This is a genomic window from Streptomyces sp. Y7 (assembly GCF_043195415.1).
Lineage (GTDB): Bacteria > Actinomycetota > Actinomycetes > Streptomycetales > Streptomycetaceae > Streptomyces.
In genome coordinates, this window is sequence record NZ_JBIDDQ010000004.1 from 1 (window position 1) to 113,217 (window position 113,217).

At 71.5% G+C, this 113,217-nt stretch carries 96 protein-coding genes, 1 other RNA gene and 1 pseudogene; 47 read left to right on the forward strand and 51 right to left on the reverse strand.

What is annotated here, in order from left to right; genetic code table 11:
• Positions 1-11: 11 nt before the first annotated feature.
• Positions 12-1,214, reverse strand: coding sequence for a sensor histidine kinase (locus ACGFW6_RS13515; RefSeq protein ID WP_393507854.1), 1,203 nt, complete (start codon positions 1,212-1,214; stop codon positions 12-14).
• Between the two features lie 303 nt (positions 1,215-1,517).
• Between ACGFW6_RS13515 and ACGFW6_RS13520 the strand changes: the two genes are divergently transcribed.
• Genes ACGFW6_RS13520 through ACGFW6_RS13530 form a run of 3 tightly spaced genes read left to right on the forward strand, consistent with a single transcriptional unit; the run spans position 1,518 to position 4,432 of the window.
• Complete coding sequence (locus ACGFW6_RS13520; RefSeq protein ID WP_393507856.1) at positions 1,518-2,375, forward strand: MaoC/PaaZ C-terminal domain-containing protein; 858 nt, start codon at positions 1,518-1,520, stop codon at positions 2,373-2,375.
• 29 nt (positions 2,376-2,404) lie between these two features.
• Positions 2,405-3,481 carry a Zn-dependent alcohol dehydrogenase gene (locus ACGFW6_RS13525; RefSeq protein ID WP_393507858.1) on the forward strand — a complete coding sequence of 359 codons (1,077 nt, stop codon included), beginning with the start codon at positions 2,405-2,407 and terminating at the stop codon, positions 3,479-3,481.
• A gap of 12 nt (positions 3,482-3,493) precedes the next feature.
• Positions 3,494-4,432, forward strand: a complete 939-nt coding sequence (locus ACGFW6_RS13530; protein ID WP_393507860.1) for a 3-oxoacyl-ACP reductase — start codon at positions 3,494-3,496, stop codon at positions 4,430-4,432.
• A gap of 55 nt (positions 4,433-4,487) precedes the next feature.
• Here ACGFW6_RS13530 and ACGFW6_RS13535 read toward each other — a convergent pair whose 3' ends face one another.
• Both ACGFW6_RS13535 and ACGFW6_RS13540 read right to left on the reverse strand, forming a co-directional pair.
• Positions 4,488-4,652, reverse strand: coding sequence for a hypothetical protein (locus ACGFW6_RS13535; RefSeq protein ID WP_093745826.1), 165 nt, complete (start codon positions 4,650-4,652; stop codon positions 4,488-4,490).
• A 95-nt stretch (positions 4,653-4,747) separates the two neighbouring features.
• Positions 4,748-5,971 (reverse strand): hypothetical protein, encoded by a 1,224-nt coding sequence (locus ACGFW6_RS13540; RefSeq protein WP_393507862.1) that lies wholly within the window; start codon positions 5,969-5,971, stop codon positions 4,748-4,750.
• Between the two features lie 221 nt (positions 5,972-6,192).
• On the opposite strand from ACGFW6_RS13540, the gene ACGFW6_RS13545 reads away from it, so the two are divergent.
• From ACGFW6_RS13545 to ACGFW6_RS13555, 3 genes are read left to right on the forward strand one after another with little or no spacing between them, the layout of a single operon-like run.
• Positions 6,193-7,050 (forward strand): Nif3-like dinuclear metal center hexameric protein, encoded by an 858-nt coding sequence (locus ACGFW6_RS13545; protein WP_393507864.1) that lies wholly within the window; start codon positions 6,193-6,195, stop codon positions 7,048-7,050.
• Complete coding sequence (locus ACGFW6_RS13550) at positions 7,047-7,790, forward strand: zinc ribbon domain-containing protein (protein WP_393508788.1); 744 nt, start codon at positions 7,047-7,049, stop codon at positions 7,788-7,790. The genes ACGFW6_RS13545 and ACGFW6_RS13550 overlap by 4 nt, the downstream gene beginning before the upstream one ends.
• A 39-nt stretch (positions 7,791-7,829) precedes the next feature.
• Complete coding sequence (locus tag ACGFW6_RS13555) at positions 7,830-9,200, forward strand: bifunctional RNase H/acid phosphatase (RefSeq protein ID WP_393507866.1); 1,371 nt, start codon at positions 7,830-7,832, stop codon at positions 9,198-9,200.
• On the opposite strand, the gene eda is transcribed toward ACGFW6_RS13555, so the two are convergent.
• Together eda and yaaA are read right to left on the reverse strand one after the other, a co-directional pair.
• Positions 9,183-9,815 (reverse strand): bifunctional 4-hydroxy-2-oxoglutarate aldolase/2-dehydro-3-deoxy-phosphogluconate aldolase, encoded by a 633-nt coding sequence (eda, locus tag ACGFW6_RS13560; RefSeq protein WP_393507868.1) that lies wholly within the window; start codon positions 9,813-9,815, stop codon positions 9,183-9,185. The genes ACGFW6_RS13555 and eda overlap by 18 nt on opposite strands.
• Positions 9,816-9,885: 70 nt before the next feature.
• Positions 9,886-10,668, reverse strand: coding sequence for a peroxide stress protein YaaA (gene yaaA / locus ACGFW6_RS13565; protein WP_393507870.1), 783 nt, complete (start codon positions 10,666-10,668; stop codon positions 9,886-9,888).
• A gap of 73 nt (positions 10,669-10,741) precedes the next feature.
• Here yaaA and ACGFW6_RS13570 point away from each other — a divergent pair, with 73 nt between their 5' ends.
• On the forward strand, positions 10,742-12,184 hold the full coding sequence (locus ACGFW6_RS13570) for an RNB domain-containing ribonuclease (RefSeq protein ID WP_393507872.1): 1,443 nt from the start codon (positions 10,742-10,744) through the stop codon (positions 12,182-12,184).
• Here the strand turns inward: ACGFW6_RS13570 and ACGFW6_RS13575 are convergent.
• Both ACGFW6_RS13575 and ACGFW6_RS13580 read right to left on the reverse strand, forming a co-directional pair.
• The gene (locus tag ACGFW6_RS13575; RefSeq protein WP_393507874.1) at positions 12,135-12,737 is read right to left on the reverse strand and encodes a hypothetical protein; all 603 of its coding nucleotides are present in this window, start codon (positions 12,735-12,737) and stop codon (positions 12,135-12,137) included. The genes ACGFW6_RS13570 and ACGFW6_RS13575 overlap by 50 nt on opposite strands.
• Entirely contained in the window at positions 12,737-13,501 is a 765-nt protein-coding gene (locus ACGFW6_RS13580; protein WP_393507876.1) for a MerR family transcriptional regulator, read from the reverse strand. The genes ACGFW6_RS13575 and ACGFW6_RS13580 overlap by 1 nt, the downstream gene beginning before the upstream one ends.
• 163 nt (positions 13,502-13,664) lie before the next feature.
• On the opposite strand from ACGFW6_RS13580, the gene ACGFW6_RS13585 reads away from it, so the two are divergent.
• From ACGFW6_RS13585 to ACGFW6_RS13630, 10 genes and pseudogenes are all read left to right on the forward strand, one after another.
• Complete coding sequence (locus tag ACGFW6_RS13585; protein ID WP_393507878.1) at positions 13,665-14,243, forward strand: Uma2 family endonuclease; 579 nt, start codon at positions 13,665-13,667, stop codon at positions 14,241-14,243.
• Positions 14,244-14,287: 44 nt separating this feature from the next.
• The gene (locus ACGFW6_RS13590; protein ID WP_393507880.1) at positions 14,288-15,112 is read left to right on the forward strand and encodes a helix-turn-helix domain-containing protein; all 825 of its coding nucleotides are present in this window, start codon (positions 14,288-14,290) and stop codon (positions 15,110-15,112) included.
• Between the two features lie 19 nt (positions 15,113-15,131).
• Positions 15,132-15,980 (forward strand): annotated as a pseudogene (locus tag ACGFW6_RS13595) (DMT family transporter); the annotation flags it as partial.
• Between the two features lie 202 nt (positions 15,981-16,182).
• Positions 16,183-16,585, forward strand: an RNA gene (gene rnpB, locus ACGFW6_RS13600) — RNase P RNA component class A.
• A gap of 213 nt (positions 16,586-16,798) precedes the next feature.
• A complete protein-coding gene (locus tag ACGFW6_RS13605; RefSeq protein ID WP_393507882.1) occupies positions 16,799-17,989 on the forward strand; it encodes an amidase domain-containing protein in 1,191 nt (396 codons plus the stop codon).
• A 43-nt stretch (positions 17,990-18,032) separates the two neighbouring features.
• The gene (locus tag ACGFW6_RS13610; RefSeq protein WP_393507884.1) at positions 18,033-18,515 is read left to right on the forward strand and encodes a hypothetical protein; all 483 of its coding nucleotides are present in this window, start codon (positions 18,033-18,035) and stop codon (positions 18,513-18,515) included.
• A gap of 953 nt (positions 18,516-19,468) precedes the next feature.
• Entirely contained in the window at positions 19,469-20,980 is a 1,512-nt protein-coding gene (locus tag ACGFW6_RS13615; protein WP_393507886.1) for an esterase/lipase family protein, read from the forward strand.
• A gap of 165 nt (positions 20,981-21,145) precedes the next feature.
• The gene (locus ACGFW6_RS13620) at positions 21,146-22,060 is read left to right on the forward strand and encodes a winged-helix domain-containing protein (RefSeq protein WP_393507888.1); all 915 of its coding nucleotides are present in this window, start codon (positions 21,146-21,148) and stop codon (positions 22,058-22,060) included.
• Between the two features lie 173 nt (positions 22,061-22,233).
• On the forward strand, positions 22,234-24,051 hold the full coding sequence (locus ACGFW6_RS13625) for a flavin-containing monooxygenase (protein ID WP_393507890.1): 1,818 nt from the start codon (positions 22,234-22,236) through the stop codon (positions 24,049-24,051).
• Positions 24,048-25,664, forward strand: coding sequence for a hypothetical protein (locus ACGFW6_RS13630; RefSeq protein WP_393507892.1), 1,617 nt, complete (start codon positions 24,048-24,050; stop codon positions 25,662-25,664). Before ACGFW6_RS13625 ends, ACGFW6_RS13630 begins: the two co-directional genes overlap by 4 nt.
• A 178-nt stretch (positions 25,665-25,842) precedes the next feature.
• Here ACGFW6_RS13630 and ACGFW6_RS13635 read toward each other — a convergent pair whose 3' ends face one another.
• Complete coding sequence (locus tag ACGFW6_RS13635; RefSeq protein ID WP_393507894.1) at positions 25,843-26,196, reverse strand: MazG-like family protein; 354 nt, start codon at positions 26,194-26,196, stop codon at positions 25,843-25,845.
• 70 nt (positions 26,197-26,266) lie between these two features.
• Positions 26,267-26,821 carry a DoxX family membrane protein gene (locus ACGFW6_RS13640; RefSeq protein WP_393507896.1) on the reverse strand — a complete coding sequence of 185 codons (555 nt, stop codon included), beginning with the start codon at positions 26,819-26,821 and terminating at the stop codon, positions 26,267-26,269.
• Positions 26,822-26,954: 133 nt separating this feature from the next.
• Between ACGFW6_RS13640 and ACGFW6_RS13645 the strand changes: the two genes are divergently transcribed.
• The gene (locus ACGFW6_RS13645; protein ID WP_126900921.1) at positions 26,955-27,281 is read left to right on the forward strand and encodes a nuclear transport factor 2 family protein; all 327 of its coding nucleotides are present in this window, start codon (positions 26,955-26,957) and stop codon (positions 27,279-27,281) included.
• Between the two features lie 79 nt (positions 27,282-27,360).
• The gene (locus ACGFW6_RS13650) at positions 27,361-28,347 is read left to right on the forward strand and encodes an aldo/keto reductase (protein WP_393507898.1); all 987 of its coding nucleotides are present in this window, start codon (positions 27,361-27,363) and stop codon (positions 28,345-28,347) included.
• A 266-nt stretch (positions 28,348-28,613) separates the two neighbouring features.
• On the opposite strand, the gene ACGFW6_RS13655 is transcribed toward ACGFW6_RS13650, so the two are convergent.
• On the reverse strand, positions 28,614-29,378 hold the full coding sequence (locus tag ACGFW6_RS13655; RefSeq protein ID WP_393507900.1) for an SDR family oxidoreductase: 765 nt from the start codon (positions 29,376-29,378) through the stop codon (positions 28,614-28,616).
• Between the two features lie 134 nt (positions 29,379-29,512).
• Here ACGFW6_RS13655 and ACGFW6_RS13660 point away from each other — a divergent pair, with 134 nt between their 5' ends.
• Entirely contained in the window at positions 29,513-31,153 is a 1,641-nt protein-coding gene (locus ACGFW6_RS13660) for an alkaline phosphatase D family protein (RefSeq protein ID WP_393507902.1), read from the forward strand.
• On the opposite strand, the gene ACGFW6_RS13665 is transcribed toward ACGFW6_RS13660, so the two are convergent.
• Complete coding sequence (locus tag ACGFW6_RS13665) at positions 31,140-32,201, reverse strand: Gfo/Idh/MocA family protein (protein ID WP_393507904.1); 1,062 nt, start codon at positions 32,199-32,201, stop codon at positions 31,140-31,142. The genes ACGFW6_RS13660 and ACGFW6_RS13665 overlap by 14 nt on opposite strands.
• 88 nt (positions 32,202-32,289) lie before the next feature.
• On the opposite strand from ACGFW6_RS13665, the gene ACGFW6_RS13670 reads away from it, so the two are divergent.
• The 3 genes from ACGFW6_RS13670 to ACGFW6_RS13680 are packed head-to-tail and all read left to right on the forward strand — an operon-like array spanning position 32,290 to position 35,746.
• Positions 32,290-33,612 carry a multidrug effflux MFS transporter gene (locus ACGFW6_RS13670; protein WP_393507906.1) on the forward strand — a complete coding sequence of 441 codons (1,323 nt, stop codon included), beginning with the start codon at positions 32,290-32,292 and terminating at the stop codon, positions 33,610-33,612.
• Complete coding sequence (locus ACGFW6_RS13675) at positions 33,540-34,739, forward strand: serine hydrolase domain-containing protein (protein WP_393507908.1); 1,200 nt, start codon at positions 33,540-33,542, stop codon at positions 34,737-34,739. Before ACGFW6_RS13670 ends, ACGFW6_RS13675 begins: the two co-directional genes overlap by 73 nt.
• A 47-nt stretch (positions 34,740-34,786) precedes the next feature.
• Entirely contained in the window at positions 34,787-35,746 is a 960-nt protein-coding gene (locus tag ACGFW6_RS13680; protein ID WP_393508791.1) for a small ribosomal subunit Rsm22 family protein, read from the forward strand.
• 19 nt (positions 35,747-35,765) lie between these two features.
• Here ACGFW6_RS13680 and ACGFW6_RS13685 read toward each other — a convergent pair whose 3' ends face one another.
• Positions 35,766-35,963, reverse strand: coding sequence for a DUF6243 family protein (locus tag ACGFW6_RS13685; RefSeq protein ID WP_393507910.1), 198 nt, complete (start codon positions 35,961-35,963; stop codon positions 35,766-35,768).
• Between the two features lie 109 nt (positions 35,964-36,072).
• Between ACGFW6_RS13685 and ACGFW6_RS13690 the strand changes: the two genes are divergently transcribed.
• Together ACGFW6_RS13690 and ACGFW6_RS13695 are read left to right on the forward strand one after the other, a co-directional pair.
• The gene (locus ACGFW6_RS13690) at positions 36,073-36,717 is read left to right on the forward strand and encodes a TetR/AcrR family transcriptional regulator (protein ID WP_393507912.1); all 645 of its coding nucleotides are present in this window, start codon (positions 36,073-36,075) and stop codon (positions 36,715-36,717) included.
• Positions 36,718-36,891: 174 nt separating this feature from the next.
• Positions 36,892-37,626, forward strand: a complete 735-nt coding sequence (locus tag ACGFW6_RS13695) for a bifunctional DNA primase/polymerase (RefSeq protein WP_393507914.1) — start codon at positions 36,892-36,894, stop codon at positions 37,624-37,626.
• A 13-nt stretch (positions 37,627-37,639) separates the two neighbouring features.
• Here the strand turns inward: ACGFW6_RS13695 and ACGFW6_RS13700 are convergent, their stop codons facing one another.
• The 7 genes from ACGFW6_RS13700 to ACGFW6_RS13730 form a co-directional block, all read right to left on the reverse strand.
• Positions 37,640-38,632: a hypothetical protein gene (locus tag ACGFW6_RS13700; RefSeq protein ID WP_393507916.1), complete on the reverse strand. Its 993-nt coding sequence runs from the start codon at positions 38,630-38,632 to the stop codon at positions 37,640-37,642.
• Positions 38,592-39,464 carry an iron uptake transporter permease EfeU gene (gene efeU / locus ACGFW6_RS13705; protein ID WP_393507918.1) on the reverse strand — a complete coding sequence of 291 codons (873 nt, stop codon included), beginning with the start codon at positions 39,462-39,464 and terminating at the stop codon, positions 38,592-38,594. The genes ACGFW6_RS13700 and efeU overlap by 41 nt, the downstream gene beginning before the upstream one ends.
• A gap of 3 nt (positions 39,465-39,467) precedes the next feature.
• The gene (gene efeB, locus ACGFW6_RS13710) at positions 39,468-40,721 is read right to left on the reverse strand and encodes an iron uptake transporter deferrochelatase/peroxidase subunit (protein ID WP_393507920.1); all 1,254 of its coding nucleotides are present in this window, start codon (positions 40,719-40,721) and stop codon (positions 39,468-39,470) included.
• 8 nt (positions 40,722-40,729) lie between these two features.
• Positions 40,730-41,887: an iron uptake system protein EfeO gene (gene efeO, locus ACGFW6_RS13715; protein WP_393507921.1), complete on the reverse strand. Its 1,158-nt coding sequence runs from the start codon at positions 41,885-41,887 to the stop codon at positions 40,730-40,732.
• 126 nt (positions 41,888-42,013) lie between these two features.
• Positions 42,014-42,832 (reverse strand): heme ABC transporter ATP-binding protein, encoded by an 819-nt coding sequence (locus ACGFW6_RS13720; protein ID WP_393507923.1) that lies wholly within the window; start codon positions 42,830-42,832, stop codon positions 42,014-42,016.
• Positions 42,833-43,169: 337 nt separating this feature from the next.
• Positions 43,170-44,258, reverse strand: coding sequence for a FecCD family ABC transporter permease (locus ACGFW6_RS13725; protein ID WP_393507925.1), 1,089 nt, complete (start codon positions 44,256-44,258; stop codon positions 43,170-43,172).
• Positions 44,255-45,253, reverse strand: a complete 999-nt coding sequence (locus tag ACGFW6_RS13730; protein ID WP_393507927.1) for a hemin ABC transporter substrate-binding protein — start codon at positions 45,251-45,253, stop codon at positions 44,255-44,257. The genes ACGFW6_RS13725 and ACGFW6_RS13730 overlap by 4 nt, the downstream gene beginning before the upstream one ends.
• A gap of 119 nt (positions 45,254-45,372) precedes the next feature.
• Between ACGFW6_RS13730 and ACGFW6_RS13735 the strand changes: the two genes are divergently transcribed.
• The 4 genes from ACGFW6_RS13735 to ACGFW6_RS13750 all read left to right on the forward strand — a co-directional run bounded on the left by ACGFW6_RS13735 (position 45,373) and on the right by ACGFW6_RS13750 (position 49,983).
• Entirely contained in the window at positions 45,373-46,791 is a 1,419-nt protein-coding gene (locus ACGFW6_RS13735; protein ID WP_393507929.1) for an HtaA domain-containing protein, read from the forward strand.
• A gap of 73 nt (positions 46,792-46,864) precedes the next feature.
• Positions 46,865-48,400 carry an HtaA domain-containing protein gene (locus ACGFW6_RS13740; protein ID WP_393507931.1) on the forward strand — a complete coding sequence of 512 codons (1,536 nt, stop codon included), beginning with the start codon at positions 46,865-46,867 and terminating at the stop codon, positions 48,398-48,400.
• Between the two features lie 74 nt (positions 48,401-48,474).
• Complete coding sequence (locus ACGFW6_RS13745; RefSeq protein WP_393507933.1) at positions 48,475-49,119, forward strand: PhzF family phenazine biosynthesis protein; 645 nt, start codon at positions 48,475-48,477, stop codon at positions 49,117-49,119.
• Positions 49,120-49,188: 69 nt separating this feature from the next.
• On the forward strand, positions 49,189-49,983 hold the full coding sequence (locus ACGFW6_RS13750; protein WP_393507935.1) for a hypothetical protein: 795 nt from the start codon (positions 49,189-49,191) through the stop codon (positions 49,981-49,983).
• 10 nt (positions 49,984-49,993) lie between these two features.
• Here ACGFW6_RS13750 and ACGFW6_RS13755 read toward each other — a convergent pair whose 3' ends face one another.
• Together ACGFW6_RS13755 and map are read right to left on the reverse strand one after the other, a co-directional pair.
• Positions 49,994-50,641 (reverse strand): heme oxygenase (biliverdin-producing), encoded by a 648-nt coding sequence (locus ACGFW6_RS13755; protein ID WP_393507936.1) that lies wholly within the window; start codon positions 50,639-50,641, stop codon positions 49,994-49,996.
• Between the two features lie 124 nt (positions 50,642-50,765).
• Complete coding sequence (gene map, locus ACGFW6_RS13760; RefSeq protein WP_393507938.1) at positions 50,766-51,623, reverse strand: type I methionyl aminopeptidase; 858 nt, start codon at positions 51,621-51,623, stop codon at positions 50,766-50,768.
• A gap of 69 nt (positions 51,624-51,692) precedes the next feature.
• On the opposite strand from map, the gene ACGFW6_RS13765 reads away from it, so the two are divergent.
• Positions 51,693-51,923 carry a hypothetical protein gene (locus ACGFW6_RS13765; RefSeq protein ID WP_393507939.1) on the forward strand — a complete coding sequence of 77 codons (231 nt, stop codon included), beginning with the start codon at positions 51,693-51,695 and terminating at the stop codon, positions 51,921-51,923.
• A 10-nt stretch (positions 51,924-51,933) separates the two neighbouring features.
• Here ACGFW6_RS13765 and ACGFW6_RS13770 read toward each other — a convergent pair whose 3' ends face one another.
• Complete coding sequence (locus ACGFW6_RS13770; RefSeq protein ID WP_393507941.1) at positions 51,934-53,268, reverse strand: MFS transporter; 1,335 nt, start codon at positions 53,266-53,268, stop codon at positions 51,934-51,936.
• Between the two features lie 230 nt (positions 53,269-53,498).
• A complete protein-coding gene (locus tag ACGFW6_RS13775) occupies positions 53,499-54,101 on the reverse strand; it encodes a hypothetical protein (protein ID WP_393507943.1) in 603 nt (200 codons plus the stop codon).
• A 132-nt stretch (positions 54,102-54,233) separates the two neighbouring features.
• Between ACGFW6_RS13775 and ACGFW6_RS13780 the strand changes: the two genes are divergently transcribed.
• The 3 genes from ACGFW6_RS13780 to ACGFW6_RS13790 are packed head-to-tail and all read left to right on the forward strand — an operon-like array spanning position 54,234 to position 56,309.
• A complete protein-coding gene (locus ACGFW6_RS13780; protein WP_393507945.1) occupies positions 54,234-55,307 on the forward strand; it encodes an exo-alpha-sialidase in 1,074 nt (357 codons plus the stop codon).
• A 37-nt stretch (positions 55,308-55,344) separates the two neighbouring features.
• Entirely contained in the window at positions 55,345-56,070 is a 726-nt protein-coding gene (gene npdG / locus ACGFW6_RS13785) for an NADPH-dependent F420 reductase (protein ID WP_393507947.1), read from the forward strand.
• 53 nt (positions 56,071-56,123) lie between these two features.
• Complete coding sequence (locus tag ACGFW6_RS13790) at positions 56,124-56,309, forward strand: hypothetical protein (protein WP_393507948.1); 186 nt, start codon at positions 56,124-56,126, stop codon at positions 56,307-56,309.
• A gap of 1 nt (position 56,310) precedes the next feature.
• On the opposite strand, the gene ACGFW6_RS13795 is transcribed toward ACGFW6_RS13790, so the two are convergent.
• The gene (locus ACGFW6_RS13795; RefSeq protein WP_393507950.1) at positions 56,311-57,111 is read right to left on the reverse strand and encodes a site-2 protease family protein; all 801 of its coding nucleotides are present in this window, start codon (positions 57,109-57,111) and stop codon (positions 56,311-56,313) included.
• Positions 57,112-57,312: 201 nt separating this feature from the next.
• On the opposite strand from ACGFW6_RS13795, the gene ACGFW6_RS13800 reads away from it, so the two are divergent.
• A complete protein-coding gene (locus ACGFW6_RS13800) occupies positions 57,313-61,122 on the forward strand; it encodes a BTAD domain-containing putative transcriptional regulator (protein ID WP_393507952.1) in 3,810 nt (1,269 codons plus the stop codon).
• 9 nt (positions 61,123-61,131) lie between these two features.
• Here the strand turns inward: ACGFW6_RS13800 and ACGFW6_RS13805 are convergent, their stop codons facing one another.
• The 6 genes from ACGFW6_RS13805 to ACGFW6_RS13830 form a co-directional block, all read right to left on the reverse strand.
• Positions 61,132-61,962, reverse strand: a complete 831-nt coding sequence (locus ACGFW6_RS13805; RefSeq protein WP_393507954.1) for an ABC transporter permease — start codon at positions 61,960-61,962, stop codon at positions 61,132-61,134.
• Positions 61,959-62,984 (reverse strand): ATP-binding cassette domain-containing protein, encoded by a 1,026-nt coding sequence (locus tag ACGFW6_RS13810; protein WP_393507956.1) that lies wholly within the window; start codon positions 62,982-62,984, stop codon positions 61,959-61,961. Before ACGFW6_RS13810 ends, ACGFW6_RS13805 begins: the two co-directional genes overlap by 4 nt.
• A 495-nt stretch (positions 62,985-63,479) precedes the next feature.
• The gene (locus ACGFW6_RS13815) at positions 63,480-64,703 is read right to left on the reverse strand and encodes an MFS transporter (RefSeq protein WP_393507958.1); all 1,224 of its coding nucleotides are present in this window, start codon (positions 64,701-64,703) and stop codon (positions 63,480-63,482) included.
• 146 nt (positions 64,704-64,849) lie between these two features.
• A complete protein-coding gene (locus ACGFW6_RS13820) occupies positions 64,850-65,899 on the reverse strand; it encodes an endonuclease/exonuclease/phosphatase family protein (protein WP_393507960.1) in 1,050 nt (349 codons plus the stop codon).
• Positions 65,900-66,087: 188 nt separating this feature from the next.
• A complete protein-coding gene (locus ACGFW6_RS13825) occupies positions 66,088-66,717 on the reverse strand; it encodes a TetR/AcrR family transcriptional regulator (RefSeq protein ID WP_393507962.1) in 630 nt (209 codons plus the stop codon).
• Positions 66,718-66,800: 83 nt separating this feature from the next.
• Positions 66,801-68,390, reverse strand: coding sequence for an MFS transporter (locus ACGFW6_RS13830; RefSeq protein ID WP_393507964.1), 1,590 nt, complete (start codon positions 68,388-68,390; stop codon positions 66,801-66,803).
• Between the two features lie 180 nt (positions 68,391-68,570).
• Between ACGFW6_RS13830 and panB the strand changes: the two genes are divergently transcribed.
• Positions 68,571-69,446, forward strand: a complete 876-nt coding sequence (panB, locus tag ACGFW6_RS13835; protein ID WP_393507965.1) for a 3-methyl-2-oxobutanoate hydroxymethyltransferase — start codon at positions 68,571-68,573, stop codon at positions 69,444-69,446.
• Positions 69,447-69,535: 89 nt separating this feature from the next.
• Here panB and ACGFW6_RS13840 read toward each other — a convergent pair whose 3' ends face one another.
• From ACGFW6_RS13840 to ACGFW6_RS13850, 3 genes are all read right to left on the reverse strand, one after another.
• Positions 69,536-71,476 carry a protease pro-enzyme activation domain-containing protein gene (locus ACGFW6_RS13840; protein ID WP_393507966.1) on the reverse strand — a complete coding sequence of 647 codons (1,941 nt, stop codon included), beginning with the start codon at positions 71,474-71,476 and terminating at the stop codon, positions 69,536-69,538.
• A gap of 144 nt (positions 71,477-71,620) precedes the next feature.
• Positions 71,621-72,244, reverse strand: a complete 624-nt coding sequence (locus ACGFW6_RS13845; RefSeq protein ID WP_393507967.1) for a DUF305 domain-containing protein — start codon at positions 72,242-72,244, stop codon at positions 71,621-71,623.
• Positions 72,241-72,906, reverse strand: a complete 666-nt coding sequence (locus ACGFW6_RS13850; protein ID WP_393507968.1) for a DUF3105 domain-containing protein — start codon at positions 72,904-72,906, stop codon at positions 72,241-72,243. The genes ACGFW6_RS13845 and ACGFW6_RS13850 overlap by 4 nt, the downstream gene beginning before the upstream one ends.
• 174 nt (positions 72,907-73,080) lie before the next feature.
• On the opposite strand from ACGFW6_RS13850, the gene ACGFW6_RS13855 reads away from it, so the two are divergent.
• Entirely contained in the window at positions 73,081-73,515 is a 435-nt protein-coding gene (locus ACGFW6_RS13855; protein WP_393507969.1) for an Rrf2 family transcriptional regulator, read from the forward strand.
• Positions 73,516-73,604: 89 nt separating this feature from the next.
• Here ACGFW6_RS13855 and ACGFW6_RS13860 read toward each other — a convergent pair whose 3' ends face one another.
• Positions 73,605-74,795: a globin domain-containing protein gene (locus tag ACGFW6_RS13860; protein WP_393507970.1), complete on the reverse strand. Its 1,191-nt coding sequence runs from the start codon at positions 74,793-74,795 to the stop codon at positions 73,605-73,607.
• Positions 74,796-75,129: 334 nt separating this feature from the next.
• On the opposite strand from ACGFW6_RS13860, the gene ACGFW6_RS13865 reads away from it, so the two are divergent.
• Positions 75,130-76,491, forward strand: a complete 1,362-nt coding sequence (locus ACGFW6_RS13865; protein ID WP_393507971.1) for a glutamine synthetase family protein — start codon at positions 75,130-75,132, stop codon at positions 76,489-76,491.
• A gap of 89 nt (positions 76,492-76,580) precedes the next feature.
• Here the strand turns inward: ACGFW6_RS13865 and ACGFW6_RS13870 are convergent, their stop codons facing one another.
• Positions 76,581-77,024, reverse strand: a complete 444-nt coding sequence (locus tag ACGFW6_RS13870) for a VOC family protein (protein ID WP_393507972.1) — start codon at positions 77,022-77,024, stop codon at positions 76,581-76,583.
• Positions 77,003-77,548, reverse strand: coding sequence for a pyridoxamine 5'-phosphate oxidase family protein (locus tag ACGFW6_RS13875; RefSeq protein ID WP_393507973.1), 546 nt, complete (start codon positions 77,546-77,548; stop codon positions 77,003-77,005). The genes ACGFW6_RS13870 and ACGFW6_RS13875 overlap by 22 nt, the downstream gene beginning before the upstream one ends.
• A gap of 159 nt (positions 77,549-77,707) precedes the next feature.
• Between ACGFW6_RS13875 and ACGFW6_RS13880 the strand changes: the two genes are divergently transcribed.
• Positions 77,708-80,707 (forward strand): bifunctional [glutamine synthetase] adenylyltransferase/[glutamine synthetase]-adenylyl-L-tyrosine phosphorylase, encoded by a 3,000-nt coding sequence (locus ACGFW6_RS13880; protein WP_393507974.1) that lies wholly within the window; start codon positions 77,708-77,710, stop codon positions 80,705-80,707.
• Between the two features lie 67 nt (positions 80,708-80,774).
• On the opposite strand, the gene ACGFW6_RS13885 is transcribed toward ACGFW6_RS13880, so the two are convergent.
• Together ACGFW6_RS13885 and ACGFW6_RS13890 are read right to left on the reverse strand one after the other, a co-directional pair.
• Positions 80,775-81,740, reverse strand: a complete 966-nt coding sequence (locus ACGFW6_RS13885) for a phosphatase PAP2 family protein (protein WP_393507975.1) — start codon at positions 81,738-81,740, stop codon at positions 80,775-80,777.
• 142 nt (positions 81,741-81,882) lie between these two features.
• Positions 81,883-82,917 (reverse strand): LacI family DNA-binding transcriptional regulator, encoded by a 1,035-nt coding sequence (locus tag ACGFW6_RS13890; RefSeq protein ID WP_393507977.1) that lies wholly within the window; start codon positions 82,915-82,917, stop codon positions 81,883-81,885.
• Between the two features lie 381 nt (positions 82,918-83,298).
• Between ACGFW6_RS13890 and ACGFW6_RS13895 the strand changes: the two genes are divergently transcribed.
• From ACGFW6_RS13895 to ACGFW6_RS13910, 4 genes are all read left to right on the forward strand, one after another.
• Positions 83,299-84,570: an extracellular solute-binding protein gene (locus tag ACGFW6_RS13895; RefSeq protein WP_393507979.1), complete on the forward strand. Its 1,272-nt coding sequence runs from the start codon at positions 83,299-83,301 to the stop codon at positions 84,568-84,570.
• 108 nt (positions 84,571-84,678) lie between these two features.
• A complete protein-coding gene (locus ACGFW6_RS13900) occupies positions 84,679-85,683 on the forward strand; it encodes a carbohydrate ABC transporter permease (protein WP_393507981.1) in 1,005 nt (334 codons plus the stop codon).
• A gap of 13 nt (positions 85,684-85,696) precedes the next feature.
• On the forward strand, positions 85,697-86,602 hold the full coding sequence (locus tag ACGFW6_RS13905; protein ID WP_393507983.1) for a sugar ABC transporter permease: 906 nt from the start codon (positions 85,697-85,699) through the stop codon (positions 86,600-86,602).
• A 133-nt stretch (positions 86,603-86,735) separates the two neighbouring features.
• A complete protein-coding gene (locus ACGFW6_RS13910) occupies positions 86,736-88,412 on the forward strand; it encodes a glycoside hydrolase family 13 protein (RefSeq protein ID WP_393508794.1) in 1,677 nt (558 codons plus the stop codon).
• 62 nt (positions 88,413-88,474) lie between these two features.
• Here the strand turns inward: ACGFW6_RS13910 and ACGFW6_RS13915 are convergent, their stop codons facing one another.
• Positions 88,475-90,235, reverse strand: coding sequence for a carbohydrate-binding module family 20 domain-containing protein (locus ACGFW6_RS13915; protein WP_393507985.1), 1,761 nt, complete (start codon positions 90,233-90,235; stop codon positions 88,475-88,477).
• A 270-nt stretch (positions 90,236-90,505) separates the two neighbouring features.
• Between ACGFW6_RS13915 and ACGFW6_RS13920 the strand changes: the two genes are divergently transcribed.
• The 4 genes from ACGFW6_RS13920 (at position 90,506) to ACGFW6_RS13935 (ending at position 99,480) form a co-directional block, all read left to right on the forward strand.
• Positions 90,506-91,828 (forward strand): alpha-amylase family protein, encoded by a 1,323-nt coding sequence (locus ACGFW6_RS13920; RefSeq protein ID WP_393508797.1) that lies wholly within the window; start codon positions 90,506-90,508, stop codon positions 91,826-91,828.
• Positions 91,829-91,943: 115 nt separating this feature from the next.
• A complete protein-coding gene (gene pulA / locus ACGFW6_RS13925; protein WP_393507987.1) occupies positions 91,944-97,358 on the forward strand; it encodes a pullulanase-type alpha-1,6-glucosidase in 5,415 nt (1,804 codons plus the stop codon).
• Between the two features lie 90 nt (positions 97,359-97,448).
• Positions 97,449-99,095, forward strand: coding sequence for a SpoIIE family protein phosphatase (locus ACGFW6_RS13930; protein ID WP_393507989.1), 1,647 nt, complete (start codon positions 97,449-97,451; stop codon positions 99,093-99,095).
• Between the two features lie 28 nt (positions 99,096-99,123).
• Positions 99,124-99,480, forward strand: a complete 357-nt coding sequence (locus tag ACGFW6_RS13935; protein ID WP_393507991.1) for a 5-carboxymethyl-2-hydroxymuconate Delta-isomerase — start codon at positions 99,124-99,126, stop codon at positions 99,478-99,480.
• On the opposite strand, the gene ACGFW6_RS13940 is transcribed toward ACGFW6_RS13935, so the two are convergent.
• The 5 genes from ACGFW6_RS13940 to ACGFW6_RS13960 form a co-directional block, all read right to left on the reverse strand.
• Positions 99,477-100,166: a TetR/AcrR family transcriptional regulator gene (locus tag ACGFW6_RS13940; protein WP_393507993.1), complete on the reverse strand. Its 690-nt coding sequence runs from the start codon at positions 100,164-100,166 to the stop codon at positions 99,477-99,479. The genes ACGFW6_RS13935 and ACGFW6_RS13940 overlap by 4 nt on opposite strands.
• A 56-nt stretch (positions 100,167-100,222) precedes the next feature.
• A complete protein-coding gene (locus ACGFW6_RS13945) occupies positions 100,223-101,281 on the reverse strand; it encodes a PDR/VanB family oxidoreductase (protein ID WP_393507995.1) in 1,059 nt (352 codons plus the stop codon).
• Entirely contained in the window at positions 101,281-102,177 is an 897-nt protein-coding gene (locus tag ACGFW6_RS13950; RefSeq protein ID WP_393507997.1) for a metal-dependent hydrolase, read from the reverse strand. Before ACGFW6_RS13950 ends, ACGFW6_RS13945 begins: the two co-directional genes overlap by 1 nt.
• 107 nt (positions 102,178-102,284) lie before the next feature.
• Positions 102,285-104,210, reverse strand: a complete 1,926-nt coding sequence (locus tag ACGFW6_RS13955) for a hypothetical protein (RefSeq protein WP_393507999.1) — start codon at positions 104,208-104,210, stop codon at positions 102,285-102,287.
• Positions 104,211-104,325: 115 nt separating this feature from the next.
• Positions 104,326-104,853: a tetratricopeptide repeat protein gene (locus ACGFW6_RS13960; RefSeq protein WP_393508000.1), complete on the reverse strand. Its 528-nt coding sequence runs from the start codon at positions 104,851-104,853 to the stop codon at positions 104,326-104,328.
• A gap of 102 nt (positions 104,854-104,955) precedes the next feature.
• Between ACGFW6_RS13960 and ACGFW6_RS13965 the strand changes: the two genes are divergently transcribed.
• The gene (locus tag ACGFW6_RS13965) at positions 104,956-105,387 is read left to right on the forward strand and encodes a hypothetical protein (protein WP_393508002.1); all 432 of its coding nucleotides are present in this window, start codon (positions 104,956-104,958) and stop codon (positions 105,385-105,387) included.
• A gap of 69 nt (positions 105,388-105,456) precedes the next feature.
• On the opposite strand, the gene ACGFW6_RS13970 is transcribed toward ACGFW6_RS13965, so the two are convergent.
• The 7 genes from ACGFW6_RS13970 to glnII form a co-directional block, all read right to left on the reverse strand.
• Positions 105,457-107,028, reverse strand: a complete 1,572-nt coding sequence (locus ACGFW6_RS13970) for a DUF1996 domain-containing protein (RefSeq protein ID WP_393508004.1) — start codon at positions 107,026-107,028, stop codon at positions 105,457-105,459.
• A gap of 202 nt (positions 107,029-107,230) precedes the next feature.
• On the reverse strand, positions 107,231-107,884 hold the full coding sequence (locus tag ACGFW6_RS13975) for a LuxR C-terminal-related transcriptional regulator (protein ID WP_383596255.1): 654 nt from the start codon (positions 107,882-107,884) through the stop codon (positions 107,231-107,233).
• Positions 107,869-109,146, reverse strand: a complete 1,278-nt coding sequence (locus tag ACGFW6_RS13980; protein ID WP_393508005.1) for a sensor histidine kinase — start codon at positions 109,144-109,146, stop codon at positions 107,869-107,871. The genes ACGFW6_RS13975 and ACGFW6_RS13980 overlap by 16 nt, the downstream gene beginning before the upstream one ends.
• A gap of 53 nt (positions 109,147-109,199) precedes the next feature.
• Complete coding sequence (locus ACGFW6_RS13985) at positions 109,200-110,222, reverse strand: SDR family oxidoreductase (protein WP_393508007.1); 1,023 nt, start codon at positions 110,220-110,222, stop codon at positions 109,200-109,202.
• Between the two features lie 85 nt (positions 110,223-110,307).
• Entirely contained in the window at positions 110,308-110,856 is a 549-nt protein-coding gene (locus ACGFW6_RS13990) for a winged helix-turn-helix domain-containing protein (RefSeq protein ID WP_393508009.1), read from the reverse strand.
• 292 nt (positions 110,857-111,148) lie between these two features.
• Positions 111,149-112,069, reverse strand: a complete 921-nt coding sequence (locus tag ACGFW6_RS13995) for a DUF6891 domain-containing protein (protein WP_393508011.1) — start codon at positions 112,067-112,069, stop codon at positions 111,149-111,151.
• A 107-nt stretch (positions 112,070-112,176) separates the two neighbouring features.
• Positions 112,177-113,208 (reverse strand): glutamine synthetase, encoded by a 1,032-nt coding sequence (gene glnII / locus ACGFW6_RS14000; RefSeq protein WP_393508012.1) that lies wholly within the window; start codon positions 113,206-113,208, stop codon positions 112,177-112,179.
• Between the last annotated feature and the right edge of the window lie 9 nt (positions 113,209-113,217).

Below are 113,217 nucleotides of genomic sequence, written 5' to 3' on the forward strand. Positions count from 1 at the left end.
CCCCGGCTCACTCACCCCACCACCCCGCCGACGGCCACTCCCGCCCGTTGGGTCGGCAAGCCTCCGACCTCCACCGGCAGTTCCGCCGTCACCACGAACCCCTGGCGTGGCCCCGGGCCAGCCGTGAGGGTGCCGCCGGCCGTGGTCAGGCGTTCCGTCAGGCCCTTCAGACCCGTGCCACCGACGGCCCCCGCCCGCTCCGCCCCCGCGGCCCGCTCGACGCCGCACCCGTCGTCGGTCACCGTCAACCGCACCCGTTCCCCACCGCTGCCCGCCACGACGATCTCGCACTGCCGCGCGCCGCTGTGCCGGACGACATTCGTGACCGCCTCCCGCACCACCCAGCCCAGCAGCGCCTCGGTCTGCGGTACGAGCGGCGGACCCGAGCGGCGTACGACGGGCTCGATGCGGGCGGCCCGCAGCGCCGAGACCGCGCGGTCCAGCTCGTCGCTCAGACTGCCCTGCCGGTATCCGCTGACGGCCTCGCGGATCTCGGTGAGCGCCTGACGGCCCACCGCCTCGATGTCGTTGAGCTGGGCCTGCGCCGCCGCCACGTCCCCGGCGGCCAGTCGCCGCGCCGCCTCCGACTTCACCACGATCACCGACAGGGTGTGGCCGAGCAGGTCGTGCAGGTCACGGGAGAACCGCAGCCGTTCCTCCTCCACGGCCCGCCGGGCCAGTTCCTCGCGGGCCGTGCGCAGCTGCCGTACCGCCTCCGACAGGGACAGGATCGCCGCCGTCACCATCGTCGAGATCCAGGTGGCGTACGCGATGTCGAGGCCGCCCCAGCCGTCGTGGAAGACGGAGACCGCCCCCGCCACCACCCCCACGACCAGGCCGACCGGACGCAGCCCCGGCATCCGCACGGCCGCGCCCGTGGCCAGCCCGAGCAGCGGGAAGAACAGCAGCCAGTTGCCGCCGTACGCGAGCGCCAGCGCGCAGGTGACCACGCCCAGCAGCGTCAGCGCCACCCGGGTCGAGGTCGCCTCGCGGGTCTCCTTCACGAAGGAGCGGAAGGACACGTAGACGTAGAGCGAGTTGAAGGTGAGCAGTCCGAGGCCGCCGATCCACGGGTCCGGGGTCTCTCCCTGGAACAGGTTGGAGAAGGCGCCCATGCCCATCAGCAGCCAGGGCAGCAGGCTGTAGCCGTTGGGGCTCCGCTCGTCCCTGAACGTCTCGCACGAGGTCCCGCGGGTCTTGCGCAACCAGGCCATGCCCCTGCCCCCTGTCGGGTGAGAACCGATGACACCGACGGTACGGACGCGCGGCGCCGCGCGGCAGTGGCGCACGTACGCGATAGGGCAGGACAAATGTCACCGCGGCCCGATCCGGCGAACCGGATCTGATGCAGCGTCAGGAGCCTTCACAACTGCGGTGTGCTCGGCTATACAGAGGTCGCCGGACTGGAACGCGTTCTAGAACGGCCCGTGACGACCTCGGTGCGGCCGACGGTGCGGACGGCCGTACCGAGGTCTTGCTCCGCCCTCGCAGGAACTCCGCCGAATGTCAGGAGCCCTATGCCCATCGACGCAGCCAAGGCCCTCGCCGCCGAACCCCGGACCGGCGAGATCTCCTGGAACTCCAAGGACGTCCAGCTCTACCACCTCGGCATCGGCGCCGGCCTGCCCGCCACCGACCCCGACGAACTGCGCTACACCCTGGAGTCACGGCTGCACGTCCTGCCGAGCTTCGCCACCGTCGCCGGCTCCGGAGCGCCCGGCGTGATCAGCGGCCTGTCCATGCCCGGCATTGAGGTCGACCTCGCCCGCGTCCTGCACGGCGGCCAGAGCATCGTGCTGCACCGGCCCATCCCCGCCACGGGCACCGCCACCGCGACCAACCGGATCGCCGCGATCCACGACAAGGGCAAGGCCGCCGTGCTGGTGCTGCGCACCGAAGTGGCCGACGCCGACGGGCCGTTGTGGACGAACGACTCCCAGATCTTCATCAAGGGGGAGGGCGGCTGGGGCGGCGACCGGGGCCCCTCGGCACGCCTCGAACCGCCCGCCGGCGACCCGGAGCGGACCGTCGAGCGCACCGTCCGCGAGGACCAGGCCCTGCTGTACCGCCTGTCCGGCGACTGGAACCCGCTGCACGCCGACCCGGAGTTCGCCAAGGTCGCCGGCTTCGAGCGGCCCATCCTGCACGGCCTGTGCACCTACGGCATGACCCTCAAGGCGGTCGTCGACACGCTGCTCGGCGGCGATGTGACCAGGGTGCGCTCGTACGTCACCCGGTTCGCCGGGGTCGTGTACCCGGGGGAGACCCTGCGGATCCGCATGTGGCCCGGGGAGGGCTCGGTGCGGGTCGCCGTGAGCGCGGTCGAGCGTGACGACGCGCCCGTCCTCGCCGACACCGTCGTCGAACACACCTGAGCCCGTACGCCCTGGAGGGGAGCCGCACCATGCGCGCAGCCGTACTGCACGAGATCGGCCAGGACAAGCTGGAGGTCCTCGACGACGTCGAGGCGGTGGGCTTCGGCCCCGGGAAGGTCAGGGTCCGGGTGCGGGCCACCGGACTGTGTCACTCCGACCTGTCCGCGATGAACGGCGTCCTGCCCCAGCCCGCGCCCTTCGTCCCCGGACACGAGGGCGCCGGCGAGATCCTCGACGTCGGGGAGGGCGTACGGAACCTGAAGCCCGGTGACCGGGTCGTGCTGTGCTGGCTGCCCGCCTGCGGCGCCTGCCCCGCGTGCAGGCGCGGCCAGACCGAGCTGTGCCTGGCCGGGTTCATGAACGCCGGCACCCCCAACTTCAAGCGCCCCGGCGGTGACCTGTTCGGCTTCGCCGGCACCGGCACCTTCACCGAGGAGGTCGTCGTCGACGCGGGCTGCGCGGTGCCGATCCCCGACGACGTGCCCTTCGACATCGCCGCCCTGATCGGCTGCGGTGTCACCACCGGGCTCGGCGCGGCCCTCAACACCGCCGACCTGGAGGCCGGTGCGTCGGTCGCCGTCATCGGCTGCGGTGGCGTCGGCATCTCCGCGATCCAGGGCGCCCGGCTCAAGGGTGCCGCCGAGATCGTCGCCGTCGACCCGGTCGCCTCCCGCCGCGAGGCCGCGCTGAAGTTCGGCGCCACCAGGGCCGTCTCCCCGGACGAGCTGGCCGACGCCAAACAGCAGGTCACCGCGGGCGAGGGCTTCGACTACGTCTTCGAGGTCGTCGGCAGGTCCGCCACCGCCCGCACCGCCTACGAGAACACCCGGCGCGGCGGCACCCTCGTCGTCGTGGGCGCCGGCGCCATGGACGACTTCCTCCAGCTCAACATGTTCGAGCTGTTCTTCGACGAGAAGCGCATCCTGCCGTCCCTGTACGGCGGCGGCGACGTGCTGCGCTCCTACGAGCGGACGATCGCGCTCTGGCGGGCCGGCCGAATCGACCTGGCGGGCCTGATCACCCACCGGGTGCCGCTGGCCGAGATCAACGAGGCCCTGGACCAGATGCGCACGGGCACCGCGCTGCGCACCTGCATCGAGATCTGACGGGGGTATTCCGTGTCGTTGCCACTGGAAGGGCTGTCCGCCGTCGTGACCGGGGCCGGCCGGGGCCTGGGGCGGGCCGAGGCGCTCGAACTCGCCCGGCTCGGCGCCGCCGTCGTCGTCAACGACTTCGGGCAGCCGGGCCGGGACGGTTCCGGCGAGGCGTCCGCGGGACCCGCGGAGGAGGTCGCCGCCGAGATCCGTGCGGCGGGCGGGAAGGCGCTGTCGCACACCGGCGACGTGGCGGACTTCCGGCAGGCCGGGGAACTGGTCCGGCTGGCGATCGCCGAGTTCGGGAAACTGGACGTCCTCGTCAACAACGCGGGCATCCTGCGCGACCGCATGGTCTTCTCCATGACCGAGGAGGAGTGGGACTCGGTGATCCGGGTCCACCTCAAGGGCCACTTCAACACGACCCACTTCGCCGCCGCGCACTGGCGCGAGCGCTCCAAGGCGGCGGGAGGGGCGGTGTACGGGCGGATCGTGAACACCTCCTCGGAGGCGTTCCTCGCCGGATCCGCCGGGCAGCCCAACTACGCGGCGGCCAAGGGCGGCATCGTCGGCCTCACCACCTCCACCGCCCTCGCGCTCGCCAAGTACGGCGTCACCGCCAACGCCATCTGCCCGCGCGCCCGCACCCGGATGACCGAGGACGTCTTCGCGGGCCTGGAGCGACCCGAGGACGGCCTCGACCCGCTCGCCCCCGAGCATGTCGCCCCGCTCGTCGGCTACTTGGCCTCCCCGGCCGCCGCCCGCGTCAACGGACAGCTGCTCGTCGTGCACGGCGGCATGGTCGCGATCGTCGAACGGCCGCGGGTGGCCGCCAAGTTCGACAGCAAGCAGGAGACCTTCACCTACGACGAGCTCGACGCGCTGCTGAGCGCGCACTACGCACAGCAGCCGGCGGGGGAGACGTTCGCGGCGGCGGAAGTCCTCGGACTGAAAAGGACCTAGGTACGCGAACGGCCCCGTCCCCTCATGCTGGGGGCGGGGCCGAGCGGCGTCAGCGTCAGACTGCCGTCTCGCTCTCCTCGGCCGGCTTGCGGTGACGGCCGCGGGGGGCCGTCTCGCCTTCCTGGGCCGAGACCTGACCACGGTGCCTGCCGTGACCGGAGACCTTCTGTACGTCGTGAACGTCGGCCGGCCCCGGCTGGGTCGTGCTGGCGTTGCTCATCGGAAAACTCACCCCGTAAACATGATCCTTCTAACAGCCGGGCGAGTTTAACCGGCCCACCACGGGCCGGATCCAGGCGGCCACGCCAACCGGCACTACTTCGTTACAAGACCGCCCAACGGCGCCTGCTGCAACGGAACGGGCCGGGGTGTGACGGGACCCGGAGCGTCCGTTTCCGCACCCGTCGAAGCGGCCGATTCCCCGTCCGCCGCCGATGACGCCGCCGTCCCCGGCCCCGCGTCCACGGCGCCCCTCACACCCGCAGCCTCCACCCGGGCCACCCCGCACGGCACCTCCTGGGTGGCGTACGGCAGTTGCAGCACCCCTTCCCGCGTCCACAGCCCGGCACCCGCCAGCCACCCCTCGGGCGCCGCGAGATGCCGCAGCTGCCGCTCGGCGGGCCGCCACACCGCGACCCAGCCGGCGAGCGGCCCGTCGATGCGCAGCGCCACCCCGCAGCTCTCCGGCGTCAGCACCTGCCCCGGCTGGATCGCGAACGGCGTCACCCCGCACTCCGGCATCCGCAGGCACTCCGGGAAGCGCACCGGCAGCGAGCTGCCCAGCACCCCCCAGCCCAACCGTTCCTGCCCGGGCGAGGGCGCGTCCGAGCCGACCAGCAGCAGCCCGCTGTCCGGATCGGCGAGCAGCACCCGGTCGTCGCTGTCGGACGCGATCTGCAGCAGCGGCGACACCTCGCCGTCCCGCCCCAGATCGACCACCACCGCCTTGGTACGGCCCTCCGACTCCCGGTCGAGGGCCAGCATCCGCCCCTCCCGGTCCAGCCACACCCCGCCCGAACAGCGCCCCGGGATCCGCGCGACCTGCTCCGGCCCGAAGGCGCCGCCCGCCACCAGCCACACCACGCTGGAGTGACGGCCCACCGCGAGGGCGTACGCCCTGTCGCCGCCCGGCGCCGGGGGCAGCATCCGCAGCCGGGTCCCCTCCTCCGGGCACTGCACCGCGCCCAGCGCCAGCTCTCCCGTGCCGGGCCCGGTCGGATACAGCAGCGAGAAGACGTGCCGTCCGTCCGTGGGCCGGCGGATGAGGACCCGCCCGTCGCCCATCGGCTGTACCTCGGTGCCGGGCTCCTCCGGCTGATGGGCGGGCAGCGGCACGGCGTAGGGCTCGGGGCCGTCCAGGGTCCAGCGCTCGGGGAACCAGCAGTCGCCGTCCAGGGCGAGACGGGCGGCGTAGGAACCGTCCGCCGTGATGGCGCACTCCGCCCGGGGCGCGTCGTCGCCCTCGTGCTCCGCCACGGGCGGTGGGGATCCCTCCTCCTCGAACGATGTCGAGAGCTCGGGGGACGCACTGGCCGTCATGGTCCGGTCACCTCCGGTCACGACGCTAGTTTTCGCACGCACAGGCGTGGCACCAGGGACGTTCCGCTTCACACAAAGGGGTGGCAGAGGAACGATTCGCCTGAGGAAACACGGGTGCTTGTGCTGAGCCGGGCCGGTCGTGAGCGCGGGCGGTCGGCGCGGCGGACGAGCGGCTCCGGCACCGGTACATCCGCGGGGACCAGCCAGGTAGCCTTGCCCTCGTGCCCCGTCTGTCTGAAGTCATCGCCGCGCTGGAGAACCTGTGGCCCGCCGAACGGGCCGAGTCCTGGGACGCGGTCGGCACCGTCGTGGGCGACCCCGACCAGGAGGTCTCCCGGGTCCTGTTCGCCGTCGACCCGGTCCAGGAGATCGTGGACGAGGCGGTGAAGCTGGACGCCGACCTGCTGGTCACCCACCACCCGCTCTACCTTCGCGGTACGACGACGGTCGCGGCGACGCACTTCAAGGGCCGCGTCGTGCACACCCTCATCAAGAACGACATCGCGCTGCACGTGGCGCACACCAACGCCGACACCGCCGACCCCGGAGTCAGCGACGCCCTGGCCGGCGCCCTGGACCTCAGGGTCGTGGGCCCGCTGGTGCCGGACCCGGCGGACCCCTCCGGGCGCCGGGGCCTGGGCCGGATCTGCGAGCTCGACCACCCGCTCACCGTCCGCGAACTCGCCGCCCGCGCCGCCGAGCGGCTGCCCGCCACCGCGCAGGGCATCCGCGTCGCCGGCGACCCCGAGGCGACCGTCCGCACCATCGCCGTCAGCGGCGGCTCCGGCGACAGCCTCTTCGACCAGGTGCGCGCGGCCGGTGTCGACGCCTTCCTCACCGCGGACCTGCGCCACCACCCGGTCTCCGAGGCCCGCGCCCACAGTCCTCTCGCGCTGCTCGACGCGGCGCACTGGGCCACCGAATGGCCCTGGTGCGAGCTGGCCGCCACCCAGCTCGACGAGATCTCCGACCGCAACGGATGGGACCTGCGCGTCCACGTCTCGAAGACGGTCACCGACCCCTGGACCGCCCACGCGGCGTCCAACCCGCCCACTAGAACCACGGGAGCCCCCAACTGAACGCCGCGCCGGCCGATCAGATCCGACTTCTCGACGTCCAGGCCCTCGACGTCCGCCTCCAGCAGCTCGCGCACCGCCGGAAGTCGCTGCCCGAGCACGCCGAGATCGAGTCGCTGACCAAGGACCACACCCAGCTGCGCGACCTGCTCGTCGCCGCGCAGACCGAGGAGAGCGACTGCGCCCGCGAGCAGACCAAGGCCGAGCAGGACGTGGACCAGGTGCGCCAGCGCGCCGCCCGCGACCAGCAGCGCCTGGACTCCGGTGCCGTCACCTCCCCGAAGGACCTGGAGAACCTCCAGCACGAGATCGCCTCCCTCGCCAAGCGGCAGGGTGCTCTCGAGGACGTCGTCCTGGAGGTCATGGAGCGCCGCGAGTCCGCGCAGGAGCGGGTCGCCGAACTGACCGAGCGCGTCGGCGCGGTCCAGGGCAAGGTCGACGACGCGACCGCCCGCCGCGACGCCTCCTTCGAGGAGATCGACGGCGAGGTCGCCACGGTCACCAAGGAGCGCGAGGTCATGGCCGGGTCGGTCCCCGCGGACCTGCTCAAGCTCTACGACAAGCTGCGCGCGCAGCAGGGCGGCATCGGTGCGGCCAAGCTGTACCAGCGCACCTGCCAGGGCTGCCGCCAGGAGCTGGCCATCACCGAGCTGAGCGAGGTCCGCGCGGCGGCGCCCGACACGGTGGTGCGCTGCGAGAACTGCCGCCGGATCCTGGTGCGTACGGCGGAGTCCGGTCTCTAGGACCCGGTAGGCAAGGGGCTCGGGTAAGGGGCTTTGATCGTGCGGGAGTTCATCGTCGAGGCCGACGGCGGGTCACGGGGCAACCCGGGGCCCGCGGGCTACGGCTCGGTCGTCATCGACGCGGCGACGGGGCAGACGCTGGCCGAGGCGGCCGAGTACATCGGCGTCGCCACGAACAACGTCGCCGAGTACCGCGGCCTCGTCGCGGGCCTGCGCGCGGCGCGCGAACTCGACCCCACGGCCACCGTGCACGTCCGCATGGACTCCAAGCTGGTCATCGAGCAGATGTCGGGCCGCTGGAAGATCAAGCACCCCGACATGAAGCCCCTGGCCTTCGAGGCGTCGAAGATCTTCCCGGCCCCGCAGGTGACGTACGAGTGGATCCCCCGCGAGCAGAACAAGCACGCGGACCGGCTGGCCAACGAGGCGATGGACGCCGGGAAGCGGGGCGAGCGGTGGAGCGCGTCGGCTTCCACGGCGGAGCTGGAGGCGGCTGACGCTCGGGCCGCCCGGGCGGTGGCTGAGCCGCGGCCGTCCGGCCCGCCCGGAGACGCTGCCGCGGGCGCGGCCCGGGCGCGGGCGGCGCTGGCGGAGGGACGGGCTGCGGACGCTGCTGCGTCCGCCGGTACTTCTTCCCGCCGCGGAGCGGCGGAGAGTCCGGGCGGCGGGGCCGTCAAGGCCGAGGCCGATGTCAGGGCCGAGGCCGATGTCAAGGCCGAAGCCGATGCCAGGGCCGCGCGGAGCGTGGCCGCGCCGGCTTCCGGCTGGGGGCCGGCCGACATGGGTGCTCCCGCCACCTTCGTGCTGCTCCGGCACGGGGAGACGCCGCTCACGCCCCAGAAGCGGTTCTCCGGGAGCGGCGAAACCGATCCGTCGCTGTCCGACGTCGGCCGCGAGCAGGCCGAGCGGGTCGGCGCCGCCCTCGCCAGGCGCGGCACCGTCCAGGCCGTCGTGGCCTCACCGCTCGCCCGTACCCGGGAGACCGCCGGCATCGTCGCCGCCCACCTCGGCCTGGACGTGACCGTGGACGACGGTCTGCGGGAGACCGACTTCGGCGCCTGGGAGGGCCTCACCTTCGGCGAGGTCCGCGAGCGCTACGCCGACGACCTCAACGCCTGGCTCGCCGACCCCGAGGCCCGTCCCACCGGCGACGGCGAGAGCTTCGCGGCGACCGCGACCCGGATCACCGCCACCCGAGACAAGCTGGTCGCGGCGTACGCGGGGCGCACCGTCCTCCTCGTCAGCCACGTCACGCCGATCAAGACGTTCGTACGGCTCGCCCTGGGCGCCCCGCCCGAGTCCCTGTTCCGGATGGAACTCTCGGCGGCGTCCCTCTCCGCGGTCGCGTACTACGCCGACGGCAACGCCAGCGTGCGCCTCTTCAACGACACCTCACACCTGCGCGCGTGAGCCGCCGAGCGCTGCCGCCTCCCGCGCCAGCGCCTTGACCCGCTCCCAGTCCCGCGCCGCGATCGCGTCCGCGGGAAGCATCCAACTGCCGCCCACACAGCCGACGTTGGGCAGCGCGAGATAGTCGGGCGCGGTCGCCGGACCGATCCCGCCGGTGGGGCAGAACCGGGCCTGCGGCAACGGTCCGTTCAGCGACTTGAGATAGGCGGTGCCGCCCGCCGCCTCGGCCGGGAAGAACTTCATCTCCCGCACCCCGCGCTCCAGCAGCGCCACCACCTCGGACGTGGTCGACACCCCGGGCAGATACGGCACCCCGGACGCCCGCATGGCCTCCAGCAGCAGATCCGTCCAGCCGGGGCTCACCAGAAAACCCGCCCCCGCCTCGACCGCCCGCGTCACCTGCTCCGGTGTGATCACCGTGCCCGCGCCGACCACCGCGTCCGGCACCGCGTCCGCGATGGCCCCGATCGCCTCCAGCGCGGCCGGCGTCCGCAACGTCACCTCGATCGCCGGCAGCCCGCCCGCGACCAGCGCCCGGGCCAGCGGTACGGCGTCGGAGGGGTCGTCGACCACGACCACGGGGACGACGGGCGCGAGATCCAGGACTGAGGTCATAGCCTCATCCTGCCCACGAGATGCAGCCTGTGCAAAGGGCGTTGCGCAGGCTGCAATGATGAGGGTCCGGTCAGTGGATCTCCGTCACCAGCACGTCCAGCGTCCACGGCTTCCCGGCCCGGGCCGGCGCCTCCACCTCGACCTCGTACCCGAGGTCCCGCAGCGCCTCCACCAGCTCCGCCGGTCCCTGGGGCACGGCACCCGCCGTCAGCAGGCTCCGTACGATCCGCCCCTTGGTCGCCTTGTTGAAGTGGCTGACGACCTTCCGCGTCGGCGCGTGCAGCACCCGTACCGACGCCGTCCGCCCGGCCACCTCGCCCTTCGGCTTCCACGCCGCCGCGTACGCCGACGACCGCAGATCCAGCACCAGCCCGTCCCCGGCCGCCTCCGGCAGCACCTCCGCCATCGGCGCCCGCCAGTGCGCGCCCAGCGCCCCGAGACCGGGCAGCTTCACGCCCATCGAGCAGCGGTAGGAGGGGATGCGGTCGTTGACACGCACGGCTCCCCACAGCCCCGAGAAGACGAGCAGCGAGCGAGTGGCCCGCTTCTTGGCGGTGGCGTCGAGCGAGGCCAGGTCCAGGGCGTCGTACAGCACCCCGGTGTAGATCTCCCCGGCCGGCCGCGCGCCCGCCGTCGGCAGCCCGGCGTTCTTCGCGACCTCGCCCCGCAGGCCCTCGCTCAGCCCGAGCACGTCCCGCGCCTTGTCCTCGTCGCCGGCACACAGCTCGACCAGCTCGCGCAGCACCGCCTCCCGGGCCTCGCCCAGCCCCGGCAGGGACAGCGACTCCAGCTTCAGCGGCGCACCACGACCGGACGAGGCCTTGCCTTCGGACGGCGGCAACAGGACAAGCACACGTACTCCCTCACTCGAACTCCGCCACAGCGTACGGCGTGCCACCCGGCGGCCCTCGCCCTACGCTCGACACATGCCCCGCCGCCACATCCGGGTGACCGGCGCCCCCGAGGCCCCCCTCCGGGCCGCCCTCACCGCCCTGCGCCACGAGCTCGGCGTCCCCGCCGGCTTCCCGCCCGAGGCGCTGGCGCAGGCCGAGGAGACGGCCAAGGCCCCGGCCCTCCCCCCGCACGACGCCACCGACATCCCCTTCCTCACCATCGACCCGCCCGCCTCCACCGACCTCGACCAGGCGATGCACCTGTCCCGGCAGGGCAGCGGCTACCGCGTCCGGTACGCCATCGCCGACGTCGCCGCCTTCGTCGTACCGTCCGGCCCGCTCGACCAGGAGGCCCACCGGCGGGTGACCACCCTCTACTTCCCTGACCTGCGCGTCCCGCTGCACCCCGAGTCGCTGAGCGAGGGCGCGGCCAGCCTGCTGCCGGACCAGGACCGGCCCGCCGTGCTGTGGACGATCGACCTCGACGGGGACGGCCGTACGGTCGCCGTCGACGTCCGCCGGGCCCTGGTGCGCAGCCGGGCCAGGCTGGACTACGCGGGCGTCCAGAAGCGGATCGACACGGGGACCGCCGAGGAGCCCCTGGCGCTGCTGCGGGACATCGGGCGGCTGCGGGAGAAGCTGGAGGTGGAGCGGGGCGGGATCTCGCTCGCCGTGCCCGAGCAGGAGATCGTCGCACGCGATCACACCTACGAGCTCGCCTACCGCGCCCCACTGCCCGCCGACGGCTGGAACTCCCAGATCTCCCTGCTCACCGGCATGGCCGCCGCGGACCTGATGCTGTCCCTCGGCACCGGCGTCCTGCGGACCCTCCCCGCCGCCCCCGACGGCGCGGTCGGCCGCCTGCGCCACACCGCCCACGCCCTGCACATCGACTGGCCGCACCACGTGTCGTACGCCGACCTCGTCCGCTCCCTCGACCCGCACCGCCCCCGCCACGCGGCCTTCCTCCAGGAGTGCACGACCCTGCTGCGCGGCGCCGGCTACACGGTGTTCCGCGACGGCGCCCTCCCGCCCATCACCACCCACTCCGCCGTGGCCGCCCCCTACGCCCACTGCACGGCCCCGCTGCGCCGCCTCGTCGACCGGTACGTGTCCGAGATCTGCCTCGCGGCCGCCGCCGGCCGGCCGGTGCCCGAGTGGGTGGCGGCCGCCCTGGACGCGTTGCCGGCCCGGATGGCCGAGGGCAGCCGGCGCGCGGGCACGGTCGAGCGCGAATGCCTGGACATCGTGGAGGCGGCGCTGCTGAAGGACCGGGTGGGGGAGGTCTTCGACGGCTGCGTGGTGGAGGTGGAGGAGCGCCGGCCCGCCGTCGGGACCGTGCAGTTGGAGGCCCCGGCGATCATCGGCCGGATCGAGAACACGGACGGGGAGCGCCTGCCGCTGGGGGAGCGGATCAGGGTCCGGCTCACCCAGTCGGATCCGGGATCGGCGAAGGTGCGCTTCGAGCCAGCATGATCGCCTTGACGAGGCCGCTGGCGTCGTCGGCGTGGAAGCGCACGAGCCGGATGTCCTGACGACGCCCGAGGAAGGTGAAGTAGGCGACGGGCTCGGTGAGTTCGAGCGTCACGGTGGTCTGCGAGCCGATGGCGAGGTTCAGCTCGCCCTCGGCCCGCTCATGGGTGGTGCGCAGCTCGCGCCGGGCCCCGGCGATCGTCTCCAGCGGTATGCGCAGATCGACGTGCGCGGCACGCCGCACGCGCAGGACGCGGTCGTCGAGGACGTGCGGCCGTACGACGGAGGCGGCGTGCATCCCGACGACGAGCACCAGGGTGTACACGTCCACCGTGAACCACGTCCGCTGCACCGCCGGATGGTTGCGCAGCAGCACGGACATCATGATCGACTCGATCACGATCACGAACCCGAATCCCAGCAGCATGGTGCCCTGGCCGCGCGCGTACCCGAAGGCGGCTCCTTCCCCTGTCCCGTGCCGGCGCCGGGCCGCCCAGAGCCAGAGGCTGACCAGCAGCCGCAGCTCGTGCCGGACGAGAACGAGTACGGTCCCCATCAAGGCCCGTCTCCTTCCGTTTCGATGAGGAGGTGCAGGGTGCGGCGGATGGCCGCCGCCTGGGCCGGGGCGAAATCGGCGTAGAAGGCACGCAGGAAGCTGCTGTCGGGGTCGACGTCCAGCTTCTCGGGCAGCAGGTCGGGGGCGAGGCAGTCGACCAGGGCGCGGGCCGCGTCGTCCACGCGCGGGTCGGCGGGGTCGGCATCGGCGAGGTCGTCGAGCAGCGCGTAGGCCGCGAGGACCTGCTCCTTCGCGCCCGGCCGGGTGAACGCCTTCTCGAACGCGCCCACGAGCTGGTCCCGACCCTCGGCGCCGGCCGTGGTCTCGATCAGCGCGAGCATCTCCCGGTCCTTCACGGCCATGGGCGAATCGGAGACCTGCCCCATGTCCCGGAAGAGCGCCGCGAGCTGCGGCGACACGGGCCCCTCGGCGGTCACCGCGCCCTCGGTCTCCAGCAGCGTCCGCAGCCGCTGCCGCCGCTCCCGGATCGCCGCCTCCTGCCGCGCGAGATCCTCGTCCAGCTCGCTGAGCACCTCGGCGAGATCCTTCCCGGCGTCCTCGGCGAGCACGTCCCGCACCTCCGCGAGCCCCAGCCCCAGCTCCGTCAGCCGCCGGATCCGCGCCAGCACGACGGCATGCCGCAGCGTGTACGCCCGATACCCGTTCGCCCGCCGCTCCGGCTCGGGCAGCAGCCCCTGATGGTGGTAGTGCCGCACGGTCCGAGTGGTGACACCGACCGCGGCGGCGAGTTCTCCGATCCGCATGGCACCAGTAGAGACGTTGACGTTGCGGCAAGGTCAAGCGCCGGCTTGCTTGCCTGACGATCGTCCGTTCCGTGTGCCACGATCGAGGGAACGGTTTCCGATCTCTCGGACAGGTGATCTTCCGATGTCCCAGTCTGACGGGCGACAGAAGGAGGGGCGTGACATGACTGCCATGGCCCACGAGCCGCTCACGCAGGAAGAGGTCCTGCTGGAGGGCTTTCTCGCCCTGGACACGCCGGAGGGTTTCCGGGCCGAGTTGATCGAGGGGGAGATCGTCGTGACGCCGCCGCCGGACGGGGATCACGAGAAGTACATCAGCCGGATCGTGAGGCAGGTGATCAAGCGATCCAAGACGGACATGGACTTCTCCGGGAACAAGGGACTCACGGTGAAGAGTGCGGTGGACTGGCCGATGGACCACGTGATCCCGGATGCCACCTTCGCACCCGTCGATGCGGACTTGTTCGGCGGCGCCAATTCCTGGATGCCCTGCGAAGGCGTCGTCATGGTGCTGGAGGTGACATCGACCAAGCCGAAGGCCGACCGCGAGGCCAAACGTCGTTGCTACGCCCGCGGTGGCATCCCCTTCTACCTGCTGGCCGACCGGGACACCTCGCAGGTGACCCTCTTCAGCGCGCCCGAGGATGGCGACTACCGACAGCACTGCACACGCCCCTTCGGTAAATCGCTCGCCCTCCCGGAACCGTTCGGCTTCGACCTGGACACGGCGGACTTTCTCTGACGCTCCTGGCGTTGCACCTTCCGGGAGTGGCCGGGAGGTGCGACGTGGGTGAACAGGCGCTGTGGACCAGAGCGCGGCTGGGCCGGGACGGCCCGCCCCTGGACCTGCTCACCGCCCGCTTCGACCGGCACGTCTACGCCCCGCACGCCCATGACGAGTTCACGATCGGCGTCTGCGTCGGCGGCAGCGAGATCATCGACTACCGGGGCGGCCACCTCCGTCCCGGCCTCGGCTCCATCGTCGTACTGGCACCGGGCGAGATGCACACCGGCGGCCCCGGCGAGTCCGGCGGCTACGCCTACCGCGCCCTGTACGCCGAGCCGTCCCTGCTGACGGACGGCACCCTGGGCACGGGCGTTCCGCACTTCCACGAGCCGCTCCTCGACGACCCCCAGCTCTCCGACGCCCTGCGCCTGACCCACGCCGAACTCGCCGCCTGCCCCGACCCCCTGGAGGCCGAGTCCCGCATCCCATGGCTGATGACGGCCCTCACCCGCCGCCACTCCACCGCGCGGGCGACGGACGACACGGTCGCGGGCGCCGACCACATAGCGCGGGCGGTCCGCGACCGCCTCGCCGACGAGCTCACGGCCCCGCCCTCCCTCGCGTCCCTCGCCACCGACCTAGGCCTCTCCCGCTACCAGCTCCTGCGCGCCTTCCGTACGACGATGGGGATACCGCCGTACGCCTGGCTGGCCCAGCACCGGGTGACCCGGGCCCGCGGTCTGCTGGAGACCGGCCTGCGCCCGGCCGAGGTCGCCGGCCTGGTCGGCTTCGCGGACCAGGCACACCTCACGCGCTGGTTCCGCCGGGTGCTCGGGGTGACCCCGGCGGCGTACCGCAACAGCGTTCAAGACAGCGGACGGTGAGGGGGCCGAAACTCTCCGCATGACTGCACGCGGCTGGTTCCTGTTCGCCCTGATGAGCGTGATCTGGGGCGTCCCCTACTTGATGATCAAGGTGGCGGTGGACGAGGTCTCCCCGTCCATGGTGGTGTTCACGCGCTGCGCGCTGGCAGCGGCCCTCCTGCTCCCCTTCGCGCTCCGCCAGGGCAGCCTGCCCCGGACGATACGGACGTACTGGCGCCCCCTGCTGGCCTTCGCGTGCATAGAGATCATCGGCCCTTGGTGGACCTTGACGGACGCCGAACGCCACCTGTCCAGCTCGACGGCGGGCCTGCTGATAGCGGGCGTGCCGATAGTCGGGGTGGTTCTGTCCCGCTTCTTCGGCGCCACGGAACACCTCGGAGTCCGCCGCCTGACCGGCCTGATCCTGGGCCTGGCCGGCGTGGCGACCCTCACGGTCCCGCACCTGACAGGCGGCGACGCCCGCTCCCTGCTGGAGGTCCTACTGACAGTCCTCGGCTACGCGACGGCCCCTCTGATCGCCGCGAAGTGGCTCAAGAACGTCCCGTCCCTCCACCTCACCACGGCCTGCCTGACCCTCGCGGCCCTGGTCTACGCCCCGGCGGCGGCCCTGACCCGCCCGGCGTCGCTGCCCTCCGCCGAGGCCCTCACGGCCCTCGCCGCCCTGGGCGTCCTGTGCACGGCGGTCGCCTTCGTGGCCTTCCTGGAACTGATCAAGGAGGTGGGCCCGACGCGCGCGACGGTCTTCACGTACGTCAATCCGGCGGTCGCGGTGGCGGCCGGCGCGATCTTCCTGGACGAGCCCCTCACGGCAGGCGTCCTGTCGGCCTTCGCGCTCATCCTGGCGGGCTCGGTACTGGCGACGAGCGGGGGGACGAAGGCGGGACGGAGCGACGGGAAGGGCGATGACCGTCGCGCCGGAACGACGGATGGACCTCGCGCCGAAACGAGCGATGGACCTCGCGCCGAAACGAGCGATGCGCCTCGGGGCGGAGTGAGCGATGGACCTCGCGGCGGAACGACCGATGGGCCGGGGAGGGACGCTCGCCCGGTACCATGGTCGACACGGCAGACGAGCCGGGCGGACGGCCGCGTGGAGTCCCCTTAGGGGGCTTCCCGAGGAACGTCCGGGCTCCACAGGGCAGGGTGGTGGCTAACGGCCACCCGAGGCGACTCGCGGGACAGTGCCACAGAAAGCAGACCGCCGGGGATCTCGGTCCTCGGTAAGGGTGAAACGGTGGTGTAAGAGACCACCAGTGCCCAGGGTGACCTGGGCAGCTAGGTAAACCCCACCCGGAGCAAGGTCAAGAGGGGACACCCCGGTGTCCCTGCGCGGACGTTCGAGGGCTGCCCGCCCGAGTCCGCGGGTAGACCGCACGAGACCGGCGGCAACGCCGGTCCTAGATGGATGGCCGTCTCCCCGGCCGCCGCGAGGCGACCGGGTGACAGAACCCGGCGTACAGCCCGACTCGTCTGCCATTACGGCCCTGGCCTGGACCGCAGGCTGGTGCTGCGATCACGGTTCCCTCCGGTTGCCTCTGCGGTGCGCAGGCTGGTGACGCAGCTCCTTCCTTGATCAGGAATCGGACATTCCGGGATCAGGAATGCGTCACTCGGAACGCGATGTTCGAATGGGCCCTCTTGATCTGCGGGCTGACCCGACCAGTCAGCCGTGATCAAGGGGGTTTCATGCGCATTGCGCATCACAGACGTGTCCTCGTCGGAGCCGCGGCCTCAGCCACAGCGGCGATGCTTGTGCTCACCGGCACCCCGGCGGACGCCCAGCCTGCCTCTCCGGCAGCGGCTTCGTCGGCGAACGCCGACTCCACCGCACTCACCCAGCTCGCCGAAGGCTATCTGCAGCAGCGGGCCGACATGCTGACGACGACTCGTCCGACGGCCAGATCCGCGACTGCCCGCGTCCGGGCCACGCGCTCCATGACCGCGCAGGTGCAGGATGATCTCGCCGCACTGGTGGAGAAGGGCAAGCGGTACAAGGAAGTCGACGGCGGCTACACGAAGGCGCAGGTCGATGTGGAGGTGACTGACGCCTCCGTCACCGGCCAGTCGGCAACGCTTCAGCTCATCGAGCGCACCCGCCTCCACCTTCCGTTCACGCCGCAGGAGGTCGCGGACGGTGCTCCGGAATACGAGGAAGTGTCCGTTCCGCACACCGTGAAATTCACCCAAGGCTCCGACGGTGCCTGGCTGCTGTCGTCCGACACGGCCGACACGAAGGGCGGCCCGACGCCGACCACGCAGGTGTCAGACGTGGACGCCGTTGACGGCGCCGATGACGGGGGCGGTAAGGCGGAAGAGGACGAGGGAAGCAAGGACGCCGCGTCTGGCACCGCTCCGCTTCCCGACAACAGCGACGACTCCGGCGACAAGCGGGAGGTCAGGGGCTACAGCTACGGCAAGATGGTGGCCTACGCGGACAAGTACTGGGACCACCACAACAGCGCCTGGCGCACGTACGGCACCGACTGCACCAACTTCATCTCCCAGGCGATGCATGCCGGCGGCTGGGGCCCCAAGGGCGGCGCGATCATCCAGCGGCCCAGCAACAAGTACTGGTTCTACGGACCGACGACGTGGACCACCAGCTACACCTGGGCGGCTGCGGAGAACTGGTACTGGTTCGCGAAGAAGCACTCGAAGCGGACCAAGATCCTCGACAACGTGTGGAAGATGGCCAAGTCGGATGTGCTCCAGGCCGACTGGGGCCGCGACAACAACATCGACCACACGATGATCGTCACGAAGAAGTACCGGGGCACCCCCTACCTGACGTACCACACCAGCGACACCCACAACAAAAGCCTGAAGAAGCTCCTCTCGGACCACCCGCGTGCCTGGTGGTACGCGCACCGCACCTGACAGGCTGCTGATCCCCCTCACAGGAACCACATAGGAGTGCGCTGTGGAGCGTCGACATCTTCTGGCTGTGCCGGCCGCTCTGGCCGCTCTTGCCTTCGCATCCGGCTGCTCGTCCGGTGATGACGAGGCCAAGTCCTCAAGCCCTTCGACCCCCTCGGCCTCGGCATCGTCCGACGGGGCCCGCGAGGCCGTCGTGGCGTACGTGAACGCCCTGAACTCCCGCAGCGCCGACGGACTGATCGAAGTCGGGGGCGTGAAGGACGAGAAGTGGTCCAGGCACGAGGCCGAGCAGATCCTCGCGGACAAGGGCGGGCGGGGGTGGGAGATCAAGGACGTGCAGGTCGAGCACGACATGGGCCCGGACACCGGCTCGGCCCGCCTGATGGCCGAGGACAACGCAGGAAAGCCCATGCGGGACATCTTCACCGTGACGCGGGAGAAGGGCATCTGGCACCTCGTGGTCTTCACCCAGCAGCCTGCGGAGTCCGGTAAGGAATCCGCATCCACCGACAAGCCGAGTGCCTGACAGAGCACTCATCGTCGGCCTCCCCTTCGTGCGCAGGGGGCACCGCCGTACCCGGCGCCCCGCGTACGACCAGAGCAGCAGCCGACCCCGACCACACGTGCGACCACAAACCCCCGACCACGGTCACGATGCGGCAACACCCCCTGCCGACCAGACTGATAACCCCGCCGACATCCCCACCCGCACTCCCCCTGACAGCTGTCAGCGCCCTACGGGCCATGGGCGGCATATTTGCAGGTCACCACGCACATATCCGTGTGGTCGCCAGCCCGACATCCCCCTCTGCACACCCCGCGCTCGCCCCGAACCAGAAGAAAAGCAGGTGACAGGGGACGGCGGGCGAAGGGGCGGGTGCGTGCCGCCGGGGGATCGGGACCCCGTTCCCGCTGTTGCGCGCCGACGAGCGCCGGCGCGCTCGCGCGTCGAAACGCGCGCTTGGCAGCAGCACGACCCACCACCGGAGTTCGGGCGGCATACATCACGGAGAGTGGCGCGTCGCCCTCCGCGCTCGCGGGCACGGCGGCACCGACCCCCACCGGGGCTCCGACGCCGTCCCGCTTCGCGGTCCGCAGCGGCGGCAGCTCGGTGCGGTAGGGGGTGTCGCCGGACACGCTCGGACCGTGCTGCGCGGGCGGCTGCCCCGCCACCGACGCCGAGACCCGTGCCGGGACCGCCCCCGGCGCCTGTGACGCGGTCAGTGCCACCAGTGCCACCGCCGGGCCGCCGTACCTCTGGCGGTTCTGACTCCCTGCCCTGCCACTCCCTGTTCCCCTCCCCGCAGACGTCCGCCTATGTCTGCTCTACGGGGCAGGGCGCCGCGTCCGTCGCACGGCTTGCGGAACATGCCGTTCCGGCGGATTCCGGACCGTCACCCTTTCTGCCTATTCCTGGAGGCCGGAGTTCCGGGATTCCACTACTCAGGAGGAGAGGACCCTGGTCTCTGGAGGCAAGCCGTGGATGACGACCGCCGACTTCCCCTCGTCTACGTCCGCGGCTTCGCCGGCGGCACGCGCGGTATCGACAAAGCCGTCGACGACCCCTTCTACGGCTTCAACGAGGGCTCCGTCCACGTGCGGGTCGGTGCTCACAATCAACCCCTCTTCCATCAGTTCGAGAGCCCCCTGCTGCGCCTGCTCCGTGAGGAGGGGTACGAGTTGCTCGTGAAGGGGGACCAGGCGGCCTACCTCGCCCAGCACGCGGAGATTCCCGCCAACACCATCTGGATCCACCGGTTCTACGACCGTTCCGCGACCACCTGGGGTGGCAGTCCGCAGGAGTACCGGCTGGAGAACGCCGCCGTCGACCTGCTCGATCTGATCGACCGGCTCCGGGAGAAGACCGGCGCGCCCGCCGTCCACCTCGTGGCGCACTCCATGGGCGGGCTGATCTGCCGGTGCCTGCTGCAGAAGGTCCTGCCCGACCGGGGGCGCGCCGCCGCCGACTGTGTCGCGAAGTTCTTCACCTACGGCACCCCGCACGGCGGCATCACCTTCGATCTCGGCGGCGGGCTGCTGGAGCGGATGCGCGACGCCATCGGCATCCAGGGCGCGGACATCTTCGGGCCCCGGCGCATGTACGAGTTCCTCACCCCGCAGGCACAGACCGACCCCGACGGCCCGCCCGACGGCTGGGACGCCCGCCCCATGCCCGAAGGGCCGGGAACCCTGCCGCTGGAACGCGTCTTCTGCCTCGTCGGCACCAACCCGAAGGACTACGACGTCGCCCTCGGCCTGTCGTCCGCCGCCGTCGGACCGCACAGCGACGGGCTCGTGCAGATCGAGCGGGCGTATGTGCCGGGCGCCCAGCGCGCCTACGTGCACCGCAGCCACAGCGGGCGCTACGGCATGGTCAACTCCGAGGAGGGCTACCAGAACCTGCGCCGGTTCCTGTTCGGCGACACCCGCGTCGAGGCCTCGCTCGTCGGCTACCGGCTGCCCGGCGACGACGATCTCGTCTGGCAGGCCGAGACCCGGCTCTCGGTGCGCGGGCTGCCCGTCGCGATGCACGAACGGAACGCCGCCCAGTGGAGCCCGATCCAGCTCGACCCGCCCCCGGACGGGCAGGAGGCGTCCGTGCCGCTGGCCACCACGTTCCTCAACAGCGGGCTGCGGGCCGCCGAGGGCGAGCCCATGCGCTTCTCGCTCGATCTACGGCTGATCTCCCTGCGCGAAGTGGGCGGCATCCTGAACCTCTTCGACCACCTGGAGCAGTCCGCCGACTTCGCCGACATCCTGGTCATCGACGTGGGCACACCAGAGGGCGACCCCGACGTCCAGGGCATCCGGGCCGCCTGGAACTCGGAGATCGAGGGCGCCGTCCGCGACCACCGCGCGGCCTCCACGCCCCGCGCCGACGAGGACCCCGCCCCCGGCCGCTGGGTCGCCCACATCCCGCTGCCCTCCATCGCCACCTCGCTCGTCGGCCCCGACGCGAGGATCCGGCTCGTCGCCACGCCGTGGACGTGAGCGCCCGTGGTGGGGTCACTGAGTGGAGTGAGTGGTGGGTGCCGCGCCCCTGGACCTGAGCCGATTGAGAGGCCGGCCGTCGGACGCCACGCCCCGTACCTGAGCCGGTGGCCAGACCCCATCGGTGCTTACTTGCCTCACGCAACCCGCAGGTAGAGTGGTTCCATGCCGAAGCCGCCGTCGACCGACGCGGTCCCGGCGACACCGGATGTCCTGCTCGTCGTAGGTGAGCCCCGTACCTCCGAGCCACTCTCCGCCCTGCTGGAGCTCGCCGGCTACCGGACCGTCGCGGTCGACCGTGCCACCGAGGCCGGCCTCCTGCTCACCGACCGCCGATTCGATCTGGTCATTCTCGACGTGACCCTCCCGGACACCGACGCCCTCAGACACAGCCGCCGCCTCCTCGCCCCCGACCGCCCGCCCGTCCTCCTGCTCACCGGGACCGGCGAGTTCCTCGGCAGCCTGCCCGGCGGCGGAAGGAACAGCGGAAGGAACGGCGGACGGGACGGCGGAAGGAACAGCGGACGGGACGGCGGAAGGAACAGCGGACGGGACGGCGGAAGGAACGGCGGAAAGAGCGGCCGAACGAGCAGCGGATCGAGCAACGCAGCGAGCAGCGGATCGGGCAACGCAGCGAGCAGCGCAGCGAGCGGCGGGACAGTCCATGGGGTGAGTGACGGGCCCGGCCTCCACGGACGGCCGGGGGCCTCCGGCCGTGTCGCCGAAGTCCTCGCACGTGCCCGGCAGTTGGTGGGCGGCCACGAGCCCGCCGGATGGGACGGCGCCCTTCGCTACGGCGACCTCGTGCTCGACGACGCCACCCGCCGGGCCCACCGCGGCGAGCGCGCCATCGAGCTCACGCCCGCCGAGTACCGCCTGCTGCGCTGCCTGCTGGTCAACGCCGACCGGGTGCTGTCCAAGGAGCAGATCGGCCGGCACGTCTGGGACGATCCGCCGACCGACAGCGCCATCGAACGGCTCGTCTCCCGACTGCGCCGCAAGGTCAACGGTGAGCAGCCCGCCCTGATCCATACCCGCCGCGGCTTCGGCTACTGGCTGGGCGGGGCCATCCAGCCGTAGCGCCGACGGCCGTGGAACCCACAGCGTCATGTGGCTTGGCTCACATTGATCAAGTGTCCGGGATATGTCTGGGAGCTGTCAGCCCGGTTCGCTTCACTGACCCCGACCTCCTGCTTTCCCTGTCCCGGCCCGCTCCGGCGGCGTCGGCCCCCACGACCGAGGAGACCGCATCCATGGAGCTGGATTTCGATCCCGAGGCGGAGCTCGGCTTCGACCCCGACGTCCTGCGCGCCAAGTACCGCGCCGAACGCGAGCGCCGGATCCGGCCCGACGGCAACCGGCAGTACCAGCGGCTCGCCGGTGACTTCAGCGCCTACGGCCGTGACCCTTACGCCGACGCCGAGTTCACCCGCGAGCCCCTGCACGACCGCGTCGAGGCGCTGGTCGTCGGCGGTGGGTTCGGCGGGCTGCTCGCCGGGGCGCGGCTGCGGCAGGCGGGCGTGAAGGAGATCCGGGTCGTCGAGAAAGGGGGCGACTTCGGCGGCACCTGGTACTGGAACCGCTACCCGGGCATCCACTGCGACATCGAGTCGTACATCTATCTGCCGCTGCTCGAAGAGCTCGGCCACGTCCCGAAGTGGAAGTACGCACCCGGCGAGGAGATCCGCGAGCACGCGCGGGCTGTCGCCCGCCACTTCGGCCTCTACGACGACGCCTGCTTCCAGACCCAGGTCACCGAACTCCGCTGGGACGAACGGGAGTCGGAGTGGGTCGTCGCCACCGACCGCGGTGACCGGATGCGGGCCCGGTACGTCGTCGTCTCCAGCGGCACCCTCAGCGAGGCCAAGCTGCCCGGCATCCCCGGCATCGAGACCTTCCGCGGGCACACCTTCCACACCAGCCGCTGGGACTACGACTACACCGGCGGCGACGCCGACGGGGGCCTGCACCGACTCGCCGACAAGCGCGTCGCCGTCATCGGCACCGGCGCCACCGCCATCCAGGTCGTGCCGCACCTCGGGGCGGACGCCGCGCACGTGTACGTCTTCCAGCGCACCCCGTCCTCCGTCGACGTACGCGGCAACCGGCCCACCGACCCGGAATGGGCCGAGTCCCTGAAACCCGGCTGGCAGCGGCACCGGCGGGACAACTTCCTGCGGATCGTCACCGGCGTCCGCGCGGAGGAGGACCTGGTGGGCGACGCCTGGACGTCCAGCGCCCGGCTCCAGGAGAAGCTCATCCCGACCAACGCCTACGCGGACGTGCCGGCCGAGGAGCGTGAACTCGCCTACGAGATCGCCGACTTCCAGAAGATGAACGAGCTGCGGGCCCGCGTCGAGTCCGCGGTCGAGGACCCGGAGACCGCCGAGCGGCTCAAGCCCTGGTACCGCTACATGTGCAAGCGGCCCACCTTCAGCGACAGCTACCTCCAGACCTTCAACCGGCCCAACGTCACCCTCGTCGACACCGCCGACACCCATGGCGTGGAGCGCATCACCGAGAACGCCGTCGTGGTCGGGGGCACCGGGTACGAGGTCGACTGCATCGTCTTCGCCACCGGCTTCGAGGTCGGTGTCTCGGGCGTGCTGTCCGGGCGGCTGCCGGTGTACGGCCGGGGCGGAGCCGATCTGCTGCGGACCTGGAGGAGCGGCGGACCGCGGACCCTGCACGGGTTCTACAGCGAGGGCTTCCCCAACCTCTTCCACCTCGGGCCGCTCCAGAACGCCTCCGCCGTGAACTACGTCCACATCCTCGACGAGCAGGCCAGCCATGTCGCCGAGGTGATCGGGGAGGCCCGCAGGCGCCGGATCCGGTGCGTCGAGCCCACCGCCGAGGCACAGGACGCCTGGGTCGCGACGATCCGCCGCAAGGCCGCCGACCTGCACAAGTTCCAGGCCGAGTGCACGCCCGGCTACTACAACAACGAGGGCCGGCCCAGAGAGCGCAGCGAGGCGTACGGCGACGGCCCGGTCGCCTTCCACGAACTGCTGCGGCGCTGGCGCGACGAGGGCGGCATGCGCGAGGTCCTGACGGAGGGCGGCGAGGCATGAGCAGGTACGGCAACCGGCCTGTCGACAGCGTCCGTTGGGCGCCGGAGCGACTCAATCCGCCCAACCCGCTGTGGGGTTCCAACGGCGTCGCGTTCGGGCCCGACGGGCGGCTGTACGTCGCCCAGTTCCTCGCCGGGCAGATCAGCGCCGTCGACCCGGCCACGGGGGACGTCGAGGTGGTCGTACCGATGGACGGTCCCGTCCAGTCCCCGGACGATCTCGCCTTCGGCGCGGACGGGTCGATGTACATCGCCGACCTGGTGCCGGGGCGGGTGTGGCGGCGCAGTCCGGAAGGGGAGTACACGCTGGTCTCCGGGGACGTGGCCAATCCCAATGGCATCACCTGCGTCGGCGACCGGCTGTTCGTGAACGAGATGAAGCCCGACGGCCGGCTGATGGAGCTGTTTCCGCAGGGTGGCGACCCGCGGGTACTGACGGAGGGGCTCGCGCTCGGCAACGCCATGCAGCTCGGCCCCGACGGCCACCTCTACTACCCGCACATGATGAGCGGCCCGAACCCCCTGCTCACCGGCCAGGTCTGGCGGATCCCGCCCGACGGGGGAGTGCCCGAGGTCGTCGCGGACGACGTCCATCAGCCGGTCGCCGTGCGGTTCGACCGGGGCGGGGTGCTGCATGTGCTCTCCCGCGGCCCCGAGGGCATCGTCACCCGGATCGACCTGCACGGCGACGGCTCGCGGACCCTGGTCACCAGCGGGGTCGTCGGGCTGGACAACGCGGCCTTCGACGCCGAGAACCGCATGTTCGTCTCCAGCTACGCCAGCGGCGGCGTCACCGAGATGCACCCCGACGGGCGGACACGGGAGATCGTGCCACGGGGCCTGGACGGGCCCTACGGCGTGACCGTCGACCTGGGCGGACGGGTGTACGCCGCCGACCACTACCGTGTCGCGAGCCCCGAGCCCTCGCGGGAGGGGGCGGTGACCACCCTGTCCCTGCTGCACTTCTCGCACGGCATCGTCGCCGACGGCGAACTGCTGCACCTCACCTCGCAGTTCGGGCAGGTCCGGACGTACGACCCCCGGGACGGTGCCACGCGCGAGCGGGCCGGCGGGTTGCGACGGCCGCTCGGCATCGCCGTCGCGCCGGACGGCTCGCTCGTCGTCGCCGAGTCGGACGCGGGGCGGGTGGTGACCATCGGGGAGGACGACGCCGTCAGCGTGCTGGTGGACGGCCTCGACCGGCCCGCGGATGTCGCCTTCGACGCCGACGGGCGCTGTTACGTCAGTGACGAGGGCGCCGGTGCCGTACTGCGGATCGAGGCGGACGCGCCGCCGACCGTCGTCGTGGACGGGCTCGACGCTCCGCAGGGCCTCGCGGTGCTGGGGGAGGAGCTGTTCACGGTGGAGACGGGGCGGTGCAGGCTGTGTGCGGTGTCGCCGGTGACGGGGGAGACGCGCATCGACGCGGAGGACCTGCCGGTCGGGGCGCCGCCCGGGGTGGTTCCGCGTGCCGAGCCCGCCCTCTTCACGCAGGGGATGCCTGGGATGGCTCGGCGGTTCGCGGGGTTGGCGGTCGGGGTGGACGGGGCTCTGCTGCTGTCGGCGAACGGAGAGGGGACGGTGTTGAGGCTGACCCCGGTTGGGCGGTCGTGACGGAGCTGCGGGCCGGTGGGGGCTGGTCGCGCAGTTCCCCGCGCCCCTGAAGGTGCGCAGTTCCGCGCGCCCCTGAAAGGTGCGCAGTTCCCCGCGCCCCTAAAGGTGCGCAGTTCCCCGCGCCCCTAAAGGTGCGCAGTTCCCCGCGCCCCCAAAGGATCCGCAGTTCCCCGCACCCCTAAAGGGACGCCGGTCCCAACGACCGCTCCGTCACCCGTTCCAGATGCCGGCCGAACACCTCACGTGTGTCCGGCGTCAGCGTGCGCAGGGCGACCAGGGCCGTGATCACCACGTCGCACAGTTCGCCCTGTACGTCCTCCCAGGTGTGGGTGACCCCCTTGCGCGGGTTCTGGCCGGTCGCGCCGATGACGGCCTGGGCGACCTCGCCGACCTCCTCCGACAGCTTCAGCATGCGCAGCAGCATGCCCTCGCGGCCGCCGACCGGCTGGTCGGTGTCGAGCCAGGTCCACAGGGCGTCGATGGAGGTCCACAGGTCGGCGGCGGTCTCGGAGGGCACGGTCTGATCGGTCATGCGGGCAGCTTGGCACAGGCCCGCGACCCCTCGGGAGGAGGGCGTTCCCGCACTCCTGCGGACGGGACCCTCACTCCTCGAACAACGGCTCCTGCCCGTCGAACTCTTCCTTCTCCGGCCGGTCCAGCCTGCGCTGCCGCGCCCCCACCACCAGCGCCGTGACCGCGGCCGTCGCCGCCAGTGCCGTGGGGACCATCCAGCCGCGGTCGAACAGATGGCCCATGGCGTGGTCGAGGGAGAGCCGGCCGGGGCCCGTGACGGCGAGGCCGGCCGCGGCGAGGCCCAGGGTCGCCGCGGTCTCGTAGCCGCCCTCCTGGGCGAAGAAGCCGTTCGGGGCGTGGACCGCGGACGCCCCCGCCATGCCGCCGGCCGCCGCGGCGCCCGCGAGCGGTGTCGCAAGGCCCAGCGCCAGCAGCGTGCCGCCGCCCGCCTCGGCGAGCCCCGCCGCCGTGGCGCTCGCCTTGCCCGGCCGGTAGCCGATCGACTCCATGAACTGGCCGGTCCCCTCGATGCCGTGCCCGCCGAACCAGCCGAACAGCTTCTGCGTGCCGTGCGCGGCCAGTACGCCGCCGGCACCCAGCCGGAGCAACAGCAGGCCCAGATCACGTCGGTCGTAAGCACTCACAGCGACTCCCGGAGCAGACAGCAGGAACAGATCCCCTCCCGCAGGTCCACCGTCGCACCCGGGGCACCCGACCGGCCTGCCTTCACCGCCGTTCGGGTGGCGGGCCCTGGGGCCCGGTGTGAGGCTGACCGGTATGACGATTCAGACGTCCAAACTGAGCGACCCCGCTGTCCGCGCCTTCGTCACGGCCGTCAACGCCCACGACCGCGAGGGCTTCATGAGCCTCCTCGCGCCCGGCGCGACCATGGCGGACGACGGCACCGACCGCGACCTCGCCGACTGGATCGACCGGGAGATCTTCTCCTCGAACGGTCACATGGAGGTCGACAACGAGTCGAACAACGGCCGCGACCTCCTCGCCAGCTACCGCAACGACACCTACGGCGAGATGCGCACCCAGTGGCACTTCCAGGTCGAGGAGGACGGCCGGATCTCCCGCTTCGAGACCGGTCAGGCGTAGCCGGCCCGGAAGCACCGCGGAAAAGGATCCGCACAAGCGCTTGCCCTCGTGTGCGCTCCAACTCCTAACGTCCCACCCCATGGAGACCAAGAGGACTTTGGGACGCACCGGCATCGAGGTCAGCGCGCTCGGCTTCGGCTGCTGGGCCATCGGCGGCGAGTGGCGGTCCGCCGACGGGCAGCCGCTCGGCTGGGGCAAGGTCGACGACGAGGAGTCGGTACGGGCGGTCCGGCGCGCCCTCGACCTGGGCGTCACCTTCTTCGACACCGCGGACACCTACGGGGCCGGCCACAGCGAGCGCGTCCTGGGCCGCGCCCTCGGCAAGCGCCGCGCGGACGTCGTCGTCGCCACCAAGTGGGGCAACGTCTTCGACGAGGAGACCCGCACCCTCACCGGCGCCGACGACAGCCCCGAGTACGCCCGCCGCGCGCTGACCGCGTCCCTGCGGCGCCTGGACACCGACCACATCGACCTGTACCAGCTGCACCTGTCGGACGCCGACCCGCGGCGGGCCGCCGAACTGCGGGACCTCTGCGAGGAGTTCGTGCGCGAAGGGCTCATCCGCGCCTACGCGTGGAGCACCGACGACCCCGACCGCGCCGCCGTCTTCGCACGCGGGGAGCACTGCGCCGCCGTACAGCACATGGCGAACGTGCTGCAGGACGCGCCCGAGATGTTCGCGCTGTGCGAGGAGCTGGGCCTGGCGAGCATCAACCGCAGCCCGCTCGCGATGGGCCTGCTCACCGGCGGGCGCAGGAGCGGGCAGGCCCTGGAGGCCGGGGACATCCGCAGCCGGCCGCCCGAGTGGCTGCAGGGCTTCGAGGACGGGTCGGGTGCCGATCCGCGGTGGCTGGCCCGTGTCGACGCGCTGAAGGACGTCCTCACCAGCGGCGGCCGTACGCTCGGCCAGGGAGCCCTTGCCTGGCTGTGGGCCCGCAGCCCGCGCTCCGTGCCGATCCCGGGGTTCCGTTCCGTCGCCCAGGCCGAGCAGAACGCGGGCGCCGTGGAGAAGGGCGCGCTCACGAGTGAGCAGCTGACGGAGGTCGACCGGATCCTGGAGCGCTGAGCGGGACCCGGTGACCCTGCCGATCGCACGGCAGCCGTTCCACGCACCGGTGCGTATCCCGCGGTCCCGCGCGAGATCCACCCCCACCCGGTGTCGTGGAACGGCTGCCGTCCACCCCCCTCGGTTTGGTCTGCGGAAGCACCTTGCTCCATATGTGAAGCTCCGGTGCAGGCAAAGCTGAGCATAAGTCGTCTAACAGCACCGACGCAGCGGAACTTCACATTCCGCTTGTGCAAGTTGTGGAGGCAACTACCGGCCGTCGGATCTCAGCCACGCCCCACGTAGGGCATCGCCGTCGCCAGTACGGTCGCGAACTGCACGTTCGCCTCCAGTGGCAGCTCGGCCATGTGCCGGACGGTCCGCGCCACGTCGGCGACGTCCATCACCGGCTCGGGCGCGACCGATCCGTTCGCCTGGAGCGCGCCGGTCTGCATGCGCGCCGTCATGTCGGTCGCCGCGTTGCCGATGTCGATCTGGCCGACGGCGATGTCGTACGGCCGCCCGTCCAGCGACAGCGACTTCGTCAGGCCGGTCAGCGCGTGCTTGGTCGCGGTGTAGGCCACCGAGTGCGGGCGGGGCGTGTGCGCGGAGATCGAGCCGTTGTTGATGATCCGGCCGCCGCGCGGATCCTGCTCCTTCATCTGCCGGAACGCCGCCTGCGCGCACAGGAACGCCCCGTTGAGGTTGGTGTCCACCACGTGCCGCCAGGCGTCGTACGCCAGCTCCTCCACCGGCACCCCGCCCGGCCCGAACGTCCCCGCGTTGTTGAACAGCAGGTCGACCCGCCCGAAGCGCTCCACGGTGGCGGCGAACAGCGCGGCCACGTCCTCCTGGCGTGAGACGTCGGTCCGTGCGGTGAGCGCCGCCCCGTCGGGCACCAGGGCCGCCGTCTCCTCCAGCGTTTCCGTGCGCCGTCCCGCCAGCGCCACCGACCAGCCCGCGCGCAGCAGTTCCGCCGCGACCGCGCGGCCGATGCCGGAGCCGGCGCCGGTCACCACGGCGATCCTCGTGTCCGTTTGCCTGTCATTCATGGGGCCGCAGGCTACGCGACGGTCCGCCATTCGGAACTCATCGGTCCGCCATCCGGGTGTTGTGTACGCGCCAAGCGAGTGTCGTCCCCGGCCACTCCAATGCCTCATGCATCCATCAGCAAGGGGAGGACCGGATGACCACCACGACAGACCTGCCCCGGCACAGCCCGGAACTGCGCGCGGCCGCCCGCCACATCGGGCGCCGCCGCTTCCTGACCGTCACGGGCGCCGCCGCCGCGCTCGCCTTCGCCGTGAACGTGCCGACGGCGGGCACCGCGAGCGCCGCCGAGTTCGACGCCCGCAAGATCACCGACAACCCCTTCACCCTCGGCGTCGCCTCCGGTGACCCGCTGCCCGATTCCGTCCTGCTGTGGACCCGCCTCGCCCCCGCCCCGTACCAGCCCGACAGCGGGCTGCCCGCCCAGCGGATCACGGTGCACTGGGAGCTGGCGCACGACGAGGGGTTCACCAGGATCGCCAGACGCGGCGCGGCCATCGCCTACCCGGAGTTCCACCACACGGTCCACGTCGAGGTCGCCCACCTCGAGGCGGACCGCGTCTACTACTACCGCTTCCGCGCGGGCACCTGGATCAGCGAGAGGGGCCGCACCCGTACCGCCCCCGCCCGGACCGCCGCGGCGCGCTCCCTCACCCTCGCCGCCGTGTCCTGCCAGGCCTACACCGACGGCTACTACACCGCGTACCGCCATCTCGCGCAGGACGACGTGGACGTCGTCTTCCACCTCGGCGACTACCTGTACGAGTACGCGGTCAACTCCGTCGGCGGCTACCGCAACTACACCGACCGCACGCTCCCGGCGCTCTTCAACCGCGAGACGACGACCCTGGAGGACTACCGGCTGCGCTACGCGCTGTTCAAGTCCGACCCGGACCTGAGGGCCGCGCACGCCGCGCACCCGTTCGTCGTCACCTGGGACGACCACGAGACCGAGAACAACTACGCCGACGACATCCCGGAGAACAGCGTCCCGCCGGAGGAGTTCCTGCTGCGCCGCGCCGCCGCCTACCGCGCCTACTGGGAGAACCAGCCGCTGCGCCTGCCGCAGCGGCCCACCGGCCCCGACATGCAGCTCTACCGCCGTCTGCACTGGGGCCGGCTCGCCCAGTTCGACGTCCTCGACACCCGGCAGTACCGCTCCAACCAGGCCTACGGCGACGGCTCCCAGATCCCCGGCCCCGAGGTCGACGACCCGGCGCGCACGATGACCGGCGCGACGCAGGAGCGGTGGCTGCTCGACGGCTGGCGCGACTCGGCGGCGCTGTGGAACGTGGTCCCGCAGCAGGTCACGTTCTCCCAGCGCAAGTTCGACCTCACCGAGCCGTCACGGGTGTCCATGGACGCCTGGGACGGCTACCGCGCCTCCCGCCGCCGGGTCCTGGACGGCGCCAAGGCCGCCGGCGTGGAGAACCTGATGGTGCTCACCGGTGACGTCCACGTCGGCTACGGCTTCGACATCAAGGACGACTTCGACGCCCCCGGCTCCGCCACCCTCGGCACGGAGATCGTCGCCACGTCGATCACCAGCGGCCGCGACGGCAGCGACAAGCCCGCCAACTGGGACACCTACATGAAGGCCAACCCGCACATGCGCTTCTACAACGGGCGGCGCGGCTACGTCACCGTCGCCCTGGGACAGCAGCAGGCGCGGGCCGACTTCAAGGCGGTGCCGTACGTGACCACGCCCGGGGCGCCCATCACGACGGCCGCGTCCTTCGTCACGCAGGTGGGGGAGCAGGGGCTCAAGCCGGCGTGAGTTCCGGCGCCTCGCCCGCGGTCGCCCCGCCGGCGCTCTTCTCACCGGCGCTCGCCTCGCCCGGGTAGCGGACGCCGACGCGGTCCCGGATCGCGTCGAGCGTCCGCATCACGGCGAGCGTGCCCTCCAGCGGGACCAGCGGCGACTCGGTCTCGCCGGCCCGCAGGGCCCGCATCACCTCGGCGGCCTCGTGCCGCAGGCTGTTGCGCGGCCCGTCGGCCGGGTCGGCCGTGAACTCCTCGGGGTCACGGCCGTCCCGGTGCAGCACGAAGCGCTCCGGGAAGAAGAAGCCGCCGGGCACGTCGATCCGGCCGGCCGAGCCGGTGACCGACGCCGCGGTCGCCGTACCGCCGACGATCGAGCAGTGCACCGACGCCAGCGCACCGCTGTCCCAGGACAGCAGGGCTCCGGTCTGGAGGTCGACGCCCTCCGCGGACAGCATCGCGCGCGCCGTCACGTCCGACGGCTCCCCGAGCAGCAACTGCGCGAAGGAGACCGGGTACACGCCGAGGTCCAGCAGCGCGCCGCCGCCCTGCGCCGGGTCGCGCAGTCGGTGCGAGGGCGGGAAGGGACCGGCCAGTCCGAAGTCGGCCTGGACATGGCGCACCTCGCCGACGGCGCCGTCGTCCACCAGGGCCTTCAGCCGCCGGACCAGCGGGTTGCAGTACATCCACATCGCTTCCATCAGGAAGCTGCCGCGCGCCTTCGCCAGCGCGACCAGTTCCGCGGCCTCGCGCGCGTTCAGCGTGAACGCCTTCTCGCACAGCACATGCCGGCCGGCCTCCAGGCACAGCCCGGCGGCCTCGCGGTGCGCCGCGTGCGGGGTGGCGACGTACACGACATCGATGTCGCCGTCCTCGGCGAGCGCGCTCCAGTCACCGTAGGCGCGGGGAATGCCGAACCGCTCCGCGAACGCGTCCGCGGACTCCTGCCGCCGGGAGGCCACGGCCACCACCTCGGCGTCGGGCAGATCCACCAGATCCGCGGTGAACGCGGCGGCGATCCCACCGGTCGCCAGGATCCCCCACCGCACCGTCTGCTCGGCCATCGCGGCCCCGCCCCTCGCTCATGTGTCCCCAGGCACTGCGTACGAGCTGAGAGCATAGAGGGCGGATCACTCGGAGAGGGAGGGGCGCATGGGCGACCGTGGGGGGCCGATACCGGACGTCTCGCAGCCGGCGGTATCGAGGACGGACCGACCGCCCGCCCGTACCCTGCGCACCACCGGGCTCCTGGTCACCTTCATCCTCGGCGGTCTGACGGCCACGCCCCCGCTGGCGATGGACATGTACCTCCCGGCCCTGCCCGAGGTCACCGGCTCGCTGCACGCGCCCGCCGCGACCGTCCAGCTCACCCTCACCGCCTGCCTCGCCGGCATGGCGTTCGGACAGCTGGTGGTCGGCCCGATGAGCGACCGCTGGGGCCGCAGACGCCCGCTGCTGGCGGGCCTCGCGGTCTACGTCGTGGCCACCGCGCTGTGCGCCCTCGCACCCACCGTCGAGGCCCTGGTCGCCTTCCGGCTGGCGCAGGGCCTCGCGGGCGCCGCGGCGATCGTCATCGCACGCGCGGTGGTCCGCGACCTCTACGACGGCCTCGCCATGGCCCGCTTCTTCTCGACGCTGATGCTGATCTCCGGGGTCGCGCCGATCGTGGCGCCGCTCATCGGCGGCCAGATCCTGCGGGTGACGGACTGGCGGGGCGTGTTCGTCGTACTGACGGTCGTCGGTGTGCTGCTGGCCTGTCTCGTCTGGCGCAGGCTCCCGGAGACCCTCGAGCCGGCGGACCGGCACGCCGGCGGCGTGGGTGAGGCGCTGCGCGCCATGCGCCGTCTGCTCGCCGACGGCGCGTTCGCCGGGTACACGCTGGCGGGAGGCTTCGCCTTCGCCGCCCTCTTCGCCTACATCGCGGCATCTCCCTTCGTGATCCAGGAGATTTACGGCGCCTCCCCGCAGACGTTCAGCCTGCTGTTCGGGCTCAACTCCGTCGGCCTTGTGGCCGTCGGCCAGATCAACGGCAAGGTGCTGGTCGGGCGGGTCGCCCTGGACCGGGTGCTGGGCGTGGGCCTGGCGATCGTCATCCTCGCCGCGACGGCCCTGCTGCTGATGTCCCTCGGCGTGTTCGGGGAGGTCGGACTGGTGCCGGTGGCCGCCGCGCTGTTCGTCCTGATGTCCGCGATGGGCATCACGCTCCCCAACACCCAGGCGCTCGCCCTGCAGCGCACCAGGCACGCCGCCGGATCCGCCTCCGCGCTCCTCGGTACGACCTCCTTCCTCATCGGCGCCGTCGCCTCGCCCCTCGTGGGCGTCGCGGGCGAGGACACGGCCGTCCCGATGGCCGTCGTCCAACTGGCCGCAGCACTGGTGGCGCTGGCCTGCTTCATGGGAATGTGCCGTCCTTGGAACAGACGTGCGGATGGCCGCGCGGATGGACGTTCGGTCGCGGAGGGAGCGGAGAGCTGAGCGTGCCGAGACTGCGCGGGGACACGCCGGAAAAGGCCGGACTCGACCCCGAGGAGATCCGACATCTCGTCCGCGAGGTCCACGACCTCACCAGCGGCTCACGTCCCTGGGCGGCCGGAGCGGTGCTGATCGTGGGCCGGGGCCCCTACCTCGCCGTCGAGGAGGCGGTGGGCTGGGCGGTGCGGTACGCCTCCTACGACGAGCACAAGGAGTCGGGCAAGGAGCTCCCGCCCGACGCCCGCGTCCCGATGACCGCCGCGACCCCCTTCGACCTGGCCTCCCTCACCAAGCTCTTCACCTCGGTCGCGGCGGTGCAGCAGATCGAGCGCGGCACGCTCGGCATCGACGCGCGGGTCGGGGCGTATCTGCCGGACTTCCGGGCGGCCGCCTACCACGACATCACGGTGCGCCAGCTGCTCACGCACACCTCCGGGCTGCGGCCCGAACTCCCGCTGTACGACTGCGCGGACGACGCCGAGCGGCTGGAACGGCTGCGCGCGGAGGCGCCGATCGGCGTCCCCGGCACCTACTGCTACTCCGACCTGAACATGCTGCTGCTCCAGCACGTCCTGGAACGCATCACCGGCCGTGGCCTCGACGTCCTGATCCACGACGGCATCACCCGCCCGCTGGGCATGACCGCGACCCACTTCGGGCCCTGCCCCGGCGCGGCGGCGACCGAGGACCAGCGCCGGCCCTGGGCCAAGGCGGACCGGGGCATGCTGCGGGGCGTCGTCCACGACGAGAACGCGTGGGCGCTGGGCGGCGTGGCGGGCCACGCGGGTCTCTTCTCCACCGGCCGCGACCTCGCCGTCTTCTGCCGCGCCCTGCTGTCGGGCGGCGCGTACGGCCCCGCCCGCGTCCTCGGCCCCGACTTCGTGGAACTCCTCCTCACCCCGCCCGGCTTCGGCTTCGCCGTCGACCAGCCGTGGTTCATGGGGGAGCTGGCGGGGCGGGGGGCGGCCGGGCACACGGGCTTCACGGGGACGTCCCTGGTGCTCGACCCGACCACGGACACGTTCCTGATCCTGCTGGCGAACACGGTGCATCCGCGACGCCGGGGGGCGGACAGCGGGCCGAGGGCGAGGGCGGCGACGCGGGTGGCCCGAGCGGTACAGGGCCGCTAGCGGCCCCGAGCACCGTCCTCGCCCCCGTCCCCCCGTCGGCCGAGACCCTGCGCACCGCCCTCGCCACCCTCCTCGACGGCCTCCCGCCCCGCCAGGCCGCCCAGGCCGTCGACCGGCTGATCGCCACCTACCGCGGCGCCACCCCCACCGACGCCCCCATCCTCCGCGACCGCGCGGACGTGGCGGCCTACGCGGCGTACCGCATGCCGGCCACCTTCGAGGCGGTCCACTCGGCGCTGGAGGCGTTCTCCCGGGCCGTGCCGGACTGGACCCCGGCGAGCCACACGGACGTGGGCGGCGGGACGGGCGCCGCGACCTGGGCCGTCTCCACCACCTGGCCCGACGAGCGGGACGTCACCGTCCTGGACTGGGCGGAGCCCGCCCTCGCCGTCGGCAAGGAACTCGCGGCCGCCAACCCGGCGCTGCACAAGGCCCGTTGGCAGCGCGCCCGCATCGGCGCGGAGCTCACCCTGGACCCGGCGGACCTCGTCACCGTCTCCTACGTCCTCAACGAACTCACCGCGGCCGACCGCGCCACCCTCCTCGACACCGTCGCCTCCGCCGCCCGGACCGTGGTGATCGTCGAGCCCGGCACCCCCGACGGCTACACGCGCGTCATCGAGGCCCGCGACCGCCTCATCGCCGCCGGCTTCAGCGTCGCGGCCCCCTGCCCGCACAGCGCCGCCTGCCCCATCGTCCCCGGCACGGACTGGTGCCACTTCTCGGCGAGGGTCAGCCGCTCCTCCCTCCACCGCCGGATCAAGGGCGGCTCCCTCGCCTACGAGGACGAGAAGTTCAGCTACGTCGCCGCCACCCGCCTCCCCGCCACCCCGGCCCCCGCCCGCGTGGTGCGCAAACCCCAGATCCGCAAGGGCCAGGTCCTCCTCGACCTGTGCCGGAGCGAACCGTCCCTGCACCGCACGACGGTCACCAAGCGCCACGGCGACCTCTACAAGGCGGCCCGCGACGCGGAGTGGGGGGACCGCTGGCCGCCCGCGGCGCCGTGACGCCCCCGGCGGTTCCCGGCTAGGACGTCTCCTCGTCCTGCGTCTCCGTCTCCGTCTCCGCCCGCCCTTCCTGGAGCCTGCGCAGCAGCTCCCGTTTCTGGGCCCGGGGATCGAGGCCGCCGCCGATCCTGTTGTCCCGGCCGCCTCCGCGCAGTGCCTTGCGGCCGAGGTTCCGGCGAGTGCCGCCGACTCCGAGCATGTTTCCGCCTCGGGACATGTGAGGCTCCTTTCGGCACCAGAGCATGAACGAGACGTATCGTCTCGCAATTTGACTCCCTCAGGGTCCGGCGAGACGCGCCGTCTTGTCAACCTGATAAATTCGAGTCATGGCAGCCCAGAAGTCCGCCCCGTCCTCCTCCCGGTCCGCGCCCAGCTCCACCCGTCGCAGTGAGAAGTCCCGGCGGGCCATCTACGACGCCGCTCTCGCGCTCGTCGTGGAGGTCGGTTACCCGAGGACCACGATCGAGGGCATCGCCGCCCGGGCCGGGGTCGGCAAGCAGACGATCTACCGGTGGTGGTCGTCGAAGGCCGAGGTGCTGATGGAGGCGTTCCTCGATCTCGGCGAGCAGTCCGCGCATGACTTGGGGCACGAGCCGTACGCCATCCCGGACACCGGTGACCTCGCCGCCGATCTGAAGGCCGTCCTGCGGGCCACCGTGGACGAGCTGAAGGACCCCCGCTTCGAGGCGCCGTCCCGCGCCCTCGCCGCGGAGGGGGTGGTCGACGAGCAGCTCGGGCGGGAGTTCGTGACCAAGCTCCTCGAACCCTCGCTCCAGCTGTACGTCGAGCGGCTGCGCGCCGCGCAGGAGGCCGGGGACGTCCGCCCGGAGATCGACCCCCGCATCGCCCTGGAGCTCTTCGTGTCACCGCTCGCCCAGCGCTGGCTGCAGTACACGGGCCCGATCTCGTACGCGTACACGGACACCCTCGTCGACTACGCCCTGTACGGACTCGCGCCGCGTGCCCGGTGAGCCGGGTAAGTCCGGTAAGTCCGTAAATCCTGCCAAAGTGGCGCATAACCCCTGATCGCAGGGCTGCGCACACCTCGCCCCACCTGGCCCGGTTGTCCGCTACGGCCCCCCGAGGCGCACGATGGTGGGACCATAGGGCATGCTGTTCCGCACGACAGCGAGGCGAGGGGATAGATGAGCGCGGAGTTGGGCGGCCGGAGCGGACTACAGGGCAAACTCACCCGGTGGCTGCGCGGACGCCGCCCCAAGGACACCGCCGACGGCGGCGGCCGTGAGGCCCTGCTGCTCGCCAGCGCGGCGGCGGGACTGCCGCTCGCGCCCGCGGCACACCCGGCCGGCTACCGCTGCTCCTGCGACCGGGTCGGCTGTCCCACCCCGGCCCGGCACCCGGTGTCCTTCGCCTGGCAGACGCAGTCCACCACCGATCGAGGACAGATCGAGCGGTGGGCCCGCCACCAGCCGCAGGCCAACTTCATCACCGCCACCGGCATGGTCCACGACGTGCTCGACGTACCGGTCGAGGCCGGGCGTGAGGCGCTGGAGCGGCTGCTCGACGCCGGCATCGAGGTCGGACCCGTCGCCGAGAGCGACGACGGCCGTCTGCTGTTCTTCACCGCCACCCGCGGCACCCCCGAGGACGAGGACGAGTGGTGGCCGTGCGAGCTGGACTGCCACCCCGAGACCATGGACGAGCACCCCGGACTGCGCTGGCACTGCCGCGGGTCCTACGTCCTCGTACCGCCCGCACAGCTCCCCGGCGAGGACCGCACCGTGCGCTGGGTACGCGGCCCCGAGCACCCGCTGCCCGACCCGCTGAGCCTGCTGGAAGTCCTCACCGACGCCTGCGCCCGCTACGCCGGCGAGGAGCCCGACCACGCATCCGCGGCCTGGCCCCTGCGCCGCCACTGAGCGGGCGCGCGCGTCACTCGCCCTTCGCCGACGTCAGTCCCTGGATCCGGCCGAGGACGTCCACCTTGCCGGAGCCCTTCGGATCCAGCGCCACCTCGTTGGAGACGAACTCCATCGTGAGCGACTGCTTGATCTCGCCCTCCGTCAGCGCCTCCACCGCCTTGCCCGGCGACGGCACCGAGGTGCCCGCGTACGCCGTCCGCTTCTCGAAGTAGCGGGTGGTGAAGAACACCAGCGCGTCGCCGTCCGCGGTGCGCAGCGCCAGCGGGGCGTACGCGCCGTCGGCGAGCGGCTCGTCGATGAACTGGCTGACCAGGCCCGGCCGTTTGGCGTCCTTCTCCCGGTCCGCGCGCCAGGTGCTGGTGTGCGGACCCTGCGCGAAGGTGTCGCCGCCGTCCTTGAGATAGCTCGCGTAGCCCTTGCTCAAGTCCGCGGGCGGCACGGCCAGTTCGGTCGAGTTCGCGGGCACGGCCTCGGCCCAGCCGTCCTTGTCCGTCTTGAACTTCGGCACGTCGTCCGGGGCCATCAGCGTCAGGTACGCCGCCTGCCACGGATCGTCCAGGCCGCTGCGGGTGAACACGAACACCCAGCGCGCCCTGCCGCCCTTGTTGGCGGCCGTGTCCGCGACGAACCAGCGTGGCCAGCCCGCCTTCTTCGGGATCGTGATCCTGGCGTCCGACAGCTCCAGCGGGGTGTGCGCCGCGTTGCCCTTGGGGCTCAGCGCCTTGCCCGCCTTCAGCCGGGCCCCGTCGATGTCGCTCAGCGCGCCGGTGACATGGTCGGCGTAAAGGGAGTTGTCGTACGCCTTGTCCGCCTTGTTGTACGCGGTGGTGAACTCTTTGAGGGCCTCGGCGGCTTCCGCCCTGGTGGCCGAGGGGAGGATCTCCCGTTCCCCGTGGACCACCACACATCCGCTCGCCGTCAACGACAAAGCGGTCGCACCGGCCGCTATCAGTGCCCTCCGGCTAAGCCTGCGGAGCCTTCGAGGGCCGCGTTCCCTGCTCATCAGGTGCCTTCACCTTCCCCTTCCCGGAGGCGAACCCTACCGGGGCGAGGAACAGCGCGAGCGTCGGGATCAAGTACAGCAGCCACACCGTGACCTGGAGGACGGTCGGGTCCGGCTGGAAGTTGAAGACGCCCTTGAGCAGGGTGCCGTACCAGCTCGACGGATCGACGGTGTCGCTGATGTCGAACGCCTTGTTGCTCAGGCCCGGCAGCCAGCGCGCCTCCTGCAGATCGTGGAAGCCGTACGCCAGCACGCCCGCCGCCACGACGACCAGCATGCCGCCGGTCCAGGTGAAGAACTTGGCGAGGTTGATGCGCAGGGCGCCCCGGTAGAACAGCCAGCCGAGCGCGACGGCCGTGACGATGCCGAGGGCCACGCCGATCAGCGGGCGCGGGGTGCCGTCACCGGCCGCGCGCACCGACGCCCAGACGAACAGGGCCGTCTCCAGGCCCTCCCGGCCGACCGCCAGGAACGCGGTGGCCACCAGCGCGCCGGTGCCCATCTGGAGAGCGGCGTCCAGCTTGCCGTGCAGTTCGGCCTTCAGATGACGGGCGGTGCGCCGCATCCAGAACACCATCCACGTCACCAGCCCGACGGCCAGCAGCGACAGGGAGCCACCGAGCGCCTCCTGCGCCTCGAACGTCAGCTCCTGGGAGCCGAATTCGAGCGCGCAGCCGAAGCCGAGCGCGAGGGCGACCGCGACGCCGATGCCGATCCAGATGGGCCTCAGCGCGTCCCGGCGTTCCGTCTTGACCAGGTAGGCGATGAGGATGCAGACGACGAGACTGGCCTCCAGGCCCTCGCGCAGCCCGATCAGGTAGTTGGAGAACACGGACTACGCCTCCTTGCCGAACAGTGTGCTGCCCCACCAGTCGTCCTTGTCGCGGACGCCCGGCGGGACGGCGAACAGCGCCGAACCCACGTGCTGGATGTACTCGTTGAGCGAGTCGATGGCCAGGTTGCGCTGGATCCGGATGAATCCCGTGCGCGGGTCGCGCTGGTAGGCGAGGAAGAACAGGCCCGCGTCCAGGCGGCCCAGGCCGTCGGTGCCGTCGGTGAAGGAGTAGCCGCGGCGCAGGATCGTCGCCCCGTCGTTGGACTCGGGGTGCGCGAGGCGGACGTGCGCGTCGGGCAGCATCGCCTTCAGGAACGGCTTGTCGCGCTCCTTGGCCTTGCCGACCGGGGCGCCCTCGCCCTTGTCGCGGCCGATGATGTCCTCCTGCTCCTGGAGCGAGGTGCGGTCCCAGGTCTCGATGTGCATCCGGATGCGCCGGGCGACGAGGTAGGAGCCGCCCGCCATCCACTCGGGCCCGTCCTTCTCGCCGACCCACACGAACTTCTTCAGCCGGTCGGTCTCGGTGCCCGCGATGTTGCGGGTGCCGTCCTTGAAGCCCATGAGGTTGCGCGGGGTCTGCTCCTCGGGAGTGGTCGAGGAGGTCTTCCCGAAGCCGAGCTGGGACCACTTGATGACGACCTTGCCGAAGCCGATGCGCGCCAGGTTGCGGATCGCGTGCACGGCGACCTGCGGGTCGTCCGCGCAGGCCTGGACGCACAGATCGCCGCCGCTGCGGTTCCTGTCGAGGTTGTCGCCGGAGAAGTGCGGCAGCTCGGCGAGGGCCTCGGGCCGCTGACCGGCGAGGTCGAACTTCTCGAACAGGGACGGACCGAACCCGATGGTGAGCGTCAGCCGCGACGGCTTCAGGCCCAGCGCCTCACCGGTGTCGTCCGGCGGCGCCTCGGCCAGCCCGCCGTACGCGCCCTCGCCGACGGCCTGTCCGGCGGTCATCCGGCGCGCGGCCGCCGTCCAGTCCTTCAGCATCTGCACGAACTCGGCGCGGTCGTCGGTCTTCACGTCGAACGCGGCGAAGTGCAACCGGTCCTGGACCGGGGTGGCGATGCCCGCCTGCCGCTCGCCGTGGAAGGGGATCGCGGCCCCCGTCGCGGCGGCGGCCGGATCGACGTCGTCACCGGTGCGGCTCATCGCCACGGCACCGCCGGCCGCGACGGCGCCGAGCGCGAGCCCGGCACCGCCCCAGCCGATCAGCGCGCGCCGGGAGGGAGTGGCCGTGCCTTCCGTGGGTTCCGTCATGACCGTCCCTACTTCACGACTACGGCGGCGGCGAGCTTGGACAGCGGCTCCGCGAGGGCGTTGACGCCGTCCGACAGCTCCTTGCGGTCGTCCTTGCCGACCTTGTCGTACGAGGTGAAGTCGTACGACGACTTGTCCGCGCGGTACTGGTCGAGCAGCGTGTTCAGCGCGCCGAACTGCTTGTCGAGCTCGGTGACCAGCGCCGGGTCGTTCTCCTTGGCGACCGGCTTCAGCAGCGCGTACGCCTTCTCGGCGCCCTCGACGTTGGCCTTGAAGTCGACCAGGTCGGTGTGCGAGTAGCGCTCCTCCTCGCCGGTGACCTTGCCCGTGGCGACCTCGTCCAGCAGCTCCTTGGCGCCGTTGGCCATCGAGGTCGGGGTGATCTCGGCCTTGCCGACCCGGTTCTGCCAGTCCTTCAGGTCGGTGATGAGCTGGTCGGCGAGCTCCTTCTCACGGTCGCCGATCTTCTTGTCCTGCCACAGGGACTTCTCCAGGCGGTGCCAGCCGGTCCAGTCGGTGGCCGGGTCCTGGCCGTCCTCCAGACCGTCCTCGCGCACGTCGACCTTCGGGTCGATGTCGCCGAACGACTCGGCGACCGGCTCGGTGCGCTCCCAGCCGATGCGGGAGGTGGCGTAGGCCTTCTTCGCGGCCTCGATGTCGCCGTCCTTGACCGCCTTCGCGAACGCCTCGGCGAGCGGCAGGGTCTCGTCGGCCTGCTCCTGGGCGTACTTGCGGTAGGCGGCCACGGCCTCGTCCAGACGCGGGTCCCGCTTGGCGGTGGCGCCCTTGCCGGTGGCCTTGACGGCCTGGCGGATGCCGTCGCCCTTCATGCCCGGCTTGCAGGCGATGGTGTAGTCGCCCGCCTTCACCTCGGCGGTGACCCGCTGCTTGGTGCCGGGGCCTATGTTCTCGCGCTCGGTGACGATGCGGTCGTCCGGGAAGAGGATGTAGACCTCGGTGACCTTGGAGCCCTTGTTCTCGATGGCGAGCTCGACGTGTCCGGCCGGGAACTCCTTCTTCGACACCTCGCACTTGTCGTCCGTCGACGTCACGTTGACGACGCGGTCGCCGCCCTCGGTGCTCCCCTTCTCGGTGCACCCCGTGACGGCGGTCAGAGCCGCCACGGCGGCGATGGCGGTGGTGACGGGGAGTCTGGCGGTGCGCATGAAGGCTCCATGAGGTGGCCGGAAAGAGTGCGTGACGGGCCTCACATACCAAGGTGAGGCTCGCCTAACGGAGATAAGGATTACCTAAGTGGCCAAAATCGACCCCATAGAGAAGTCAAAGGATGGTCAAAGGTTCCGCCGTGGGGTCACCAGCAGCTCTCCTGTCCGAGGATGCGAAAGGACTTCGACCGGCTGGTCATAGACCTCCGACAGCAGCCGCTCGGAGAACACCTCGGCGGGCGGTCCGTCGGCCGCGACCCGCCCGGCGCGCAGGATCGCGACACGGTGCGCGTACGCGGCCGCGAGCCCCAGGTCGTGGAGTACGACCACCACCGCGTCCCCGGCCCGCGCCCGCTCCCGGCAGACCCGCAGCACCAACTCCTGGTGCTTCAGGTCCAGTGCGGCGGTCGGCTCGTCGAGCAGCAGCAGCGGGGTGCGCTGCGCGAGCACCCGGGCGAGCGCCACCCGGGCCCGCTCGCCGCCGCTCAGCGCGGAGAACGGCCGTACCGCGAAGTCGCCCACCTCGGTGGCCGCCATCGCCTCGGCGACGGCGAGGTCGTCCTCGGCGGGGGAGGAGGCGTGCGGCGCGCGGCCCATCCGGACGACCTCCTCGACCGTGAAGGGGAACGAGAGGGTCGCCGACTGGGGGAGCACCGCCCGCCGCAGCGCGAGTTCGGGCGCGGTCCAGTCACCCGCCGGACGCCCGTGAATCCGTACGACCCCCTCGGCGGCCGGCAGATCGGCGGCCAGCGCCCCCAGCAGCGTGGACTTCCCGGCCCCGTTGGGCCCGACCAGAGCCAGGACCTCCCCGGCGCGGGCGACCACGGACACCCCACCCAGCACCTCGCGGGAGCCGAGCCGGACATGAAGGTCGGCCGCCTCGGCGAGGACATCGCCGTGTTCGGCGGGCGGGGGAGGCGTAGGGCGCGAACGGAGGAGTCTCATTGCGCGGGCTCCTTGAAGGGGTCGTCGGGGGGCGGTTCGGCACCGCCGGACAGGTCGCGGGGGTTGAGCGCCGTTGCGGCGGAAAAAGGGAGGGATGGGGAAGGCGGGTGCAGCGGACGGTCGGTGTGGCCGCCGGTCCGGTCAACGTCCTTGAGGGGCGCGGGGAACTGCGCGACGAGCCCCCACCGGCCCGCACCCGACTCACGACCCGTACGGACCCTGACGCGCAGCCGGCCCACGAGCCGTACGGAACCCGAGGCGCAGCCGGCCCACGAGCCGTACGGACCCCGAGGCGTACCCGGACCACAACCCCTAATGCCCACCCGGCCCACAACCCCTACGCCCACCCCCCTTGCCGCCGTCGAGTCCTGCGCAGCAGCCAGAAGAAGAACGGGCTGCCCAGCAGGGCCGTCAGCACCCCCAACGGCAGCTCCGCCGGTGCCGCCACCGTCCGCGCGGCGAGATCCGCGGCCAGCAGTACCACCGCCCCGCCCAGCGCACTGCCCGGAACGAGGAACCGGTGCCCCGGCCCCGCCGCCATCCGCAACAGGTGCGGCACGACCAGCCCGATGAACCCGATGACCCCCGAGACACTGACCGCCGCGGCCGTCAGCAGGGCGACCACCAGGATCAACGCGACCCGCATCCGCTCCACGTCCACCCCCAGATGCCGGGCGGGCCGATCGCCCAGCGCCAGCAGGTCCAGGCGGCGCGCGTACAGCGGCGCCACCACCAGCCCCACCACCGCGCACGGCAGAACCGCCGTCACCTTCGGCCACGTCGACTGCGCGAGCGAACCGAGCTGCCAGAAGGTGATCTGGTTCACCGCGGCGGTGTCCGCGAGGAAGATGAACAGACCGATCAGCGCCCCGGCGAACGCGTTGACCGCGATGCCCATGAGGATCAGGGTCACGACCTCCGTACGGCCCCCCGAGCGGGACATCGCGTACACCAGCAGCACGGTGCCGAGCCCGGCCACGAAGGCCATCGCGGGCAGCGTCCAGTTGCCGAGGAACGTCAGCCCCAGCGAGATCGCGGCGACCGCGCCGACCGCCGCGCCCAGGGAGACGCCGATGGTGGCCGGTTCGGCGAGCGGATTGCCGAACACCCCCTGCATCAACGCCCCGGCACACCCCAGCGACGCCCCGATGAGCAGCGCGAGCACGATCCGCGGGAAGCGCACGTTCCACAGCACCGACTCGGCGACCCGGTCCAACTCGCCGCCGCCGAGCCCCGCTCTGTGCTGGATGGAGGCGAGGACGTCCCCGACCGGGATCGGGTAGGCGCCGATCCCGGCGGCGACCGGGACGAGGACGAGCAGCCCGAGGCCCATCCCGACGGTCAGCAGCCAGACCGTGGTGTGCCGTCCGCGCGCCGGCGTCCCGGCCGCGGCCTCGGACGGCGCGGCCTTCTCCAGTACGGTCATGCCGCGTCCCCCTCGTACAGCTGCGCCACGACCGACTTCAGCACCTGGTCGGTGCGCGGCCCGTAGCTCAGCAGCGCACCGTCCTCGATCGAGACGATCCGGCGGTCCGCGCCGGCCGGGGTCTCGGCGACGCCCGGGATCTTCACCAGTCCGTCGACTCCGCCGACCGACTCGAGTCCCTTGCTCATCACGAGGATCGCGTCCGGCGCCGCCTTCACCAGGGCCTCGCTGGTGAGGGCGGTGAAGTCCTTCGCGAGCCCCGACTCCGCCCCGGCGTCGACACCGCCGGCCGCCTCGATCAGGGACGTGGCGCCGGAGCCCTTGCCGCCGATGAGGTAGACGGAGGCGGAGCCGCGCAGGTAGAGGAAGGCGACCCGTGGCTTCTCCGCCTCCCGCGGAACGTCCTTGCGCACGGCGGCGATCCGCCGCTGCGTCCGCTCGGCCAGCGCCTCGCCGGCCGCGGGCACGCCGAGCGCGGCGGCGACGGCCTCGATGCGCGGTTCCACGTCGTGCAGCCCCCGCGCGGGGGCGACGAACAGGACCGGGACGCCCGCGGCGCGGATCTGCTCCACCGCCTCGGCGGGCCCGGTCGTGGTCTCGGCGAGCACCAGGTCCGGCTTGAGCGACAGCACGCTCTCGGCCGAGACGTCGTGGCCCCGGGTGACGACGGGCAGTTTCGCCGCCTGCGCGAAGGTGGCGGTGATGTCGCGGGCGACGACACGGTCGCCGAGCCCGAGCGTGAAGACGAGCTCGGCGATGCTGCCGGACAGGGGGACCACGCGGTCCGCCTTCCCGACGGTCACCTTCCTGCCGTCGGCGGAGCGGACGGTGACCGGGAGGTCGGGGTCCGGCTCGCCGGCGAGGGGCTCGACCCGGTTGGCGCCGGCGTGCGTGCCGGTGCCCCCGGCGTCCGTCCGCGCGTGGCTCGCGCCCCCGCATCCGGCCGTCGTGAGGGCCAGCACCGCCAGCAGTGCGCCCGTAAGTCGTGTGCGCAAGCGTCGCACGGTCCCGTCCGTTTCTCTCGGTCCACTGCCGTTCCAGCTGGGCAAAGCTTAGGTTAGCCTTACCTTTGTTCGCTACCGGTCGTCGTGTCCGTCGTCTCGGAGGACCTCTCATGTCTGCCCACCCACGTGCCCTGGTCGCTGTGCTGTGCGCGGCCGTCCTCGGCGCCCTGCTCCCGGCGACCGCCGCCCATGCGGCGAGCAGGACCGTGCAGGGCGGCCGGCTGGACTGGGGCGTCAAATCCTCCTTCCAGAGCTATGTCACCGGGCCCATCGCGAAGGGGAGTTACTCCCTGACCGGCGGCGCGGCGACCGTGGGCAGCGGCGGCTTCCGCTTCCATTCGGCGGCGGGGACGTACGACGGCGGCACGGGCGCCTTCCGGGCCTCCTTCTCCGGCGGCGTCCACTTCGTCGGCCACCGCACGGACGCCGGCACCTACCAGCTCGACCTCACGCTCAGCCGCCCCACCGTCCGCATCTCCGGCTCCACCGGAACCCTCCATGTGGACGTCACCAGCAAGGCGAAGGACACCGGGACGGTCACGACGTCCAGTCAGGTGCCCTTCGCCGCCCTCTCCCTGGGCGGGATCGACATGCGGGGCGGCGGCGACACGGTCGTCCTCAACAACCTCCCCGCCACGCTCACCTCCCAGGGCGCCCGGTCCTTCGCCGGGTACTACACCGCCGGGACCGCCCTCGACCCGGTGAGCCTGTCGGCGGACGTCCAGGCCGCGGCGCGTGCGAAGCCGACACCGTCGCCCACGCCGTCCGCGACCAAGTCCCCCGCGAAGAAGGAGGCTTCGGGAGACGAACTCGTGGACGGCGCCGTCGACTGGGGCGTACGCCGCACCTTCCGGGAGTACGTCACCGGCGACATCGCCAAGGGCGCGTGGGCGCTGTCGTCCGGCGCCGAGGACGGCGGCGCGCTGTTCCGGTTCCCCGACGGGCGGGGGACGTTCGAGGACGGTGACCTCCAGGCGTCCTTCAAGGGCGCGGTCCGCTTCACCGGGGCGCACGGCCTCGACCTGAGGCTGAGCGGCGTCCGCGTCACCGTCGAGAACGGCAAGGGCACGCTCTACGCCGAGGTGACCGCGGCCGGCTTCACCGGCGACAAGGTGCCCCTGGTCACCTTCACGGCCAAGGGCCTGAAGGCCGAGGGCGGCCTGGCGAGGATCACAGAGGCACCCGCGAAACTCACCGCCGAGGGCGCCAGGGCGTTCGGCGGCATGTACCGGGCGGGCACCGACATGGACCCCGTGTCCCTGGCCGTCGCCACCACCGCCGACGCCGAACTGCCCGCCCTGCCCGACCTGGGCAGCACCCCCACGCCGAGCGCGTCGCCGACGCGGGCCGAGCCGGCCGCCGCACCGGTCGCGAGCACCTCCGACGACGACGGCGTGCCCGTCCTGCCCATCGGCCTCGCGGCCGGATCCCTGCTGCTGGCCGCCGCGGCCCTCGCGTTCGTCGCCGTGCGCAGGCGCCGTGCGCGGCCGGCCGCCGCGGCGGGCGCCCCCACGTCCGACGAGGACTGACCCCATGCCCCGTCCGCCGGGCCGCGACCGGCCCGGGCGGACCACCCACCCATCGCAAGGAGAACCCCCGCCCATGTCCACCACCGACCGCAGACGCCGTCCCGTCGTCCTCGCCGCCGCTGTCGCCACCGCGGCCGCCCTGGGTGCCACCGCGCTCGCCACCCTCGGCGCCGGTCCCGCCTCGGCGGCCGAAGTCCCGCTCAGCGGCTACGAGTTGACCTGGGGCATCAAGCAGTCCTACCGCACCTATGTGACCGGCATGGCGGCCGGCACCTTCACCGCGACGGACGGTGCCTCGCAGGCCGCGGACAACGGCGCCTTCACCTTCACCGGCGGCGCGGGCACCTACGACTCCACCGCCCACACCGTCGACCTCGGCTTCCAGGGCAGCCTGCGGATCGTCTCCCAGGCACACGGCTTCGACATCACGCTGTCCGACGTGCGGTTCGACAGCGCGGCCGCCGAGATCACCGCCGACGTCACCAAGTCCGGTACGACCACGCAGGACGTGCCGCTCGCCGACGTCACCGTGACCCGCGCGATGACCGACATGACGACCAAGCTGACCAAGGAGGCCGCGGACACCCTCGGCAGCCCGGGCTACGAGGGCGCGGCGGGGGACCCGTTGACGGTGGTCCAGAAGACCGCGCCCCCGTCCTCGACGCCGACACCGACGGCCACCCCCACCCAGTCACCGTCGCCGACGCCGAGCCCGACCGCGACGGCCACGGAGTCGGCGACCCCGACCGCCACCGCGACGGAGTCCGCCTCGCCCTCCACGAGCGCCACCCCTTCCGAGCCCGCCCCCGACGCCCCGGCCCGCGGCGACATAGCCGACGGCACGCTCGGCTGGGGCGTCAAGCAGTCCTTCCGCGCGTACGTCGTGGGCGGTGTGGCGAACGGCGAGATCACGACGTCGGGCGGCGCCTCGCAGGCCGCGGACAACGGGGTCTTCACCTTCACCGACGCGACGGGGGAGTACGACACCGACGCCGACACCCTCGCCGCGAGCTTCAAGGGCGCCGTCACCTTCCAGGGCCACAAGGGCCAGGGCGAGGGCGGCGGTTACGGCCTCGACCTCACCCTGACCAACCTCCGCGCGACCCTCGACGAGGGCGAAGGCGAACTCACCGCCGACGTCACCAGCCTCGGCGAGAAGACCGAGGACGTGGTCCTCGCCGACCTGGCGGCGGAGGGGTCCGACCTGAAGGCGCAGGACGACGTCATCACGGCCGACGACGTGACGGCCACCCTCACCGACGCCGGCGCGAAGGCGTTCGGCGGCTTCTACACCGCCGGCACCGCACTCGACCCGGTCGACCTGGCGGTGGCCCTGACGGCGGACGCCGAACTGCCGGACGACGGCGGCTCGACCGGCGGTGGTTCGACCGGCGGCGGCTCGGCGTCCGGCGGTTCGACCGGCGGCTCTTCCGGCACGGCGGGCTCGACGACCGGCGGCACGGGCTCGACCACCGGCGGTGTCACGGGCGGCCTGGCCGGCACCGGTTCCGACGTGCCGGTGGCCGCGCTGGGCACGGCGGCCGCGGTCACGGTGGCGGCCGGCGCGGGCGTGGTCCTCATGATGCGCAGGCGGCGTACCGAGGCGTAGGACTGCCGCCCCCTGAACAGGGGACACTCCCGGGGCCGGCACTGCCGGCCCCGGGCAAGTGCTTCAATTCCCACGTGACTGACTACGACGTCCTCCGGGTCTTCTGCGGGCCGACCGGCGGATACGGCAACGAACTCGGCGTCGTCCGTGAGGGTTCCGTGCTGCCGGACCCCGCGGAACGACAGGCCTTCGCGGCGAAGCTCGCCTTCAGCGAGACCGTGTTCGTGGACGACCCCGAGCGCGGGGTCATCGACATCTACACGCCCTCCGTACGGCTGCCCTTCGCCGGGTACCCGTGCGTCGGCACGGCCTGGCTGCTCGACGTGCCCGAACTCGTCACGCCCGCCGGAGTGGTCGGCGCCCGGATCGACGGGGAGTTCTGCTGGATCGAGGCCCGGCCGGAGTGGGCGCTGCCGCGCACCCTGCGGCAGTACGGCAGCGCCGCCGAGGTCGACGCTCTCGCCGTACCCCCGGCGGGGGAGTGGATCTACGCCTGGGCGTGGGAGGACGAGGCCGCCGGGCGGGTGCGGGCGCGGGGGTTCCCCGGGCGGGGCGACGGCGTCGCCGAGGACGAGGCGACCGGCGCCGCGGCCATCCAGCTCACCCACCGGCTCGGCCGCGCGCTCAACATCACCCAGGGCGCCGGTTCCCAGCTGCTGACGGCGCCTCAGCCCGGCGACCGGGTCGAGCTCGGCGGCCGGGTGGTCCTGGAGCACTGACACCTGGTGCGGGCCGCCGGATGCGGTCACACTGGGCCCGTTGGCGGGGCGGGCACAGGGGGGCATCCGGTGCGGACCGTGATCGTGCTGCTGGTCGTCGTGGCGGGCGGGCTGCTGTTCTGGCTGCTTCGCTATCCGTGCGTGCCGGGCAGAGCGCGCTACACCTTCTCGCTCGGCGCCGCGGAGCGCGCCGCGCGACGGTCGCTCTCCGAGGCCCGCGGGGAACGGCGGGCCGCGTACGACAAGGCCCGCCAGAGCGAGGCGGACGCGGAACGACGCTGGTCGGAGAGGGTCGCGCCGTTCCGGCGACGCGTACGGGAGTTACAGGCGGCACGCGCGGCGCTGCCGAAACCCGGCCAGGGACAGGCGGTGCGGCCGAAGCGGTGGCTGCCGCCGCTGGAACTCCACGAGCACGTCCTGCTGTTCGTGAAGAAGAACGAGGCGTCCGAGGGCGCCGCCCGGCCTTCCGTCGAGGAGCGGCTGCCGCTGGCCGGTGTCGCCGTCGAGTTCGGTCACACCCGCGACAACGTCCACATCCGGGTGACCCGCCCCGACGGCACCTCCCGGAGCGAGCACTACCCGCAGGACCGCGAGGTCGCCGTGTACGACCTGGTCGAGGAGATCCGCAACCAGGTGCTGCGGCACAAGGAGTTCCTGCGCCGGCTGGAGGCCCGGGAGGCCGAGCTGGTCGCGGAGGTCAAGCGGGCCGAGGCCGATCTGGCGCGGGCGGGGGAGGCGGGCCGGCCCGAGCTCGACACGATCAGGGAGGCCGCGCGCACCCGCCGGGCCCGCGCCGACGCCGTGCTGCGTGCCGCCCGCGACGGCTGGAAGACGGACGCGGGCGGTCTGCGGCCCTGGCGATGAGGGCGCCGGCTCACGCCGACAGCGGGAACTCCTCGCCCAGGGCCCGGAACACCGCCGTGTTCAGCGCGAAGGCCCGCTTGCACTCCGCGACGATCCGCTGCTTCTCCAGGTCGTCCGCGCGCACCTCGTCCAGCAGCTCCCGGTAACTCCGCTTGAACGCGGCCGGGTTGGAGATCTCTTCGAAGACGTAGAACCGGACCCCGTCGCCCTTGCGGGCGAAGCCCCACGTCTTCTCGGCCTTGTCGCGGATGATCTGGCCGCCGGAGAGGTCGCCGAGGTAACGGGTGTAGTGGTGGGCGATGTAGCCGGCCGGCCACGCGTCGGCGCACTCCCGCACCCGGTCTGCGTAGGCACGGGTGGCCGGCAGGGCGGACACCCGCGAGCGCCACTCGGGGCCCCGCAGATGCGCCAGGTCCCGCTCCAGCGACGCCAGCCGGAACAGCTCCGGCCGGATGAAGGGACCGGCCACCTGATCCGACGCCAGTCGCCCGGCACCGGCCTCCAGTGCCTCGTAGACGAACCACAGCTGCTCGGTGTACCGCGCGTACGCGTCCACGCCCAGCCGGCCGCCGAGCAGGTCGCTCATGAACGTCGAGGTCTCCGCCTGCACGTGCTCTTCGTGGGAGGCGGTGCGGATGACTGTCGAGAAGGAGTCCATGCGAGTATTTTCTGAGGTTAGGCTTACCTAAGTCAATAGGTTTGCCGACGTCATGTCGGTAAAAGCGTACCGAGAAAACCCGCCCTCCGCAGAGGACGGGTTTCCGGCGGTCCGTGGGGGACGGCTACGGCAGCGTGAGGATCTCCGTGCCGGTCTCCGTCACCACGAGCGTGTGCTCGAACTGCGCGGTGCGCCTGCGGTCCTTCGTCACGACCGTCCAGCCGTCGTCCCACATGTCGTACTCGTGCGTGCCGAGCGTCAGCATCGGCTCGATGGTGAACGTCATCCCGGGCTGGATGACCGTCGTCGCGTGCGGGCTGTCGTAGTGCGGGATGATCAGGCCCGAGTGGAACGACGAGTTGATGCCGTGGCCGGTGAAGTCACGGACCACGCCGTAGCCGAAGCGCTTGGCGTACGACTCGATCACGCGGCCGATGACGTTGATCTGACGCCCCGGCCGGACCGCCTTGATCGCCCGGTTCAGGGACTCGCGGGTGCGCTCCACCAGCAGGCGGCTCTCCTCGTCCACGTCACCCACCAGGTACGTGGCGTTGTTGTCGCCGTGCACCCCGCCGATGTACGCCGTCACGTCGAGGTTGATGATGTCGCCGTCGCGCAGCACCGTCGAGTCCGGGATGCCGTGGCAGATGACCTCGTTGAGGCTGGTGCACAGCGACTTCGGGAAGCCGCGGTAGCCGAGCGTGGAGGGGTAGGCGCCGTGGTCGCACATGTACTCGTGCGCCACCTTGTCCAACTCGTCCGTGGTCACGCCGGGCGCGATCAGCTTCGCCGCCTCGGCCATGGCCCGCGCGGCGATACGGCCGGCGACCCGCATCGCCTCGACGGTCTCCGGGGTCTGCACCTCCGGACCCTTGTACGGGGTCGGCGCGGGCTTGCCGACGTACTCGGGCCGGCGGATGTTTCCGGGTACGGAACGGGTGGGAGACAGCTCCCCTGGTACGAGCAGCGACTGGCCAGACATGCCAGCGAGTCTAAGACAGCGGCCATGGGGGACCATGACCATGGCGATCTCAGGCGAAAGGAGCGGGTCATGGCCCTGTTCAAGAAGCGCACGGCCGGCAAGCCCGGCGAGTGGTACTACTGCCTCGTCCACAAGAAGGTCGAGGAGGGTCCGGAGTGCCCGGCCAAGGACCGCTTCGGGCCGTACACCACCCGGGCCGAGGCCCAGCAGGCGATGGACCTGGCGCGCGAACGCAACCTGGAGTGGGAGAACGACCCCAGGTGGCACGACGCCCCGACGAGCCCCACGGACGAGAACTGATCCCGGCCGGTCAGCCCTCCGCCGGCGCCGTCGCGGGCGCCGGCGGGGCTGCCGCCGTCCTTCGCTGCTCCCGCAGCCGTACCGCGTGCTCGTTCGTGCGCGCGTCGTACGTCATCAGCTTCGGCAGGCACAGCGCCAGCAGCCCCACCGCGCCCACGCACAGCAGCCCGCCCGACCAGACGGACGTCCGTACGCCCTTCCAGGCGGCGACACCGCCCGTGTAGGTCTGGCCGAGCTGCGGGCCCACCGAGTACGACAGCAGTTCGATCCCGGCGAGCCGGCCGCGCAGCTCGTCCGGGATCGTCTGGTTCCACATCACCCCGCGGAAGACACCGCTGACCATGTCGGCGGCGCCGCCGAGCGCCAGGAACAGCAGCACCAGCCAGACGTTCGGCGAGACACCGGCCGCCGCGACGGCCACGCCCCACAGCGCCGCCGCCAGCACCACGGCCTGCCCGTGCCGGTGCACCCGCGAGGTCCAGCCGCTGGTCAGGCTCACCACCATCGCGCCGGCCGGCATCGCGGCGTACATCAACCCCAGCGACCAGGGCGCGTTCAGCTCGTCCGCGAGGAACGGCAGCACGGCGAGCGGCAGCGCGAACAGCATCGCCGCGATGTCGACGACATACGTGCCGAGCAGCTCCTTGCGGCTCCAGGCGTACCGGGCGCCCTCGGCGATGGCCTTCAGGGACGGCTTCGCGGCCTCGTGGGAGGCGGGGGAGGGGGCCAGGCCGACGGCCAGGGCGACGGAGACGACGAACGTCACCAGGTCCGCGCCGTACGCCCAGCCGAGCCCCGCGTACGCGACGACCACGCCGGCCAGGGCGGGACCCGCGACACCGCCGACCTGCCAGCGCAGCGCGTTGAGGGAAGCGGCGGCCGGCAGGTGGTCGTGGGCGACGATCCGGGGCAACAGGGCGTCCAGGGCGGGGCGTTGGACCGACACGAGGGCGGAGGACAGGGCGGCGACGACGTACAGCGGCCAGATCGCCGGGGTCGGCAGCAGCGCGTTGACCAGCAGCGCCGCGCTCAGCACTGCTTGGCCGGCCTCCGTCCACAGGATCAGCTTCCGCTTGTCCAGCGCGTCGGCGAGCGCGCCGCCGTACAGACCGAACACGATCAGCGGCACCAGCTCCACGGCCCCGATCGCACCCACCGCCGCCGCGGACCCGGTGAGTTCCTTGATCTGCACGGGCAGCGCGACGAACGTCAGGAAGCTGCCGAAGGTCGTCACCAGCCCCGCCAGCCACAGCCGCCGGAAGTCGGCGGAGGCCCGCCAGGGCGCGAGATCGGGGAGCACGGAGCGCAGGCGGGAGCGTGGCGCAGGGGTGGGGGAGTCGGTCACGAGAGGTCATGCTCGGGTCGGATAGGTGGCGAGTGCAACCGGATTTCGAGTGCCGTCCGGCCGACGTGACGGCAACGCCCTTTCAGGGGCGCGGGATCCAGCCGACGCGACGGCGGCACCCCTCAGGGGCGCGGGGCCGTATCGATGTGCGGCTCCGCCGCGTGGGCGCGACCAGCCCCCGACGACCCATGGCCGCCCGACGGCAGGAGCCACCCCTCCCATCGGCGCTCTCACCAGCGCGGCGGTGGCGGTGCCGTCAACGACTCCGCCAGCCTCGACAACCGGTCCCGGAACCGCCGCCGCCCCCGCCCCGAGGGCACCGTGTTCTCGCCCGCCGCCGCGCTCACCAGGTGCTGCACGGTGTCCAGGTCCAGCTCCGCCCCCTCGGGCACGACCAGCCGCTCATGGGCCATGGTCGTCAGCTCGCCCTCGCCGGTGCCGAGCGCCAGCACGGTCGCCCCCGCCACCCGCGCGTCGTGCACCCGCTCCAGCAGCGGCGCGCCCGGCCCGTCCGGCGACACCACCAGCAGCGTCTCGCCCCGCCGGGCCGCCGCGAGCCGCCCGAGACCGACCGCGAGATGGGCCGGATCCGAGGCGCGCGCGTCATGCCGTACGAGAGTGGGCGCCAGCTCCGGCGTCCCCGACCACGCGGCCTCGTCGGCCAGATGCGCCGCCAGATGCCACGGCTCGTACTCCCGCGTGCCCACCAGCAGCAGCCCGCCCCCGTGCGCCACCGCCGACGCCCGCAGCGCTCCCGCGAACCGCCGGGTCGCCCCCAACCACTCCGTTCCGGCGAGCACTTCGCGCAGCAACGCGACACGTACGGCATCCATGCGACCGCATCCTGCCGCAACCGACCACTCGTGACCCGGAGTTCACCACGAATTCGCCCGACCTGGGCACAGGCATTCGTTATCCCGCTCAACCACCTGCCGTGGTGGTACCGGCCGTCCGAGGAGCCCCCCATGACAGAGACCAGCGTCCCGTTCCGCGCCGGCCAGGAGGGCTACGCGAGTTTCCGCATCCCGGCCGTCGTCGCCACCCCCACCGGCACCCTCCTCGCCTTCTGCGAGGGCCGGGTCAACTCCGCCGCCGACCACGGGCACATCGACATCGTGCTCAAACGCTCCACGGACGGCGGCCGCACCTGGGGTCCGCTCGCGGTGGTCGCCGACAACAACTGGCACCTCGCCGGCAACCCCGCCCCCGTCGTCCTGGACACCGGCCGCGTCCTGCTTGTCTACATCCGCAACCACGCCACCGCCACCGAGGCGGGCATCCTGCGCGGCGAGGTCGGCGCCGCCGAGGGCCGCCGGATCTGGGTGCGGCACAGCGACGACGAGGGCGTCACCTGGTCGAGCTCGAAGGAGATCACCGCGCAGGTGAAGAGGGAGGGCTGGCGGTGGTACGCCACCACGCCCGGTCACGCGATCCAGCTCGCCACCGGCCGGGTCGTCGTCGCCGCCAACCACACGATCCCGCCGGCCGGCGACGACATCGGCACCGAGGCCCGGTACAACAGCGGCCACTGCCTGCTCAGCGACGACCGCGGCGCCACCTGGAGCATCGGGTACGTCGACGAGAACACCGACGGCTACATCAACGTCAACGAGACCACCGCCGCCGAACTCCCCGACGGCCGCGTCTACTTCAACACCCGCAACGACTCCGTCTCCCCCGGCAACCGCGCCGACGCCTACTCCGCGGACGGCGGCACGAGTCTGGTCAAGCCCTTCCGCCCGCAGGCCGGCCTCGTCGCCCCCATCTGCCAGGGCAGCGTCCTCCAGCTCCGCGACCCCGACGTGCTCCTGTTCTCCGGCCCCGCCGACGCCGGCGCGCGCGCCCTGATGACGATCCGCGCCTCCACCGACCACGGCGTCACCTGGCGGTCCGCCCACCCGGTGGACGGGCTGCCCGCCGCGTACTCGGATCTGGTCCGGATCGACGAGGACACGGTCGGACTCCTCTACGAGACCGGCGACTTCGGCCCGTACGAGAGCATCACCTTCCGCCGGGTGCCCGTGAACCGGCTCACCTGACCCGTCGGCGCGGTCCGCGCAGACGTAAAGTCGGCCCATGACCTCTACCGACAGTGCACAGCAGCCCGCCGACGCACCCGCGAAGGCCCCGGCCAAGGACCCCTGGGACCTCCCGGACGTCTCCGGGCTCGTCGTCGGCGTGCTCGGCGGGACCGGGCCGCAGGGCAAGGGCCTGGCCTACCGGCTCGCCCGGGCCGGCCAGAAGGTGATCATCGGCTCGCGGGCCGCCGAGCGCGCCCGGTCGGCCGCCGAGGAGCTCGGGCACGGCATCGAGGGCGCCGACAACGCCGAGTGCGCGCGCCGCAGCGACATCGTGATCGTCGCCGTGCCGTGGGAGGGCCACGGCAAGACCCTGGAGGCGCTGCGCGAGGACCTCGTCGGCAAGCTGGTCGTCGACTGCGTCAACCCGCTCGGCTTCGACAAGAAGGGCGCCTACGCCCTCAAGCCGGAGGAGGGCAGCGCCGCCGAGCAGGCCGCCGCCCTGCTGCCGGACTCCCGGGTGACGGCCGCCTTCCACCATCTGTCGGCGGTCCTGCTGGAGGACCCGGAGATCGACGAGATCGACACCGACGTCATGGTGCTCGGCGAGGTCCGCGCCGACGTGGAGATCGTCCAGGCGCTGGCCGGGCGGATCCCCGGCATGCGCGGCATCTTCGCGGGGCGGCTGCGAGGCGCCCACCAGGTGGAGGCGCTGGTCGCGAACCTGATCTCGGTGAACCGCCGCTACAAGGCGCACGCGGGGCTCCGCGTCACGGACGTATGAGCCGATGGGGGACACTGTCCGGGTAGCAGTGTCCCCCGAAGGAGCCGAGTGAAATGCCCCGCCTTGGTGTCTATGCCCTGATCGTCTGTGTGCTGGCCGTGGTGGCGGCCGTGGTCGCCTTCGCGCAGGGCAGCTGGCTCGGGATCGTGTGGGTGCTGCTCGCCGGGCTGTCGTCGAACATGACCTGGTACTACCTCAAGCGCGCCCGGGACGAGCGGCGCGGCTCCGCCGCCGGCTGAGTCAGCCGGCGACCGAGCAGAGCTCGTTGGAGCCCTGCCAGAAGCGGAACAGGTCGTAGCCGCAGTAGGTGTCGAAGTCGCTGATGCCGAGGCCGCGCAGCACGGTGTCGATCATCTCGAAGAACGCGCTGTTGACCGACGGCACCCACAGCAGCGCGAACACGAACAGCAGGCCGAACGGGGCGAACGGCTCCACCTGGCGCTTGACGTTGTGCGACAGCCAGGGCTCGATCACGCCGTACCCGTCCAGGCCCGGGACCGGCAGGAAGTTCAGGATCGCGGCCGTGACCTGGAGCAGCGCGAGGAAGGCGAGCGCGAAGCGGAAGTCCCGCGGGACGCCGTCGAGCGCGCCCAGCCAGAACGGGGCGGTGCACACCACGGCGAACAGCACGTTCGTCAGCGGGCCGGCCGCCGAGATCAGACTGTGCCGCCAGCGGCCCCGGATCCGGCCGCGCTCGATGAAGACGGCACCGCCCGGCAGACCGATACCGCCCATGATCACGAAGATGACCGGGAGCACGATGCTGAGCAGGGCGTGCGTGTACTTCAGCGGGTTGAGCGTGAGGTAGCCCTTCGAGCCGACCGAGATGTCGCCGCTGTGCAGGGCGGTACGCGCGTGTGCGTACTCGTGCAGACACAGCGACACGATCCAGGCCGCCGTCACGAACAGGAACACGGCCACCCCGGGCTGCTCGGCGAACCCGGTCCAGGTGGCCCAGCCCGTCACGGCGGTGACGGCCAGGATCCCGACGAAGACGGGGCTGATCCGCCGCTCGCTGCGGCGGCTGAGGGCGGTGGTCATGGGGCTCCCTGAGCTCTTGTGCACGCGGGACCGCGTGGGGACCTGCCCGACCGTACCGGGCGTACGCGGAAAACGTCTCGCGCGGGGGCGGTGGTTCCGGAGAGGGTGGAGCCAAACTGTCCGCCCGCGCCACTCCCGCTCCGTCCGGCCGCCGCGCCCCGGACCCCAACCCTGTGACCGTCCCCCAGCCCACCAGAGACAATGGACCCCGTGCGCTATCGCATTCTCGGCACCACCCAGGCACTCCGCCCCGACGGCCGGCCCGTTCCGGTCGGCGGGGCGCGGCTGCGTGCCCTGCTCACCGTGCTGGCGCTGCGCGTCGGGCGGACCGTGCCCGTGGGGCTGCTGGTCGACGAGGTATGGGGCGGGGAGCCGCCCGCCGACGCCACGGGGGCCCTCCAGGCGCTGGTGGGCCGGCTGCGGCGGGCCCTCGGCGCCGACGCCGTGCTCTCCGTGGACGGCGGCTACCGGCTCGCCGCCGCGCCCGACGACATCGACCTCCACCGCTTCGAGCGGCTCGTCGGCGAAGGCACCCGCGCGCTGGCCGACGGCGACCCCGCCAAGGCGGCCGGCGTCCTCGACGACGCCCTCGCCCTGTGGCACGGCCCCGCCCTCGCCGACCTCCCCGACCGCACCGCGGAGGCGGCCCGCCGGGAGACCCGGCGCGTGGACGCCCTGCGCGCCCGCCACACCGCGGCCCTCGCCCTCGGCCAGGCCGAGCAGTCGCTGCCCGAGCTGACCGCCCTGTGCGACGCCCACCCCCTGGACGAGCCCCTCCAGGCCCTGCGCCTGCGCGCCCTGCGCGACGCGGGCCGCACGGCGGAGGCCCTGGCCGCCTACGAGGACGTACGCCGCCTCCTGGCATCCCGCCTCGGCTCGGACCCGGGACCGGAACTGCGTTCCCTCCACTCGGAGTTGCTCAGCCCGGACCGACCCGCGCAGCGACCGGTAAGGGAGAGCCGCACCGCCCGCACGGAGTCCCGCGAGACGCAGGCGCCGGGGCTCTGGACGGATCTCGGCGGGCCCGCCGACCCGGACGCCCGCGGCAGCTCGGGGCAGCCGTGTGGTGGGGACTCCCGGGCGCCCTCGGATGCCCGGGAGGAACCCGGAGCGGGCCGGACCGTCGAGCCCGGCGCCCCCGCTCGGACAGGCTCGGGCAAGGCGCGGGGATCCGGGTCCTGGAGCGGACCCGCTGCGCCGGTCGACCCCCGTGGTCCCGCTCGCGTCGGCGACGGACGGCTACAGGCACCCGGGTCCCCCTCCGAGTCCCGCCCGCCCGTCGGCCCAGGATCCCGCCCGCCCGTCGGCCCCGGTGCCCGGGCACTCGCCGCGGACCGGGAAGGGCAGCCTCCCGGATCCCGGAGGCCCGCTCCCGGTGAACCCCGGGCCACGGGCGCCGCTCCAGCCCGTCCCCCGCACGCTCGGACCCGGGCGGGCGAGGCCGACCGTGTCGCCGGCGGTCCGCAGGATGCCGCCGGCCCGGATGGCACGGCCACGGCGTTCCCGCCGGCCGGCAACCTCCGCGCCCGCCTCACCTCCTTCGTCGGACGCGAGCCCGACATCGAGGCCATCCGCGGCGACCTGACCGCGGCCCGGCTCGTCACCCTGCTCGGCCCCGGCGGCGCCGGGAAGACGCGGCTGTCGCAGGAGGCCGCCGAGCGGGTGCGGGACGGCGCCCCGGACGGGGTGTGGCTGGCCGAGCTGGCGCCGGTCGACGACCCCGAGGCCGTACCGGAGGCCGTGCTCACCGCCCTCGGCGCCCGCGAGACCGTGCTGTACGGCGCCGGAGCCGAGGCCATGCGGGCCGGCACCGACCGCCACGACGACCCGGTCGACCGCCTCGCCGAGCACTGCGCCAAACGCCGCATGGTGCTGATCCTCGACAACTGCGAGCACGTCGTCGAGGCCGCCGCGCGCCTCGTGGAAGAGCTGCTGGAGCGCTGCCCCGAGCTGACGGTGCTCGCCACCAGCCGTGAACCCCTCGGCGTACCGGGTGAGTTGCTGCGCCCTGTCGAGCCGCTGCCCGAGCCCTTCGCGCTCCGCCTGCTCGCCGACCGGGGAGCGGCCGCCCGCCCGGGCTTCCGGATCGCGGACGACCCGGAGGGGTGCGCGGAGATCTGCCGGCGCCTCGACGGCCTGCCCCTGGCCATCGAGCTCGCCGCCGCCCGCCTGCGCATGCTCACACCGCGCCAGATCGCCGACCGGCTCGACGACCGCTTCCGGCTGCTCACCTCCGGCAGCCGTACCGTCCTGCCCCGCCAGCAGACACTGCGTGCCGTCGTCGACTGGTCCTGGGAACTGCTCGACGAGGACGAACGCGAGGTGCTGCGCCGGCTGTCGGTCTTCGCGGGCGGCTGCGACCTCGCCGCCGCCGAGGCCGTCTGCGGACCCGCCGCCCTGGAGGCACTCGGCTCGCTCGTCGACAAGTCCCTGGTGGTGGCGGCCGCGCCGGGCGACGCGGGGATGCGCTACCGGCTCCTGGAGACCGTCGCCGAGTACGCGGCCGAACGGCTCGACGAGACCGGCCGGCGGGCGGAGGCCGAGCGCGCACAACTGACGTACTACCGCGAACTCGCCCGCACCACCGAGCCGTTGCTGCGCGGCGCCGGCCAGCTCGCCGCGATCCGCCGACTGGAGCGCGAGAGCGAGAACATCCGTGCCGCCCTGCACTACGCCGTCGCCGTGCGCGACGAACAGGAAGCGCTGTGCCTGGTGCTGTCGATGGGCTGGTACTGGCAGATGCGCGACCTGCGGATCGTCGCCCGCAACTGGTCGCGCGAGGTGCACCACCTGGGCCCCGATCCCTTCGCCGGACCGGCCCGCCCCGCCGAACCCCTGTGGGAGCGCTGCACCGACTCCCCGCCGCCCTGGACGGGCCCCGTCCTGGACGAGGCGCGCCGCGGAGTGCACCTCATCCACCTCGCCTGTATGGACACCGAACTGGAGGCCTGGCAGACGCCCGAGGCGCAGACCAAGCTGCGGATCGTCGCCGAGACGTACCGGCCCGGCCTCCCGCAGGCCTGTCACAGTCCCGGCTCCCTGTGGTTCTTCGCCGTCATGCTCACCGGCGACATGGACCGGCTGCGGACGATCGTCGACGCCGCGGTCGACACCTGCCGCAGCGTGCCCGCGTACGAGTGGGACCTCGCCGCCAACCTCCAGATGCGGGCCAACCTGCTGGCCAACCGCACCGACTGGGCGGGCGACGCCATCCGCGACGCCGACGAGTCGCTGGAGATCTACCAGCGCCTGGGCGACCTGTGGGGCACCGCCGAGGCGTACTCGGCACGGGCCGAGGCCCATGAGCGCAGGGGCGCGTACCTGAAGGCCGCCGCCGACTACGAGGCGGGGATCGACCACGCCGACCGGCTGGGCGCCCGCGCCCAGGTGGGCGTGCTCAGCGCCCGGCTCGGCAGCGCCCTGATCGAGGCGGGCCAGGGCGAGCGGGGCGAACGTCTGCTGCGCGCGGTCATCGACCAGGACGGCGGCGCGAGCGAGCACGCGATGCCCTTCGCCCGGCTCATCCTCGCCGGTTGGCTCAGCATGACCGGCCGGGTCCCCGAGGCACGGGAGCAGATCAGGCTGCTGCGCGAAGAGTTCAAGATCGCCCACTTCATCGTCTTCGACGCCTTCATCCTCGGCTCCGAGGCCTGGCTGGACGCCCTCGAGGGCCGCTACCAGGAGTCCCTGGAGACGATCAGGAAGGCGCTGGAACGCGCCGAGGACCCGCTCGCCGCCGCCATCGCCCCCCAGATGCGGTCCGCGTATCTGACCACCGCCGCGTACGCCCTCGCCCGGGTCGACGGCGGTGGCCGCGCCGCCGACGCCGCCCGCTGCCTGGGCGCCGCCGACGCGTTGCAGCCGCACCGGCACGTCCCCTCGTGCCAGGAGCGCGAGGTGTACCAGCGGGCGGTGGAGCGCACGCGCGCGGCGCTCGGTGACACCGCCTTCGAGTCGGTGTACGCGGAAGGCGGCGGACTCTCCCCCCAGGAGGCCGCCGCCCTCGTCTGACCCGCGGGGTCAGCTCTTCGTGCGGAACTTGTGGATGGCCACCGGCGCCATGACCGCCGTGATGACCACCGACCAGCCGAGCGTCACCCACAGATCGTGCGCGACCGGCCCGCCCACCATCAGGCCGCGCGAGGCGTCCGCGAGGGTGGACAGCGGGTTGTAGTCGGTGAAGCCCTGCAGCCAGCCCGGCATCGAGTCCGTCGGCGCGAAGATCGACGAGCCGAACTGGAGCGGGAACAGCACCAGGAAGCCCATCGCCTGCACGGACTGCGCGCTCTTCATGATCACGCCCAGGGTGAGGAACACCCACATGATCGACGAGGCGAACGCCGTGGACAGCGCCACGGTCGCGAACAGGCCCGGCCAGCTGGTGATGTCGAAGCCGACCAGGACGGCGACGATCATCAGTACGGCGGTGGCGAACAGCATCCGCAGCAGCTCCACGGAGATCTTCGCGAAGAGCACCGAGCCGCGCCCGATGGGCAGGGACCGGAAGCGGTCCATGACACCGGAGTTGAAGTCCTGGCTGAAGCCGGTGCCGACGCCCTGGGAGAGCGTCATGCTCATCATCGCGATCATGCCGGGGATCACGTACTGCACGTACTGGTCCTGACCGCCGCCCAGCGCCTGCCCGATCGAGCCGCCGAAGACGAACACGAACAGCAGGGTGAAGATGACCGGCATCAGCAGCGCGTCGGCCATCGACTCCGGGTCCTGCCGGATCCACAGCAGGTTGCGGCGCACGAGCGCGCCGGTGTGCCGCAGATGCCCGCGCAGCGGGATACGGGCGTCGTCCTTGAGCGGAGCACTGGTCACGGGTGTGGTGGTGGCGGCGCTCATACGGCGACCTCCTCGCGGTCGTCGGCGGGCACGGTGTCCTGCGGGGCACTGGCGCGGTGGCCGGTGAGGGACAGGAACACCTCGTCGAGGCTGGGCAGTTCGGTGGTGATGGAGGCGAGCGTGACGCCGCGGGCGGTGACGGCACCGACGACGGCGGTCAGCTGCTCGTCGCTGAGGATCGGGATCAGCAGGGTGCCGCCGGTGGTGTCCACGGTGGTGGCCGCGAGCCCGGTGATGCCGAGGCCGTCGAGGTATCCGGCGAGCGGGCGCAGCTGGAGCGGGTCGACCGGGCGGACCCTGAGGGTGCGCCCGCCCACCTTGGCCTTGAGCTCCTCGATGCCGCCGCCGGCGACGACCTTGCCCCGGTCGACGACGGTCAGCTCGGAGGCGAGCTGCTCGGCCTCCTCCATGTACTGGGTGGTCAGCAGCACGGTCACGCCGTCCCCGACCATGGCCTTGACCTCGTCCCACACCTCGTTGCGGGTGCGCGGGTCGAGCCCTGTCGTCGGCTCGTCGAGGAACAGCACGGCCGGCCGTCCGATCATGGAGGCGGCCAGGTCGAGCCGCCGTCGCATACCGCCGGAGTAGGTGGAGGCGGGCCGCTTCGCCGCGTCCGTCAGGGAGAACCGCTCCAGCAGCTCGTCGGCGCGCTTGCGTGCCTCCTTGCGGGGCAGGTCGAGCAGCCGCCCGATCAGATACAGGTTCTCCCACCCGGGGAGCTTCTCGTCCACGGAGGCGTACTGCCCGGTCAGCCCGATCACCCGGCGCAGCTGCCGCGGCTGGCGCACCACGTCGTATCCGACGACGGTCGCCTGCCCGGCGTCCGGCGCCAGCAGTGTCGACAGGATCCGCACCAGGGTGGTCTTACCCGCCCCGTTCGGTCCCAGCACCCCCATGACGGTGCCCTCACGTACTTCCAGGTCCACACCGTCCAGAGCCTTGGTCTCGCCGTAGTGCTTGACCAACCCCCGTACGGAGACGGCGCTGGCCGCGCCGCCCGGCTTCATGTCGATTCGCGTCATGGCAACGACGGTGCCAGCCCACACCGACAAACCACCGACAGCCCGCCGACAAGACCGACAGAGCCCCTACGGACAGCACCCCAAAGACCCCGAAAGGGCCCGACGGGCCCTGAGGGACCCGCGAAGGGGCGCGGGGAACTGCGCGACCGGCCACGACGGCGCATCAGCCGCCCGACGCCACACCCCGGCAAACCGTAGTCGCACCGCCCGCCGCCGGGCGCAGCCCTAACGTCCCCGACGGGCCCTGAGGCCCTTGAAGGGGCGCGGGGAACTGCGCGACCGGCCACGACGGCGCAGCAGCCGCCCGACGCCACGCCACGCCAAACCGCGGCCGCACTGCCCGCCCCGGGCGTAGCCCTAACGTCCCCGACGGGCCCTGAGGGGCCCATGAAGGGGCGCGGGGAACTGCGCGACCGGCCACGACGGCGCAGCAGCCGACCGACGCCATTCCGCCAGCAAACCGCCGCCGCACCCCCCGGCCCCCAGGCGCAACCCTCAGTGCCGAACCGTTTCTGCCGACTGCGGAACACGCCCCGCGACCACCCGCTCCCGCCCCCCGAGAGGAGCAACCCGCCGCCGGTCCACGGCATACGCGACCGCCGCGACACCGATTCCCAGCACAGCCAGCGCGGCGCCCGCCAGCGCCGGTGACGTGACCCCGAAGCCGGCCGCGAGCGCCAGGCCACCGATCCACGCACCGCCCGCGTTCGCGAGATTGAAGGCGGCCTGGTTGGCCGACGACGCCAGCGACGGAGCCGACGACGCCTTCTCCATCACCATGAGGTTCAGGGGAGAACCGGTCACGAACGCCGCCATGCCGAGCAGGGCGACCGCCAGGGCCGCGCTCCACGCCGTGGACATCAGCAGCGGGAACAGCGCCAGCACCGCGGCCAGCGAGATCAGGCCCCCGAACAGCGTCTTGCGCATCGCGTGGTCCGCCAGCCGCCCGCCCAGCAGGTTGCCGATCGTCGCGCCCACGCCGAACAGCGCCAGCAGCAGCGTCACGCTGGCGTCGGCGTACCCGGCGGCGCCGGTCAGCATCGGCGTGATGTAGCTGTACGCGGCGAAGAGCGCGCCGAAGCCCGCGACCGTCGTTCCCAGGGCCAGCCACACCGGCACCGAGCGCAGGGCGGCCAGCTCGCCGCGCAGCCCGGCGGCCGGGGCGGCGTCCGGCCGCGCGCGGGGGATCAGCAGCGCCAGCGACGCCATCGCCGCCAGGCCGATCGCGCTCACGCCAAGGAAGGTGGCCCGCCAGCCCAGGTGCTGCCCCATGAGCGTGCCGGCCGGCACGCCCGCGATGTTGGCCACCGTCAGGCCGAGGAACATCAGCGACACGGAGCGGGCCTTGCGCTCCGGCGCGACCATGCCCGTCGCCACCACCGCGCCGACGCCGAAGAAGGCGCCGTGCGGCAGGCCGCTCACGAAGCGGGCGGCCACCAGCCAGTCGTAGTCCGGCGCGAACGCCGACAGGGCGTTGCCCGCGACGAACAGGGCCATGAGGCCGATCAGGACGGTGCGGCGCGGCAGCCGCGCCGTGAGCGCCGCCAGCAGCGGGGCGCCGATGACGACGCCGAGCGCGTAGGCCGAGACCAGATGACCGGCGGTGGGGATCGAGATGTCCAGGTCGCCCGCGACTTCGGGCAGCAGGCCCATCATCACGAACTCGGTCGTACCGATACCGAACGCGCCCACGGCGAGCGCGAGCAGGGCCAGGGGCATGAAGGGCCGTTGCCTTTCGGGGTGTCGAGAGCGGTGTTCCATGACTTCGTATGTTCAAGTACGGAACAAAGTCTCTCAGGCCCAGCATTCCGGCAGCTGACAGCCCGGTTGCCGGCACCCGTCCAGACGGTGCTGACCTGGGGTTTTCAGGACGCGGATGTGTCGACCTTCACACGCGCGGCCACCGGCAGATGGTCGCTCCCGGTCTCCGGCAGCGTCCACGAGCTCATCGGCTCGATGCCCTTGACCATGATCTGGTCGATCCGCGCCATCGGGAACGACGCCGGCCAGCTGAAGCCCATCCCGCTGCCCGAGGCGCCCTGCGTGGAACGCATCTGGGCGGTGATGGCGCGCAGCGCGCGGTCGTTCATCGTGCCGTTCAGGTCGCCGAGCAGGACGGTCTTCTGCAGCGGTTCGTCGGCGATGGCCTCGCCCAGCGCGTTGGCGCTCTTGTCACGCTGCCGGGCGGTGAACCCGGCTTCCATCTTCACGCGCACCGACGGCAGATGGGCCACGTACACCGCGACCTGCCCGGCCGGCGTGGTCACCGCGGCCCGCATGGCGCGGGTCCAGCCCAGCTTGATGTCGACGGACCTGACGCCGCTGAGCGGGTACTTGCTCCACAGCCCGACCGTGCCCTGCACCGAGTGGTACTTGTACGTCGAGGCCAGCGCCTTCTCGTACGTCGGAACCGCGTCGGCCGTCAGCTCCTCCAGGGCCACGACGTCCGCGCCGGACGCGGCCACGTCCTGGGCGGTGCCGGACGGATCGGGGTTGTCGGCGTTCACGTTGTGCGTGGCCACCGTCAGATCGCCGCCGGAGCCGGTCTTGTCGGAGAGCTGGCCGCCGAAGAGGTTCAGCCAGACGATCGCCGGGAGCAGCACGGCGATCAGCGCGGTCGCGGACCTGCGCACCAGGGCCAGCAGGAGAAGGACCGGGACGAACAGGCCCAGCCAGGGCAGAAACGTCTCGGTCAGCGAGCCGAGGTTGCCGATCACGTTGGGGATCTGCGCGTGCAGCAGCATCACCAGCGCGAGGATCACCGCGAGGGCCGCCAGCACGATGCCGCGCCGCCAGATGCGCGGGTCCCCGCGCCAGCCCGCGGCCAGGCGGTTCAGGCGCCGAAGCCCGGATCCTCTGCGGTCGGGCTCCGAGCCGCCGCTGTCCGTCTCCGTCACGTACGCCTGCTGCGCCATACCGTCGCCTCACTACCTGCCGTGCACACCGTCGTCCCCCCGCGCCCAAAGAAACCCTAGGGGATGATCGGCTCCGTTCATGCCGTACTCATGACGGCCGTACGGGGGCGAGGACGTACAAGTCGGCCTCGGGAGTTCCGGTCACGTGGGGTGAAAGCGCGCTCTGTGACGAAACGCGCACATGCGTGCTACGGAGTCGGTGAACTGACGGGCCGTAGACCTTCGAGGACGGCGTCGACCATCTGCTCCGACAGCCCTTCGGGGAGATCGGCGTCCGGGCGCATGACGGCACGCACCAGCATCGGGCCGAAGATCATGTCGTTCATCACGTCGACGTCGATGTCCGTCCGCAGCTCGCCGCCCTCCTGTCCGCGGCGCAGGATCGCGTGCTGTGTCCTGCGCCGTGGCTCGACGACGATCGAGTGGTAGGCGTCCCAGATCTTCGGGCTGCGCTTCATCTGGGCGATGACGTTGTGCATCAGCACCGACGAGCGGGTCATCAGGCCGCGTTGGCGCAACTGCTCCAGCAGCGTCACGAGGTCGTCGCGCACCGAGGTGCCGGGCAGTTCGGGGTCCGGGGGCTCGGCGGCCCGTACGACGTCGACGAAGAGCTCCTCCTTGCCGTTCCAGCGGCGGTAGATGGTGGCCTTGCCGACGCCGGCGGTGCGGGCGATGCGCTCGATGGACAGCTCCGCGAGCGGCACGCCCTCCTCCAGCAGTCTGATGACGCCCTCGATGATGGACCGCTCCACGGCCTCGCTGCGGGGGCGGCCCCGGCCGGGGCCGCCCGGCCGGGGATGGCTGTCGGCGAGGCTCACTTGGTCGGTCCTTTCCGTGGGCTGTGCTGATTGTCCCCCGGTTACGGCACCGTGGCGCGCGCCGGCCGCACGAGCGCGTTCCACTACTCCGAGGCCACCAACTCCCGCTCCTCCTCGCCCTTCCGGGCCGCGGCGGGCCGTCCCGGCAGGAACAGCGCCACGACGACCGCGCCGAGCACGGCGATGCCGGCGCCCCAGAGCGCCGTGATGTGCATGGCGTGCAGGAACGCGTCGTGCGCCGGGCCGATGAGGGCCTCGCCGCGCGGGCCGAGCCGGTCGGCGACGCCGAGCGTGGCCTCGATGGACTCGCCCGCCGTGTGCCGTACGCCGGCAGGCAGCGCCGTGAGCCGGCCCTCAATGTCGTTGCGGTAGGCCGTCGACAGGACCGAGCCGAGGACGGCGATGCCGAGAGCGCCGCCGACCTGGCGGAAGGTGTTGCTGAGCGCGGAGGCGGAACCGGCCTTCTCGCGGGGCAGGGCCTGCATGATGACGACGCTGATCGGCGTCATGATGTGGGCCATGGCGGCGCCCATGAGGAAGAACACGACCTCCAGCAGCCAGATCGGGGTGTCCGCCTCGAAGGTCGCGAACGCGGCCAGCGTGAGCGCGATGAGCAGCATGGCGCCGGTCGTGGTGGCCCGGTTGCCGAACCGGTCGACCAGCAGCCGGGCGCGCGGCGCGAAGATCATCTGGGCGGCGGCCAGCGGCAGCATCAGCAGACCGGTCTCCAGCGGCGAGTAGCCGCGCACGCTCTGGGTGTAGAAGACCGAGAAGAAGGTCACGCCCATCAGCGCGAAGAAGACCAGCGCGATGACGCCGATCGCGGCCGAGAAGACCTTGTTGCGGAAGTACGTGATGTCGATGGACGGATGGTCGCTGCGCTTCTCGAACACCACGAAGGCGGCTAGGACGGCGAGACCGGCACCGATCGTCGCGAGGACCGTCACATCGGTGAAGTCGGCGAGCTGGCCGCCCTTGATGATGCCGTAGACCAGCAGGACCAGGCCGACGACGGAGAGCACCACGCCGACGGGGTCGATACGGCCGGGTTTCGGGTCGCGCGAGTCCGGGACCAGCCACAGCATCAGCGCGAGCGCGAGCAGCACGATCGGCACGTTGATGAGGAAGACCGAGCCCCACCAGAAGTGGTCGAGCAGCACCCCGCCCGTGATGGGGCCGATGGCGATGGCGAGCCCGACGCCGCCGGCCCAGATGCCGATGGCCTTGGGCTGCTCGTCCCGCTCGAAGACGTTCATCAGCACCGCGAGGGTGGCCGGCATGACGAAGGCCGCGCCGAGACCCATCACCGCGCGGAAGCCGATCAGCTCGCCGGGGGAGCCGGAGAACGCGGCGAGGGCGGAGCCGATGCCGAACACGGCGAGGCCGCCGAGCAGCACCTTCTTGCGGCCGAGCCGGTCGCCGAGGATGCCCGCGCTGAACAGCAGGCCCGCGAAGACGAGGGTGTAGGCGTTGATCGCCCACTCCAGCTCGCTCTGCGTGGCGCCGAGGCCGGTCGGCGCGGGGGTCGAGATGGTCTTGATGGCGACGTTCAGGATGGAGTTGTCCAGCACGACGATCAGCAGGCTGAGCATCAGCACACCGAGGATCGCCCAGCGGCGCCGGTGCACCGCCTCCGGTATCCGGGAGCCGGTGTCAGGGACGGGAGAAGTCATGCTGTCGAGCCTAGGAGATTTTCGATACGGAACCGTCTCGTATCTTAATTTCTTACCGAGAACTTACGCGGGGTGGATCTCACACGAGGGGGCCTGGCCCAGTCCGGCACGAAGTGCCACCATGGAGGAGATCCGGGGACGCCGTCAGGGCGCCTCGAGATGACAGAAGGAGCCGTTGCAATGACGCAGCTTTCGGCTGCCCAGACGCCTCAGGCGAAGACCTCCGACGGCAGCAAGGCGCTGTACGGGGGCAAGGGCACTCGGCGCATCACTGTTCGGGACATCGCCCTCGCCAAGGAGCGGGGCGAGAAGTGGCCCATGCTCACCGCCTACGACGCGATGACCGCGTCCGTGTTCGACGAGGCCGGCATCCCGGTCATGCTCGTCGGCGACTCGGCGGGCAACTGCCACCTCGGCTACGAGACCACCGTGCCCGTGACGCTCGACGAGATGACCATGCTCTCGGCGGCCGTCGTACGCGGCACCTCCCGTGCCCTGATCGTGGGCGACCTGCCCTTCGGTTCCTACCAGGAGGGCCCGGTGCAGGCGCTGCGCTCGGCGACCCGGCTGGTCAAGGAGGCCGGCGTCGGCGCGGTCAAGCTGGAGGGCGGCGAGCGTTCGCACCGCCAGATCGAGCTGCTCGTCGAGTCCGGCATCCCGGTGATGGCGCACATCGGCCTGACCCCGCAGTCCGTCAACGCCATGGGCTACCGCGTCCAGGGCCGCGGCGAGGAGGCGGCCCAGCAGCTGCTGAGGGACGCCAAGGCGGTCCAGGACGCGGGCGCGTTCGCGGTCGTCCTGGAGCTGGTGCCGGCGGAGCTGGCGGCCGAGGTGACGCGCGTGCTGCACATCCCGACCGTCGGCATCGGCGCCGGCCCCGAGACCGACGCCCAGGTCCTGGTCTGGACGGACATGATGGGCCTGACCGGCGGCCGCGTCCCCAAGTTCGTCAAGCAGTACGCCGACCTGCGCCGGGCCATGGGCGACGCGGCGAAGGCGTTCGCGGAGGACGTCGTCGGCGGCACGTTCCCGCTGGACGAGCACTCCGTCCACTGAGCCCGGCCGGCCGCCACCCCTGAACCACTGCGGCACCAAGCGCCCCGCCGATCTTCCCCCGTCGGCGGGGCGCCTTCCTGTGCCGGTGATCAGCGGCGGTTGTACGACTCCACGTAGCCGCCCGCGGGCGTGCCCACGCCCGTCACGTCGTCGTAGCCCTTCACGGCGCTCAGCGAACTGTCCTTGCCGAGGCTGCGCACGGACGTGCTCAGACCGCCCGTCGCGTCATAGCCGTTGACGAAGTCGACGCGGGCCACCGCGAGTCCGGAGCCCGTCGGGTTGTCCGTGACGTCGTGGTACGCCTTCGAGCCGTAGCGCGCGTAGATCGCGGGGTTGGCGAAGCCGAGAGGCTTGCCGGCCGCCTCCTGCGCGAGGGCCTGCACGGCCGCGACGACCGGCGCGGCCAGCGAGGTGCCGCCGAGCCGGTACTCGTCGTAGGCCTGCGTCCTGCCGTCCGGCAGGGTCTGCGTCTGCCCCACCAGGAACCCGGTGTTCGGGTCGGCGATCGCCGCGATGTCCGGCACCACCCGGTTGCCGTCGGCGCTGTTGGCCTTCGCCAGCGCGGGCGGGACGACGCCCTGCTGGTAGTAGGGCTCGGCGACCGTCCTGCTGGTGCCGCCGCCCGCGCCCGAGGTGAACGCGCCCGGGAAGTCGGTCCAGCTCTTCCCGTCGGCCGACAGGGTCGCCTTCTGCGTGCCCCAGCCGGTCTCCCACAGGTACTTCTCGCCCTTGCCGACCGCCAGCGAGGTGCCGCCGACCGCCGTCACCCAGGCCGAACTCGCCGGGATGTCCGTCTGCTTGATGCCGCTGGCGGCCACCTCGTCGCCGTCGTCGCCCGAGGAGTAGTAGAAGCCGATGCCCTCGACCGCGCCGAACTGGAAGACCTGGTCGTAGGCGGCCGCGAGGTCCGGCGTCTGCGCGTCCTCGGTCTCGCCCCAGGAGTTGGAGACGATGTCGGCGAGATGGTGATCGACGATCTTGCTCAGTGAGTCGAGCAGGTCCTCGTCGTAGCAGGAGGCGGCGCCCACGTACGTGATCTGCGCGCCCGGCGCGACCGCGTGCGCGGACTCGACGTCCAGGGTCTCCTCGCCGTACCAGCCGGCCGCCGAGCACTCCTTGGTCCGCGTGTACTTCGCGGGCAGGACCTGCCGCAGCTGACCGGTGCTCCAGGCCGCGTCCCCGTTGCGCCTGGCGTAGGTGGCGGCGTCGAAGGCGATCGTCGGGGAGGCGTACGCGTCGGTGATGGCGATGCGCACGCCCTTGCCGGTGCGCTTGCCGGCGCCGTACGCGGCCCGCAGCTGCTTGCCGGTGTAGCCCTTCACGGCGTACGGGACCTTCGTGCCGTACGCGTCCGGCAGCGTCTTCGCCACGTTCGAGCCGTGGTACGTCGAGAACGGCCCGGCGTTGCGGAACACCGTCTCCGGCGGCGGGAGCTGGTCCCGGTGACTCGCCAGGTGCGGCGCGTTGTCGAGGCCGGTGACGGTCAGGACCGCGTCCTTCACGGCATCCGGCACCGAGGCGGTCGTCGCCGGGGCGCGGTAGGTCCGGGCGCCCTTGGTGTAGTCGTGCAGCTGGGTGCCGAACGCCTTCTCCGCGGCGGCCACATCGCCGCTGACGGCGACATAGTGCTGCGTGACACCGGTGACCTTCAGCCCCGCGGCCCTCAACCAGCTCTTGACGGCGGCCACTTGGGCCTTCGTCGCGCCGAAGCGGGCCTGCGCCTGCCCGGCGCTGAGGTACTTGCCGTAGGACGCCGAGGCCGGGTCCGACACGGCCTTCGCGTACGCGGCGAGGCCGGCCGCGTCGCGGCCCGCGAGGTAGACCCGCGCGGAGACCCGTGCGCTGTCCGAGGTCGCGCCCTCGTCCGCCCGGGCCGTGGCCCACACGGGCTTGGTGCCGGCGAGCCGGTCACGGCCCGCGCCGTCGGCGGCGTGCGCCACCGGTATGCCGAGTGCCAGCGCGCCGGTGAGGAGAGGCAGTGTCGCCGCCAGACTCATCGAGGCGCGCAGCGCGGCACGTCGAGATCTCATGGAACCCCCTGTGCGATTCGTGTGCGAGTGGATCACCCGACGGTGGCCACTTAAGCGACGAACCGTTCACGCGAGGGGAATGCGCGGCTCAAGAAGGTTCCAACTACGTTAATGACAAGGCCATTTCACCGACCGCCGGAAAGGTCACGGCCGTGGCTCGGCGCCCCGCTCCTTCAGCATGTCGGCCATCAGGTCGATCTCCGAGCGCTGCCCGTTCACCATGGTCCGCGCGAGCCGCTTCTCCACGTCGACCCGGCACTTGTCGAGGCAGCCCTCCGCCATGTGGATGCCGCCCTTGTGATGTGCCGTCATCAACTGGAGGAAGAAGACCTCGGCCTGCCTGCCGCTGAGCGTCCCCAGCTTCTTCATCTCCGTGTTGGTCGCCATGCCCGGCATCAGCGCGCCGTCCTCGCCGGGGGCCATGCCGCTCATGCCCATCCAGGCCATGGGCGCCTTCGACGACACCTTGGGCAGCTTCCACAGATCCAGCCAGCCCAGCATCATGCCGCGCTGGTTGGCCTGCGTCTGCGCGATGTCGTACGCCAGGCGCCGCACCTCCTCGTCATCGGTGCGGTCCCGCACGATGTACGACATCTCCACGGCCTGCTGATGGTGGACCGCCATGTCCCGCGCGAATCCGGCGTCCGCCGAGTCGGCGACCGGCGTCCCGCTCGAACCGCCGTCCTCGGCCACGGCGTAGGTGAGCGCGCCGACCGCGACCAGTACGGCCGCCGCCGTCCCCGCGATCCACCCGACGTGCTGCTTCACTCCGACAGACCACCCGTGCACGCCGCGCCCGGCTCGGGCGTCTGCTCACCCTGGACGTAGGTCTCGAAGAACTTGCCGACGTTCGGGTCACTCGCACTCGTCACGGTGCGCTGGTGCCCCCAGGCGCTGAGCATGATCGGGTCCTTCTGGCTCTCGTCCGGGCTCATCAGGGTGTACGGCGTCTGCTTCACCTTCGCCGCCAGCGCATCGATGTCGGACTTGGACGCCTTGCCGGTGTACGTCACCCACACCGCGCCGTGCTCCAGCGAGTGCACGGCGTTCTCCTTGCGGAGCTCCTTGGTGTAGACGTCCCCGTTGCAGTTCATCCAGGCGCGGTGGTGGTTGCCGCCGACCGGCGGGTTCATCGGGTACTTCACGGCCGTCTCGACATGGGTGCTCGCCAGCGTGCCCTTCCAGGTGTTCACGCCGTCCGCGCCGGCGACGAACTTCCCGGTCGTCTTCTTGTCGGCCTGCGGCTCGTCCTTCTTGTCGGACTGCGACTGGACGAGGACGACACCGCCGACGACGAGACCGGCGACGACGACCACACTCGCCGCGATCGTGAGGATGCGGTTGCGCCGCTCACGGGCACGCTCGGCACGCCGCATCTCCTCTATCCGAGCCTTGCGTGCCGCGTTGCTCTGGTTCTTGGCGGAGCCCATGAGTGTTGTCCTTCTTGGCAAGGGACGGTCGGGTCCGCTGATCGTAATGGGGAAGGAGTGACTTCTCGTAGAGAGGGCTGGGGAAAGGCCGGATCGGGGCGACACCGGCCTCCGGGTGGCCGCCCGCCGATCGATATGTTGAACCGCGAATGCGCATTATCTACGCTTCCGGACATGCGGTTGTTGCGCTCCACCGATCTGGCCCTGCGCCTGCTGATGCGGCTCGCCGTCCTCGGGGACGCCACGCCGACGACCCGGGAGGTCGCGGCGGGCATGGAGGTGCCGTACACCCATGCCGCCAAGGTCGTCGCCGAGCTCCAGCACATGGGTCTCGTCGTCGCCCGCCGGGGGCGCGGCGGCGGGCTCTCGCTCAGCGACCGGGGCCGCACGGCCTCGGTCGGCGCGATCGTGCGCGCCTTCGAGGGGGAGGGCGACGTCGTCGAGTGCGAGGGCGACCACCCCTGCCCGCTCAACTCCGCGTGCCGGCTGCGCGGCGCGCTGCGGCGGGCCCAGGAGGCGTTCTTCGCCTCGCTGGACCCGCTGACGGTGGCCGACGTGACCGCGGACCCGACCGGCCCCCTGCTGCTCCAGATCGGCCGCGCGCCCTGAGGCCCGGGGGCCGGTGAGCCTTGCGTGCCCTGAGTCCGGGGGCCTGAGGACGACGGCCCTCACGCCGCGCGCCTCGCGTCGGTGCCGCCTCAGCCCTGCTGCGCCAGCCAGAGGTCCGGTCCGAACACCTCGTAGTGGATGTCGGCGGGGGCCACGCCCTTGCCGATCAGCTGCGTCCGCACCGCCCGCATGAAGGGCAGCGGACCGCACAGGTACGCGCGCGTGCCCCGCGGTACGTCCACGTCCGTGAGGTCGACCAGGCCGGTGCGGTGGGCCGCCTCGGCGCCGGCCTCGTACCAGAAGTGGACCGAGGCGTCCGCGAGCTTCCCCGCGTACGCCTCGTGGTCCGCGCGCAGGGCGTGCTCGGCGGGGGAGCGGTCGCCGTGCACGACCAGCACCGGGCCCTGGTGCCCCTGGTCGGCGAGCTGACCCAGCATGGCGACCATCGGTGTGACACCGATACCGGCCGAGGCGAGCAGCAGCGGCGCGTCGCCGTCGAGGTCGGTGAGCACGAGATCGCCGTACGGCGCCGACAGGCGCAGCCGGTCGCCCACCTCCACGCGCGCGTGGAGGTGGTGGGAGACCTCGCCGTCGGGGCCCGCCTCGCCGTGCACCCGCTTCACGCTGAACTGGCGCAGCGGGGAGCCGGGGGCGGCGGAGAGGCTGTACTGGCGTATCTGCCGGGCTCCGTCCGCCAGCTCCACCTGGACCGAGACGTACTGCCCGGCCCGGAAACCGGGGGCCGGACGGCCGTCGGCGGGGCGCAGCCGGAAGGTGGCGACGTCGGCGGTCTCCTCGACGCGCGCGACGACCTCCCACTCGCGCCACTCGTTCCCGCCGGCCTCGTCGTACAGCCGCTTCTCGATGGCGATCAGCGCGTTCGCCATCAGCCAGTAGACCTCGTCCCAGGCGGCCGCGACCTCGGGCGTGACGGCCTCGCCGAGCACCTCGGCGATGGCGGCGAACAGGTGCTCGTGGACGAGCGCGTACTGCTCCGCCGTGACGCCCAGGGAGGCGTGCTTGTGGGCGATCCGGCTCAGCATCGCGTCGGGCCGCTCGTCGGGGCGGGCCACGAGGTGCGTCGCGAACGCGGCGATCGATCCCGCGAGCGCCTGGCGCTGGGTGCCGGCCGCCTGGTTGCCGCGGTTGAACAGGTCGCGCAGCAGCTCGGGACGGGCGGCGAAGAGCCCGGCGTAGAAGCGCTCGGTGATCTCACCGATGGCCCCGCCGACGACGGGGAGGGTGGCACGGACGGTGGTGGCGGACTGCTCGGACAGCATCGGGTCTCCTCGGGCTCGGGTTCGAGTGCTCGGGTCGAGTGCCTCCATTAAAACTTGCATCCAAGATGCAAATTAAAGCGGGGTGGGTCCTGAGGGGCCGGGCATTACGCATGGGGGTCCGAGCAGGCAAGATGGGCGACGGAGCAGTACACCGGCATACCGCGGCCGTGGCGGGACACCTGTCGTAGGCCGGACGTTCGACCCGCGGTCGCCCTGGCGATCAAGGTCCGCAACGCGCCCGAAACGGTGTTGTGGTGTGATGCTCAGGTGCCCGACCGCCTCCTGCGGGACCCGGAGACAGGCGGCCTGACCAGCAAGGATGGGGAAGCGGAAGATGGACAAGCAGCAGGAGTTCGTGCTCCGGACGTTGGAGGAGCGCGACATCCGTTTCGTTCGCCTGTGGTTCACGGACGTGCTGGGCTTCCTCAAGTCCGTGGCCGTGGCCCCCGCCGAGCTGGAGCAGGCCTTCGACGAGGGCATCGGCTTCGACGGCTCGGCGATCGAGGGCTTCGCCCGCGTATACGAGTCCGACATGATCGCCAAGCCGGACCCGTCGACGTTCCAGATCCTGCCCTGGCGCGCGGAGGCCCCCGGCACGGCCCGCATGTTCTGCGACATCCTCATGCCGGACGGCTCCCCGTCCTTCGCCGACCCGCGCTACGTCCTCAAGCGCGCGCTCGCCCGCACCTCCGACCTGGGCTTCACCTTCTACACCCACCCGGAGATCGAGTTCTTCCTGCTGAAGAACCGCCCGCTCGACGGCACCCGCCCGACCCCGGCCGACAACTCCGGCTACTTCGACCACACCCCGCAGAACATCGGCATGGACTTCCGCCGCCAGGCGATCACCATGCTGGAGTCCATGGGCATCTCGGTCGAGTTCTCCCACCACGAGGGCGCGCCGGGCCAGCAGGAGATCGACCTGCGCTACGCCGACGCGCTCTCCACGGCCGACAACATCATGACGTTCCGCCTGGTCATGAAGCAGGTCGCGCTGGAACAGGGGGTGCAGGCCACCTTCATGCCGAAGCCCTTCTCCGAGCACCCCGGCAGCGGCATGCACACGCACCTGTCCCTCTTCGAGGGCGACCGCAACGCGTTCTACGAGTCGGGCTCCGAGTACCAGCTCTCCAAGGTCGGCCGCTCCTTCATCGCGGGCCTGCTGCGGCACGCGGCGGAGATCTCGGCCGTCACCAACCAGTGGGTGAACTCCTACAAGCGCATCTGGGGCGGCTCCGAGCGCACGGCCGGCGCCGGCGGCGAGGCCCCCTCCTACATCTGCTGGGGCCACAACAACCGCAGCGCCCTCGTCCGCGTCCCGATGTACAAGCCCGGCAAGACCGGCTCCGCGCGCGTGGAGGTCCGCTCCATCGACTCCGGCGCCAACCCGTACCTGGCCTACGCCGTCCTGCTGGCGGCGGGCCTGAAGGGCATCGAGGAGGGCTACGAACTTCCGCCGGGCGCCGAGGACGACGTCTGGGCCCTCTCCAACGCCGAACGCCGCGCCATGGGCATCGAGCCCCTCCCGCAGAACCTCGGCGAAGCCCTCACCCTCATGGAGAACAGCGACCTGGTCGCCGAGACCCTGGGCGAGCACGTCTTCGACTTCTTCCTGCGCAACAAGCGCCAGGAGTGGGAGGAGTACCGCAGCGAGGTCACGGCCTTCGAACTGCGGAAGAACCTGCCGGTGCTGTAAGGGCTGATCGCCGAGGGGGCGGGTTTGCCGGCGCGTGCGGCCCAGGTGCGGGCCTGTCGCGCGGTTCCCCGCACCCCTTGGCGGGTCGGTCAGCCCGATGCCTGCTGGGACAGGAACTGGTGCAGCGGTTCCGTGGCGCGGCGGCGGTACTCCTGGATCGACCAGCCGTTGCCGTCCGGGTCGGTGAAGTACATGAAGGTGGCGCCGTCGTCGGGGGTGTACTGGACCGGCTCGGCGATGTCGAGGCCGCGTTCGGTCAGTTCCGCGTGGGCCGCCTTGATGTCGGCCACGCAGAGCTGGAGGCCCTGGTAGGAGCCGGGCTCCGGCTTGGTCTCGCCCTTGGTCATGTCCCAGATGCTGTCGCCGAGGGCGATCGAACACCCGGAACCCGGCGGGGTCAGCTGGACGATGCGCATGCCCGGCATGACCTCCTGGTCGATGTCGACGTGGAAGCCGACCTTGTCCCGGTAGAAGTCGCGGGCCCGGTCGATGTCGCTCACGGGCAACGGGATCACTTCGAGGGTGAAGTCCATAGGGGGTCCTCCAAGGTGAAGCGCCAGCGGGTCTGGCTGAACGGCTCACCCTTACCGAAGCCGAAAACCGTACGTGGCGCCACCGAAAACACGTAGGCATGTCCGGATCCGTGGTGGAAGGAACCATTCCGCACCTCGAAGTGCCAGAAGGGGCCGTATTTCGTCTGCCACGCCACGGCCAGCTCGTGCAGCCGGGCGTCGTCGGTGACGCGTTCCGCGGCGCCCTCCACCGCCAGGTCGTAGCCCTCGTTCCAGAGGTTCGTGCCGGTCGTCAGCACCAGGTTCGGGTTCTGCGCGAGGTTCTTCGCCTTGCGTTCCTCCGGGCCCGTGCAGAAGTGCAGCGCGCCCCGCGACCACACCGCCGGCAGCGGGGTCACATGCGGACGCCCGTCCGGCCGTACCGTCGAGATCCAGAACAGCTCGGCCTCGGTCAGCAGCTTCTCCGCCTCCGGCCAGGGGATCGCGACGGCCTTGTCGTCGCTGTAGCGCGTGTCCAGTCGGGTCTGTGGTTGGTTGTCGGTCATCGGCCGTCCTCCAGATGTGTCGCCGGACCTCTTCCGCCACAGGGGAGACCGCTCGCGCCGCCGGAACTCATCGGCGCCACTTCCAGGGTCTGCGGCTAGGCTCGACCGCGTACGACCTTGATCGGGTGCGTACGGACCCGATCGGACGGGAGGGCGAGCATGACGGCGCCGGGGCGCAGGAGCAGTACCTTCACGCGGCTGCTGCGGCACGGATTCACCGACCCGTCGGCCGCCGAGCGGCTCCTGGAGAGCCCCGAGCTCGCGCCGATCCGCAACGATCCCGTGCTGCTGGAGGCCCTCGGCGCCACCGCCGACCCCGACCTCACCCTGGACGGCCTCGTCCGGCTCGTCGAGGCCCAGCCCGACGCCACCGACCGGCGGGAACTGCTCGACACGGTGATAGCCGCCAAGCCGCTGCGCGACCGGCTGCTCGGCGTGCTCGGCGCGTCCGCCGCGCTCGCCGAGCACCTCGCCCGCCACCCCGGCGACTGGCAGGCGCTCGCCATGTACGAGCCGCGCGACCTGCACCCCGGCGTCGAGGAGTTCGAGCAGGGCCTCGCCGGGGCCGGCGACCCGGTGTCCCTGCGCGTCGCCTACCGGCGCTGCCTGCTGTCCATCGCCGCGCGCGACGTGTGCGGCACCACCGACCTCGCCCAGACCGCCGCCGAGCTCGCCGACCTCGCCACCGCGACCCTGCGCGCCGCCCTCGCCATCGCCCGCGCCGCCGCGCCCGAGGACGCCGCGCAGTGCCGGCTCGCGGTGATCGCGATGGGCAAGTGCGGTGGCCACGAGCTCAATTACGTCTCCGACGTCGACGTCATCTTCGTCGGGGAGACCGCGGACGGCGCCGACGAGGCCACGGCCCTGCGTTCGGCGACCAGACTCGCCTCGCACATGATGCGGATCTGCTCCGAGACCACCGTCGAGGGCTCCATCTGGCCGGTCGACGCCAACCTGCGCCCCGAGGGCAGGAACGGCCCCCTGGTGCGCACCCTCAGCAGCCATCTCGCCTACTACCGGCGCTGGGCCAAGACCTGGGAGTTCCAGGCGCTGCTCAAGGCCCGCCCGGTGGCCGGCGACATCGAACTCGGCGAGGAGTACGTCGCCGCACTCGAACCGATGGTCTGGAAGGCCGCCGAGCGGGACAACTTCGTCGCCGACGTGCAGAAGATGCGGCGCCGGGTCGTCGAGACCATCCCCGTCTCCGAGGTCGACCGACAGCTCAAGCTCGGCCCCGGCGGGCTGCGGGACGTCGAATTCGCCGTACAGCTTCTGCAGTTGGTGCACGGCCGCGAGGACGCCTCGCTGCGCAGCGGCACCACCCTGGACGCCCTCCAGGCGCTCGCCGCCGGCGGCTACGTCGGCCGCGCGGACGCCGCGCAGCTCGACACCGCCTACCGTTTCCTGCGGTCCATGGAGCACCGCATCCAGCTCTACCGGCTGCGGCGCACCCACCTGGTGCCCGAGGACGAGGCCGACCTGCGGCGCATCGGGCGCTCGCTCGGGCTGCGCGTCGATCCGGTCGCCGAGCTGAACCGCGAGTGGCGGCGGCACGCGAGTGTCGTACGGCGGCTGCACGAGAAGCTCTTCTACCGGCCGCTGCTCGACGCGGTCGCCCAACTCGCCCCGGGTGAGGCGAAGTTGAGTGCCGTCGCGGCGCGGGAGCGGCTGATCGCGCTCGGGTACGCCGATCCCGCCGCGGCCCTGCGCCACCTGGAGGCGCTGGCCTCCGGCGTCACCCGCAAGGCGGCGATCCAACGCACGCTGCTGCCGGTGCTCCTGGGGTGGTTCGCCGACTCCGCCGACCCGGACGCGGGGCTGCTGAACTTCCGCAAGGTGTCGGACGCGCTCGGCAAGACCCCGTGGTACCTGCGGCTGTTGCGGGACGAGGGCGCCGCCGCGGAGAACCTCGCCCGGGTGCTGTCGGCCGGCCGTCTCGCCCCCGACCTGCTGATGCGGGCACCGGAAGCGGTGGCGCTGCTCGGCGACGGCGACGGCGGCACCGGTCTCGAACCCCGCTCGCGCGCCCACCTGGAGCAGGAGATCCTCGCTGCCGTGGGCCGCGCGGACGGCAGCGCCCAGGCGGTCACGGCCGCCCGCGGCGTACGCCGCCGTGAGCTGTTCCGTACGGCCGCCGCCGACATCGTCGACTCCTACGGCACCGAGACCAAGCCCGCCGAGGCCGACCAGGGAGCGCTGGTGGACCGGGTCGGGGCCGCCGTGTCCGACCTGACCGCGGCGACCCTGGCGGGCACCTTGCGGGCGGTGGTTAGGGAAGGGTGGGGGGACACCCTGCCGACCCGGTTCGCGATCATCGGCATGGGGCGGTTCGGCGGGCACGAGCTCGGATACGGCAGCGACGCCGACGTCCTGTTCGTGCACGAGCCGCAGGACGGCGTCGACGAGCAGGAGGCGGCCGCGGCCGCGAACCGGGTCGTCTCGGAGATGCGCCGGCTGCTGCAGATCCCCAGCGCCGATCCGCCGCTGCTGATCGACGCCGATCTGCGTCCGGAGGGCAAGTCGGGGCCGCTGGTGCGCACCCTGAAGTCGTACGCGGCCTACTACCGGCGGTGGTCGCTGGTGTGGGAGTCGCAGGCGCTGCTGCGGGCCGAGCCGGTCGCGGGGGACGCGGAGCTGGCGGAGCGGTTCATCGAGCTGATCGATCCGCTGCGGTACCCCGCCGAGGGGCTCGGCGAGGACGCCGTACGGGAGATCCGGCGGCTGAAGGCGCGCATGGAGTCCGAGCGGCTGCCGCGCGGTTCCGACCCCAAGCTGCACTCCAAGCTCGGGCCCGGCGGGCTGTCGGACGTGGAGTGGACCGTGCAGCTGCTCCAGCTGCGGCACGGGTGGGCCGAACCGGGGCTGCGGACGACGCGGACGCGGGAGGCGCTCGCCGCCGCCTGCGCGGCCGGGTTCCTCCCGGCCGAGGAGGCGGGGATCCTGGACGAGGCGTGGGTGCTGGCCACGCGGGTGCGCAACGCCGTGATGCTGGTGCGGGGGCGGGCCGGGGACACGTTTCCGTCGGACGCCCGTGAGCTGGCTGCCGTGGGGCGGTATCTGGGGTACGAGCCGGGGCATGTGGGGGACATGCTCGACGCGTATCGGCGTACGGCTCGGCGGGCCCGGGGCGTGGTGGAGGAGCTGTTCTACGGGGGGTGACGCGCCGCTCGTGGTTGCGCATCGATGCCTGCGGCGGCCTGTGGCCGTGTGGGGGTGCGTCGAGTGCCTACGGTTTTGTCGTGGTGCGGGGCCGTGCCGGGGGGTGTCCGTCCTCGGTCGGGCGGTTGCCGTCGGAGTGGCTGTGCTGTTCCTTGACGCCCGCCGCTGCGGGCGGACACCCCCCGGCACGGCCCCTTCCCGCCGTGTGCGGCTTGGGCACCGTCCTGGGCAGGGAGTACGGCAGCGCTCCGTACCAGAGGCGTGCCACCGTGTAGCCGAAGGCCAGGCAGATGAGGCCGCCCACTGCGTCGAGCCAGAAGTGGTTGGCCGTCGCGACGATCACGACCAGGGTGGCCGCGGGGTAGAGCAGGCCCAGGATCCGGACCCAGGGGGTCCGTGCCAGCGCGAAGATCGTCAGGCCGCTCCAGACCGACCAGCCGATGTGCATCGACGGCATCGCGGCGTACTGGTTCGACATGTTCTTCAGGTCGCCGGAAGCCATCGAGCCCCAGGTGTCGTGGACCAGGACCGTGTCGATGAAGGTCGTGTTGGTCATCAGGCGTGGGGGAGCGAGCGGATACAGGTAGTAACCGACCAGGGCCACGCCTGTGGTCGCGAAGAGGACCAGGCGGGTTGCCGCGTAGCGGCCGGGGTGGCTGCGGTAGAGCCAGATCAGGACGCCGAGGGTGATGATGAAATGCAGCGTCGCGTAGTAGTAGTTCATGCCGACGATGAGCCAAGTCACCGAGTTGACGGTGTGGTTGATCGACTCCTCGACGGCGAGGCCCAGGTGGTGTTCCAGCTTCCAGAGCCAGTCCGCGTTGCGGAGGGCCTCCGCCCTCTGTTCCGGGACCGCGTTGCGGATCAGTGAGTACGTCCAGTAACTCACCGCGATCAGCAGGATCTCGAACCAGAGACGTGGACGGCGGGGAGTGCGCAGTCGGCGCAGGAGTCCCCGCCCCGTCTCTTCCGCGACGGGGGGCAGAACGGCCGCTTCCCGGCCCTCCAATGTCGTCACGGTCGCGTCACCCATAGGCACAGAGTCTGCCAGAAAAGACTTCCCCGACCGATCATCCCGCGGATGGGTTCAGGACGCACGTTCTACGGCCCGCGGACCGGTCCGCTCTCCTACCAACGCAGGGGCGGGCACGGTGATTCTCCGTCCTGCGGACGACTTAGGGACGAACCCTGTCACCGGGTGCCGAAGCGGTCGAACCGCGCACCACCAGCTCCGGCATGAACACGAACTCGCTGTGGGGAGCGGGAGTCCCGCCGATCTCCTCGAGCAGCGTGCGTACCGCGGCCTGGCCCATCGCCGGGACCGGCTTGCGGACCGTCGTCAGCGGCGGGTCGGTGAAGGCGATCAGGGGGGAGTCGTCGAAACCCACGACCGAGATGTCCGTGGGGACCTCCAGGCCGTGCCGGCGGGCCGCCCTTATCGCGCCCAGCGCCATCATGTCGCTGGCGCAGACCACCGCGGTGCAGCCCCGCTCGATGAGCGCCGTGGCCGCCGCCTGGCCGCCCTCCAGCGTGTACAGCGAGTGCTGGATCAGCTCGGTCTCGATGACGTCCGGGGGGAGGTTCAGCTGGTCCTGGACCGTGCGGACGAAGCCCTCGATCTTGCGCTGGACCGGGACGAAGCGCTTGGGGCCCAGAGCCAGGCCGATGCGGGTGTGGCCCAGGGAGACGAGGTGCGTCACGGCCAGGGTCATCGCCGCGCGGTCGTCGGGGGAGATGAACGGTGCCTGGACCTTGGGGGAGAAGCCGTCCACCAGGACGAAGGGAACGCCCTGGGCGCGCAGCCGCTCGTAGCGCTGCATGTCGGCGGTGGTGTCGGCGTGCAGACCGGAGACGTAGATGATGCCGGCCACCCCGCGGTCGACGAGCATCTCGGTGAGCTCGTCCTCGGTGGAGCCGCCAGGGGTCTGGGTGGCCAGCACCGGGGTGTAGCCCTGCCTGGTCAGTGCCTGGCCGATCACCTGGGCGAGGGCCGGGAATATCGGGTTCTCCAGCTCCGGCGTGATCAGGCCCACCAGGCCCTCGCTGCGCTGGCGCAGACGCACGGGGCGTTCGTAGCCGAGCACGTCGAGTGCGGCCAGCACGGACTGGCGGGTGGTGGCGGCGACGCCCGGCTTCCCGTTGAGGACGCGGCTGACGGTCGCTTCGCTCACCCCCGCCTGCGCAGCGATGTCCGCAAGCCGTGTGGTCACGGCACTGGACTGTACCGGCCGTATGTCGCCTTGCACACCAATCGGACGCCGTGGGCGACCTGTTGGCCGGCCGCGCCCGGGCTGCTGCGTCATCGCGCTCCCTCGTGAAAGTGATGGCAAGAGCTTGCAGAGTCTTGCACAAGTGGCCCGAGTGCCGCTCCACCGCTGTAAAGAAGCGTCTCACGGCGGTCGCACAGCGGTCACGCCCCGGTAACTTCCGTGTTCTCTTGCACTTTTTTTCTGCAAGGTCTTTCGTAAGTCTTTCAGCGCTGTTACGTTCACGTCGCCCGGCGGCCGCAACGGCGCAGTCGGCAAGACAGCAGGGGCCGGCAGACGGGGCCGTCCCTGCATCACACGGGCTTTCACCCTCAAGGAGAACTCATGCGGCGTGGCATAGCGGCCACCGCGCTGGTGGCGTCCCTCGCCCTGGCGGCGACGGCCTGCGGCGGCGGGGACGACAGTGGCAGCGACTCGAGCGGACCGGTGACCCTCACGTGGTGGGACACCTCCAACGCCACCAATGAGGCGCCGACGTACCAGGCCTTGGTCAAGGAGTTCGAGGCCGCCAACAAGGACATCAAGGTCAAGTACGTCAACGTCCCCTTCGACCAGGCGCAGAACAAGTTCGACACCGCCGCCGGTTCCAAGGGCGCCCCGGACATCCTCCGCTCCGAGGTCGGCTGGACCCCCGCCTTCGCGAAGAAGGGCTTCTTCCTGCCGCTGGACGGCACCGAGGCCCTCGCCGACCAGGCCAAGTTCCAGCCCAGCCTGATCGAGCAGGCCAAGTACGAGGACAAGGTCTACGGCGTTCCGTTCACCACGGACACCCTCGCCTTCGTCTACAACAAGGACCTGTTCAAGAAGGCCGGCGTCGAGGCCCCCAAGACCTGGGACGACCTGAAGAAGGCCGCCGCCACGATCAAGGACAAGACCGGCGTCGACGGCTACTGGGGCTCCACCCAGGCCTACTACGCCCAGACCTTCCTCTACGGCGAGGGCACCGACACCGTCGACGCCGACGCCAAGAAGATCACGGTCAACAGCGCCGAGGCCAAGAAGGGCTACGGCACCTGGCTGAGCCTCTTCGACGGCAAGGGCCTGCACAAGGCCGACACCACCGCCGACGCCTACGCCCACATCCAGGAGGCGTTCGTCAACGGCAAGGTCGCCTCGATCATGCAGGGCCCGTGGGAGATCACCAACTTCTACAAGGGTTCCGCGTTCAAGGACAAGGCCAACCTCGGCATCGCCACGGTCCCGGCCGGCTCCAGCGGCAAGGCGGGCGCCCCGACCGGCGGTCACAACCTGTCGGTCTACGCCGGTTCCGACGAGGCGCACCAAAAGGCCGCGCTGAAGTTCGTGAACTTCATGACCTCGGCGAAGGCCCAGGAGACCATCGCGCTGAAGAACAACACGCTGCCCACCCGCGACGACGCCTACACCACCGAGGTCAAGGCCGACCCGGGCATCGCCGGCTACCAGGGCGTCCTCGCCGCCGCCCAGCCGCGCCCGGCGCTGCCGGAGTACAGCTCCCTGTGGGGCCCGCTGGACACCGAGCTGCTGAAGATCGCCGGTGGCAAGGAGTCCCTGGACAAGGGTCTGAGCACCGTCGAGACCTCCATCGCCAAGCTGGTCCCGGACTTCAGCAAGTAGTACCGAGTGGCCGCCGGATCCTCCTGATCATGGGGGGAAGGATCCGGCGGCCGCCCGGCTGCGCGCCGTACACCCTGATCCGTCGATCCTCATGAAGGTTGTCGAACCATGACAGTCGCCATCGACCGCGCGACCGGGAAACCCCGAGGCGAGCGCGGGCCACGCCGCGGGCTCGGCCAGCGCCTGAAGCACGGCTACCAGAAGCACTGGTACGCCTACGCGATGATCGCTCCGGTGGTGATCGTCCTCGGCGTCCTCGTGCTCTACCCGCTGGTGTACGGCCTGTACCTCACGCTCACCGACGCCAACAGCCTCAACAGCGCCCGCACCATCGGCGTGAACCACATCGACGCCACCTACAAGTTCATCGGCCTCGACAACTACGCCGACATCCTGTGGGGCGACACGGCGTACGACCGCTTCTGGTCGCACTTCATCTGGACGATCTTCTGGACGGCGGCCTGCGTCACCCTCCACTACACGATCGGCCTGGGCCTGGCCCTGCTGCTCAACCAGAAGCTGCGCGGGCGCACGCTGTACCGGCTGATCCTGATCCTGCCGTGGGCCGTGCCGACCTTCGTCACCGTCTTCGGCTGGCGGTTCATGCTCGCCGACGGCGGCATCATCAACTCGTTCCTGGAGACACTGCACCTGCCGACGCCGCTGTGGCTGGAGGACACCTTCTGGCAGCGGTTCGCCGCGATCATGGTCAACACCTGGTGCGGTGTGCCGTTCATGATGCTCTCGCTGCTCGGCGGGCTCCAGTCCATCGACTCCTCGCTGTACGAGGCGGCCGAGATGGACGGCGCGAGCAGGTGGCAGCAGTTCCGGTACGTCACCCTGCCGGGCCTGCGCTCGGTCAGCTCCACCGTGGTCCTGCTCGGCATCATCTGGACCTTCAACCAGTTCGCCATCATCTTCCTGCTGTTCGGCGACACCGCCCCGGACGCGCAGATCCTGGTGACCTGGGCCTACTACCTCGGCTTCGGACAGCAGCCGCGTGACTTCGCGCAGTCGGCCGCCTACGGCATGCTGCTGCTGGCCATCCTGATCGTCTTCACCTCCTTCTACCGCCGCTGGCTGAACCGCAATGAGCAGCAGCTCGCGATCTGAGGCAGGAGTCCCCATGAGTACGACCACTGTTGAGAACCCGGTGAACGAGCGGGACTCCGCGAAGCCGGCCGCCGCGCGCCCGGTGCGCCGCGGCGAGAACAGCCGCCGGACGTCCGTCGTCTCCCACGGCATCCTGATCGTGGCGAGCCTGATCGCCCTCTTCCCGGTGGCCTGGCTGGTCTTCCTGTCGCTCGGCCCGGACAAGGACGACTATCTGCACCCCGGAGGCATCTGGGGGAAGATGACGCTGGACAACTACACGTTCGTCCTTCAGGAGACGAAGTTCTTCGACTGGCTGGCGAGCACGATGATCGTCACGCTGGGCACCACGCTCATCGGCGTCGTGATCTCCGCGACCACCGGCTACGCGGTCTCGCGGATGCGCTTCCCGGGCTACAAGAAGTTCATGTGGGTGCTGCTCGTGACCCAGATGTTCCCGGTGGCCGTCCTGATGGTGCCGATGTACCAGATCCTGTCCGAGGTCCAGCTCATCGACAACTACCTCGGTCTGATCCTCGTCTACTGCTCGACGACCGTGCCGTACTGCGCCTGGCTGATGAAGGGCTACTTCGACACGATCCCGTTCGAGATCGACGAGGCGGGACGCGTCGACGGGCTGAGCCCCTTCGGCACCTTCGCGCGGCTGATCCTGCCGCTCGCCAAGCCGGGCCTGGCGGTCGCCGCGTTCTACAGCTTCCTCACGGCCTTCGGTGAGGTCGCGTTCGCGTCGACGTTCATGCTGTCCGACACGAAGTACACGTTCGCGGTGGGTCTGCAGACCTTCGTCAGCGAGCACGACGCGCAGCGCAATCTCATGGCCGCGACGGCGGTGCTGATCGCCATACCGGTGTCCGCGTTCTTCTACTTCGTGCAGAAGAACCTGGTGACCGGCCTCACGGCAGGCGGCACCAAGGGCTGAGCTCTCAGCAGCTCCCCGTGAACCCGAGGCGGCCGCCGTGTCCATCCGACCCCGCTGTCACTGCGGCCGCCTCGTCATCCCCGCCGTACGCACACCTGACCCCATGACCCTCCCCCACCGCACCAAGGACGCCATGAGCCAGCACCACTCCGCCATCGCCCCGGCCCCGAACCCCGCCAAAGCCAAGCGCGGCGACTGGTGGCGGGACGCGGTGATCTACCAGGTCTACCCGCGCAGCTTCGCCGACAGCAACGGCGACGGCATGGGCGACCTGGAAGGCGTACGCTCCCGACTCCCTTACCTGCGCGACCTCGGCGTCGACGCCGTGTGGCTGAGCCCCTTCTACGCCTCGCCGCAGGCCGACGCCGGCTACGACGTCGCCGACTACCGGGCCGTCGACCCGATGTTCGGCAACCTGCTCGACGCGGACGCGCTGATCCGTGACGCCCGCGAGCTGAGCCTGCGGATCATCGTCGACCTGGTCCCCAACCACTCCTCCGACCAGCACGAGTGGTTCAAGCGTGCCGTCGCGGAGGGCCCGGGCTCGCCGCTGCGCGACCGCTACCACTTCCGTCCCGGCAAGGGCGTGAACGGTGAACTGCCGCCCAACGACTGGGAGTCCATCTTCGGCGGCCCCGCCTGGACCCGGGTCACCGAGCCCGACGGCACCCCCGGCGAGTGGTACCTCCACCTCTTCGCGCCCGAGCAGCCCGACTTCAACTGGGAGCACCCGGCGGTCGGCGACGAGTTCCGCTCGATCCTGCGCTTCTGGCTCGACATGGGCGTCGACGGCTTCCGTATCGACGTCGCCCACGGACTGGTGAAGGCGCAGGGGCTGCCCGACCTCGGATCCCATGATCAGCTCAAGCTGCTGGGCAACGATGTCATGCCGTTCTTCGACCAGGACGGTGTGCACGAGATCTACCGGCAGTGGCGCACGATCCTCGACGAGTACGCCGGTGAGCGCATCTTCGTCGCGGAGGCGTGGACCCCGACCGTCGAGCGCACCGCGAACTACGTACGCCCGGACGAGCTGCACCAGGCGTTCAACTTCCAGTACCTGTCGACGGAGTGGGACGCGGAGGAGCTGCGCAAGGTCGTCGACCGCACCCTGGAGGTCATGCGCCCCGTCGGCGCCCCCGCCACCTGGGTGCTCTCCAACCACGACGTCACCCGGCACGCCACCCGCTTCGCCAACCCGCCCGGTCTCGGCACCCAGATCCGCACCGCCGGGGACCGCGCGCTGGGCCTGCGCCGCGCCCGTGCCGCCTCCCTGCTGATGCTGGCCCTGCCCGGCTCGGCGTACATCTACCAGGGCGAGGAGCTCGGCCTGCCGGACGTCGTCGACCTGCCGGACGAGGTGCGCCAGGACCCGGCGTACTTCCGCGGCGCCGGCCAGGACGGCTTCCGCGACGGTTGCCGGGTGCCGATTCCGTGGACGCGCACGGGATCGTCGTACGGCTTCGGCGCCGGTGGCAGCTGGCTGCCGCAGCCGGCGGGCTGGGGCGAGCTGAGCGTCGAGGCGCAGACCGGTGACGCCGACTCCACCCTTGAGCTGTACCGCTCCGCGCTCGCCGTCCGCCGCGCCCAGCCGGACCTGGGTGCCGGCGACTCGGTGGAGTGGCTGCGCGCACCCGAGGGTGTCCTGGCGTTCCGCCGCGGCGAGTTCGTGTGCGTCGCGAACACCACCGGCGAGTCCGTGACCCTCCCGGCCTACGGTCGTGTGCTGCTGACCAGCGGCGAGATCACCGAGGCCGACGGCGAGACGAAGGTCCCGTCGGACACCACCGTGTGGTGGACGACGGCCTGACGGTCCACTCCTGTGGCCCACCACCGCACGGTGGTGGGCCACAGGCCGTTGTGCCGGTTCGGCTATTTCCAGGTGTCGTCGGTCGAGTACTGGGGGGAACTTCCCGTGGTGTACGACCGGTTGGCGCCGGACTCCCAGGTCACGTTCCCCGAGCCGTCCTTCTTGATGTACTTGAACTCGAAGGTCGTGCTCCTCGGCACGGTCACCGCCCCGCTCCACTTCGGGTAGGACGCCGACGACAGCGGGATCGCGTCGGCCGGGTTCCAGGAACCCAGGGCCGCGATGGAGCCGACGACGAAGACATTGGTGCCCCAGACGGTGGTGGCGGTGACGTTGAAGGTCATGTCGGTGCCGTCGTCCGGCTCCTCGCAGGAGGTGCCGCAGGGCGTGAACGCGCCGTCGTAGAAGGCGATCGCGCTCTTCGCGGGGATCGTGAGGGTCGCGTTGCCGCCGGAGACCGTCACCGTCGTGGCGCCGTTGTCGGTGACGTTGGCGTACGAGCCGTCGGCCATCCCGGTCGCGAAGGTGTGCGTCGCGGTGGCCGAGCCGTTGTTGATCGCGACGTAGCCGGCCGTGCCGCGGCCGAAGCCGATGACGCTCGACGACTTCGTCGACCAGTTGGTCACCGCCTCCGAGCCGACCGCGTTGTGCCACTTCACCATGCCGGTGACGGCGGTGTCGCGCTGGAGGCAGTACCAGCCGCCGGAGCAGTTCGTGTCCGTCACGAAGCCGCCCGAGTTGGGTGGGGCCTGGTCGGAGGAGGAGAACTCGAAGCCCGAGTAGACCGTCGGCGTCGACCACTTGTAGGCGAGCTGGAAGACGTTCGCCAGCCGGTAGGTGTCGCCGTCCTTGTAGCTCATGTGCAGGCCGTTGCGTTCGGTGTCGTGGTTGGTCACGAAGGACACCGAGTCGGCCGGGGGCAGCACACCCGAGGACGGCAGTGACTCCAGGTCGCTCACGTTCCCCTGGAACGCCGACTTCACGCGGCTCGCGTACGTGAAGTCCAGGACGTCACCGACCGGGTAGTAGTCGGAGGCCGCGGGCGTCGAGCCCGGGTACACCTCCTGGAAGACGTACGGCTCGGCGCCCGACGTGGTGTCGTCCAGCTTCGCCCGGATCGCCTCGAGGTCGGCGACCGGCATGTGCTTGGCCGCGTCGACGCGGAACCCGTCCACGCCCAGTGCGATCTGCTTGTTGAGGAAGGCCGCGATGCCGGAGCGGACGTCGTCGTCCTCGGTCTCCAGGTCGGGCAGGCCGAGCAGTTCGCAGTTCTGGATCTCGGCGAGGTTCGACCAGTCGTCGATGATCAGGTCGGAGTCGTTGCACTCCGCCGAGGTGTGGAAGTCGTCCGGGTCCCAGTCGGGGGTGTCGTACTTGTTCGTGATCGTCGTGCCGTTGTAGCCGGTGCCGGTCTGCGCGGCGGTGTGGTTGATCACCGCGTCCGTATACACCTTCACGCCCGCCGCATGGCAGGCGGTGACCATCGAGGCGAACTCGGCCGCGGTGCCGAAGCGGCCGCTGAGCTCGTAGGAGTAGGGCTGGTAGACGTCCCACCAGGAGTAGTTCGTCTGCTTGAGCGACTCGGCGGGCGGGGCCACCCAGACCGCGCCGTAGCCGTTCGGACCGAGGACGTCTGTGCACTCCGAGGAGACCGAGTCCCAGTTGTAGGACCACAGGTTGGCGATGACATCGCCCGAGGTGGTGGCGTCCGCGCGGGCGGGGGAGGCGGGCAGGGCCACGGTGCCGGCGAGGGCGAGAGCGCCGGCCGCCACGGTGGTGAGGGTGCGGCGCAGTGCGCCGGGGGAACGAGGTCTGGTCGTCATGTGCGGCTCCGTATGCGGATGGCGTCGGATGTCGATCACAGGCCAGAGGTTCAACCACGAGTGAGCGTGGGGGAGTTGAGAAGGGCACGTCAAGGTTGCGGATGAAAGTACTTGCTATGACTTTCAACTCTCTTGCTGTAAACCTTTCGCGGCGGTACGGTCACGCCGGCGCCCGGCAACGACGCCTGGCCGTCATCGCAAGGAGTCACGCCTGTGATATCGAGATGGTCCGTCACCGCGACCGCGCTGGCCGCCACTTCGGCGGCCCTGATGGCCCCCGCCACCCCCGCCTCCGCCGCTCCGCCCGGCACCAAGGACGTCACCGCGGTGATGTTCGAGTGGAACTTCGCCTCGGTCGCCAAGGAGTGCACCAACACCCTCGGCCCCGCCGGCTACGGCTACGTCCAGGTCTCCCCGCCCGCCGAGCACATCCAGGGCTCGCAGTGGTGGACCTCGTACCAGCCGGTGAGCTACCGGATCGCCGGCCGCCTCGGCGACCGCACCGCCTTCCAGAACATGGTGAACACCTGCCACTCGGCCGGCGTCAAGGTCGTCGTCGACACGGTCATCAACCACATGTCGGCGGGCAGCGGCACCGGCACCGGCGGCTCGTCGTACACGAAGTACAACTACCCCGGTCTGTACTCGTCGTACGATTTCGACGACTGCACCGCCCAGATCAGCAACTATCAGGACCGCTGGAACGTCCAGCACTGCGAGCTGGTCGGCCTCGCCGACCTGGACACCGGTGAGTCCTACGTCCGCGGCGCCATCGCCGGCTACATGAACGACCTGCTCTCGCTCGGCGTCGACGGCTTCCGCATCGACGCGGCCAAGCACATGGACGCCGCCGACCTCGCCAACATCAAGTCCCGCCTCAGCAACCCGTCGGTGTACTGGAAGCAGGAGGCCATCTACGGCAGCGGGGAGGCCGTCCAGCCCACCGAGTACACGGGCAACGGCGACGTCCAGGAGTTCCGCTACGCCTACGACCTCAAGCGGGTCTTCAACAACGAGAACCTCGCCTATCTGAAGAACTACGGCGAGGGCTGGGGCTACATGAGCAGCGGCGTCTCCGGCGTCTTCGTGGACAACCACGACACCGAGCGCAACGGCTCCACCCTGAACTACAAGGACAACGCCACCTACACGCTGGCCAACGTCTTCATGCTGGCCTACCCCTACGGCGCCCCGGACATCAACTCCGGGTACGAGTTCTCCGACACGGACGCGGGGCCGCCCAACGGGGGCTCGGTGACCGCCTGCTGGCAGAACGGCTGGAAGTGCCAGCACAACTGGCCGGAGATCAAGTCGATGGTCGCCTTCCGCAACGCCACCCGCGGCCAGGCCGTCACCAACTGGTGGGACAACGGAGGCGACGCCATCGCCTTCGGCCGGGGCGGCAAGGGCTACGTCGCCATCAACCACGAGTCGGGCAGCCTGAGCCGCACCTACCAGACGTCGCTGCCCGCCGGGACGTACTGCAACGTGCAGAACAACACGAGCGTGACCGTGAACTCCAGCGGCCAGTTCACCGCCACACTGGGCGCCAACACCGCTCTGGCGATCTACGCCGGCAAGAGCAGCTGCTGAGCAGCCAACTGAAAGTTTTTGCCGATGGTTTCAAGCCTCTTGCTGTAAGCGTTGCGGCGGCGATACGGTCGCGCGGGGTCGGACCCAAAGAGCCGTAATCGCAAGGAGCCCATCTGTGATACCGAGATGGCCGACGTCGTCGAGGCGACGAACCGCCCATGCCGGACGGGTCGCTGCGGTCACCGTGACCGCGCTGGCCGCAGCGCTCGTCCAGCCCCTCGCGGCGCGGGCCGACACCCCGCCCCCGCCGCCCTCCGACGCCCGGCTCGCCGCAGAGCCGGCCCGTCACGACGCCACCCGCGACCAGTTCTACTTCGTCCTGCCGGACCGTTTCGCCAACGGTGACACCGGCAACGACAAGGGCGGCCTGACCGGTTCCCGCCTGTCCACCGGGTACGACCCCACCGACAAGGGCTTCTACCAGGGCGGCGACCTCAAGGGCCTGACCAAGCGCCTGGACTACATCAAGGGGCTGGGCACCACCGCCATCTGGATGGCGCCGATCTTCAAGAACCAGCCGGTGCAGGGCACGGGGAGCGACGCCTCCGCCGCCTACCACGGGTACTGGATCACCGACTTCACCCAGGTCGACCCGCACTTCGGCACCAACAAGGACCTGGAGACCCTCATCTCCAAGGCCCACGCCAAGGGCATGAAGGTCTTCTTCGACGTCATCACCAACCACACGGCGGACGTCGTCGACTACGAGGAGAAGTCCTACGACTACCTCGCCAAGGGCGCCTTCCCGTACCTGACGAAGGACGGCAAGCCGTTCGACGACGCCGACTACGCGGACGGCAAGTCCGCCTTCCCGGCCGTCGACGAGGACTCCTTCCCGCGCACCCCGACCGTGCCCGCCGCGAAGAAGAACACCAAGGTCCCGTCGTGGCTCAACGACCCGACGATGTACCACAACCGGGGCGATTCCACCTTCGCCGGCGAGAGCTCCGCCCACGGTGACTTCTCCGGCCTCGACGACCTGTGGACCGAGCGTCCCGAGGTCGTCGGCGGCATGGAGAAGATCTACCAGCGCTGGGTGCGCGACTTCGACATCGACGGCTTCCGGATCGACACCGTGAAGCACGTCGACATGGAGTTCTGGACCCAGTGGGCCACGGCCCTCGACTCCTACGCGGCCGAGCAGGGCCGCGACGACTTCTTCATGTTCGGCGAGGTCTACTCCGCCGACACCTCCATCACCTCGCCGTACGTCACCGAGGGCCGCCTCGACGCCACCCTCGACTTCCCCTTCCAGGAAGCCGCACGGCAGTACGCCTCCCAGGGCGCCGGCGCGGGCAAGCTCGCGGGCGTCTTCGGCGACGACTACAAGTACACGACCGACAAGGCCAACGCCTACGAACAGGTCACCTTCCTCGGCAACCACGACATGGGCCGCATCGGGTACTTCCTGAACCAGGACAACCCGAAGGCCACCGACGCCGAGCTGGTGAAGAAGGCGAAGCTCGCCAACGAGCTGATGTTCCTCAGCCGCGGCAACCCGGTCGTCTACTACGGCGACGAACAGGGCTTCACCGGCGCCGGCGGCGACAAGGACGCCCGCCAGACCCTGTTCGCCTCGAAGACCGCCGACTACCTCGACGACGACCAGCTCGGCACCGACCGCACCCACGCGAGCGACGCCTACGACACCAAGGCCCCGCTCTACCGCCAGATCAGCGCCCTCTCCGAGCTCCGCAGGGCCAACCCGGCCCTCGCCGACGGCGTCCAGACCGAGCGCTACGCGGCCGACGGCGCCGGCATCTACGCCTTCTCCCGCACCGACGCCCGCACGGGCACCGAGTACGTCGTCGCCTTCAACAACGCGGGCGAGGCGAGGACGGCGACCTTCGCGACCGGTTCGGCCGGCATGACCTTCAAGGCGATCCACGGCGCCGACGGCTCCGTCAAGAGCGGCGCCGACAAAAAGGTCACCGTCACCGTCCCCGCCGGTTCGGCTGTCGTCTACAAGGCGGCCGGCAAGCTCGCGGGGCCCGCCACCACGCCGACGATCAGCCTGAAGGCCCCGGCCGCCGGGGCCACCGGCACCGTCGAGATCGGCGCCGATGTCGACGGCGGACAGCTCAACCGGGTCGTCTTCGCCGCCCAGGCCGGAAACGGCAAGTGGAAGACGCTGGGCTCCGCCGACCACGCCCCGTACAAGGTCACCCAGACCATCGGCGCGGACGTACCGGCCGGCACCGCGCTGCGCTACAAGGCCGTCGTGATCGACTCGGCGGGCCGCACGAAGAGCGCCACGGCGGCCTCCACCACGGGCACCCCGCCCGCGCCCGAGACCCCCACCGCCTCCTCCCGCGACTACGCGGTCGTCCACTACAAGCGCGCCGACGGTGACTACGCCGACTGGGGTGTGTACGCCTGGGGCGACATCGCCGAGGGCGAGTCCACGAACTGGCCGGACAGCCACCCCTTCACCGGCCGTGACGCCTACGGCGCCTTCGCCTACGTCAAGCTGAAGCCGGGCGCCTCGTCCGTCGGCTACCTCGTCATCGACAAGGACGGCAACAAGGACGTCTCCACCGACCGCACGATCGACGTCACCAAGACCGGCGAGATCTGGGTCGAGCAGGGCAAGGAGGCCGTACTCACCGAGAAGCCGGCCGCCGACTACCCGGCGCCGGACAAGTCCAAGGCCGTCCTGCACTACCACCGCGCCGACGGGAACTACGACGGCTGGGGACTGCACACCTGGACGGGTGCCGCGAACCCCACCGAGTGGTCGAACCCCCTGAAGCCGGTGAAGACTGACAGCTATGGTGCGGTCTTCGAGGTACCGCTCACCGACGGTGCCACCAGCCTCAGCTACATCCTCCACAAGGGCGACGAGAAGGACCTGCCCGCCGACCAGTCGCTCGACCTCACGGCCAACGGCCACGAGGTGTGGCTGGTGAGCGGCCAGGAGAAGTACCTGCTCCCGCAGCCGGCCGGGTCCGCCGCCGCGCTCGACCTGACCACCTCCAAGGCGGTCTGGATCGACCGGGACACCCTCGCCTGGAACGGCTCGGAGGCCGCCGCCTCCACCCAGCTGCTGTACAGCCGGGACGGAGACATCGCGGTGAAGGACGGCGCCCTGACCGGCGACGCCAAGTGGCTGCGGCTGTCGAAGGGCTCTCTCACCGAAGCCCAGAAGGCGAAGTTCCCGCACCTGAAGGACTACACCGCCTGGTCGGTCGACCCCCGTGACCGCGACCGGGTCCGCGAGGCGCTGCGCGGCCAGGTCGTCGCCTCCCAGCGCGCCGCGAACGGCGCTGTGCTCGCCGCGACCGGTGTGCAGATCGCCGGCGTGCTCGACGACCTGTACCCCGCGGCGACGAAGGCGGACCTCGGACCGGTCTTCGACAAGGGCCGCCCCACGCTGTCCGTCTGGGCGCCCACGGCACAGTCGGTGAAGCTGGAGATCGGCGACTCCACCGTCGCCATGAAGCGCAGCGACTCCACCGGCGTCTGGTCCGTCACGGGCTCCAAGTCCTGGAAGAACAAGCCGTACCGGTACGTCGTGAAGGTCTGGGCGCCCAGCGTCCGCGAGGTCGTCACCAACAAGGTCACCGACCCGTACTCGGTCGCCCTCACGGCGAACTCCGAGCGCAGCCTCCTCGTCGACCTCGACGACCGGACCCTGGCGCCCAGCGGCTGGACCACCTACACCAAGCCCAGGGCCGTGCCGCTGAAGGACGCGCAGATCCAGGAACTGCACGTGCGGGACTTCTCGGTGGCGGACAAGACGGTGCCCGCGAAGGACAAGGGCACCTACCTCGCCTTCACCGACAAGCTCAGCGACGGCTCCCAGCACCTGAGGAAGCTGGCCGAGGCGGGCACGTCGTACGTCCATCTGCTGCCGGCCTTCGACATCGCCACCATCCCCGAGCGGAAGTCCGACCAGGCGAGCCCCGACTGCGACCTCGCCTCCTTCCCGGCCGACTCCGACCAGCAGCAGGAGTGCGTGGCGAAGACCGCCGCGAAGGACGCCTACAACTGGGGCTACGACCCGTACCACTACACCGTCCCGGAGGGCTCCTACGCCTCCGACCCCGACGGCACCGCGCGTACCGTCGAGTTCCGCAGGATGGTCAAGGCGCTGAACGAGGACGGCCTGCGCGTCGTCATGGACGTCGTCTACAACCACACGGCGGCGAGCGGCCAGGCGGACACCAGCGTCCTGGACCGGATCGTGCCGGGCTACTACCAGCGGCTCCTGCCGGACGGCTCGGTGGCGAACAGCACCTGCTGCGCCAACACCGCCACCGAGAACGCGATGATGGGCAAGCTCGTCGTCGACTCGATCGTCACCTGGGCGAAGAAGTACAAGGTCGACGGCTTCCGCTTCGACCTGATGGGCCACCACCCGAAGGCGAACATCCTGGCGGTCAGGAAGGCCCTGGACGCGCTGACCCTCGCCGAGGACGGCGTCGACGGCAAGAAGATCATCCTGTACGGCGAGGGCTGGAACTTCGGCGAGGTCGCCGACGACGCCCGCTTCGTCCAGGCCACCCAGAAGAACATGGCCGGCACCGGCATCGCCACCTTCTCCGACCGCGCCCGTGACGCGGTGCGCGGCGGCGGCCCCTTCGACGAGGACCCGGGCGTCCAGGGCTTCGCGTCCGGGCTGTACACCGAGCCCAACTCGTCGAAGAACAACGGCACCGAGGCGGAGCAGAAGGCGCGCCTGCTGCACTACCAGGACCTGATCAAGGTCGGGCTGTCCGGCAACCTCGCCGACTACCGCTTCACCGACACCGGCGGCAAGGAGGTCAAGGGCTCCGAGGTCGACTACAACGGTCAGCCGGCCGGTTACGCCGCCGCCCCCGGTGACGCCCTCGCCTACGCGGACGCGCACGACAACGAGTCCCTGTTCGACGCGCTGACGTTCAAGCTGCCCGCGGAGACGAGCGCGGCCGACCGCGCCCGGATGCAGGTCCTCGCCATGGCCACCGCGACCCTGTCGCAGGGCCCGGCGCTCTCCCAGGCCGGCACCGACCTGCTGCGCTCCAAGTCCCTTGACCGCAACTCCTACGACAGCGGCGACTGGTTCAACGCCATCCACTGGAACTGCGCCGACGGCAACGGCTTCGGGCGGGGGCTGCCGCCCGCGGCCGACAACGCCTCCAAGTGGCCGTACGCCAAGCCGCTGCTCGGCACGGTGAAGGTCGGCTGCGAGCAGATCGACGGCGCCTCGGCGGCCTACCGCGACCTGCTGCGGATCCGTTCGACGGAGAGCGCCTTCTCCCTCGACACCGCCGGACAGGTGCAGTCGAAGCTCTCCTTCCCGCTGTCCGGCAAGGAGGAGACGCCCGGCGTGATCACCATGCGGCTCGGTGACCTCGTCGTCGTCTTCAACGCGACGCCCGAGCGCCAGGAGCAGCACGTCGCCTCGCTCACCGGCGACGCGTACCGGCTGCACCCGGTGCAACGCGCGGGCGCGGACCTTATCGTCAAGTCCGCGTCCTTCGACGGGAAAACCGGCACGTTCGCCGTTCCGGGGCGTTCTGTCGCGGTCTTCACCCGATCCCTCTGATACGGCACTAGCGTGAGTGGGGCGGACCTGGCCACCAGGTCCGCCCCACTCACGTGTAACCGAGGGCCGCCGACGATGAACGATGACTTCATGCAGTCGGGCACGACCGTGATGGTCGTCGACGACGTCTCGACCAACCGCTACGCCATGGGCGCGGTGCTGCGCCGCGCCGGCCACCACGTCGTGCCGGTCGCCAGCGCGGGCGAGGCACTGAGCGAGCTCGACGTACGGCTGAGAGCGGGTGCCCTGCCGGACGTGGCCCTCGTCGACGTCGGACTGCCGGACATGAGCGGCTTCGAACTGTGCCGCCGGGTCAAGTCCCGGCCCTCCACCGCCGCCCTGCCTGTCGTCCACTTCTCCGCGACGGCCGTGGAGGCGAGGGACCGGTGCCGGGGACTGGACGCGGGCGCCGACGCGTTCCTGGCCGTGCCGGCCGAGCCGAGGGAGATCCAGGCCGTCGTCCACGCGGCGGTCGTGCGGGCGCGCCGGCGCACCGACGCCGAGGCGCTCGCCCACCGGCTGACGCTGCTGTCCCAGGCCATCGTCACCGTGCAGACCGCGCGCTGCCTGGGGGAACTGGCCGACGCCGCCGCCGCGGGCGCGGCCCGGCTGACCGGCACACCGGCGGTCGTCTTCGTCATCGGCCCGGACGGGGAGGCGCACCAGGGCACGTCCCGCAGCCGCCTCGCCCTGTCCGACGCGGCCCCGCACCAGGCCGCGGCCCGGCTGATCACCCGGATCGCGGACCGACGCGCCGGCGTGCACAGCACGGTCGTCCCGGCGCCCCTGTGGCCGCCGGGTCTCTTCCGACCCGGCGCCCGGGACGACGCCCACCTGGTCCTGGCGTCGACCACCGAGGGCCGGGCCCAGGTGTGCATCGCGACACCGGCAAGTGCCGCGCCCCGAAGAGGCGCGGGGAACTGCGCGACCGGCCAGGACGGGCTCGCGGACGACCGACGGCCCATCGCGGCATTCCCGGCGGAGCGCCTCGCAGAGGCCACCGCCCTCGCCGCCGAACCCCTGCTCATGTACCAGGCCGAACGAGACATCGCGCTCACCCTCCAGCACAGCTTCCTGCCCCAGCCGCACCGGCTGCCGCATCTGCCGGGCGTGGACCTCGTCGTCCGGTACGTCCCCGCCTCCCGGCAGACCGAGATCGGCGGGGACTTCTACGCCGCCCTGCCCACCCGTGACGGTGTGCTCACCGCGGTCGGGGACGTCGTGGGGCACTCACTGGACGCGGCCACGGTCATGGTCGAGATCCGGCACGCGCTGCGCGCCTACTGCGTCGAGGAGAGCGACCCGCGGGCCCTGGCCATACGGCTCGACCGGATGCTGCTGCACTACCACCCGGAGATCACCGCCACCGTCTGCCTGGCCCTGATCGACCCCGGCACGGGCAGGGCGCGGATCGCCAACGCGGGCCACATTCCGCCGGCGATCCTCCGCGAGGACGGCCGGGCCGAGTACGTCCCGGTGTGCGGACCGCTGCTCGGGCTCGCGCTCGACCGACCCGAGCCGGTCGAAGTGGTCCTCCAGCGGGAGGACCGCCTGCTCATGGTCACCGACGGCCTCATCGAGACCCGTGGCGTCGACCTCACCACGTCCATGGAGCAGCTGCGCACCGCGGCCGCCGGCGCCCCGCCCGGTCTCGACGCGCTGTGCGACACCCTGCTGGACTGCTTCGGGCACGAGAGGGAGGACGACATCGCGATGCTGGCCCTGCGGTTAGGGTGAGCGCTGCCGTCGTAGAACAGGAGTGCTCATGCCGCAGATCACCGTCGACCACTCGAAGACGATCTCCTTCGACCGGGAGGGCTTCGCCCGGGACCTGCACACCGCGACCGTCGAGATCGCGGCGGCCAAGCCGGAGGCCTGCAAGACGCAGTTCCGGGCCGCCGAGTTCACGGCCTTCGGCTACGAGGACCCCGCGGAGCAGCGGCACGCGGTCGTCCACGTCACGCTCGGCCTGCTCGCCGGCCGCAGCGAGGAGACCAAGGCGAAGCTGACCGAGGCGGTCCTGGAACTGCTGCGCAGGCACATCGAGGACGACGGCATCGTGCTGCACGCCTCCGCCGAGATCCGCGACCTCGACGCGTCGTACCGCAAGTTCGAGCGCTAGGAAGCCAGCGCGATCAGCCGGGTGACCAGGTCGGCGAACGGGCCGTCGGCCGGTTCGTCCTTGAGCATGCCGCGCAGCAGCGTGCCCATCTCGTCGTCCTGAGCGGCGCTGACGGCGGCCAGCGCGGCGAAGTCGTGCACGAGCTGGACCTCCAGCTCGCCGCGCGGGATGCGCCGGCCGTCCAGCCAGATCAGCGCCGTCGACTCGGCGAGCGAGATCCACGAGCGGACGACCAGTTCCAGTCGCGCCGGTGGATTCTCCACGCGCAGATGCGAAAGGATTTGGACATACGCGGCCTGCCGCACGGAGTCGATGAGCGCGTTGGTCGCCGTGGAGCCGACGGCCGGGCCGCCCCGCATCAGTGCCGAGAAACCCGGGCCGTGGTCGTCGACGAAGTCGAAGAACCGCCGCATCACGCGCAGCAGCCGCGCCCCCAGCGGCCCCTCCTGCGGTTCGACGAACCGGCCCGCGAGTTCCTCCGAGGCACGCTTCAACGCGGCCTCGTACAAGCTGAGTTTGCCGGGGAAGTAGTGGTAGACCAGCGGCCGTGAGATGCCCGCGGCCGCCGCTATCTCGTCGATGGAGACGTCGTCGGGCGAGCGCTGGCTGAACAGGTCGAGGGCGACGCCGATCAACTGCTGCCGTCGCTCCTCGACTCCCATTCTTCGCCGTACCCCGGTAGTCATGCGAACACCTTACCGATCGATTCCGGCCCCGAACGGACCGGACCGACCATGGACGTTCACATGTCCAGTACGAGTCGATCACCCCGCGCCCGTGACACACAGATCAGCATGGAGTCGGCACGCTCCGCGTCGGTCAGCAGCTCGTCCCGGTGGTCCACCTCGCCCTCCAGCACCCGCTGTTGGCAGGTCCCGCAGAAACCCTGCTCGCAGGAGTACAGGGTGTCCGGCAACTCGGCGCGCACGGCGGCCAGCACCGTCGAGTCGGCCGGCACGCTCACCGTCCGTCCGCTGCGCCGGAGTTCGACCTCGAAGGCGTCCCCGCCCGAGGCGCGGGGCGCGAACCGCTCCAAGTGGACGCCCGGGAACCGCTCCTCCACCGCGGCCATCAGCCCTTCCGGCCCGCAGCAGTAGACGGCCGCCCCCTCGGGCACGTCCGCGAGGAACCCGTCGAGGTCGGGCAGCCCCTCGGCGACCGTCACCCTCTCCCGCTCTCCGCCGCGCCCGAGCGGGGGGACCCCCGTCCGGCCCAGCTTCTCGACGTCCTCCAGGAACGGCATGGACGCGCGGTCCCGCCCGCAGTACAGCAGCCGCCACTCGACGCCGTCCGGCAGCGCCCGCAGCATCGGCAGCACCGGTGTGATCCCGATGCCGCCCGCGACGAAGACGTACGACTCCGCCTCGACGAGCGGGAACCGGTTCCGCGGCCCGCGCACCTCCAGCTCCATGCCGGCCCTGATCTGCTCGTGCACCTCGCGCGAGCCGCCGCGCCCGTCCTCGACCAGCCGGGTCGCCACGGTGTAGGACGAGTCGTCCTCCGGGTCGCCGCACAGCGAGTACTGCCGCACGAGGCCCGACGGCAGCACCAGGTCGAGATGCGCGCCGGGCTCCCAGCCCGGCAGCTCCTGCCCTTCCAGCCGCAGTTGTACGACCCCCTCGGCGACCTCCTCGCGCGCGGCCACCAGCACGCGCAGCGCCCGCGACCGGGGCCGCCCCGAGACCGGCTCCTCCAGGGCGGGCATCGGCCACAGCGGCGAGGTCCGGATACGGCGCCGCATCGCCCGCCGCACGAGCAGGGCGGTACCGGCGACGACGGCCACGGTGCGGAGCTTCGGCATCAGGCGGCACCCTTCGCGGACTGCTCGGCCCTCTCGGCGGCCAGAGCGGCGGGGGAGGAGGCCAGATAGGCGACGGCCTGCTCGGTGGAGCCCTCGTACGAGGGGTGGTACGCGCGGCTCAGGTAGCGCGGGATGGACTTGAGCATCGCGCCGGTCGCGGGCAGCGTGCCGCGCCGGCCCCGGACGTAGAAGTCCTTGAAGGTGGCGCGGCCGTCGATCAGCGTCGGGTCGTTCTCCATGAAGAACCGCGCCCCGCGCTGCCAGAGGAAGACCAGCGCGGTGAACGCGGTCGCCCAGGTCCGCACCCGCCGCCGGTAGCCGCCGTCGACGTGCATGAACAGATCGAAGGCGACCGAGCGGTGCTCGACCTCCTCGGCGCCGTGCCAGCGCAGCAGGTCCAGCATGGTCGGGTCCGCGCCGCGGCGGTCCAGTTCCTCGGCGTTGAGCACCCAGTCGCCGAGGAAGGCGGTGTAGTGCTCGATGGCCGCGATCAGCGCCACCCGCTCCATCAGCCACCAGCGGCGGGCCCGGCCCGGCGGCAGCGTCCGGTCGCCCAGCAGCTTCTCGAAGAGCCAGTCGACCTGCGCGGTGTACGGCGTCGGGTCGAGCCCCTGCTCCCGCAGGTGCGGCAGCACCTCGTCGTGGGCCTGCGAGTGCATCGCCTCCTGCCCGATGAACCCGAGCACGTCCTCGCGCAGCTGGTCGTCCCGTATGTACGGCAGCACCTGCTTGTAGACATGCACGAACCAGCGCTCACCGGCCGGCAGCAGCAGATGCAGCACGTTGATGGTGTGCGTGCTGAACGGGTCCCCCGGCACCCAGTGCAACGGGGTGCCGTCCCAGGAGAAGGACACCTTGCGGGCCTTGAGGGGCACGCGGTCCGGCGTGTTAGACATGGCGTCAATGTACTGACGGGTAGGGCTCCGGAGAACCCTCCTGCACGCCCTTATTTACATTTCTGTCAGCAGGGCGGGTCGCCGTGCCGCACCGGGGCGTCCCGGTCTCACTGGAGCCCGTCGATCACGCGGCCGCTGTCCAGGGTGCCCTTCAGCTTCGCCTGGGCGCCCTGCTTCGCCTCGGTCGTCAGGAGGTTGTTCCGGGCGGTGCCGTGGACGCCGCCGGTCGCGGTGATCGACGCCGTGTCGGCGGTGCCGGCCGCCAGCAGGTACCAGCCGCCCGCCTTCGCCTTCCACAGCACCCCGGCCAGCACATGCGGGTCACGCGCGCCGCACGCCGGAACGTTCTGCGCCTTCGCCGCCACCGCCGCGAGCCTCGAGCCCGGCGTGCGGAACTGGGCCAGCACCCGCTCGCCGCCGCCCCGCCAGGTCTCGGCGCGGCTGCACACCCAGTCCGCCGTGCCGGTGCCGTCGGGCAGCGGCTGTGCCGCGAACGACCAGGCGTTCACCGAGCGCACCCCCGCCGAGCGCATCGCGCCCAGCCAGCAGGAGTTCGGCGCCCACGTGTGCAGCGCCCGCGCGCCCGTCACATCCTCGGCGGCCCCGGGCCGGCCCGTGGTGAGCCGGGCCGGCACCAGCTCGGCGAGGTCGGTCAGCAGCCGCGTGCCCGTGCTGTCGGTCACCTGCAGGACGTTCCACGACGAGCACGCGCCGGTCTGCTGGCTGATCGGGCTCGCCAGCGGCGAGGTGATGCCCTCCCGCACCCCGAGATCCATCGCCCCGGCGCCCGGCTTCAGCAGATCCCGCTCCGCCGCCTCCTTCACCCAGGGCGCCAGCAGATAGCGCACATTGCCGTCGGCCCGGCTCAGCACCACCGCGCTCGCCTCCGCCCGGCCCGCGCCGTCGACCCGGGAGAAGTCCAGGGCGGCGCCGGCCGTGCCGTCCACCGGCTCGGCGTAGCGGGCGATCCGCAGACCGTCGTAGAGGATCACCACACGCGCGGTGTCGACCGTCCCCGCGTACAGCAGCTGCGGTGCGCCGGGCGGGCCGCCCGCCGGGGTGCCGGGGGTGGCCGAGACCGTGACGGTCTCGCCGGGGCGGGCCCACACGGCGAGGGCGCGGCGCAGCAGGGCCGAGTCGCCGGTGAGGCCGCCGCGCGCCGGCCACACGGAGAAGTCGGTGCGGGCGGCGGACTGCCAGGCCAGCGCCGGGACCTTGGTCAGCTGGGCCGGGTCGAGCGCGGCCTCGGCAGCCGGGTTCTGCGCGTACGAGGGCGCGGCGGGACCGTCGGGGGCCCAGCCCTCGCCGGGCAGCCCGAGCAGCGCCCCGCACACGAGCAGGGCGGCCCCGGCGGCGAGCGCGGCCCGCAGATGCTGCCTGCGCCGCATCAGATCGGTGGGCCGGGCCTGCAGCGAGCAGGGGTCGAACTCGGGGGAGTCCAGGAGGGCGTACTGCGCCGGAACCGTGTCGGCCTCCTCCAGCGCGTCGTCCGCGTCCTCGACGCCGGCGGCCGTCAGCACCTCGCGTACGTCACCGTCCGGGAGCTTCTCCAGACCGCGCAGGACGTAGGCGGCCCGCGCCGGGCCGGACAGCGCCGACAGCCGCTGGTCCAGGGCGAGTTCGTCGGCGCCGCCCGACCGGGGGAAGAGGCGCAGGCCCCAGACCTGGGGCAGCAGGGGCGGCAGTTGGGAGCGCTTGGGCCAGGCCGCGCGTTTGAGCGTCCAGCCCGCCTCCAGCGCCGTACGCAGCACACGCAGCCGCAGGAAGGCGTACCCGGGGTCGCTGTCCCGGCCGGTCGACTGCGCCGGGATCACGGGTGCCGGCGCCGTGCGGCCGCGGGGCAGCGCGCGCTGGGTGAGGGAGTGCGCGGTCAGGACGCGCCGGTTGCGGCCGAGGCTCGGCGGCAGCACCAGGTAGGCGAGCCGGACCAGACGCGGATAGTGCTCGACGAGCGCGGCCTCGGCCCGCTCGACGTCGACGACCGGATCGACGGATTCGGCTGCGGGGCGCGGGGCGACATCCTGTGACTGCACGTTCAGCAGAACGAGCGAATGGACGGTAGGTCACCACCCACGGTTCCGGCAGCGCCGGTCGGGGGCGCGGGGAACTGCGCGATCGACCGCAACGGCCCCGCGGACCCTCGACGGCCTACAGCGGCACATCCTGAGGCGCACACAGCGCACGGGCGTAATGGGCCATGGAGCGCTGATATCGCGGCAGATGCGCGGCCAGCGCACCCAGCACCAGAGCCAGCCCCTCCCGATCCCGCCCGAGACTCGACAGGCACAGTGCCAGCGTCGCCCGCACCGCGTCGTCCAGCTCGTCCGACGGCGCGTCCAGCTCCGGCGTCAGCAGCGCCACGCCCTCCTCGGCCTGTCCGATGTTCCGCAGCGAGCTGGACAGCTGGATCTTCGCCCGCCGCCCCTTGTAGCCGCTGAGCCCCCGCTGAAGGGCTTCCCGGTACAGCGGCACCGCTCTGTCCGAGTGGCCCGTCGAGTCCCATGCGCACGCCTGCTCGAACGGCCCGAGCGGGCTGTCGTCGGGCAGTTCGGCGACAAGGGCGTCGACGACGGCGCGGAAGTCGGCCGCATCCTCCTCGGCATAGGTGTCGAAGGTGGCCCATGCGGCGCTCACGCGGTCTTCCCAGTCCTGGTTCACCGGCCCACACTCGCACACCTGTGCCTGTGAGAGTCTCCATTTGAGCGCATCGCACGCCACAGCCGTATGGGGGAGGAGGGCTCCTGCCGGGGCTCCGTGCGGCATGGACCGGAGGAACAGATGACATTGACCCGACCGATGCTCGCGCTGTCCGGCGCGGTGGCGGTGCTCGCGCTGGCCGGCTGCGGCGCCGGCGGCGACAAGGCGGCCGACATGCCGGAGACGGCGACCGGCAGCCTGGAGCATCTGGCATCGATGGCCAAGTGCGACCCGAACATGCAGACCGACGCCGACGAGATCCGCCAGGCCATCTGCAAGACCGGCAAGGACAAGTACATCCTCGCCACCTTCGCCACCGACCGCGGCCAGGCCGAGTGGCTGAGCGGCGCGAAGGACTACGGCGGCTACTACCTCGTCGGCCGCAAATGGGTCGCCGTCGGCCAGGAGAAGACGGTCACCACGCTCCAGAGCAAGCTCGGCGGAACCATGGAGGAAGGCTCCGCGCACATGAACCCCGGGGGCAGCCACAACCAGGGCGGCCACCACAGCTGATCGCGAACCGGGCACAAAAGGAAAGCCGGCGGTGGGAATTCCCACCGCCGGCTTTCTCATGCGTGAGGACTACTGGCAGTCCTGCCCGCTGTTGATGCACTGGACCATCTCGTTCATCGTGTTCTCGTCGAAGAAGTTGATGAAGTCGTTGTGGTCGGTGATCGCCTTGTGCAGCTGGTCCGGGAAGGAGTCCACCGCGAAGGCGTTCTGGACCTGTCCGTTCTGGATCTGCGGGGCCTGGACGTCGTAGACCAGACGGACCTGGAGCTGGGGGATCGCCTGGAAGCCGTTGGCGCAGGTGCCGTCGCCCTGGACGAACGCCACGTGCGTACGGTGGTTGGCGCTGTCGATGTTCTGACCGTCCCAGCAGCTCTGGAAGTTCGACGTCCGCACCACGGAGCTGCCCTCGGGGCAGATCGGGAGCTTGTCGTGCAGCTGGACCTTGTCCTCGAAGCCGGTGCAGCTCCAGTTCGCGTTGGCGTTGTTGTTGCCGTTCACGAAGGACTTGGCGTCACCGGTGATGATGCGCAGGGCCTCCGGCATCGCGACGACATCGCTCGTCTTGTTGCCGACGAACTTCAGCTGTGCCTCGCTGGCCTGGACGATCGTGCCGACGTTGCCGTCCTGACCGCCACCGGGGGCGTTCGCGTCGATGTCGTTCTGGCCGTCCTGCACCCGCAGCACCGGCCAGAAGTACGACGACCGGTCACCCTGGTTCTCGCAGGTGGTGTCGCCGTTCGCCAGGTCCTGGTCGCTCGCGAAAGCGTTGTTGGCCTGGTTGCCGACGTAGTCGTGCTGGTGCTGCGCACCGTTGCTGACACCGGGAGCGACGATCACGTTGTCCGAGTTGCGGTTCTCGTTCTCGTTGGTGCCGCAGCTCGTGGTGAAGCTGCCGGTCGAACCGCTGTCCCCGTTCGCGGGGAGGCCGTTCGCGCCGACGCCCAGCTGGGCGTTGCCCTGGACCTGCGTGATGTCGACGAAGTCGTCCGCCGACGGGCCGTTGCCGGCCTGTCCGCCGTTGCCGCCCTGGTCCTCGCCGCCGCCGTCCTGGCCGCCCTGGTCCTGACCGCCGTCCTGACCGTCCTGGTTCTGGTCCTGACCGTCGTTGTTCTGGTCCTGACCGTCCTGGTTCTGGTCCCCGTCCTGCTGGCCGTCGTTGGTCTCGGGCTGCTCGGCCGGGACGCCCTGGCACTGGGCGAGCTGTTCCAGGTTCTGCGGTCGCTTGCCGCCGGCCCGGTTGATGTTGATGCCGATCCGGTCGAGCGTGGCCACGCGCTTGGACTTCAGCGGACTCAGGATGGCGTTGTTGACGTAGTTGGCGTCCCCCGCCTGGGCCTGCCGCGTCTCGGCGAGACGCTTGTAGGCATCCGTGACCTGCCGGTCCAGCAGCGCCAGCTCCTTGGCCACACCCCTGCGCGCGCTCCGCGGCACCTTCGTCAGCTTCTGGCCGACATCAGGGCAGTTGATCGTCGCGACCCGGGCGTTCGTGGACTTCGTCCGGTTCCACCCGGAGTTGTCCTCGTGTGCCGAAGCATAGAAGTTGGCCCATACAAGCCCGCCCCCACCGAGCGCTAGGGCCGCCGATGCGGCTATGGCCTTGGTGGCCAGCGGCGTACGGCGTTTTCGAATGTTGCGTCCCATGGAACTCCTCTGACTTCCTTTTTCGGGGCATCGAGGCGCCCGACAGGAGTGAAGCGGCTCCCTTTCATACGGAGGCAGTCCCAGGGGTGTTCAGCCGTCCCGGAAATTGTTGAGAGATTCGTGAGGACGCTGTGTCCTCAACAACCCCTGAAACACCAGGAGTTGTTGATCCCGTACGGCGGGTGAATAAGAGGGTCCGGTTTTACCGGCCATGGTCGAGATACGCGAGAACGGCCAGCACGCGACGGTTGTCGTCGTCCGACACCTCCAGGCCCAGTTTGGCGAAGATATTGGCGGTGTGCTTGGCGATGGCCCGTTCCGTGACGACGAGCCGCTCGGCGATCGCCGCGTTCGTCCGCCCCTGCGCCATCAGCTCCAGCACCTCCGTCTCGCGGGGGGTGAGCCTCGCCAGCGGCTGGTCGTCGGCCGCCCGCCGGCTCAGCAGCTGCTGGATCACCTGCGGGTCCATCGCGGTCCCGCCCGCCGCGACCCGACGGACGGCGTCCACGAACTGGTCCGCGTCGAACACCCGGTCCTTCAGCAGATACCCCACCCCGCCGCTGCCGTCGGCGAGCAACTCCCGTGCGTACAGCTGCTCCACGTGCTGCGAGAGCACCAGCACCGGCAGCCCCGGCTTCCGGCGGCGGGCCTCCAGCGCGCACTGGAGGCCCTCGTCGGTGTTGGTCGGCGGCAGGCGTACGTCGACGACGGCGACGTCCGGCTCCAGCTCGGCCAGCGCGCGGGCCAGCTCGGGGCCGGTCTCGACGGCCGCCGCGATCTCGAAGTCGTAGGCCTCAAGGAGCCGGACGAGCCCGTCGCGCAGCAGGAACAGGTCTTCGGCTAGGACAACGCGCAAGGAATCTCCATGGTGACCATGGTGGGGCCGCCCGCGGGCGAGCTGACGGCCAGGACGCCGTCGAATGTACCCAGTCGCCGCTCGACCCCGGCGAGGCCCGAGCCGGCCCCGATCACCGCGCCGCCCTTGCCGTTGTCGGTGACGCTGATCCGCAGCATGTCGTTCGAGTGGTGCAGGTCGATCCAGATCCGGTCGGCGCCCGCGTGCTTGACCGCGTTGGTGAGCACCTCGCTGACCGCGAAGTACGCCGCCGACTCCACCGGCGCCTCCGCCCGCCCGGGCAGCTCCACGGTCACCTCGGTCGCCACCGGCAGCCGCAGCGCCAACGCCCGTACGGCGTCGCCCAGTCCCCGCTCGGCGAGCACCGGCGGGTGGATGCCGCGCACCAGGTCGCGCAGCTCGGAGAGCGCGTCGGCGGACGACCGCCGGGCCTGCGCGACGAGCTGCCTGGCCTTCTCCGGGTCCTTGTCGAGCAGCATCTCGATCGTCCCGAGGTCCATGCCCATCGCCACCAGCCGCGCCTGCGCCCCGTCGTGCAGATCGCGCTCGATACGGCGCAGCTCCGCGGCCGAGGTGTCGACCGCGTCCCGCCGCGTCTCCGTCAACACCCGTACGCGCTCGGCCAGTTCACCCTGGTTGGAGCCCAGGACCGCCCTGGTGAGCCGGAAGTGGGCCTGCAGCAGGCGCGGGGTGTAGAAGTGCGCCAGGAAGAGCAGGCCCACGCCCAGGGCGGCGGCGCCGAAGGCCGAGGTCTGATCGGTGACCGGCACGAAGCCGTACCAGTACGTGCCGCCCGCGTCGGTGAAGGCCCGCCACAGGCCCGCCGCGATCACGAACCCCTCCAGCGGGTACAGCAGCAGCACGGCCGGCAGCAGCGCGGTGAAGAACCCCGCCGTCATGTCGACCGGCAGCCATCGCAGGTCCCGCCAGGTCGCCGGGTCGCTCAGCATCCCGAAGGTGCGGGCCCACGGGTTGGCGTCCTTCGGCAGCGGCCGGTACGCGGGCGGGATCCGCACCCCGCCCCACTCGGCCGCCAGCACCCGCCGCCAGTCGGCGAACGCCCGTACCCCCGTCAGCACCCACGGTGTCGTGACGATGCCGACGCCGATCGGTATCAGCGCGACGGAGACGAGGGAGAGGACGAGACAGAGGACGGATCCCGGCAGGGCCACCAGCGCCAGCGCCAGCCCGCGCAGCGCGGCGACCCCCATCCCCCGTGCCCGCGAACCGGCACCCGGGCCGCTCTTCGTGTCGTTGTTCATGCCGTTCAGTCTCGCCGAGCAGGCAGCGGTGGTCACGGGGCCGGACCCCCGGCTCAGGGGGTGGTGCCAGATACACCCTCCCCGGCGCCCGCGAGCACCTTCGCCTCCACCTCCGGATCGAGCCCCGGCGCCGTCCGGCCCTCCCGCACGGGCACGGTCCCCCCGAGGTCCTGGAGCCAACGCCAGGTGTCGGCGACGGTCTCGGTGACGGGACGGCAGCGCAGCCCCGTGGCGACGGCCCGGGACACGTCGGCACTGTGCAGGGCGTCGTGCATGTCGCTGCCCGGTGGCACCCACACCGGAAGCTGGGTCCACGGCTCGATGCCCGCGTCCAGGACCACCCGCGGCCCGGTCCAGCGCAGCTCGGCGTTCCCGCCGACGGTGGCCGCGCAGGCGTCGAGCAACTCGCCCATGGTGGCGTGCCCTTGCCGGCTCATCAGGTTGTACGGCCCGCTCAACTCCTGCTCCACCGCCCCGAGGATCCACTCGGCGAGGTCGCGGATGTCGACGTACTGCAGAGGCAGGTCCCGCGGCCCGGGCGCCAGCACCGGACCGCCGCGTGCGATCCGCCCCAGCCACCAGGGCAGCCGCCCGATGTTCTCGTAGGGCCCGAGCAGCAGCCCGGCCCGCACCAGCAAGGAGCGGTCCGCCCCGAACGCCTCGACGGCGGCCAGCTCGCCGCCCCGCTTGTCGCGCGCGTAGTCGGTCTGCCCGGCGCCGGCCTCGGCGCCCTCGACCAGCGGCGCCTCCTCGCCGTACCCGGCGGGCGGGGCCCAGTCGTACACCGAGCAGCTCGACACGTACACATACCGCCCGGCGCGGCCCCGCAGCAGCCGCGCCGAGTCCCGTACGGCACGGGGCGCCGCCGACCAGGTGTCGACGACGGCGTCCCACTCGCCCTCGGCGAGGGCGGCGAGCCCGTCCGGCGAGGTGCGGTCACCGCGCAGCGACCGCACCCCGGCCGCGGACTCGCGCCGCCCCCGGTTGAGGACGGTGACGTCCCATCCCCGCCCGAGGGCCGCCTCCACGACGGCCCGCCCCGCGAACTCCGTACCACCCAGCACCAGAAGTCTCATACCGCCGACTCTGCCCGGTGGCGGCGCGCGACGGAACGGGGCTCTGCTGTCGGCAGACAGGTTTCGGGGGAGCGGACCGGCGAGGTCAGCGCCCGGCCGGCGGGGCGTACTTGTAGCCCACCCGGCGCACCGTCCGGATGGTTTCGCGGTGCTCGGCGCCCAGCTTGCGGCGCAGCCGCGCGATGTGGACGTCGACGGTACGGCCGTCCCCCACATGCCCGTAGCCCCACACCGTGGTGACCAGCTGGTCGCGGGTGTGGACCCGGTGGGGGTTGGCCACCAGATGGGCGAGCAGCTCGAACTCCAGGTAGGTGAGGTCGAGTTCCCGCCCGTCGACGGCGGCGGTGCGCCGGACGTTGTCGACGGTGACGAGGGGGTCGGCGCCGGTGTCCACCGCCGCCGCGGCGGGCGGCTGCCGGTCGGCCGGGACGAGCACCAGGTAGCCGATCATCGGCGGCTGCCCCGGCAGCGTGGGCAGGGTGTGCTGGGGAGCGGGCAGCCAGGTGGCGCCCGGCGGGAGAAGGTCCGCGACGTCGATCACCTCGTCCCGGTCCACGGCACGCAGATGATGCCGTGGCGCGTTCGGGGCGGAGGAGTTGAACGGGGCGGTGGACAGGGAACGAGTGGTCGCCATGAGAGGTCAGCTCTTTCGCGCGAGAGGTCCGTCGTGGGGGAGGAACGTCGTTCGCGCTGGCCGAAGGCCGGGGTGACGGCTTTAGAGGGCCCGCGCGTTCATCGCGCGGCAACACACCCGGTCGAAGTCGTGGTGCTGACGGGAAGGCCAGAAGGGCTCGAGGTCATGGCGACCTGTCGCGGAGTGCTTCTGGATGCTGGCCATGCCCCCATTGAAGCAGACGGCGCCCACGGAGAGGACCCTTCTCTCACTGGTCGGACGCCTGCCCGGCACCGGTCCGGTGTCGCGTGCCTCACCCCTGGAGGCGTCTGCGCCAGTCCAGCGGCGTGACGGTGATCGAGGTGCTCGGCGACCCGTCCCACTCGGTGGACAGCCCGGCGGCGCCGAGCGCGGCGACGACCTCGCGCCCGATGCCGGCGGTGGTCTCCTGCGAGCCGTCGAACCCGCCGTAGTACAGGGCGAGCCCGTGCCCGTCGGCGGCGTGCTCGACGACCTGCGCGTGGAAGAACACGAACCCGCGCGCGTCCTCCCGCTCCGCGCCGATCTCCGCCATCCCGCAGCCCCGGCAGCAGGCGAAGTTCTCACGGGCCGTGATGCCGCTCGCCTCCAGCGCCCCGAAGGCACCGGTGAGCCGCTCCGGATCGGTGACGCCCTCCCACGCCGCCTGCTCCTCCAGCCGCTCCAGCCACAGCCGGTCGACCAGCTCCCGGGCCTGCGCGTCGGAGACGGGCCGTTCTTCGCCGTCCACCAGACAGTCCTCGGCGGCCTCGGCGAGCGCCGCCCGGTCGTCGTACCCGCACCGCAGGAGCGTCCGCACCCGGCCCTCCACCTCCTCGCGCACCGCGGGAGGAAGCTCGGGCACCTCCCGCGGCGGGTCCACCGCGACCGGCGACCAGGCGAACCCGCCGTCCCAGCCGTCCCGCCGCCGCGCCCACCCCAGCAGCGCGTCGGCCACCGCCCCGGCGTCCGGGACCATCGTGCCGAGGAAGCTCTCGCGGCTCTCGCGGTGCTCCAACTGGTAGTCACCGCCCCGCTTGTGCCACACCTGGGCGAACACGTCCGGCACGTCCGGTATCCGCTGCATCACCAGCCAGTGGTCCCCGCGCCGGCCGAGCCGGTGCACCAGGTCCCGCAGCTCCTGCTCGGACGGTCGTACGTACGTCTCGCCGTGCTCCGTCCGCACCTTGACGGCGGGTCCCTCGTCGTTCTCCATGACCCCACGATGGCACCCGTCACTGACAACGGGGCCGACACACGGCGAAGGGGCGCCCACCCACCGGTGGACGCCCCTTCACCCTGCCGTGCGTGACGCGGCCCGGATCAGACCTGGCCGGCCTTCTCCAGCGCCGAGCAGCAGGTGTCGACGATCAGGCGGGTGACGACGTACGGGTCGACGTTGGCGTTGGGACGGCGGTCCTCGATGTAGCCCTTGCCGTCCTTCTCGACCTGCCACGGGATACGGACCGAGGCGCCGCGGTTGGAGACACCGTAGGAGTACTCGTTCCACGGGGCGGTCTCGTGCAGGCCGGTCAGGCGGTCGTCGATGCCGGCGCCGTAGTTCTTGACGTGGTCGAGCGGCTTGGAGCCCTCGCCCAGCGACTCGCAGGCGGTGATGATCGCGTCGTAGCCCTCGCGCATCGCCTTGGTGGAGAAGTTGGTGTGCGCCCCGGCGCCGTTCCAGTCGCCCTTCACCGGCTTCGGGTCCAGCGTCGCGGAGACACCGAAGTCCTCGGCGGTGCGGTAGAGCAGCCAGCGGGCCACCCACATCTGGTCGGAGACCTCCAGCGGGGACAGCGGGCCGACCTGGAACTCCCACTGGCCGGGCATGACCTCGGCGTTGATGCCGGACAGGCCGAGACCGGCCTGGAGGCAGTTGTCGAGGTGGGCCTCGACGACGTCACGGCCGAAGATCTCGTCGGCGCCGACACCGCAGTAGTAGCCGCCCTGCGGGGCCGGGAAGCCGCCCTTGGGGAAGCCGAGCGGGTAGCCGTCCTGGAAGAACGTGTACTCCTGCTCGATGCCGAAGATCGGCTCCTGGGCGGCGAACTTCTCCGCCACCTCGACCAGCGCGGCACGGGTGTTGGACGGGTGCGGGGTGAGGTCGATGTTCAGGACCTCGCACAGCACGAGCACGTCGTCGCCGCCGCGGATCGGGTCGGGACAGGTGAAGACCGGCTTGAGCACGCAGTCCGAGGCGTGGCCCTCGGCCTGGTTCGTGGAGGACCCGTCGAAGCCCCAGATCGGCAGCGCGTCCAGACCGGCGGGCTCACCCGCGATGATCTTCGTCTTGGAACGCAGCTTGGCCGTCGGCTCGGTGCCGTCGATCCAGATGTACTCAGCCTTGAAGGTCACGGGCCACAT

What these genes read in the sequence shown, in the direction of transcription:
- ACGFW6_RS13515 (WP_393507854.1), bottom strand. Translation starts at nt 1,214, where the DNA reads ATGGCCTGGTTGCGCAAGACCCGCGGGACCTCGTGCGAGACGTTCAGG.
- ACGFW6_RS13520 (WP_393507856.1), top strand. Translation starts at nt 1,518, where the DNA reads ATGCCCATCGACGCAGCCAAGGCCCTCGCCGCCGAACCCCGGACCGGC.
- ACGFW6_RS13525 (WP_393507858.1), top strand. Translation starts at nt 2,405, where the DNA reads ATGCGCGCAGCCGTACTGCACGAGATCGGCCAGGACAAGCTGGAGGTC.
- ACGFW6_RS13535 (WP_093745826.1), bottom strand. Translation starts at nt 4,652, where the DNA reads ATGAGCAACGCCAGCACGACCCAGCCGGGGCCGGCCGACGTTCACGAC.
- ACGFW6_RS13540 (WP_393507862.1), bottom strand. Translation starts at nt 5,971, where the DNA reads ATGACGGCCAGTGCGTCCCCCGAGCTCTCGACATCGTTCGAGGAGGAG.
- eda (WP_393507868.1), bottom strand. Translation starts at nt 9,815, where the DNA reads ATGACCTCAGTCCTGGATCTCGCGCCCGTCGTCCCCGTGGTCGTGGTC.
- ACGFW6_RS13570 (WP_393507872.1), top strand. Translation starts at nt 10,742, where the DNA reads ATGCCCCGCCGCCACATCCGGGTGACCGGCGCCCCCGAGGCCCCCCTC.
- ACGFW6_RS13575 (WP_393507874.1), bottom strand. Translation starts at nt 12,737, where the DNA reads ATGGGGACCGTACTCGTTCTCGTCCGGCACGAGCTGCGGCTGCTGGTC.
- ACGFW6_RS13580 (WP_393507876.1), bottom strand. Translation starts at nt 13,501, where the DNA reads ATGCGGATCGGAGAACTCGCCGCCGCGGTCGGTGTCACCACTCGGACC.
- ACGFW6_RS13585 (WP_393507878.1), top strand. Translation starts at nt 13,665, where the DNA reads ATGACTGCCATGGCCCACGAGCCGCTCACGCAGGAAGAGGTCCTGCTG.
- ACGFW6_RS13605 (WP_393507882.1), top strand. Translation starts at nt 16,799, where the DNA reads ATGCGCATTGCGCATCACAGACGTGTCCTCGTCGGAGCCGCGGCCTCA.
- ACGFW6_RS13620 (WP_393507888.1), top strand. Translation starts at nt 21,146, where the DNA reads ATGCCGAAGCCGCCGTCGACCGACGCGGTCCCGGCGACACCGGATGTC.
- ACGFW6_RS13625 (WP_393507890.1), top strand. Translation starts at nt 22,234, where the DNA reads ATGGAGCTGGATTTCGATCCCGAGGCGGAGCTCGGCTTCGACCCCGAC.
- ACGFW6_RS13630 (WP_393507892.1), top strand. Translation starts at nt 24,048, where the DNA reads ATGAGCAGGTACGGCAACCGGCCTGTCGACAGCGTCCGTTGGGCGCCG.
- ACGFW6_RS13635 (WP_393507894.1), bottom strand. Translation starts at nt 26,196, where the DNA reads ATGACCGATCAGACCGTGCCCTCCGAGACCGCCGCCGACCTGTGGACC.
- ACGFW6_RS13645 (WP_126900921.1), top strand. Translation starts at nt 26,955, where the DNA reads ATGACGATTCAGACGTCCAAACTGAGCGACCCCGCTGTCCGCGCCTTC.
- ACGFW6_RS13650 (WP_393507898.1), top strand. Translation starts at nt 27,361, where the DNA reads ATGGAGACCAAGAGGACTTTGGGACGCACCGGCATCGAGGTCAGCGCG.
- ACGFW6_RS13655 (WP_393507900.1), bottom strand. Translation starts at nt 29,378, where the DNA reads ATGAATGACAGGCAAACGGACACGAGGATCGCCGTGGTGACCGGCGCC.
- ACGFW6_RS13660 (WP_393507902.1), top strand. Translation starts at nt 29,513, where the DNA reads ATGACCACCACGACAGACCTGCCCCGGCACAGCCCGGAACTGCGCGCG.
- ACGFW6_RS13665 (WP_393507904.1), bottom strand. Translation starts at nt 32,201, where the DNA reads ATGGCCGAGCAGACGGTGCGGTGGGGGATCCTGGCGACCGGTGGGATC.
- ACGFW6_RS13670 (WP_393507906.1), top strand. Translation starts at nt 32,290, where the DNA reads ATGGGCGACCGTGGGGGGCCGATACCGGACGTCTCGCAGCCGGCGGTA.
- ACGFW6_RS13685 (WP_393507910.1), bottom strand. Translation starts at nt 35,963, where the DNA reads ATGTCCCGAGGCGGAAACATGCTCGGAGTCGGCGGCACTCGCCGGAAC.
- ACGFW6_RS13690 (WP_393507912.1), top strand. Translation starts at nt 36,073, where the DNA reads ATGGCAGCCCAGAAGTCCGCCCCGTCCTCCTCCCGGTCCGCGCCCAGC.
- ACGFW6_RS13695 (WP_393507914.1), top strand. Translation starts at nt 36,892, where the DNA reads ATGAGCGCGGAGTTGGGCGGCCGGAGCGGACTACAGGGCAAACTCACC.
- ACGFW6_RS13700 (WP_393507916.1), bottom strand. Translation starts at nt 38,632, where the DNA reads ATGAGCAGGGAACGCGGCCCTCGAAGGCTCCGCAGGCTTAGCCGGAGG.
- efeB (WP_393507920.1), bottom strand. Translation starts at nt 40,721, where the DNA reads ATGACGGAACCCACGGAAGGCACGGCCACTCCCTCCCGGCGCGCGCTG.
- efeO (WP_393507921.1), bottom strand. Translation starts at nt 41,887, where the DNA reads ATGCGCACCGCCAGACTCCCCGTCACCACCGCCATCGCCGCCGTGGCG.
- ACGFW6_RS13720 (WP_393507923.1), bottom strand. Translation starts at nt 42,832, where the DNA reads ATGAGACTCCTCCGTTCGCGCCCTACGCCTCCCCCGCCCGCCGAACAC.
- ACGFW6_RS13725 (WP_393507925.1), bottom strand. Translation starts at nt 44,258, where the DNA reads ATGACCGTACTGGAGAAGGCCGCGCCGTCCGAGGCCGCGGCCGGGACG.
- ACGFW6_RS13735 (WP_393507929.1), top strand. Translation starts at nt 45,373, where the DNA reads ATGTCTGCCCACCCACGTGCCCTGGTCGCTGTGCTGTGCGCGGCCGTC.
- ACGFW6_RS13740 (WP_393507931.1), top strand. Translation starts at nt 46,865, where the DNA reads ATGTCCACCACCGACCGCAGACGCCGTCCCGTCGTCCTCGCCGCCGCT.
- ACGFW6_RS13755 (WP_393507936.1), bottom strand. Translation starts at nt 50,641, where the DNA reads ATGGACTCCTTCTCGACAGTCATCCGCACCGCCTCCCACGAAGAGCAC.
- map (WP_393507938.1), bottom strand. Translation starts at nt 51,623, where the DNA reads ATGTCTGGCCAGTCGCTGCTCGTACCAGGGGAGCTGTCTCCCACCCGT.
- ACGFW6_RS13765 (WP_393507939.1), top strand. Translation starts at nt 51,693, where the DNA reads ATGGCCCTGTTCAAGAAGCGCACGGCCGGCAAGCCCGGCGAGTGGTAC.
- ACGFW6_RS13775 (WP_393507943.1), bottom strand. Translation starts at nt 54,101, where the DNA reads ATGGATGCCGTACGTGTCGCGTTGCTGCGCGAAGTGCTCGCCGGAACG.
- ACGFW6_RS13780 (WP_393507945.1), top strand. Translation starts at nt 54,234, where the DNA reads ATGACAGAGACCAGCGTCCCGTTCCGCGCCGGCCAGGAGGGCTACGCG.
- npdG (WP_393507947.1), top strand. Translation starts at nt 55,345, where the DNA reads ATGACCTCTACCGACAGTGCACAGCAGCCCGCCGACGCACCCGCGAAG.
- ACGFW6_RS13790 (WP_393507948.1), top strand. Translation starts at nt 56,124, where the DNA reads ATGCCCCGCCTTGGTGTCTATGCCCTGATCGTCTGTGTGCTGGCCGTG.
- ACGFW6_RS13795 (WP_393507950.1), bottom strand. Translation starts at nt 57,111, where the DNA reads ATGACCACCGCCCTCAGCCGCCGCAGCGAGCGGCGGATCAGCCCCGTC.
- ACGFW6_RS13800 (WP_393507952.1), top strand. Translation starts at nt 57,313, where the DNA reads ATGGACCCCGTGCGCTATCGCATTCTCGGCACCACCCAGGCACTCCGC.
- ACGFW6_RS13805 (WP_393507954.1), bottom strand. Translation starts at nt 61,962, where the DNA reads ATGAGCGCCGCCACCACCACACCCGTGACCAGTGCTCCGCTCAAGGAC.
- ACGFW6_RS13810 (WP_393507956.1), bottom strand. Translation starts at nt 62,984, where the DNA reads ATGACGCGAATCGACATGAAGCCGGGCGGCGCGGCCAGCGCCGTCTCC.
- ACGFW6_RS13815 (WP_393507958.1), bottom strand. Translation starts at nt 64,703, where the DNA reads ATGCCCCTGGCCCTGCTCGCGCTCGCCGTGGGCGCGTTCGGTATCGGT.
- ACGFW6_RS13820 (WP_393507960.1), bottom strand. Translation starts at nt 65,899, where the DNA reads ATGGCGCAGCAGGCGTACGTGACGGAGACGGACAGCGGCGGCTCGGAG.
- ACGFW6_RS13830 (WP_393507964.1), bottom strand. Translation starts at nt 68,390, where the DNA reads ATGACTTCTCCCGTCCCTGACACCGGCTCCCGGATACCGGAGGCGGTG.
- panB (WP_393507965.1), top strand. Translation starts at nt 68,571, where the DNA reads ATGACGCAGCTTTCGGCTGCCCAGACGCCTCAGGCGAAGACCTCCGAC.
- ACGFW6_RS13840 (WP_393507966.1), bottom strand. Translation starts at nt 71,476, where the DNA reads ATGAGATCTCGACGTGCCGCGCTGCGCGCCTCGATGAGTCTGGCGGCG.
- ACGFW6_RS13850 (WP_393507968.1), bottom strand. Translation starts at nt 72,906, where the DNA reads ATGGGCTCCGCCAAGAACCAGAGCAACGCGGCACGCAAGGCTCGGATA.
- ACGFW6_RS13855 (WP_393507969.1), top strand. Translation starts at nt 73,081, where the DNA reads ATGCGGTTGTTGCGCTCCACCGATCTGGCCCTGCGCCTGCTGATGCGG.
- ACGFW6_RS13860 (WP_393507970.1), bottom strand. Translation starts at nt 74,795, where the DNA reads ATGCTGTCCGAGCAGTCCGCCACCACCGTCCGTGCCACCCTCCCCGTC.
- ACGFW6_RS13865 (WP_393507971.1), top strand. Translation starts at nt 75,130, where the DNA reads ATGGACAAGCAGCAGGAGTTCGTGCTCCGGACGTTGGAGGAGCGCGAC.
- ACGFW6_RS13870 (WP_393507972.1), bottom strand. Translation starts at nt 77,024, where the DNA reads ATGGACTTCACCCTCGAAGTGATCCCGTTGCCCGTGAGCGACATCGAC.
- ACGFW6_RS13875 (WP_393507973.1), bottom strand. Translation starts at nt 77,548, where the DNA reads ATGACCGACAACCAACCACAGACCCGACTGGACACGCGCTACAGCGAC.
- ACGFW6_RS13880 (WP_393507974.1), top strand. Translation starts at nt 77,708, where the DNA reads ATGACGGCGCCGGGGCGCAGGAGCAGTACCTTCACGCGGCTGCTGCGG.
- ACGFW6_RS13885 (WP_393507975.1), bottom strand. Translation starts at nt 81,740, where the DNA reads ATGGGTGACGCGACCGTGACGACATTGGAGGGCCGGGAAGCGGCCGTT.
- ACGFW6_RS13895 (WP_393507979.1), top strand. Translation starts at nt 83,299, where the DNA reads ATGCGGCGTGGCATAGCGGCCACCGCGCTGGTGGCGTCCCTCGCCCTG.
- ACGFW6_RS13900 (WP_393507981.1), top strand. Translation starts at nt 84,679, where the DNA reads ATGACAGTCGCCATCGACCGCGCGACCGGGAAACCCCGAGGCGAGCGC.
- ACGFW6_RS13905 (WP_393507983.1), top strand. Translation starts at nt 85,697, where the DNA reads ATGAGTACGACCACTGTTGAGAACCCGGTGAACGAGCGGGACTCCGCG.
- ACGFW6_RS13910 (WP_393508794.1), top strand. Translation starts at nt 86,736, where the DNA reads ATGAGCCAGCACCACTCCGCCATCGCCCCGGCCCCGAACCCCGCCAAA.
- ACGFW6_RS13915 (WP_393507985.1), bottom strand. Translation starts at nt 90,235, where the DNA reads ATGACGACCAGACCTCGTTCCCCCGGCGCACTGCGCCGCACCCTCACC.
- ACGFW6_RS13920 (WP_393508797.1), top strand. Translation starts at nt 90,506, where the DNA reads ATGGCCCCCGCCACCCCCGCCTCCGCCGCTCCGCCCGGCACCAAGGAC.
- ACGFW6_RS13930 (WP_393507989.1), top strand. Translation starts at nt 97,449, where the DNA reads ATGCAGTCGGGCACGACCGTGATGGTCGTCGACGACGTCTCGACCAAC.
- ACGFW6_RS13935 (WP_393507991.1), top strand. Translation starts at nt 99,124, where the DNA reads ATGCCGCAGATCACCGTCGACCACTCGAAGACGATCTCCTTCGACCGG.
- ACGFW6_RS13940 (WP_393507993.1), bottom strand. Translation starts at nt 100,166, where the DNA reads ATGACTACCGGGGTACGGCGAAGAATGGGAGTCGAGGAGCGACGGCAG.
- ACGFW6_RS13945 (WP_393507995.1), bottom strand. Translation starts at nt 101,281, where the DNA reads ATGCCGAAGCTCCGCACCGTGGCCGTCGTCGCCGGTACCGCCCTGCTC.
- ACGFW6_RS13950 (WP_393507997.1), bottom strand. Translation starts at nt 102,177, where the DNA reads ATGTCTAACACGCCGGACCGCGTGCCCCTCAAGGCCCGCAAGGTGTCC.
- ACGFW6_RS13965 (WP_393508002.1), top strand. Translation starts at nt 104,956, where the DNA reads ATGACATTGACCCGACCGATGCTCGCGCTGTCCGGCGCGGTGGCGGTG.
- ACGFW6_RS13970 (WP_393508004.1), bottom strand. Translation starts at nt 107,028, where the DNA reads ATGGGACGCAACATTCGAAAACGCCGTACGCCGCTGGCCACCAAGGCC.
- ACGFW6_RS13980 (WP_393508005.1), bottom strand. Translation starts at nt 109,146, where the DNA reads ATGAACAACGACACGAAGAGCGGCCCGGGTGCCGGTTCGCGGGCACGG.
- ACGFW6_RS13985 (WP_393508007.1), bottom strand. Translation starts at nt 110,222, where the DNA reads ATGAGACTTCTGGTGCTGGGTGGTACGGAGTTCGCGGGGCGGGCCGTC.
- ACGFW6_RS13990 (WP_393508009.1), bottom strand. Translation starts at nt 110,856, where the DNA reads ATGGCGACCACTCGTTCCCTGTCCACCGCCCCGTTCAACTCCTCCGCC.
- ACGFW6_RS13995 (WP_393508011.1), bottom strand. Translation starts at nt 112,069, where the DNA reads ATGGAGAACGACGAGGGACCCGCCGTCAAGGTGCGGACGGAGCACGGC.